Here is a 114,469-nt window from a genome sequence, read left to right as displayed (position 1 = left end):
TGAACACGCTCAGGTTCGTGATGTAGCCGTCGACCGGCGCGACGACGCGCGTGCGCTCGAGATTGAGCTTCGCGGCGTCGAGCGCGGCGATCGCCTGCTGATACTGCGCCTCGGCGCTCGACGCGGTTTGCACCGAGTTCTCGCGGTTTTCCTTCGACACGACGAGCGCGTCGAGGTCCGCGCGGCGCGCGGCGTCGGCGCGGCGCATCTGCAGCTCGGCGCGGCGGGCGGCGACGGCCGCCTGCGCCTGCTCGACCGCGATCTGGTAGTGCGACGGGTCGATCTGCATCACGAGGTCGCCTTTCTTCACGGGCTGGTTGTCGCGCACCGGCAGCTCGACGACCGCGCCCGACACGTCCGGCGCGACGTTGACGATCTCCGCGCGCACGCGGCCGTCGCGGGTCCAGGGCTCGTCCATGTAATGGATCCACAGCGTGCGCCCGATCAGGATCGCGACGATCAGGATGGCGGCTGTCGCGACGAAGCCGAAGAGTTTTCGCAAGAGCATGATTCGATTCATATCAACGGTAGACGGCGAGACTGAGTCCGCCGCAAATGCAGACGAGGAGACTCGCCCGGAACAGCGACGGGTGCCAGACGACGCGGTAGAGGCCCGTATAAGCGAGCAGGCGGTCGATCAGCCAGGTCGCGAACGCGCCGATGACGAACATCAGCACGACGGTCGGCACGTACGCGTCGAGGATGGCGAGGTCGCGCGGCATCATGATGGAGCTCCTTGTTGGGCGGGCGGCACACGCCCGCCGTTGAGCGCGGCGAACGGCGATTCGGGATCGAGCAGCGCGGTGCGCACGAAATGCAGTTGCGATAGGATCCGCTGCATCTGATGACGCTCTTCGCGCGGCGGCGCGAACGTGACGAGCGCCTGCTGGGTCGCGGCGATCGCTTCGACGGCGGCCGCGAGCGCCGCGTCGAAGCGCGCGGGCGTCGGCTTGCCGAACAGCGCGGCGAGCGCGTCGCGCGCCGACTCGATCGCGCGCCGCCACGGCATCGTCGCCGCGTAGCGCGGATCGCGCGGCAGCGTCGCGAGCTCGTGGCGCAAATCGATCACCGCGTTGCCGGTCTCGAGCACCGCGAACATCCAGCGCAACGCGTCGCGCTGCGCGTCGGGCTGGTCGGCCGACAGTCCGTGCGCCTGGAACATCAGATCGCGCGCGCCGCTCTCGAAGCGCGTGCGCAGCCCCGCGAGGCGAGCATGGCACGCAGCGATCGCCTGATGGCGCAGATCGGCGAACAGGCGCTTCTTGAGCCACGGCGCGCTCGGCGGGAACAGCACCGCGAACGCGATCGCCGCAACGATCATCGACAGCACGAGCGCGAGCGCGTCGTTCATGAAGCCGACCGGATCGTAATGCGTGACGTTCTCCGGGCCGGCGAGCGTGCAGAAGAAGATCAGGTAGCCCGCGCCGCAGCCCGCGTACTTCGGCTTGAGCGACAGAAACACGCCGGGCGCGAGGAACGGCGCGAGCGCCGCGCACAGCAGCACGAAGCCGTCGATGTGCGGATAGACGCCGAACATCAGCACGAAGCCCATGACGACCCCGAACGCGGTGCCGATCGCCATCTGCGCGGCCATCTTGGTCGGCTGCGGCGACGACGACGCGAGCGCGCACACGGCCGCCGCGTTCAGCACGAGCATCACGCCGCTCGGCCACGCGCTCTCGATCCAGAACACGCTCAGGAGCAGCATCACGCTCGCGGTGCGGATGCCCGCGATCAGCGCGGCCGTCGCGTTCGTGCGCGGCTCGTAGCGCTCGATCCAGCGCTCGCGCTCGTGCGTGCTCGCGGCGAGCGACGCATAGGTCGCCGCGTACGCGTGCAGATCGGTGATGAAGCGGTACAGCAGCTCGGACGCGGTGTCGAAGTCGAGGAGCGGAAAGCCGGGCTGCGTCTCGTGCTCGGCGCGCGTCGCGCGGACGCGGCGCGGCAGCGCGTCGCGATACGCGAGCAGTTGCTCGGCCGCGCCCGCGGCGTCGGCGGACGTGCGCACGTGCTCGCCGTCCTTCGACAGGAGCGGCGCGATCTCGCGGAAGTACGGCTCGAGCGCGTCGACCGCCTGCGCGCTCGTCGCGTGCAGCCGGTTCATCAGCTGATGCAGCGCGTGGAAGCGGCTCGACGCGGTCATGAACTCGCTGTTGAGGCGCGACAGCCGGCCGCTGCGCATCCGCGTGTCCGGGTTCTCGAACACGGCCATGCTGCGCGCGGACTCGAAGCCGACGACGTCCGCGACGAAGCGCGTATGGACGCTCTCGATCTTCGAACGGTCGAGCGCGCCCGCGAGCGCGGCCGCGACGTAATCGACGAACGCGCCGAAGCGCTGGCGCACCGTCGTGCGCATCTGTTCGCCCGTGTACTGCGGGAAGATCAGCGCGCTCACGATGCCCGCCGACAGGATGCCGACCGAGATCTCGGACACCCGCGTCATCGCGGTCATGAACGCGCCGTCGGGATGCTGCGACGCGGGCAGGCCGATCAGCGCGGCCGTGTAGCCGGCGAGCAGGAATCCGTAGCTGCGGAAGTTGCGATTGCGCGCGGCGCCCGCCGTGCACACGGCGACCCACAGCGCGACCGCGAGGAGGAACAGCACCGGCTGCTGCGGGAACAGGCCGATGAGCGTGAGCGTCGCGGTCAGGCCGACGAACGTGCCGATGAGCCGGTAGAAGCTCTTCGCGAACACCGCACCGCTTTGCGGCTGCATCACGATGAACACGGTCGTCATCGCGGTCTTCGGCGCGGGCAGGTCGAGGACCATCGACACGCCGAGCGCGAGGAACGCGGCGACGAGCGCCTTCGCGAGATAGAGCCATGCGGCGCCGTCGGTGTGCGCCCAGTCGCTCATCGACGCGACGAACGCGGCGCCGGCCGATTGCGGCGGCGGGGTGGAAGCGGGGGAGGCGGCTGGCATGATCGGCTCCTCGGTTAGCGGGCGGCGCGCGTGGCGGACGACGTTGCGGCGTTCGCCGCGGCGGACGTCGGCAAGGATGCGTCCGCGGCGGGCGCAACGATGTCGGTCGCGGTCGCGACGGGGGTCTTCGCCGACGCGCGCGCCGCGATGGCGGCGCGGTTGCCGGCGGACGCAGTCGATGCAGCCGCGCCCGCCGGAGCACGGGCGCCGGTCGAAGTACCCGAAGTACCCGAAGTACCAGAAGTACCCGAAGCAGCCGAAGCAGCCGAAGCAGCCGAAGCAGCCGCGCCCGCGCGCCGCGCGTTGCCTGCCGGCGCGTCATGCGGCGCGGCGCTCTCGGTTTCGAGCCCGCCGCCGAGCGCGACCATCAGCGATGCCTGCGCGGCGAGCCGAGCGGCTTCGATGCGCGTCTGGTTCTCCTGCGCAGTCAGCAACTGACTCTGCGCGAGCAGCACGTTCACGTAGTCGGTCAGCCCGCGGCTGAAGCCCGCATGCGACAGATCGTACGAGCGCTGCGTGAGCGCGACTGCGCGCGCGGCGTCCTTTTGCTGAGAGTCGAGCGAGTGCAGCCGCACGACGTTGTCGGCGATGTCCTTCAGCGCGCCGACGATCGTCTGGTTGTATTGCTCGACCGCCTCGTCGTAGCCGGCCGACGCGACGCCCAACTGCGCGCGCAGCCGGCCGCCTTCGAAGATCGGCAGCGTGAGCGCGGGGCCTGCGGACCAGCCGCCGTTCATCGCGCGCAGGAACGTCGCGAACGGGGCGCTGACCGCGAAACCGCCGAGCGACGCGATCAGGTCGACGTTCGGATAGAACGCGGCCTTCGCGACGTCGATCCCGCGCGCTTGCGCGCCGACCGTCCAGCGCGCGGCGACGACGTCCGGCCGGCGGCCGATCAGCTCGGCGGGCAGCGCGGACGGCAGGCCGGCGTTCGCGTCGAGCGCGAGCATGGGCCGCGCGAGCGACGCACCCGCGCCCGGTCCCTTGCCCGCGAGCGCGGCGAGCTGGTGGCGGCCGAGCTGAATGGCTTCTTCGTACGAATCGATCTGGCGCGAATAGTCGGGGAGCGGCGCCTCGGCCTGACTCACTTCGAGCTGCGTGCCGATGCCCGCGCGAAGGCGCTTGTGCGCGAGTCCGGCGAGCGCGCGCTGACGCTCGTAGGTCGTGTGCGCGATGTCGAGGAGCGCGTAGTTCTTCGCGAAGTCGATATACGCGCGCACGACGTTCGCTTCGAGCTCGAGCTGCGCGGCACGGGCGTCGGCCGCGCGGGCGCGCGCCGTGTCGAGCGCGCGCTCCGCGTTGTTCTTGTCCCTGCCCCACAGATCGAGGCGGTACGACAGGCTCAGCGTGCCCGTGTTGTTCCAGGTGTCGGCGTCGGCGAGCGGGCCGGGGCCGTAATAGACGTTGTCCGGCCAGTGCTGCCGCATCAGCGACAGGTTGCCGTTGATCTGCGGCAGTTCGTCGGCGTGCGCGATGCGCGCGAGCGACTGCGCCTCGCGCACGCGCGCCTGAGCGGCCGCGAGCGACGGATTGCCGGCAAGCGACGCGGCAATCCATGCGTCGAGTTGCGGATCGCGATATGCGCGCCACCAGTCGGACGCGGGCCAGCCCGCGTCGCGGTCGGCCGCCGCGATCGCTGCGCCCGCGTCGAGCGACGCCGGATCGATCTGCTTTGCTTGCGGCGCAACATCGCCCATGCTCGCGCATCCGGCCATTATTAATGAGATTGCAAGAACCGCGAGTGCAAACGTCCCTTTTGTTGCCGGAGATTGCACGATTTTCTCCCTTTCGGATAAAGATGAGTCGGATGCGATTATATTTTTTTGCGGATTGCCAAATAAACCGACAATGGTGCAACGCATTTTTACGGAAATTGAGACAATATTGTTGAATATTTATGCAACAATCCTTCCGGATTCAATAGGGAAATAGCATGGATACGCTCCAAAACATGCGTGTGTTCGTCCGCGTGGTCGATGCGGGCAGCTTCACGGCGGCGGCGCAGCAGCTCAATTCGACGACGGCATACGCTTCGAGAGCGGTTTCCGATCTCGAAGCGCACCTGCGCACGCGTCTCCTGAACCGGACGACGCGCCGCATCGCGCTCACCGAGGCGGGCGAGCGCTACCTGCAGCGCTGCGAGCAGATCCTCGCGTACGTCGAGCAGGCCGAGGCGGAGGCGAGCGATGCGCACGCGCGCCCGTCCGGCAAGCTGAAGGTGCACTGCATGACGAGCCTCGGCCAGCACTACACGGTGCCCGCGGTATCACGCTATCAGCAGCGCTATCCGGAGGTCCACATCGATCTGACGCTCGCGCAGCGGCTGCCGGACCTGCTCGACGAAGGATTCGACGTGTCGCTCGTCGTCGGGCGCGAGCTGCCCGATTCGGGGCTCGTGTCGCAGCGGCTCGGCGTAACGTTCAGCGTCGTCTGCGCGTCGCGCGGCTACATCGAGAGTCACGGCGCGCCGCAGCGGCCGCAGGATCTCGCGAGTCACGTGTGCCTCGGGATGGTCGCGCCGGGCCTCTACTGGGACGAATGGAAGCTGATGGGGCCGCACGGCGAAGAGAGCGTGACGCTCGCGCCGCCGCCGTTTCGCGTGAACGTCGCGGAGGCGCTCGCGGCCGGCATTCGCGAAGGGATGGGGATCGGCGTGCTGCCGCTCTATTCGGCGATCGCCGGGCTGCGCAACGGCGACTTCGTCCGCGTGATGCCCGAGTACCGGTCGCACGTGATGAACATCTATGCGCTTTACGCGTCGCGCCAATATCTCGACGCAAAGATCCGCACGTGGGTCGACTTCCTGCGCGACGAGCTGCCTTCGATTCTCGAGGCCGACGAAGCGGCGCTCGAGCGCTTCACCGTGCAGACCTGAGGCGGCGCTCTGCGGAATTGACGCATTTTGACGCTGTCGCAACATTTTTTTACGCTCCCGCCGCGTCGGGTTTGTTACTGTCGTTCCATGTATTCGTTTAACGCAATCGACGGATCGGGGAGAAATCGATGAATACGCCTTTGCTGCTGGGTTGCGGCGCGCTCGCGCTGTTCGGCGCAATCGGGATCGCGGCGTCGCGCGAGATGCTGCGCGCGCTCGAAGCGCAACAGCGCCGCGTGCCGGTGCCGGTGCGTGCGCGTACGCGCCGTCCGCATCGGGACGGCCGCCGCACCGTGCTCTGAACGCCTGCGCGGCGTGGCGTTCCGTTTCGCCGCGCGCTCGCGTCACGCGAGCGTGACGATCTTGCCCCATTCGAATGACGGATTTTCCCGCTCGCCGGTGCGCCGGCGGATGTAGCCGCGCGGATTGCAGACGACCCGCGTGCCTTCCGCGGTCGTGTAGTCGAACGACGTATGCGTGTGGCCGTGAATCCATAGCGCGACGGGCGGCCGCACGAGCGCGCTCAGATCGCTGATGAAGCCGGCCGACGCGAGATCGCCGGCGTAGCGCGCGGCGAGGCTCGCGCGGTGCGGCGCGTGATGCGTGACGACGATCGTCGCGCCCGCCCACGGCTTTGCGAGCTCGCGCTCGAGCCACGCGCGGGCGGTGCGATGCAACGCGAGCGCGTCGCGCGGCGCGAAGCTGCGCGGACCCGGCTCGGCCTCGATGGCTCGGGCCGGCGCCTTCCCTGCGGCGCCATGCGCGCGGGCCGTCTCCCCGTCGCCGGCTTCGCTCGGCCAATCCACCTGAATCAAGCCCTTGAAATCGAGCATCACGCGCTCGCACGCGGCGATCGACTGCGCGCGCGCTTCCGCGTCGCTGCCGAACAGCTCGAAATCGCTCCAGAGCGTCGTGCCGAGTACGCGAAAGCGTCCGGCCGGATCGACGTAAGCGGCGTTGTTCAGGTAGTGGACGTGGTCGAGCGTCGCGGCGGCATCGCGCATCGCCGCTTCGAGTGCGCCGAACTCGCCGTCGTAATACTCGTGGTTGCCGGGCACGTAGACGACGGGCACGTCCGGATCGAACGTCTCCGCCGCCCAGCGCAAGCCTTCCGCGTGATTGTGGATATCGCCCGCGAGCACGACGAGATCCGCGTGCGCGTATGGGATCGCGTCGGGCTCGTTGCATTCGAGATGCAGGTCGGACAGCACGCGGATCTTCACGGACGGCTCCTTCGTATCACGGCTGGCGGCGTCAGTGCAGCACTTTGCCGGGGTTCATCAGGTTGAGCGGATCGAGCGCCGTCTTCAGCGCGCGCATCAGCCCGATCTCGACGGCCGGCTTGTAGCGCTGCGCGTCGTCGATCTTCAGTTGGCCGATGCCGTGCTCGGCGCTGATCGTCCCGCGATGCTTGTGGACGTTGTCGTAGACGATCCGGTTGATGTGCGCCTGGTGCGCGGCGAGGAACGCCTTCGGATCGCCGCCCTCGGGCATCTGCACGTTGTAGTGCAGGTTGCCGTCGCCGAGGTGGCCGAACGTGACCATCCGCGCGCCGGGCGCGGCCGCCTGGATCGCCGCGTCGGTCTCGTCGATGAAACGCGCGATCGACGAGATCGGCACCGCGATGTCGTGCTTGATGTTGAGCCCTTCGTCCGCCTGCGCGAGCGGGATGTGCTCACGCAGATCCCAGAACGCGCGCGACTGCGCGAGGTTCTCGGCGACGACCGCGTCCACGACGAGCCCCGCCTCGAATGCTGCTTCCATCATCTTCTCGAAAAGCGCGCGCGCGTGCGTCTCGCTTTCGTTGTCGGACAATTCGAGCAGCACGGTCTGCGGATGCGTCGCGTCGAACGGGTAGCGCAACTGCGGATAGTACTTGCCGACGAGCTTCATGCAGAAGTCGGACATCAGCTCGAAGCCCGTCAGCAACGGGCCGGCGGCGCGTTGCGCGAGCGCGAGGAAATCGAGCGCCGCGCGCGGCGATTCGAGCGCGGCGAGCGCGGTGACCTTCGCGGCGGGGCGCGGATGCAGCTTCATCACCGCGGCCGTGATGATGCCGAGCGTGCCTTCGGCGCCAATGAAGAGATCGCGCAGATCGTAGCCGGTGTTGTCCTTGCGCAGCCCGCGCAGGCCGTCCCAGATCTCGCCTTGCGGTGTGACGACCTCGAGACCGAGGCACAGCTCGCGCGCGTTGCCGTAGCGCAGCACTGCGGTGCCGCCCGCGTTCGTCGCGAGATTGCCGCCGATCGTGCAACTGCCTTCGGCGGCGAGGCTCAGCGCAAAGAGCCGGTCCGCCTCCTGCGCGCGCGCCTGCACGTCGGCGAGGATCACGCCCGCCTCGACGGTGATCGTGTTGTTGTGCGGGTCGAGCGCGCGCACGCGGTTCAGGCGCGAGAGGCTCAGCACCGCCTGTGCGCCGCTCGCATCGGGCGTCGCGCCGCCCGCGAGGCCCGTGTTGCCGCCTTGCGGCACGAGCGCGACGCGGTGCTTGACCGCGAGCTTCACGAGCGCCGCGACCTCTTCGGTGTTCGCGGGCTTGAGCACCGCGCACGCGGCGCCCTGATAGCGGCGGCGCCAGTCGGTCAGGAACGAGGCGGTGTCGTGAGGATCGGTCAGCACGTAGTCGGCGCCGATCGCCTGGCGGCACGCGTCGACGAAAGCGGAAGAGGAAGTCATGGCGTTCGTTCGGAGGTCTGGCAATCGAAAAAATCAGGAACGGGGGCGGCCTGGCACGGACGGACGGTCTTGCGCGTGCTTCACCGCCCGCTTTGTGGCCCGCTGTGTGGCTTGTTTCGCGGCGCGTTTGTACGGCGCGACGTAGGCGAGCGCCGCGCCGAAGCAGCCGAGCGCGAGCGCGGCCTCGAGCCAGCCGAGCCGTGCGGACAGGCCGCCGTCCGTCATGCCGCGTACGATGCCTTCTGCAAGATAAATCAAAATCAGCATCGACGCCCACTGCAGCGTGTAGACGCTGCGCCGCCACACGCCGGGCAGCGCGAGCGCGAGCGGCACGGCCTTCAGGATCAGCGCGGAGCCGCCCGGCCGCAACGGCGCGAGCCAGGTTTCCCACGCGACGCAAAGCGCGATCAGCGCGACGAGGCAAAGCACGGCCGCGCGCGCGGCGAGCGGCTTCGCCGAGGCGGGCGCGTTCATGCGGACGCGGCGCCGAGCAGCGACGCGGTGCGTGCGAGCCGCGCGCCGAGCGCGTGCGCGAGCGCCTTTTCGTCGGCGGAAATGCGCTCGTGCGCGGCGTCGGCCGCGCGCGCGAAATGGGACGCGCCGTACGGCGTGCCGCCCGTCTGCGTGACGGACAGCGCGGATTCGGTGTAAGGAATTCCGACGATCATCATGCCGTGGTGCAGGAGCGGCAGCATCATCGACAGCAGCGTCGATTCCTGGCCGCCGTGCAGGCTGCCCGTCGACGTGAACACGCAGGCCGGCTTGCCCGCGAGCGCGCCCGACAGCCATTGCGGCGTCGTGCCGTCGAGGAAGTACTTGAGCGGCGCGGCCATGTTGCCGAAGCGAGTGGGCGAGCCGAGCGCGAGACCCGCGCATTCGTCGAGGTCGCGCGGCTCCGCGTACGGCGGGCCGTCGTCGGGGATGTCGGGCTGCGTCGCCTCGCAGACGGCCGACACGGGCGGCACGGTACGGATGCGCGCCTGCATGCCCGGAACGCTGTCGATGCCCGCCGCGATCGCGAGCGCGAGTTCGCGTGTCGCGCCGTGGCGGCTGTAATAGAGGACGAGGATGTCTTTCATAGGCCCCTTGAACGAGCGGCTATTATAGGGGCTGAAGCCGCTGCGAAGGGGCGCGGCTCGACCTCCGCGCAACGCGCGCGGCACGTGCAGCAAAAGGAGAAAGCCGTTGCCGAAGTTGAGCGTCGACCTCGACACCATCAAGCGTCTCGCGCGCTTCGCTGCGAAGCGCAGCGCGGAAGACCGCATCCCGCAGGTCGCGGGCAGTCTCACGTTCACGACGATGCTCGCGCTCGTGCCGCTCGTGACGGTCGCCTTCGCGCTCTTTACCGCGTTTCCGATGTTCGCGTCGTTCCAGAACTCGCTGCAGGGGTTCCTCGCCGATCACCTGATGCCCGCGCAGTTCAACAGCCAGATCTTCAAGTACCTGAACCAGTTCGCGTCGAAGGCGAAGGGGTTGACGACGGCGGGCCTCATCGTGCTCGTCGTCACGGCCGTGATGACGATGATGACGGTCGAATCCGCGTTCAACCTGATCTGGCGCGTGCGCAAGCCGCGGCCATTCGCGCAGCGCGTGCTCGCGTACTGGGCGCTCATCACGCTCGGGCCGCTCCTGTTCGGCGTGAGCCTGTCGATGTCGTCGTATCTGTTCACGAAATCGCTCGCGTTCGCCGGGTCGACGAGCACGCCGCCCATCTTCGAATGGCTGCTGACGGCCGCGTCGCTGCCGCTCACGGTGCTCGCGTTCACGCTGCTCTACGTGTATCTGCCGAACTGCACGGTCGCGTGGCGCGACGCGGCGGTGGGCGGCGTCTGCGCGGCGGTTGCGTTCGAGCTCGCGAAGCGCGGCTTCGGCTACTACGTGCGGCGCATCCCGACCTATACCGCGGTGTATGGCGCGTTCGCGACCGTGCCGATGTTCCTGTTGTGGATGTATCTGAGCTGGTTCGTTACGCTCGCGGGCGCGATGATCGCGTCGGCGCTGCCGGCGATCCGGGTCGGCCAGTTTCACAGAATCCACTATCCGGGCAGCGACCTGCTCGATTCGCTGGAATTACTCGCGCGGCTCGCCGAGGCGCAGGAGGCGGGCAGGCCAGGCTATACGGCCGTGCGGCTCGCGCTGATGGCGCGCTGCGACATGGAAACCGCGCAGCGGCTCCTGTCGACGCTCGAGGAGCGCGAGTGGGTCGCGCGGCTGCAAAGCGGCAGCGACGCCGCGCCGCACTACGTGATGCTCGCGAACCCGGAGCGCCTGACGGTCGCGAATCTGTTCGACGTGCTCGTGATCGACCGGTCGGAGCTCGTCTACCAGGCGCAGCGCGGCAAGACGGAGGTCGACTGCGCGGCGCTTCTCGATGCGTTCGCGAGCGAGAAGCTCGATCTGTCGCTCGCGGAGCTGATCGCGCGCCGCAAGGCGGGTGCGGCGCGGGGCGCGCAGGGGGCGGCGCGGCCGACGTCGCCGCGGCCGCCGCGCACCGCCTGACGCGCGGACGAAGCGGACGAAGCGGACGAAGCGGACGAAGCGGACGAAGCGGACGAAGCGGACGAAGCGGACGAAGCGGACGAAGCGGACGAAGCGGACGAAGCGGACGAAGCGGACGAAGCGGACGAAGCGGACGAAGCGGACGAAGCGGACGAAGCGGACGAAGCGGACGAAGCGGACGAAGCGGACGAAGCGGACGAAGCGGACGAAGCGGACGAAGCGGACGAAGCGGACGAAGCGGACGAAGCCATTGTCATCACGGCGTCACTTTTGGAAGGGGCGTCGACGAGACGCTCGTGCGACAGCGCACAGAGCGCGGGCCCGCTCGGACGGCGGCCGCGCGACGCCGGGGCGCCGCATCGGCGTGCGGCGCATCATTCGCCCGCCGCCCGCCCAAGCGGGTCAGATCGAAAGCTTGCCGGTGCAGATGTCCTTGAACATCACCCAGTCGCCCATCAGGCTGTAGATCGGGTGCCGGAACGTCGCGGGGCGGTTCTTCTCGAAGAAGAAGTGCCCGATCCACGCGAATCCGTAGCCGCAAACGACGGCGGCGGGCAGCCACCACCAGAGGCCCGTCGCGAGCGCCATCGCGACGCAGCCGATCACGCCGAGCGAGCCGATGAAGTGCAGCCGCCGCGAGACGATATTGCGGTGCTCGTCGAGATAGAACGGATAGAACTCGGCGAAACTCGAGAAATGCTCGGTATGCGCGGAATGTGCCATGACAGTCTCCTCGGGCGCCGGCGGCAGCCGCGCGGCGCGTCACGGGTTTCATTGTGCGGCGGGGCGTCGCCCGCCGCAACCGGTGCGCTGCCCACCGCCGCGCGCTTTCCTTTTGCGGGGCTTTCCGTTAGGATCGAAAGCCGATTATGCACAAGTTGCAATAGGGGACAACGATGCGCGTCAGCGATATTCTGAAAGTCAAGGGCAATACGCTGTTTACCGTGACGCCCGATATGCCGCTGCGCAATGCGGTCGACACGATGGCGGAACACGACATCGGCTCGCTCGTCGTGATGGAGTATGGCGATCTCGTCGGGATCCTGACGTTCCGCGAGATCATCCTGCGCCTGAAGGCGAACGGCGGCAGCATCGGCGAGGTGCTCGTGCGCACCGTGATGGACGAGCCGCTCACGTGCACGCCGGAGACCGACATCGACGAAGTGCGCCGAATGATGCTCGAGCGGCACGCCCGCTACATGCCGGTGCTCGACAAGCGTGTGCTGATGGGCGTGATCTCGTTCTACGACGTCGCGAAGACGGTCGTCGAGGCGCAGAGCTTCGAGAACCGCATGCTGAAGGCGTACATCCGCGACTGGCCGGAACCCGACAGCGAAGAGCGCAAGCCGCTTGCAAGCTGAGCCCGCGCGCGGCCGCGCGTGCAGGCCGCCGGGCGGCGCATCCGCCCCGGCGATCCCCCTCATTTCTTTGTCCGCCTGCGTGTGCGATCGTGCCGACGCGATGCGCGGGCGCACCCACGCATGAGTGATCCCTCCATTCTTTCGACCGCGCGGCGCGGGAAGCACCACGCCCACCCGTCGCAGTTCGATCTGCTGCGCGAGCGCCGCTTCGCGCCGTTTTTCGCGACGCAGTTCATGGGCGCGCTGAACGACAACGTCTTCAAGATCGGCTTCACGTCGCTCGTCACCTATCAAACGGCGAAATTCAGCGGCATCGATCCGAAAACGGCCGCATTCGTGATCTCGGCGATCTTCATTTTGCCGTTCGTGCTGTTTTCGGCGACGGCGGGGCAGATCGCCGACAAGTACGACAAGGCGCGTCTCACGCGCTTCGTGAAGACCTTCGAGATCGCGCTGATGGCGGTCGGCGCAGCCGGCTTCGTCACGCACAGCGCGCCGCTGCTCTATCTGTGCACGTTCATGATGGGCATGCACTCGACGCTGTTCGGGCCCGTCAAGTATTCGTACCTGCCGCAGCATTTGAACGATCACGAGCTCGTCGGCGGCAACGGACTCGTCGAGATGGGCACGTTCGTCGCGATCCTGATCGGCACAATCGCCGGCGGCGCAGCGGCGGGCATCTCGGGGCGCGGCGAGGTGCTGCTCGCCGTCTGCTGCGTCGGCGTCGCGCTCGTCGGGAGGCTCGCCGCGGCGGGCGTGCCGGTGACGCCCGCGCCGCAGCCGAACCTCTCGATCAACTGGAACCCTTTTTCGGAAACGTGGCGCAACCTGAAGCTCGCGCGCGAGAATCGCACGGTGTTCCTGAGCCTCCTCGGCATTTCGTGGCTGTGGTTCGTCGGCGCGACGTTCCTCACGTCGTTCTTCGGCTTCGCGAAGGACGTGCTGTCGGCGAACCCGGACGTCGTTACCGTGCTGCTCGCGACGTTCTCGTTCGGCATCGGCCTGGGCTCGCTGCTGTGCGAGCGGCTGTCGCGGCGGCGCGTCGAGATCGGGCTCGTGCCGCTCGGCTCGCTCGGCATCAGCGCGTTCGCGATCGAGCTTTATTTCGCGAGCCACGCGCTGCCCGCGCAGACGCATCTGCTGACGGTCGGCGAGTTCCTCGGCCATGCGGCGCACTGGCGGATTCTGGCGGACCTGTTCCTGCTCGCGATGTTCGGCGGCTTCTACAGCGTGCCGCTCTATGCGCTGATCCAGAGCCGCAGCGCGCCGACGCACCGCGCGCGGATCATCGCCGCGAACAACATCCTGAATGCGCTCTTCATGATCGTGTCGGCGCTGATGGCGATGCTGCTCACGAAGGCGGGCGTCAGCATTCCGGGGATCTTCCTCGTGACCGGGCTCCTGAACGTCGTCGTCGCGTCGTACATCTATTCGCTCGTGCCGGAGTTCCTGCTGCGCTTCATCGCGTGGGCGCTCGTGCACACGTTCTACCGGATCCGACTCGTGCACGCGGAGCGGATTCCGGACGACGGCGCCGCGCTCCTCGTCTGCAATCACGTGAGCTATGTCGATGCGCTCGTGCTCGCGGCGGCGAGCCCGCGACCGATCCGCTTCGTGATGGATCACCGGATCTTCAAGACGCGCTTCGCGAACTGGGCGTTCCGCCACGCGAAGGCAATCCCGATCGCGCCGCGCCACGAGGACCCCGCGATGCTCGCGCGCGCGTACGACGCATGCGAGGCCGCGCTGCGCGAAGGCGAGCTCGTCTGCATCTTTCCGGAAGGCAAGCTGACGAAGACGGGCGACATCAACGCGTTCCGCCACGGCGCCACAGAGATCCTGGCGCGTGTGAGCGTGCCTGTCGTGCCGGTGGCGTTGCGCGGGCTGTGGGGCAGCGTGTTCTCGAGGCACGAGGACGCGCGCTGGCCGCGTCCCGTGAAGCGCGGCGTGATGAGCCGTCTCACGCTCGCGGTCGGCGAGCCGATCCCGGCCGCAGCGGCGACGCCCGAGGCGCTGCAGTCCGCCGTGGCCGAGTTGCGCGGCGCGCGGAAGTAAGCGGCGCGCGCGGCGGGCGGCCTTGTCGTGGCGGCCGTCCGTGTTCGAACGCGGCTCGGGCCGGGCGGTGCGTTCCGGTGCTCGCGGTGCCCGCACGGTCGCCCCGCTGTCCGATCGAGAAAGCCCGTTGCATCGCGCGCCGGCCGCTTCCCCGTTTTGCTCCGAAGCGAACCGCTGCAATGGGCGCCATGGCCGATCGTGCGATGCGGCAAGGCGGCGCGCGACATCGGCCGGGCGCGCCATATCGCCGCATCGCCCGAAACGGGCTGGCATAATACCGGCTTCCCCGATTGACTCTTTTTGGACGGCCCTATGTCCGGCAACACCCTCGGCACGCTTTTCACTGTCACGACCTTCGGCGAGTCGCACGGCCCCGCGATCGGCTGCGTGATCGACGGTTGCCCGCCGGGCATGGCGCTCACGGAAGCCGACGTCCAGCTCGAGCTCGACCGCCGCAAGCCCGGCACGTCGCGCCACGTCACGCAGCGTCAGGAGCCCGATCAGGTCGAGATCCTGTCCGGCGTGTTCGAAGGCGTGACGACGGGCGCGCCGATCGCGCTCCTCATCCGCAACACCGACCAGCGCAGCAAGGACTACGGCAACATCGCCGACACGTTCCGCCCCGGCCACGCCGATTACACATACTGGCAGAAGTACGGCGTGCGCGACTATCGCGGCGGCGGCCGGTCGTCGGCGCGGCTGACGGCGCCCGTCGTCGGCGCGGGCGCGATCGCGAAGAAGTGGCTGCGCGAGCGTTTCGGCGTCGAGGTGCGCGGCTACATGAGCGCGCTGGGCGAGATCGAGATTCCGTTCGTCGACTGGTCGCACGTGCGCGAGAATCCGTTCTTCGCGCCGAACGCGGATGTCGTCCCGCAGCTTGAGGACTACATGGACGCGCTGCGCAAGGACGGCGATTCGATCGGCGCGCGGATCAGCGTCGTCGCGTCAGGCGTGCCGGCCGGCTGGGGCGAGCCGCTCTTCGACCGCCTCGATGCGGACATCGCTCACGCGATGATGGGGATCAACGCGGTGAAGGGCGTCGAGATCGGCGCGGGGTTCGCGAGCGTCGCGCAGCGCGGCTCGGTGCACGGCGACGAGCTGACGCCGGAGGGCTTCGTCGGCAATCACGCGGGCGGCGTGCTCGGCGGCATCTCGACGGGGCAGGACGTCACGGTGTCGATCGCGATCAAGCCGACGTCGAGCATCCGCACGCCGCGCCGCTCGATCACGAAAGCGGGCGAGCCGGCCGTCGTCGAGACGTTCGGCCGTCACGATCCGTGCGTCGGGATTCGCGCGACGCCGATCGCCGAATCGATGCTCGCGCTCGTCCTGATCGATCACGCGCTGCGGCATCGCGCACAGTGCGGCGACGTGTCGACCGCGACGCCGAAGATCGCGGCGCGCGCGCCGGGGGCGGAGTGAGCCCGATTTGAATGCGGGGCGTATCCCGCGCCGCTTGCGTGCGGCGCGTGGAAATCGCCGCGTATCGACGAAGTCGGCAAAAGACGAAGTCGAAAAAAACGGGCGCCTCGGCGCCCGTTTCGTTTTGTCGCATCCGAGACGATGCGGCCGCCATGCCCGCGCGTCGCGCGGGCGCACGGTCACATGTTCGGATAGTTCGGCCCGCCGCCGCCTTCCGGCGTGACCCACACGATGTTCTGCGTCGGGTCCTTGATGTCGCAGGTCTTGCAATGCACGCAGTTCTGCGCGTTGATCACGAGACGATCGGTGCCGTCGTCGCTCTTCACGAACTCGTAGACGGCGGCCGGGCAGAAGCGCGCTTCCGGCCCCGCGTACGTGCGCAGGTTCACGTTTACCGGCACCGTCGCGTCTTTCAGCGTCAGGTGCGCCGGCTGGTTCTCCTCGTGATTGGTGTTCGAGACGAATACCGAGGACAGCCGGTCGAACGTCAGCTTGCCGTCCGGCTTCGGATAATCGATCGGCTGGCACTGCGACGCGGGCTTCAGCATCTCGTGGTCCGCGTGCTGGTGATGCAGCGTCCACGGCACATTGCCGTTCATCAGCTTCTGCTCGATGCCGACCATCAGCGTGCCGAGGTACAGGCCCTTGCCCATCCATTGCTTGAAGTTGCGCGCGCGATAGAGCTCGGTGTAGAGCCACGATGTCTTGAACGCGTCCGGGTACGCGGTCAGCTCGTCGGCCTGGCGGCCTGCCTGCACCGCGTCGAACGCGGCTTCGGCGGCGAGCATGCCGGTCTTGATCGCCGCGTGGCTGCCCTTGATTCGCGACGCATTCAGGAAGCCCGCATCGTCGCCGACGAGCGCGCCGCCGGGGAACACGGTCTTCGGCAGCGAAAGCAGGCCACCGGCCGTGATCGCGCGCGCGCCGTACGACACGCGCTTGCCGCCTTCGAGGAACGGGCGGATCGCCGGGTGCGTCTTGTAGCGCTGGAACTCCTCGAACGGCGACAGGTACGGGTTCGTGTACGCGAGGCCGACGACGAAGCCGACGACGACCTGGTTGTTGTCCATGTGATACAGGAACGAGCCGCCGTACGTGTCGGACGACAGCGGCCAGCCGGCCGTGTGGATCACGAGGCCCGGCTTGTGCTTGACCGGATCGATCTCCCACAGCTCCTTGATGCCGATGCCGTACGCCTGCGGATCGCTGTTCGCGTTCAGCTTGAACTTGTCCATCAGCTGGCGGCCGAGGTGGCCGCGCGCGCCTTCGCAGAAGAGCGTGTACTTCGCGTGCAGTTCCATGCCGAGCTGGAAGTTCTCGGTCGGCTCGCCGTCCTTGCCGATCCCCATGTTGCCCGTCGCGACGCCCTTGACCGAGCCGTCGTCGTTGTAGAGGATCTCGGCCGCCGGAAAGCCCGGGAAGATCTCGACGCCGAGCGCCTCGGCCTGCTGGCCGAGCCAGCGCGTGACGTTGCCGAGGCTGATCACGTAGTTGCCGTGGTTCTTGAAGTTGTCCGGCAGCGCCCAGTTCGGCACTTGCATCGAACCTTTCTCGGTCAGGAACAGGAAGCGGTCTTCGGTGACTTCGACGGAAAGCGGCGCGCCTTGCGCCTTCCAGTCGGGGAACAGCTCGGTGATCGCGCGCGGGTCCATCACCGCGCCCGACAGGATGTGCGCACCGATCTCCGAGCCCTTTTCGAGCACGCAGACGCCGATTTCCATGCCTTTTCCGGCGGCGAGCTGCTTGAGCCGGATGGCCGCCGACAGGCCCGCAGGGCCGCCGCCGACGATCACGACGTCATATTCCATCGATTCGCGAGGGCCGTATTGCTCGATGAGGCTTGCGGGGGTCATGATCGCTCCTCTAACCATTAGAATGCTTTTATTCGGGACCGTATTGTCGGCGAAATAAAACGCTTGCCGCAACAGCGAGATCCTAGATTAGCACGATCGTTCTATTTTTGGGGTTGGGTCGCACGCGGGAACACTTCATACTGGTGCGGCATGATGTCATCGGGATAAAGAGGAGTCGGCATGGGCCGTTCGATCAATCTGGAAGGCAAGGTCGCGTTCATCACGGGCGCGTCGAGCGGTCTCGGGCAGCGCTTCGCGCAGGTGCTGTCGCAGGCGGGCGCGAAGGTCGTGCTCGCGAGCCGGCGCGTCGAGCGCCTGAAGGAGCTGCGCGCGGAAATCGAGGCGGCGGGCGGCGCCGCGCACGTCGTGTCGCTCGACGTCACCGATTACCAGAGCATCAAGGCGGCTGTCGCGCACGCGGAAACGGAGGCGGGCACGATCGACATCCTCGTCAACAATTCGGGCGTGTCGACGATGCAGAAACTCGTCGACGTGACGCCCGCCGATTTCGAGTACGTGTTCGATACGAACACGCGCGGCGCGTTCTTCGTCGCGCAGGAAGTCGCGAAGCGGATGATGATGCGCGCGGGCAATGGCAATGCAAAGCCGGCGTACCGGATCATCAACATCGCGTCGGTCGCGGGCCTGCGGCCGTTCTCGCAGATCGGCCTGTACGCGATGAGCAAGGCGGCCGTCGTCCATATGACGCGCGCGATGGCGCTCGAATGGGGCCGCCACGGAATCAACGTCAACGCGATCTGCCCCGGTTACATCGACACTGAGATCAATCACTATCTGTGGGATACCGAGCAGGGCCAGAAGCTGCAGTCGACGCTGCCGCGCCGGCGAGTCGGCAAGCCGCAGGATCTCGACGGACTGCTGCTCCTCCTCGCCGCCGACGAATCGCAGTTCATCAACGGCTCGATCGTATCGGCCGACGACGGTCTGGGCCTCGCGTGAGCGGCCGCGCCGATCGGTTTCACCTTGCAGAAAAGAAGAGTGCGATGAGCAATTACACCCCTGTTTTCGAAATCTCGATGCCGATCCGCTGGGGCGACATGGACGCGTTCGGTCACGTGAACAACACGGTCTACTTCCGCTACATGGAAGAGGCGCGCGTCACATGGTTCGGCAAGCTCGGCATCGCGGGCGGCAACGGCGAGGGGCAGGGACCCGTCGTCGTCAACGCGTCGATGGAGTTCCTGAGGCAGCTTCATTATCCGGGTGATGTGATCGCGCGGCTGTCGGCCGCGAAGCCAGGCCGCAGCAGCTTCGACACGGCGTTCGAGCTGACCCGCTCGGACGACCCCGAGCACGTGTACGCGCGCGGCGCCGCGCGCTGCGTGTGGGTCGACTACGCGCTCGGCAAGTCGGCGCCGCTGCCCGATCTGCTGCGCAACACGATCGAAAGCGCGCTGCAGGCGAAGGTTGCTTGAGCGCGGCGGCGCGCTGTCACTCGTTTTCCCGCTTGCTTTCTCGAGGCTTCACCAGCCGGGGCCGACCGGCGCGTAGCCCGGGGTTTGATTGGCTGCCGCCGTAGCGGCAGCGCCGAAATTGGGCCAGGCCGGATAGTACTGTCCTGACACGGCCTGGTAAGTCCCTGCGATCTTGGGTGCTCCTGCCGTTCCGGTCGATCCTGTCGAGGGGGTGATCGTCACCAGGCCGAAATACGGCTCGTAGATGTTTGCGCTGTATGCCGACGACAGCACCATGTCGGAGTAGCAATACGCGTAGACCGGTCCGTATTGGCCGTATGGCTGATTGGCTATCCACGCCATCAGCGCCTTGTACTCGCGGGCCTGATTCGCCTGCGTCAGGTAGGAAGGCGCCATCGTCTGAAAATCTGCGTTCGTGTATTGCTGTGAACTGCCGCCCAGTTGGCCGGTGAAATTGGTGGCGCCGTCCGATGCGGTTGTCGCAACGCCGAATTCCGTGATCACGATGGGTTTCCCTCCATCGCCGTTTGCGCTCATCAGGTCGCGCAGGCTCGTTCCCGTGTAACTGGCAAAGGTCTTGCCGGTGGGGGATGGCCAGCCGTAGGAAGGCGACGAGAAGGTATGCCACATGATGTTGAACGGATTTGAGTAATCTGGGTACACGGAGTTGAGGGTCGTGCTCGGGCACTGATCGCCCGGCGACTGCCAGTCGTCGCTATGACAATGAGGATGGTGAGCGAGCCCGTCGAAATACCCCTGTGCGCCGTTCGCGTACATCACGGCTAGCCAGTCGCGGGGCTCCCATTGCGACGGAACGGGGTATCGGGAATCCACCGAATTCGCGAGACCGGCTACGCCGGTCGACGGAAGCGCACCGGTTCCATTGTTCGGAGACGTGATGCATCCCGAACTGCCGCCCGCATAGACGTATGCTGATGGATTGCCCTGTTTGATCGCCGGATACGCGTTCTTCAGGATCCGGGTGTAGAGCACCGGATCATGAGGGATGAAATTGGGGCCGCAATTCGGTTCGTTCCAGATTTCCCACGCATCGATTTTTCCGCCATAACTATCGCTGCTGTAATGTTTGGCGGCTGCCCGGGCAAAGTTGGTGTACGACGTGAGGTTCGGCGCGCATAGCGCGTAGGCGCCGTTATTCGACTGCCGGTAGCTGCTCGGACATTGCGAACTGACTGCCCATCGCGGCGTCAATATGATCACGCCGAGAATTCGCATTCCATAATTTCTGGCTGCCCGAACGATGAGGTCCGTCGTGCCCCAGGTCAGGCCGCTGCTGATGCCGGGATTGGGATCGCTGGTGAAGATCCATGTCGACGCTGGCTGGATCTGCGACCAATCGAGATGAATGCGCACCCAGCGCACGTTCATTGCGGCAACACCCGCCATATAGTTATTGATCGCTTGCGCCGGATTTTTGGGATTCTGATTGATAATGTCGAGGATTTCGCCGCCCAGGTCGATGCCCGTTACCGGGGTATTGGTTTGAGAAAATGCGGAATGGCATCCGATCATATTCATCATAAAAATGACGAACAAATATCTTGCTCTCGCGATAATCATAAATTCACCTGGCCCTTTGGGTTGGCGTAGTTAATTTGAGATTTGGATGATCCGATCGATGCGAGAGTCCGTCGCGGCGTTTTGCTGAGGCAAGGCAGCCCCCTCGGGAGATCGCCCGGCCGCTCGATTATTCAGCTCCCTGCGGCATCCGTCGTAGTGCGCTGGCGACTCTGCAGTCGGCAGCATGAAATTGTCGCGTCCTGGTGTCGATCGAAGGTGCTGCGAAGCAGGATCGACCGAGGATCCAATTCGACCAAGACGATATGAAGCGTCCAGCCGAGAGGCCGACATTTTCGCTATCTATATAAGCTTTATTGAATTGGTAAATGCGAATACGTTGCTTCCCGTGTGATATTTCAGATTGCTTGATCTAATCCGGAATGTGTTTCACAAGGTTAAATAATTTTTTCGAAAAAGTGTAGAGTCGAAATTCGATCTAATCGGTATCGGGGAATGAAATTATTGAGTTTTGGGCGGCAATGGATCGGCTCAGGCCGCGGCAAGAACTCGGTTCCTCGACGTTCTTGATTCCCCGGCAGCCGGCATGGGCTGGACGCGGTCATTCGTGCGCGCTCGTCCGCCTGCCCGGGCGGGCGGCTTCCCGAGTCTTCACTGCCCGAGCCCCGAGTCTTCACTGCCCGAGCAGGCGTTGCACCAGCTCGGCCGTATTTCCCGTCCCGTATTTGCGCATCAGCCGCGCGCGGTAGATGTCGACCGTGCGCGAGCTGATGTCGAGCACGCGGCCGATCTGCTTGCTCGTCTTGCCGGTCGCGAGCTGCGCGGCGATCTCGCGCTCGCGCGGCGTCAATTCGACCGCGACGCGCCGCGTCGCGCTCAAGTCCTCGAACGTCCACACGCCCGCGGCGAGCGGCGCCGTGCGGTCGAGCGCGCGGCCCGTCACGTGGCACCAGAACAGCTCGCCGCTCGCGCGCTTCATGATGCGGTCGTCCGCGTAGCTGCCGTGCGCGATCATCACGGGCGAGATCCGCTCACCGATCCGCTCGAATTCGTCGGACGACGGGTAGAGCACCTCGAACGACCGGCCGATCAGGTCGGCGCGCGCGCAGCGGAAGATCGCGGCGAGCTCGTCGTTGCAATCCTCGATGACGCGGTCGCGCGACAGCACGAGGCCGATCGGCGCGAGATGGAAGGCGGTCTGGTAGTCGATGGCGGGCATGTACGCTGACGGACAGTGATCGGGCGCCGCGCGCGTGGCGGCGAATGCTTATGTAATTTTGCGTATTGTGCCGCATCCGGTGCGCATCGTACCCTTTCACACATGTCGCGGCCCATGCCGCGACCGGATAAAAGAAGAAAACGCATCGTCGCGGCAGCATTCGCCGCGCGTGCTTAGAATGGTGCGACGGGTCCGTCGCGCGCGCGAGCCGCGCGGACCGTCGAGCTGGTTTCCATAGAGGAAGGGACATACAGATGAACAAAGTCTACCCAAGCGCGGCTGCCGCGCTCGAGGGCGTCGTCCATGACGGACAGACCTTCGCGGTCGGCGGCTTCGGCCTGTGCGGCATCCCGGAAGCGCTCATCGCCGCGCTGCGCGACTCGGGCGTGAAAGGCATCACCTGCATCAGCAACAATGCGGGCGTCGACGGCTTCGGCCTCGGACTTCTGCTCGACACCCGGCAAATCAAGAAGATGATTTCGTCGTACGTCGGCGAGAACAAGGAATTCGAGCGCCAGTATCTGTCGGGCGAACTCGAACTCGAGTTCACGCCGCAAGGCACGCTCGCCGAGAAGCTGCGCGCGGGCGGCGCGGGCATCCCGGCGTTCTTCACGCAGACGGGCTACGGCACTGTGATCGCGCAAGGCAAGGAGACGCGCGAGTTCGACGGCAAGCGTTACGTGCTCGAGCCTTCGCTCACGGCCGACGTCGCGCTCGTGAAGGCGTGGAAGGCCGACAAGTCCGGTAATCTGATCTACCGCCGCACCGCGCGCAACTTCAATCCGATGTGTGCGATGGCGGGCCGGATCACGGTCGCCGAAGTCGAGGAGATCGTCGAGAACGGCGAGCTCGATCCGGATCAGGTCCACACGCCCGGCATTTTCGTGCAGCGGCTCGTGCTCAACGCGACGCCGGAAAAACGCATCGAACAACGCGTCGTGCGCGCGAAAGGAGACTGAGATGGCTTGGAATCGTGACCAGATGGCCGCGCGCGCGGCGAAGGAATTGCAGGACGGCTTCTACGTGAACCTCGGCATCGGGCTGCCGACGCTCGTCGCGAACCACGTGCCGGCGAGCGTCGAAGTGTGGCTGCAGTCGGAGAACGGCCTGCTCGGGATCGGCCCGTCGCCGACCGAGGACGAAGTCGATGCCGATCTCATCAACGCCGGCAAGCAGACCGTGACGACGCTGCCGGGCTCGTCGATCTTCTCGTCGGCCGATTCGTTCGCGATGATCCGGGGCGGCCACATCAACCTTGCGATCCTCGGCGCGATGCAGGTCAGCAAGAACGGCGACCTCGCGAACTGGATGATTCCCGGCAAGATGATCAAGGGGATGGGCGGCGCGATGGACCTCGTCGCTGGCGTGAAGCGCGTCGTCGTGCTAATGGAGCACGTCGCGAAGGGCGACCAGCACAAGATCCTCGAGGAATGCACGCTGCCGCTGACGGGCGTCGGGGTCGTCGACCTGATCATCACGGATCTCGGCGTGATCGAAGTGACGCCGGGCGGGCTCAAGGTGCTCGAGCTTGCCGACGGCGTGAGCGTCGACGAGATCATGGCGAAGACAGGCGCGCCGCTCGATGTGAGCGCGGTTGCGTGACGTTGCGGTTTCGGCGCGGCGCGGTGCTTGCGTGCGCCGCGCCGTCGCCCGGCGGTGCGGCTGCAACGGCGGGATGAAAGCGCCCCGTGTCGGGAAGACACGGGGCGCTTTTGTTTTCGCGTTTCGATTGGCGGCGGTGGGCGCTCGGCTGCGCATCGAGCGGTGCGTGTCGATGCGCGGTGCGGAGCGTCTCGGATCGGTCGCCCGCTTCGGCGTGCCTTCGATGCGCTCGGGAGACGGCACGCAGCCCGTCGCGATCACGAGATGGTCGTAGCCTTAGCGCTTGCCGCTCTTCGTGTGCACGTGCTGCGTCGCGAGTCGAAATGCGTCGCGCGATCGACGGCGAACGTGATCTCGGGACGCAGCAGCACGCGCTCGGCGCGCGTCGGCGTCAGCTCGTTGCGAAAGCATGCGCCCAACGCGACATACATGAACGCCGGCTTGTAGTCGTGGTCCGGCGAATCGGACAGCAGCGTGATCCGCACTTCGTTGCGGATGACTTCGTCGAACAGTATCGACGCGGGCTGATTGGCGAGCATCGTGCCGCCGAGCCCGCAACCGGCGATCAGAATCTGCGTGGACATCGTGCGCCTCCTTCTGTCGGACGGATGATGCGTCGCTGGACATCGGCGCGACAGCCGGCTGAAACGAATCGCGAGTGCGTGAATGGGCGATATTGTTTTTTTGGGGGCAGAGCGCATGAAATGAATCGGGCGAAGTCGATGACACGACGGCGTTTTCGCGCGTGAAGCGCGAGCGGGCGGCGATGGCCGGGCCTGCCGCGGGCCGCGCCGCAGCGGTTCGTGGGGGGCGTGCGACACGTTGCAGCAGTTGCCGGTTCCTCCATGCGAGGCATCGATTCGTCGATAAGGCGTCGGCGATCGATTTGATCAATTTGATCATTCAGTTCGACTTTCCTGAAATTCGATTCTTGGGACAGATTCTTGAAATGAAGCGACGGGATATTTCTTCTCGGGCATGCGGCGCGCGAGTCGCGGCGCGTCGCGTCACGAGCCGTTCGGCCGACCGGCCGCGCGCGGCGAAGCGGTTTACAATCGGCCCATGTGTTCGGCGGCCCGTCGCCATCAGGGCGCCGAGCGTTCGACCGTGCCGATCGTTCATCAGGATGCGCCGATGTCATCGAACCTTGTCACTTCCGTCTCACCGCGCGAGCGTCGCGTGCAATGCGCGCATCCCACGGGCCTGCACCACGTCGCGTACACCGAGTGGGGCGATCCCGCGAATCCGCGCGTGCTCGTCTGCGTGCACGGCCTCACGCGCTCGGGGCGCGATTTCGATCGCCTCGCGGCGGCGCTGTCCGATGTCTATCGCGTCGTCTGTCCCGACGTGGCCGGGCGCGGCCGGTCGGACTGGCTCGCGGATCCGAGGCTCTACGGCGTGCCGCAATACGTCGCCGACATCGTGACGCTGATCGCGCGTCTCGATGTCGAGCGCGTCGATTGGTTCGGCACGTCGATGGGCGGCCTGATCGGCCTTGCGCTCGGCGGATTGCCGGGTGCGCCGATCGGCAAGATGATCGTCAACGACATCGGTCCGCACATCGAGCCCGCCGCGCTCGAGCGCATCGGCGAATACACGGGGCTCGACAAGCGCTTCGCGACCGAGCAGGAGGGCGTCGATTACCTGGCGTCGCTGTCGCTGCCTTTCGGCCCGCTCACGCCCGACGAGTGGCGCGCGCTGAACCGGCCGCTTCTCGTGCAGGATCCGGACGGCTCATGGCGCGCGCGCTACGACCCGCGCATCGCGGTGCCGTTCAAGGCGGCGACGCCGGAAGCGAATGCGCAGGGCGAGGCATGGCTATGGCATTCGCTCGAGGCGTTCGCGGGGCCGCTTCTCGTCGTGCGCGGCGCGCAGTCGGATCTGCTGTCGCGCGACACGGTCGATGCGATGAAGGCGCGCGGCCGCGCGGTGTCGAGCGTCGAGATTGCGGAAGCCGGCCACGCGCCCGCGTTCGTGAGCGCCGATCAGATCACGATCGCTCGCCAATTTTTCGTCGGGGACACGCCGCACGCGTCATAATATGCGGTTCGGCGTTGCCCGCCCGCGGGTTTGCCGCGACGTCCACCGATCAACCATTCAACCGGGAATTCTCATGGCAGTTACTCGTCACCACGTCGGCCCCCGTCTTTCCGAAATCGCGATCCACAACGGCACCGTCTACCTCGCGGGCCAGATCGCCGAGGACACGGCGCAGGACATCAAGGGCCAGACGCGCGAAGTGCTCGGCCACATCGACCGCCTGCTCGGCGAGGCGAATAGCGACAAATCGAATCTGCTGTCGGTGCAGATCTTCATCTCCGACATGGCGAACTTCCCGGGCATGAACGAAGTGTGGGACGCATGGGTCGCACCGGGCGCGACGCCGCCGCGCGCGACCGTCGAGGCGAAGCTAGCAAACCCCGCTTGCCTCGTCGAAGTGGTGATCGTCGCCGCGCAGCGCAGCTGAGCCGGAGCGCGACACGTTTTTTCCAGCCACACGCAATACCCGACGATGACAGCTGATTCTGCTTCCACCGCCACCGCTGCGGCGCCGTCGATCGACGACGTGCTCGCGTTCGTGCGCGAGCATGCAGGCGACGCGCGCCTGTCGTCGGGCGAACTGCTCTCGGATCACGCAGCCGGCACGTCGACGATCATGCAGCGGCTGAACGTCGATCCGCCCGCAGTGCAGGCAGCCGCGCTCTTCGCGCTCGCGCCGTATCTGAGCGATCCCGAAAAGCAGATCGCCGAGCGCTTTGGCGACGAGGTTGCGCGTCTCGTCACCGACGTGCGCAAACTGCTGCGTCTCGGTACCATGAGCCTGCGCGCCGCTCAGAGCGCGCCCGTCGAAGCGGGCCGCGATGCGCAGGCCGAGCGGCGCGCGCAGATCGAGGCGCTGCGCAAGATGCTGCTCGCCTTCGCGCAGGACATCCGTGTCGTGCTGATCAGGCTCGCGTCGCGGCTGCAGTCGCTGCGCTACTACGCGGCCGCGAAAATCGAGCCGACGCCCGATGCCGCACGCGAGACGCTCGAGATCTACGCGCCGCTCGCGAACCGGCTCGGCATCTGGCAGCTGAAGTGGGAGCTCGAGGATCTCGCGTTCCGCTTCGAGGATCCCGTCACGTACAAGCGTATCGCGAAGCTGCTCGACGAGAAACGCGTCGAGCGCGAGGCGTACGTGGCGGAGGCGATCGAGCGGCTGCAGCACGAGCTCGCGGCCGCGCACATCCAGGCCGAGGTGAGCGGCCGTCCGAAGCACATATACAGCATCTGGCGCAAGATGCGCGGCAAGGAGCTCGACTTCTCCGAGCTCTACGACGTGCGCGCGTTTCGCGTGATCGTTCCGGACATCAAGGATTGCTACACGGTGCTCGGCATCGTTCACCACCTGTGGCAGCCGGTGCCGAAGGAATTCGACGACTACATCTCGCGGCCGAAGCCGAACGGCTACAAATCGCTGCACACGGTCGTGATCGGCGACGATGGCCGCGCGTTCGAAGTGCAGATCCGCACGCAGGAAATGCACCGCTTCGCCGAATACGGCGTCGCCGCGCACTGGCGCTACAAGGAAGCGGGCGCGCGCGGCTACGGCGGCCAGTTCTCGGCAAGCGAGAAGTACGACGAGAAGATCGCTTGGCTGCGCCAGCTCCTCGCGTGGAAGGACGAGGTCGCGGACAGCGGCGGCGGCGACGGCGCGAGCGGCCGCGAAGCATGGGCGCAGTTGCGCGAGACGACGCTCGACGACGACCACATCTACGTGCTGACGCCACAGGCGCGCGTGATTGCGTTGCCGCAGGGCGCGACGCCAGTCGATTTTGCGTACCACCTGCACAGCGAGCTCGGCCATCGGTGCCGCGGCGCGCGCGTCGACGGCGCGATGGTGCCGCTCAACACGCCGCTTGCGAACGGCCAGACGGTCGAGATCGTCGCGGTGAAGGAGGGCGGCCCGTCGCGCGACTGGCTCAATCCGCAGCTCGGCTATCTGCATAGTTCGCGTGCGCGCCAGAAGGTGCGCGCATGGTTCAACGTGGTCGATCAGCAGGAGACTGTCGCGCACGGCCGCGCGCTCGTCGAGAAGACGCTGCAGCGGGAAGGCAGGACGTCGGTCAATCTCGAGCACCTCGCGGCGAAGCTCGGCTTCAAGTCGCCCGACGAGCTGTTCGCGGCCGTCGGCAAGGAAGAATTCAGCCTGCGCAACGTCGAGCAGGCGCTTTCCGACGCGCCCGCGCCGGAACCCGAGCCGGAAGCGCCCGCGAACTTCGAGAAGCGCGCGAGCGGGGCGAACGTCGCGCACGGCGCGTCGACGGGCGTGCTCGTCGTCGGCGTCGACGCGCTTCTCACGCAGCTCGCGCGCTGCTGCCGCCCGGCGCCGCCCGATCCGATCAGCGGCTTCGTCACGCGTGGCAAGGGAATGTCGATCCACCGCAGCGATTGCCCGACGTTTCGCCGGATGGCCGAGCGCGCACCCGAGCGCGTGCTGCAGACGACCTGGTCCGCCGACGTGCTGGGTGGGCGCGGCGCGTCCGTCTATCCGGTCGACCTGTTGATCGAGGCGACCGACCGGCAGGGGTTGTTGCGCGACATCTCCGAAGTGTTCGCGCGCGAGAAGATGAACGTGATCGGCGTGAAGACACAGAGCCGCCGCGATGCGGCGTTCATGCAGTTCACGGTCGAGGTGTCGAGCGCGTCGCAGGTGCAGCGCGCGTGCACGCTGCTCGGTGAGGTCCACGGCGTCGTTCGGGCGGCCCGCAAGGCGTGAGCGCCGCCCGCCTCCTGAAGGCGACCTGTGCCGCTCGGCAACGGGTGCGAACTTTGTCGAACAAAATGCACGAAAACACTTGTCAAGACGAAAAGAGCTCCATATAATTTCAGCTTCTTCAGGCTCGTAGCTCAGTTGGTTAGAGCACCACCTTGACATGGTGGGGGTCGTTGGTTCGAATCCAATCGAGCCTACCAACGACATCGGCTGGAGCTCGGTTCGCCGGGCTTCGGCGGCAGTAGGAAATTCTACGCAAAAGGCGAATACGGTTATGACACCGCGAACGTTGACCGAAACCTATTCGGAGCGACGCTAGTCGAGGAACGTTTTCGCCTTGTGGTTTTGAAGCATCGGAATGCGGCCCCTCGAAAGCGGGGCCGCATTTTTTTTGTCGCGCGCTTTTGCTGCCGGTTCGCGCGCTGTTAGTCTGCCGCTCACTGACGGCATCACGGAGATTGCTATATGGTTTCGATACGCTTGCCCGACGGCTCGGTTCGCCAATACGAGCATCCGGTGACGGTCGCCGAAGTGGCGGCGTCGATCGGCCCTGGTCTTGCGAAGGCCGCGCTCGGCGGCAAGCTCGACGGCGAGCTCGTCGATACGTCCACGCTGATCGATCGCGACGTGTCGCTCGCGATCGTCACGGACAAGGATGCCGACGGCCTCGACATCATCCGTCACTCGACTGCCCATTTGCTCGCGTACGCTGTGAAGGAGCTGTATCCGGACGCGCAGGTGACGATCGGGCCCGTGATCGACAACGGCTTCTATTACGACTTTTCGTACCACCGTCCCTTCACGCCCGAAGATCTCGAGAAGATCGAAAAGCGCATGCAGGAGCTCGCGAAGAAAGACGAGCCCGTCACGCGCCGCGTCGTGTCGCGCGATGAGGCGGTTTCGTACTTCCGCAGCATCGGCGAGAAGTACAAGGCCGAGATCATCGAATCGATTCCCGCGAGCGACGAGATCAAGCTGTACGCGCACGGCGGCTTCACCGACCTGTGCCGCGGCCCGCACGTGCCGTCGACGGGCAAGCTGAAGGTCTTCAAGCTGATGAAGGTCGCGGGCGCGTACTGGCGCGGCGACTCGAAGAACGAGCAGCTTCAGCGCATCTACGGCACTGCCTGGACGAAGAAGGAAGACCAGGACGCGTACCTGCACATGCTCGAAGAAGCGGAAAAGCGCGACCACCGCAAGCTCGGCAAGCAGCTCGATCTGTTCCACATCCAGGAAGAGTCGCCCGGCATGGTGTTCTGGCACCCGAAGGGCTGGACGCTATGGCAGCAGGTCGAGCAGTACATGCGCCGCCGTCTCGACGCGGCCGGCTACCTCGAGATCAAGACGCCGATGATCATGGACCGCTCGTTGTGGGAGGCGTCCGGCCACTGGCAGAACTATCGCGAGAACATGTTCACGACCGAGTCGGAGAAGCGCGACTACGCGGTCAAGCCGATGAACTGCCCGGGCCACGTGCAGGTATTCAAGCACGGCTTGCGCTCGTATCGCGATCTGCCGCTGCGCTACGCGGAATTCGGCTCGTGCCACCGCAACGAGGCGTCGGGCGCGTTGCACGGCCTGATGCGTGTGCGCGGCTTCGTGCAAGACGACGCGCACATCTTCTGCACGGAAGAGCAGATCAACTCCGAGGCGATCGCGTTCAACAAGCTCGCGATGAGCGTCTACGAGGATTTCGGCTTCGACCGCATCGACATCAAGCTGTCGCTGCGCCCGGAGCAGCGGATGGGTTCGGATGAGACGTGGGATCACGCCGAGGATGGCCTGCGCAAGGCGCTGAAGGCGTGCGGCGTGGAGTGGGAGGAGTTGCCGGGCGAGGGCGCGTTCTACGGCCCGAAGATCGAGTACCACATCAAGGATGCGCTCGGCCGCTCGTGGCAGTGCGGCACGCTGCAGCTCGACATGATGCTGCCGGAGCGGCTCGGCGCCGAGTACGTCGCCGAGGACAATAGCCGCCGCCGGCCGGTAATGCTGCACAGGGCGATCGTCGGCTCGATGGAGCGCTTCCTCGGGATTCTGATCGAGCACCACGCCGGTGCGATGCCCGCCTGGCTCGCGCCCGTCCACGCAGTTGTGCTGAATATCGCCGAAAGTCAGGTGGAATATGCGCAGACTGTTGCTCAATCGTTGCAAAAACAAGGGCTTAGGGTGTCAGCCGATTTGCGCAACGAGAAAATTAGCTATAAAATACGCGAGCACACGCTCGAAAAAGTTCCCTACTTGCTCGTCGTGGGCGATAAAGAGCGTGAAGCACAAACGGTAGCCGTGCGTGCCCGTGGCGGCGTCGATCTGGGTGTCATGCCCGTCGAAGCCTTCGTTGAGCGTCTGCGTGAGGACATCCAGGCGTTCAAGTAACCGCCCTGGCAGCGCGGCTCGTTTTTTTAATTTTTAGAGGAAACGTAACATCGCTACTGATAAGTCGTCGCATCGCATCAACGGTGAAATTACTGCACCGGAAGTGCGTCTGGTCGGGGTCGATGGCGAGCCCATCGGCATCGTGAAACTCGTCGAGGCTTTCCGTAAATCGGAAGAACTGGATGTTGACCTGGTGGAGATCGCGCCGCAAGCGGCTCCGCCGGTTTGCCGTCTGATGGATTACGGCAAGTTCAAGTACCAGGAAGCCAAGAAGCAGCACGAGGCGAAGCTCAAGCAAAAGGTCATCCAGGTCAAGGAAGTGAAGTTCCGCCCGGGGACCGATGACGGCGATTACAACGTCAAGCTGCGCAACCTGGTGCGCTTCCTCGAGGAAGGCGACAAGACGAAGATCACGTTGCGTTTCCGCGGCCGGGAAATGGCTCACCAGGAAATCGGCATGCGAATGCTCGAGCGTTTGCGTACCGACCTCGACGAAGTCGGCCAGGTCGAGCAGATGCCGAAGATGGAAGGGCGCCAGATGATCATGGTGCTCTCGCCGAAAAAGAAGAAGTAACGAGCATGCCGCGCAGGCGCGCGGCGGTTCGGTGAAGTAGTTCGGCGCGTCGCCCGGTCAGGGCGGCGCGCCTGAAACAACGGTGGTCGCGCAAGCGTCGCGCCGTACACAAGTGGACTGGGTTCCGAAGGGCGGGTTGAGGGCGCGAGCCAACCGCACACCCACCTCCATCAAATAAACTGGAGTTGTTCGTCATGCCTAAGATGAAGACCAAGAAGAGCGCTGCAAAGCGCTTCGTGGTGCGTCCGGGCGGTACCGTCAAGCGCGGTCAAGCCTTCAAGCGCCACATCCTGACCAAGAAAACCACGAAGAACAAGCGTCACCTGCGCGGCGCCACGGCAGTTCACGATTCCGATCTGAACTCCGTCCGCGCGATGCTTCCGTTCGCGTAACCCCTCAACCGATACTCACAGGAGAGAATCATGCCTCGAGTCAAACGTGGGGTAACCGCACGGGCCCGTCACAAGAAGATCATCAACCTGGCCAAGGGTTATCGCGGCCGCCGCAACAACGTCTACCGCATCGCCAAGCAGGCGGTGATGCGCGCAGGCCAGTATGCGTACCGCGACCGCCGTAACAAGAAGCGTGTGTTCCGCGCACTGTGGATCACGCGTATCAACGCGGCAGTGCGTCAGCACGACATGACCTACAGCGTGTTCATCAACGGCCTGAAGAAGGCGTCGATCGAACTCGACCGCAAGGTGCTGGCCGACATGGCGGTGTTCGACAAGGCTGCTTTTGCCGCGATCGTGAAGCAGGTGAAGGCCGCCGTTGCAGCCTAATTGCGAAATTAGCACTGCGTGGTGAGTTGCAGCGATGTTCCGGTAGTCGCGGCCGCTGCAGCGAAAACGGGGCTCTTCCGAGCCCCTTTTTTGTTGGGTCGGGCGTTTCGCTCGACGAGCACAACTGACGTTGGAAGTGATGGGATCAATGGATCTGGACCAGATTGTCGCCGACGCGCAGCAGTCGTTCGAAGGGGCTGCGGATATCACCACGCTCGAGAACGAGAAGGCGCGGTTTCTCGGTAAGTCGGGCGCGCTGACCGAGCTGCTGAAGGGCCTCGGCAAGCTCGATCCCGAAACGCGCAAGACGGAAGGCGCGCGCATCAATGTCGCGAAGCAGCAGGTCGAAGCCGCGCTCAATGCGCGCCGCCAGGCGCTCGCCGACGCGCTCCTGAACCAGCGCCTCGCCGCCGAGGCGATCGACGTCACGCTGCCGGGCCGCGGCACGGGCACGGGCAGCCTGCATCCGGTGATGCGCACGTGGGAGCGCGTCGAACAGATTTTCCGGTCGATCGGTTTCGACGTGGCCGACGGCCCCGAGATCGAAACCGATTGGTACAACTTCACCGCATTGAACAGCCCGGAGAACCATCCGGCGCGCTCGATGCAGGACACGTTCTACGTCGACGGCAAGGATGCCGACGGTCGTCCGCTGCTGTTGCGCACGCACACGAGCCCGATGCAGGTCCGCTACGCGCGGATGAACCGGCCGCCCGTCAAGGTGATCGCCCCCGGCCGCACGTACCGCGTCGACAGCGACGCGACGCACTCGCCGATGTTCAACCAGGTCGAAGGCCTGTGGATCGACGAGAACGTCAGCTTTGCCGACCTGAAGGGCGTCTACACCGATTTCCTGAAGAAATTCTTCGAGCGCGACGACATCCTCGTGCGCTTCCGTCCGTCGTACTTCCCGTTTACCGAGCCGTCGGCCGAGATCGACATGATGTTCGAGCACGGCAAGAACGCGGGCAAATGGCTCGAGATCTCCGGCTCCGGCCAGGTGCATCCGACGGTGATCCGCAACATGGGCCTCGACCCCGAGCGCTATATCGGCTTCGCGTTTGGCAGCGGCCTCGAGCGGCTGACGATGCTGCGCTACGGCGTGCAGGATCTGCGTCTCTTCTTCGAGAACGACCTGCGCTTCCTGCGGCAGTTCGCGTAACGGCGCGACCGTCTCGCTCCGCGCCCGGCCGGCCTACCGAGGCGGCGCGCCGGGCCTCGATCTAACTGTTTCGAACGTGGATATCCATGCAATTCCCTGAATCCTGGTTGAGAACCTTTGTCGATCCGCAACTGACGACGGACGAGCTGTCGCATGCGCTGACGATGGCGGGGCTCGAGGTCGAGTCGCTGCGCCCGGCTGCGCCGCCGACCGAGAAGATCGTCGTGGGCCGCGTGCTCGATGTGGTCAAGCATCCGGATGCCGACAAGCTCAACGTCTGCCAGGTCGACGCCGGCACGGGCGCGACGCTCCAGATCGTCTGCGGCGCGCCGAACGTCGCGCCGGGCATCAAGGTGCCGGTCGCGCTCGTCGGCGCGAAGCTGCCGCCGGTCGAAGAAGGCGCCGCGCCGTTTGCGATCAAGCTGTCGAAGCTGCGCGGCGTCGAGAGTCAGGGGATGCTCTGCTCGGCGCGCGAGCTGAAGCTGTCCGACGACCACAGCGGCCTCATGATCCTGCCCGAGGACACGCTCGTCGGGCAGGACATCCGGGATACGCTGAGCCTCGACGACACGGTCTTCGAAATCAAGCTGACGCCGAACAAGGCGGACTGCCTGTCCGTGTTCGGCATCGCGCGCGAGACGGCCGCGATCACGGGGGCGCCGCTCACGGTGCCCGACATCCGCCCGGTCCTCACCGAACTGGCCGAGACGCTGCCCGTCAAGATCTCCGCGCCGGATCTGTGCGGCCGCTTCTCCGGCCGCGTGATTCGCGGGGTGAGCGCGCGCGCGAAGACGCCGCAATGGATGGTCGAGCGCCTCGAGCGCGCGGGCCAGCGCAGCGTGTCGGCGCTCGTCGACATCTCGAACTACGTGATGTTCGAACTGGGCCGTCCGTCGCACGTGTTCGATCTCGACAAGATCCACGGCGGCATCGACGTCCGCTGGGGCCGGCGCGGCGAATCGCTGAAGCTCCTGAACGGCGGCACGGTCGAGCTCGACGAGACGGTCGGCGTGATCGCCGACGACGCCCAAGTCGAGAGTCTCGCGGGCATCATGGGCGGCGACAGCACGGCCGTGACGCTCGACACGACGAACATCTACCTCGAAGCGGCGTTCTGGTGGCCGGACAGCATCCGCGGCCGCGCGCGCAAGTACAACTTCTCGACCGATGCGGCGCACCGCTTCGAGCGCGGCGTCGATTACTCGACGACCGTCGAGCACGTCGAGCGGATCACGCAACTGATCCTCGACATCTGCGGCGGCCAGGCGGGCCCCGTCGACGACCAGATCGCAAACCTGCCGCAGCGCGCGCCGGTGGCGATGCGCGCGTCGCGCGCAAACCGGATCATCGGCGTCGAGATCGGCGAGGACGAAGTCGCACGGATCTTCACGCGTCTCGGCCTCGCATTCGAGCGCGACGGCGACGTGTTCAGCGTGACGCCGCCGCCGCACCGATTCGACATCGAGATCGAAGAGGACCTGATCGAGGAAGTCGCCCGGATCTATGGCTTCGAGAAGATTCCCGCCCGTCCGCCCGTCGCGACGAGCGAGATGCGCGCGACCGACGAGACGCGCCGCTCGATCCACGCGATTCGTCACGCGCTCGCCGCGCGCGACTACGCGGAAACGGTCAACTTCAGCTTCGTCGATGCCGAGTGGGAGCGCGACTTCGCCGGCAACGACAATCCGGTGCGTCTGCTGAACCCGATCGCGAGCCAGTTGTCGGTGATGCGCACGACGCTGTTCGGCAGCCTCGCCGGCGTGCTGCGCCACAACCTGAACCGCCGCGCCGATCGCGTGCGCGTGTTCGAGACGGGCCGCGTGTTCATCGCCGATCCGTCGGTGAAGGCGGGCGAGCTCGCGGTCGAGGGCTATGCGCAGCCGAAGCGCGTCGGCGCGCTCGCGTACGGCCCGGTCGTCGAAGAGCAATGGGGCGCGGCGACGCGCCAGGTCGACTACTTCGACGTGAAGGGCGATCTCGAGGCGCTGCTCGCGCCCATCGTCGCGCGTTTCGTGAAGGCCGAGCATCCGGCGCTGCATCCGGGCCGCAGCGCGCAGATCGAAGTCGACGGCCGCGCGGTCGGCTGGATCGGTGAGTTGCATCCTCGCCTGATGCAGAAGTACGAACTGCCGCATGCGCCCGTGATGTTCGAGATCGACGCGGACGCGCTCGTCGCGCGAGCGCTGCCGACGCCGTCAGAGGTGTCGAAGTTCCCGCCGGTGCGTCGCGACATCGCGGTCGTCGTCGATCAGAAGGTCGAAGTGCAGGCGCTTTTCGACGAAATGAAGAAGGCGCTCGCGGAAGACGCATGCAAGTTCGTCCAGAAAGTTGCGCTCTTCGACGAATTTCGTGCAAAATCAAATACTTCCAGTGGGCTGTCAGCCTACGAGAAAAGCCTTGCGTTCCGCGTCACGCTGCAGGACCCGGCCGGAACCCTGCAGGATGAGATGGTCGAGCAAGCGATTCAGACCCTCGTGGACCGCATGGCTCGAGTCTATGGCGCGCGTTTGCGCGGATAGGGCGCGAAAGTGGCGGAAACCGCCGCTTTCGTCAGTGTTTTTGTCCAAGGTTGACGCGCTAGTTTTGCAGATATGAACGACATGAACTCGAGTGAATTTGAAGCCCTCCTGACGGCGCAACGCAGCGCCATGTCCCGCGACGTTCCGGCGTCGCCGTCCGTCGGCGATACGCCGACGCTGACGAAGGCCGAGTTGGCCGAGCTGCTGTTCGACAGCGTCGGCCTCAACAAGCGCGAGGCGAAGGACATGGTCGAGGCGTTTTTCGAGGTGATTCGCGATGCCCTCGAAAACGGCGAGAGCGTGAAGTTGTCGGGCTTCGGCAATTTCCAGCTGCGCGACAAGCCGCAGCGGCCGGGGCGCAATCCGAAGACGGGCGAGGCGATTCCGATCGCCGCGCGCCGTGTCGTGACATTCCACGCGAGCCAGAAGCTGAAGGCGCTCGTCGAAAACGGCGCCGAATCGGATCTCGTGCGTTAAACCGGCGCTTCGCCCCTGCGCGCGGCGCCCGCGCCCCTTACCGACGGTTAACTGACGATGACGTCGACGGTTGAGAAAGTCGTGTTGCCCCCGATCCCCGCGAAGCGCTACTTCACGATCGGGGAAGTGAGCGAATTGTGCGGTGTGAAGCCTCATGTGCTGCGGTATTGGGAACAGGAGTTCACGCAGCTGCGCCCGGTGAAACGGCGAGGGAACCGCCGTTACTACCAGCACCACGAGGTGCTGCTGATCCGGCGGATTCGCGAGCTGCTGTACGAGCAGGGGTTCACGATCAACGGCGCTCGCAACCGGCTCGACGCGGTCGGCAGCGAGCGGGGCGCGCCTCCGACGGCCGATGAGCTCGAACCGCGCGCAGAGGAGGCGGTGTCGAGCGAGACGGTGGATGTCGCGCAGTTGCGCGGGGCGCTTCTCGACGTGATCGACGGCCTCAAGCGTCGCTGAACGCAGAGCTCCGGGCCGCGCCGAGCCGCGCGCTTTCCGAGGGCACACGGTCGAAAAACGAAAAAAGCCCGTGCGAACGCTGGTTCGCACGGGTTTTTTTTCGGGTTGTGCCTTCCGCCGCGGCGGCCGTGCTGCGCGCACGGCGCGGATCACGGCGCGAGCGGGTCCTTCTTGCCGACGTCGACGTACAGCGTGCCGTCGTGCACCATCCGCACCGAGCCGCGCGCGACCACGTCGCGGTAGTCGTAGAGATCGAAACGCACCCGCTGCTTCGTCGTGTCTTGAACAAGAATGCGCATGTTCAGCACGAGCACGTTGAACATCTTCGTGTCGCCGCTTTCGAGCCACAGGTAGCTCTTCGGCACGTTTGCGGGCGGCCGCGACACGGGCGCGTTCGATGCCGAGCGGAACGTCAGGCGCAGACCGTCCGGCTCGACCGTCGCTTGCGACATGCGGCCGATCAGCATGGGCGGCGGGAACACCGTGTACTGGTCGAGCACGAGCGCATTGCCGCGCAGCTCGGCGCCGCGGCGCTTGAGCGGTGCGAGCGACGACAGCTCGATGCCGAGCGCGCGAAGCAGCTTTGCCTGCGGCACGCCGAGCACCGACACCTTCGTCGGCGTGAACGCGAGATGGCGTTCGTCGAGCAGCGTCAGTGTGCCTTTCATGTCGGCCGGCAGCCAGACGCCGGGCGGCACCTGGTTCCACAGTTTGAGGCCGCCCTGCACATGCAGCTGGTTGCCGTCGGCGCTCAGCTTCAGGTCGTTCAGCGAGCGCGGCGAATAGTCGAGCAGATGCCGGTTGAAGAGATCAGACATCGCGTCCCACGGCGCGAGCACCGAGCCGCTCAGGATGCGGATGTCGTACTGATTCGGATCGTCGAGGTCGATGGGCTCGCCCGCGTGCTTCGCGACGAGCTGAACGACGAGATCGTCGACGCGAAAGCCGATGTTGCCGGCGATGTAGAAGTCCGCGTTGTGCAGGTGGATCGTCGTCGTGCCGTTCGATATGTGGCGCGGGCCGAACGCCGTCACGTCGCCGCCGTGCTTCATGGCCACCTTGCGGAAGTCGGACTGCGGCGCGCCGTCGTTCGGCGCGATCGCAAACGCCTCCCACTCGCGGCGTGCTTCGTTCAGGCTCGACTGCTGCGCCGCAATCAGGCTGTTGTTCATTCGCGCGGACGCGCTGCCGACGCCCGGCGCGGCGGGGCGCGCGACCTGCGAATATGACGGCATCAGAATCGACAGCGCGCCGCTCGGCTCGAAGTTGAAATAGCCGGCGACGAGCTGGTCGCGATAGTGATACATGTCGAACACGAACGCGTCGTCCGGCGCGGACTCGCGCGGCGGATGGATCACGATGTCCGCGTTCATCGGCATCGTGCGCATGAACTTCACGTCGCCGCCGCGCAGATACATCGCGTGCTTCGGCGCGTTCTCGGGCATCGTGAAGCCCGCCTTCGTGCCGTCGTCGAGCACGAGGTCGAGACCGGCGGACGTCAACTTCAGTGCGACGATGTTGATCTTCAGATGAGGGGGCGGCAGCAGCTTGTCGACATTCAGCACGAGATCGTTGCCGTTCAGCCGCACGATCGGCGTGTCGATCTTCAGCAGATCCGACACCTGCACTTTCGCGGCCCGCATCACGGGGCCCGCATCGATGCCCGATACGTGCACGTCGACTGGACGGAAGACGAGCGTCGAGCCGTCGCGAACCTCCAGCTTGCCCTTCAGCGAGAAGGGCACCCAGCCGTCGCGCTGCATATCGCCGTGGATGTCGAGGACGCCGTCGCCCGCCGTCACGCGCACGTGCCGCAGCGGCGCGTTGTGGTAGCCGAAGATGTAGCCGCCGAAGAGCGCGTTGAGTTTCGTGTCGTCGAGCGTCACGGTGCCGTGGTGCACGGCGATGTCGAAGCTCGTCGGGTCGTCGAAGACGGCGGGCGCGCCGGGATGCGTCGGCACGAGCGTCGCTGATAGCTCATGAACGAGGAAGCCGAGGTCGCCGACGATACGGAAGTCGACTTCGCGCAGGAACGCGAGCGTGCCGTTCTGCCCCGAGTCGCGCAGCGTAAGCGGGCGCCGCTGCGTGAGCTTGATCGACGCGAGCGCCGGCACGGTCCGCGCAATCTGCTGCTCGCGCGCGAGGCGGTCGGCCTTCGTGCGTTCGATCGTCGTCGAGGCGGCGGCGTCGCTGCCGGTCTTCGGCGTCGATTCCGCGCATCCCGCACTCAGGATGGCGAGCGTGACCGCCGTTCCTGCACACGAGCGCAGGAACCAGCGCGAAGCCGAAACGGCGGTGCGTAGGGCGCGCCATGCGCCAGGCGCGCGGTGAAATGGCGTGCGATGGACGCGCTGGACCGGTGTCCGCATCGTTGATGTCTCCCTATCTTTGTCGTGACTGGCGCGCGAGCGTGCGCGTTGGCTGGCGCCGATGGTTTGGCGCAGTGTGGCATAGCCTCGCTAGAGGGGCCGCACCAAACATCGGCGCGTCGTGCTGCGCTGCAAGGAGGCGCGTTGCAGCGGGAAGGGCGCAATGACGATGATATGAATCAAACGCTCGTATGACGTTCGCATGATGCGCGCATGACGGTGCGGTTGGCGAGAAGCGACGCGCGAGTTCGCCGAGAAGCGGTCGTTTTAGGGGTACCCGGCTATCTGGCGGATCGTGTGCGCAGCGGCAAACGCTCGGCAGGCGCGGGATTGGGGCGGAACGGCGCCGCTGTCTGCGACGTCCGGATCGCGTGCCGTTCACTGGGCGGGCACGCGATGCGATCGACGTTCGAGCACTCGGATCGCGGCGGAAACGGGCGATGCGCACTCGGCGACCCGTCGCGGCGCGGGCCGGGCGAGACACCTGCCGGCTCCGTCGTCGGCAACTGCGTAGTCCGCGTGATCAGTTTCTACAATGGCGCACTTGACTTGCGCGGATCGATCGGCGAGGCGCTACGATCGTCCTGTTGCTCGTCTCGATCGGATCGGAGAGTTCGCATGACAACGCACGCATCTGGCAAAAGGGTCGCGCTCGTGACGGGCGCGTCGTCGGGGATGGGCAAGGCGTTCGCAAAGGCGTTGCTCGCCGAGGGGATGACTGTCTATGCGGCGGCTCGCCGGGTTGAGCAGATGGCCGATCTGGTCGCGCTCGGCGCAACCGTACTGAAGATGGACGTCACGCGCGAAGCGGACTTGCGGGCGGCCGTCGAGCGAATCGAGCGAGAGACGGACGGCGCCGACGTGTTGATCAACAACGCCGGATTCGGAATGTTCGGCGCGATGGAAGAGACGAGGATCGACGACGCGCGCTACCAGTTCGAAGTCAACCTGTTCGGCATGGCGCGGCTGACGCAGCTCGTGCTGCCGTCGATGCGTGCGAAGCGCGCGGGGCGCATCATCAATATCTCGTCGATGGGCGGCAAGATTTATTCGCCGCTCGGTAGCTGGTATCACGCGACGAAGCACGCGGTCGAGGGCTGGTCCGATTGTCTGCGGCTCGAACTGCAGCCGTTCGGCATCGACGTCGTGATCGTCGAGCCGGGCGCGATCGTCACCGAGTTCGGCGACGTGATGCTTGCGCCGATGCTCGAGCGTTCGGGCAATGGTCCGTACGCGAAGATGGCAGCAGCGGTTGCCGCTGCGACGAAGATGCTCTATCAGGACGGTCGCGGTTCCGATCCGCAAGTGATCGTCGATCTGATCGTTCGCGCGGTGCGCGCCCGTCGACCGAGGACGCGCTACGTCGCCGGCAGGTTCGCGAGGCCGACGATGTTTGCGCGCAAGTGGCTCGGCGATCGCATCTTCGACAAGCTGGTGATGCTGGCGATGAAGCAGGCGTGAGCAATGAGCGAATACGAATGCATCGGTGCATGATTCGTGGCGACATTGCATCGAATGGAATTTGCATCTCGACAGTTCTATTTGATCAAAGTGTCTGTTATACTTTCACGCTTTCGGGGCGTAGCGCAGCCTGGTAGCGTACCTGCATGGGGTGCAGGTGGTCGGAGGTTCAAATCCTCTCGCCCCGACCAGATCAAAACCCGCACAGCGTAAGGCTGTGCGGGTTTTTCTTTTGCACGTGAGTTTTAGAGCAAGCTGGGTGTCGTCGATGTCGCGATATCGCGTGACGACGTGATTCAAATGCAGCTCGTCGAATGCGGCGCAACGTGTCTTGTAAAAGCCGGGCGGAATGTCATGAATCGGAGGGGGCGCGTCGTTCCAATCGAGCGCCGTCGTTCAGAACTTTCATGCGATTTTTCAGTTTCCGGCCCTGCGCGATGTGAGCGCAAGCCCGGCGCGACGAGCAGCGTGACGGGAAATGCTCATGCGCGAGCGCCCGCGCTAGAACGCATAGTATGGCCCGGGCCCCGCAGGCGTCGGCCGTGTTTCGATCGCGGTATAGACGCTGCGTCCATAGAAGAACGGCAGTCCCAGGTCGACGACGTTGCCGATCGGACCGGCAAGATCGTCGAACGCTAAGTTGACCGTCGAGAATAGCACTTGCGAGCTGGCGACCTGGAATGTCGTCGCTTTCGCCGTCGTGCCGTTTCCGCTGCCGAGCGCGATGCCGAAAGTCTGCGTGCTGCCCGGACAAAACCACGATCCGCATTGCGGCAGCGACGCATCCGCGAAGAAGATTCCGTTCGAGCCGCTGTCGAAGAACGTGCGCATGTTGGTGTTGCCGTTCAGTACGCTCGTCACGTAGGCGCCCGACGAGGTCGTCGCGAGCGGCGTCGCCGAGCCGAGTCCGTTGTCCGCTTGCGTGCCGATGCCGAAGATCAGCGAGCCGTTGACCGTCGCTGAGCCCGTTGCCGGAATCGCCGGCAGCACGATCACCGAGCCGTTGTTGTCGCTTGCGAACGCGCCGACCGGATTCGCGATCTGCTGCGCAATCGGCTGCGCCGCGCTCGCGCATGCGCCGCTCGCCGTGCACGCGTAATACCAGCCGGACAACGCGGTACTCGCACACGCGGCGCCGCAGTCGGTGACGAAAAGGCCGATGCCGAGAATGCCGTTCGCGCGCAGCGTTCCTTGCGTTTGCATCGGCCCGGCGCTTTGCGTGCAGTCTGCAGGCGTGTTCGGCGTGCTTGGATCGGCGATCACCTGGATCGGAACGTTCGACGCGACTTCGCCTGCGATCTTCACGTCGGCGCGGCGCACGGCGCCCCACGTAAAGCCCGTGCCGAACACCGCGCATGCGCCCGTGATCGGCGTGCCAGCGGTCGGCATGATCGGCAGCGCGACGCTCGACGGCAGCGCAGACGCGAGGATGCGCAAGCCATCCGAACCGGTGTCGACCTGCACGTTGTCGATCGTTTGGCATTGGCTCGTGTTCGGCACGCAGATGGTGACGGTCGTCATCAGTATGTTCGCGGCGCCCGTGACGCCCGCCGACACGGTGACGGGCTGCACGTTCGCCGCGGTGGACGGCGCGACACTGGTTCCGTTCGTGTTCGACGCCGTCGAGCCGCCGCCACCGCATCCGGCGAGCATTGTCGCGAGTGCGGCGATGCACCACGCGATTTTGATGGTCATGGCCGCCTCCTTACTGCAGATCGTCGATCGATATGCCGGACGGCACCGCGCCGGGCAGCCACGCACGGCCGACGTACGCGCGCATGCGACCGCCGGCTTCGACGACGAAATCCGATTGCGCGATTCGCCCGGCATGGAGCCCCGTGCGGGCGCGCGCGTCCGTCGAGACAGCGTGGCTTTGGTAAGTCGCGAAGCGGTCGCCGAGAAGCTGCCGCAGGTTAGGCGACGTCGGGCCGTCCCACGTGTACGCGAAGACCAGTCCGGCGCGCGTCGCGTACTCGCGAATCGTCGTGCCACCTGTGTCGACGTAGCTGCGCATCGTGACGGCGCCGCCGAACAGCGGGGTCGAAGTTTGCGCGAACGTGCGGGCGGACGGGTTCGGGGCAGTGCTGCCGAGTTGCGATTGCGCTGCGGCGGGCGCGAGTGCTATGGCGGCGGCAACGAGAAGGACGCTCGCTGGGCGGCGGCGCGTTGGGGGCAACGACCTTTTGTTGTTCATGCGACTACCCTCCGCAAGTGGATACGGTTGGGGTCACTGTCCCATCAATGATAGTGAGTCCCGGCGCGCGCATCGGCTCGATTTTCGGAAATCGGATGCTCGTTATCCCTAGGCGGCAACGTGAATCGTTGCACATCGATTCGATGTCGGCATGCCCGCCAGGGCGCGCGCGAGCCAAGAAAGAACGCAGTCGTGTGAATAAGACTGTGTAAGATTGTGCGCTTTTTGCACGGTTCGCCGCCGGATCGGTAAAATAGAAAATTAACTCACGGAAAAGTCGCCGTGACCTAGTGGAAGGATTTCCTGAACATGACTGATCTTCGTCTTACCAAGCGGTTCGCAGCACTGCTTGCAACCGGCGTGCTCGTTGCCGGCTGCAGTTCGCCGTCGCCTACGAAAATCGACTACAAAAGCGATTCGAAATCGAAGGAGGTGTCGCTCGCGGTGCCGCCCAACATGCTCGACGAGACGCCGGATCAGCGTTCGCTGCCGCCGCAGGGCGGGGCGACCTCGCTTTCCAGCCTGCAGCAGGTCCAGCAGGCCGCGCCGCCCGCCGAGGCGGTCGCGCCCGCCGTGCCCGGCATGCGCATCCAGCGCGACGGCACCGAAAGCTGGCTCGTGATCGACGACAAGGTGCCTGCGCAAGTCTGGCCCCAGGTGCGTCGTTTCTGGCAGGAGCAGGGCTTTCTGCTCGTCGTCGAGCAGCGCGACAAGGGGGTGATGGAAACCGACTGGAACGAAACGCATCCGCAGATCAACGACGGCCTGATCCGCGACGTGATTTCGAAGGCGATGGGCAACTCGTACGTGACGGCAGAGCGCAACAAGTATCGCACGCGCCTCGACGCGGCGCCGAATGGCGGTACGTACATCTTCATCAGCCAGAAGGGAATGCGCGAGGCGCTGACGGGCTCGAACAACGATTCGAGCAAGTGGGAGCCGAAGCCGAACGATCCCGGTCTCGAAACCGAATACCTGAAGCGCCTGATGGCCGTGCTTGCGCAGAACGATGCGCGCGTGAAGGCGGGCGGCGTGCCGATCACGGACGATGCGGCGCCAGCAAGCGGCACGAAGACGTCGAGCAGCAAGAGCAAGGACGCTGCGGCGGCGATCGCCGCGCAGAACGTCGCGAGCGCGTCGACGTCGCGCGGTCTGAGCGAAGCGGCGGTGCCGGACGTGCCGCCCGAAGTGACGCTCGCCGAGCCGTACGACCGTTCGTGGCTGCACGTCGGCCTCGCGCTCGATCGCGCGAACTTCACGGTCGACGACCGCGATCGCACGAAAGGCCTGTACTACGTCCGCTACGTCGATCCGAAGGATCTGAGCGTTGAGGAGCAGGGTTTCTGGAGCCAGTTGTTCCACGGCAAGAAGGAAAAGAAGGCGAAGCAGTACCTCGTCAACGTAAAGGCGGTGACCGAGGATCAGACGCGCGTCGCGATCGTCGACGACAAGGGCGACGTCGACGCGTCAGCGCCCGCGCGGCAGATCATGTCGCTCCTCGTCAATCAGCTGCGCTGACGCTGCTGCCTGCGGCATTCGCCGCGAAGCCTGCGAAGCCCGCCTTTCGGCGGGCTTTTTTTGGTGCGCCCAGCATGGGCGCACTTATATGGACGCCTCCCGGTTTGCCAGGTGATATTCATGTTCGGCGGACAGGATCAGGCTGCAGACTTATATCCGGCCTACGGTGCGGATGTCGGTCCGCTGACCCTGATGGAATTTGCTGGGGAAGGCCTCAACTCCGGGAAGTCCTCGAAGGACCTACGCCCATTCAGGCTTGCTTCCCCACGGTCCGACCTGTTTTGCCATCACACGTACATCAACTTGCGCAACCTATTGGCGATCCACCTCGTTCAGCAGCACATTGGCCAGTAGCGGCGATAGCGGCCCGCCTTGCGGCGTACCTTCGTACCGCCCACTGACCACACCGCCATCCATGATGCCGACCACAAGGTAATGTCGGACCCGCCGCAACACGGCTTTGTCCGCGATCGGTCAGACCACCTGACCGCCCCTATCCCGATCGTCCGCGCTGGCAGTTGCTGCGGATTCGAGCATACGTGTGCGAACCTGCCGCACGCCCGGCGTGTTACGTAACGTCACCCCGTAACGAACAGAAGGAATGCGCATTTTCGCTGAACGTTTGAGAATTAATCGTTAAAAATCAAACGATTGCGAATTCGTTCTCGGTTGGCACGGAAGCTGCTCCTTCTATCGTCAACCAAGCAATCAGGGAGGACGCCAGAAAACGGCCCGGTTCGACTACGCGTGCCTCCCACCTAGTGCGGATGTCGACGTTTCGGGCAGTCGCCGTTACTGGTGAACTGCCGTATTGGACGATGACCCGCGTATTCGCGCGGGTCTCGGTGGCCCCGTCGCCTATCCTCGTAGGGCGACGGTTTTGCCCGCGCTTCTTGTGAAGCGCGGGCTATTTTTTTGGGGGAGCGGCCGAGCGTGGTTCCGCAGAAGTCCGCCTGCGCCGATTCGCGTATGCTGAGTCCTTTGTCACACAGCAAAGGAGATCTGCATGTCCGAAGTCGCCGTCGTCGCGCTCATCGTCGCAAAGCCGGGTGCGGAAGCGAAGCTGTTGGAACAACTCGAGGGAATCGTCGGGCCGACGCGCAAAGAAGAGGGCGCGTTGCAGTACGATCTGCACCGCGATCTTCAGGAGCCGCGCCGTTTCATCTTCATCGAGCGCTGGGCGAGCGAAGCTGCGCTCGCGGCCCATGCGCGATCCGCGCATATCGACGCGTACAAGCGTGCTGCGTCGGATTGGATCGAGAGTGCGGAGATCCGCGTCGCATCGAAGATCGCGTAGCGAAGAGAACGGGCCGCGCGGCGCGCGGCACAGTGACAAGCATCGGCGATCAGTGCGATGGGTTCGGGACGTCGAGGATCAGGACGATCGTCCAGTCGGCGTCGCCGTCGTGGTGGTACTGCCGCTCTGCGACGATGAACGGCTGCTGCTTGCCTTGCGGACCGAGGAAAAGCACGTCGCCCTCCATCGGCAGGCATTCGATCGGCGGCAGCGCGAGGAACGCATCATCGGAGCCGCGCGGCATCAATTGCTTGATCTTGCGGGTCGCGGCCTCAGTCCATTCGATGTCCAGTTGTATGTTGCTCATTCAGTCCTCCGCACCGGAGTGCGCACGGTTGGAAAAGTTCGGTGCGCGACTTTAGCATAATGCGCGGCGCGCTCATTCCGGCGCGCCAATGAAAAAGCCGAACCCGGCAGATCCGGATTCGGCTTTTGCGCAAAAGGGGCGTACTGTGCTTATTCGCTGGCAGCGCTTGCCGAAGCTGCCTTGGCCGCCTTCTTCGCGCCCTTGTGAGCGGCCTTCTTCGGGTGATGCTTGTGTTCGTGCATCGGCTTCGCTTCGGCGGCTGGCTCGGCAGCCTGTTGCTGCTGCAGCGCTTGTGCGCGTTGCTCGATTTCGGCGATCTTCGCCGGATCGGTGATCGTCTTGATTTCCGTGCTTTCTTGCGCATGGGCTGCGCCAGCCAGAGCCGACACCGAAACCAGGATAGCCATGGTCATCTTCTTCATTGCTTACCTCCGCTAAGTGGTGATAGACCCGAGTGTTGCCGATTTGTCTGGCGTCTGCAATCGAGTGAGCCGAGTTTATCAAAAGTGACGGATCAGTGCATTCGATTGCGTCATGGCGGTTGACTGCGTGGATCGAGCGCAACAGTGAGGCAATCCGTCATCCCTGCGCAATCCACTCACACGGAATCGGTATCGGCGGCGGAGAGGCCGCGACGATCGGGCGCGTGGAAACCTGCGTGCGCCGCTAGTACCAGCCGAGACGGCGATATACATGGAATTGCGCGATGCCGAGGATTTCGTGCAGCGCTCGCTCGGCGTTGACGAGGTTGCCGGTGCGCGGCAGCCAGCCGAGCTGCGCGTCCCGGTGGTTCGCGTAGACGGGCTGCGGTGCGATCCCGAACCGCTCGAAATCGAGGAGCGCGCGCCGCATCTGGTAAGACGAAGTGACGAGAATCAGATCATCGTAATGTTGGGCGCGTAATATGGCAGCCGTGAAGCGCGCGTTTTCGTAAGTCGTGTGGCTGCGCTGCTCGCGGATCAGGTCGCCGTTTGCGACGCCGCGCGCGAGCAGATAGGGCGCATACGTGTCTGCTTCGGTGATGCCACGGAACTGCGGATCGCCGCCCGACACGATGACCCTGCAGCGCGTCGCCGTTCGTTGGCATGCCGAATAGAGTTCGGCGGTCTTGTCGATGCGGGCGAGCGCGTCGCGTGGCGGCGCCGCGATGCCGTTGGGGCGCTTGATACCCGCGCCGAGCATCACGATCGCGGTGTCGCCCGTCATCGTCGGACGGGCGACCGGCTGTACGCCCGATTCCGCGAGCGCGATGAGCGGCGCGGCGAGCCAGCCGGACGCGAGCAGCCACAAGAGCGCGATGCCCGCGACGAGTATCGCGATCGCGCCGGGGTGTTTGCGGCAGAGCAGAAAAACGACGAAGAGAAGTCCAAATGTGGTAAACAGAATCAATTTGATTGGGGTAAGGTAGTTTTTTAGGCACGGTTGGTGATCTGTCCCCGCGTTGCGCGAACGAAGCGTCGGGGAGCGGGTCGGAAGAAGTGAGGGGATTATAAGGATCCCTCTTGAGCTGCGTGGCGGCGCCGGCGGGCGGAGACCCGGGCCGGCGGGGCCGCTTTGCAATGTCGCTGCACTTTAAGAAAGAATCGAGATGGCCACGTATTCCAACGAAGCAGTGCTCGACGCGCTGAGGCGTGTCCAGTACCGTCAGGTTCCTTGGGCGAGGCGTCCGGGTGTGTTCGAATACCTGCGTGCGCTCGGCTTGATGGATACGGTTCGGCAGAAGACTGTCGCGCCTGCGCCCGGTTTCCACGCGCCCGTCGATATCGCCGTTTTGACGGACAACGGCCGGGTTGAATTCGCACGGCTCGAGCGAGACGAAAGGCAGCCCGATTGGGATGCGCGCCGGACCGAAGATTACGCGCTCAGCGAAGCGAGCGCCGTGTCGATTCTCGAAAGTCGCTTGTAGCGCCGCGCACGGCGCCGCATCATCCGCACGAAAAAAAGCCCGTATCGCGAGGATACGGGCGGTACCGGGTACATAGCTGCTGCCACGCTGTGCTCATGGCAAGGTTGAGACTCGGCGAGTGCCGAGCAGTTCCCGAGCATGCGGTTTTTTCCCTTTGCTGCTTCAATGATGGTTCGAGGAGCTCGGCGGACGTTGCGCGTCATTGCGCGCGCGTGCATTGCTGGCGATGTCGCCGCGCAGATCGCCACGCGGCGCGTTCGGCCGTGCGCCGGGTGCGGCTGCATCCGCTTGCGAACGGGCGACTCGTTCCCGCTGTCCATGCTGCTTCGGAGGAAATTGGTCGGCGTGCGAAGGAGCAACGAGCGCCAGCGAAACGACAATGCCGCATGCCTTGAGAAGTGACATGGGTTTCATCGTTGGGAGCCCCCTTTTCAAGCCGTCGGACGGCTCATTGATATATACCGCTAAGGTAAGCGGGGGAGCGAAGGCGCGTTGTAAATATTAGTAAATAGATGTATCGCTTGATCGCATTGTCAGGAGTCCGTGCGAAAAGGCGGCAGCGCGCCGCAGCAGCGGGCGCCGAAAACGATTCTGGGCGGTCGGTGCCGCCCAGAAATTGAATTCATGCCATCTTGACGGGAGCGCGCCAGGATTCCGGATTGGTCCAGAACGCGCCGCGCAGACGATCGCGGCTCGGCGGCGCGGGCGGTTTCACCGCGCTCGCGCCGATGCGCCCGCGCAGCGAGATCTGGCGGCCGCTCGAACCGAGGCGTTTCACCACTTCGGCGAGCGTGCCGTCGGCCTGCCATTCGTCGAAGCGTCGACGGCAGGTCGGCGGCGACGGATAGCGGCCGGGCAGCTTCGACCAGCCTTCGCCCGTCGACAGCACCCAAAGAACGGCGTTCACCACCGAGCGCGCTTCCACGCGGGGACGACCGCGGCGCTCACTGCGTGCAGGCTCGGAGCAGAAGAGTCCCTCGAGCAGCGCCCATTCGTTGTCTCTCAAATCGTCGAACAGCATCATGTCCTCACCTCAGCGAAGCTAACTCCGGTGCGCCGCCCTGCGCGGCGCACTCGTCGGGCACTCGATGCAACGAGTGCCGGGGGAGGCATCGGCTCCATGCAGCAGCGGATGTTGCGCGATCCGCCGCGAGAAGCCCGAAAGCCCGCAGCCCTGTGCGCCTGCTAATGCACGAAGCGTGCCACGTTGGCGACGACCACCCCAAAGCCGCCTGGCAGCGAGCTGACAGCCGCGTCAGCTAGGGGCGTATAAGACGCCAAAAAGACCGTCGAGCAAATAAGGACAATCACCAATCTTGTGCAGTCTGGCCCGTGAGACGTGCGTTTCAACGCGTGCTGCACCGCACCGACACACGGCACGGCATCGCGAGGACGCAATACAATCGCGCATCGATGCGTCCGATTGATGAGGAAATCCCATGAATATCACGCTGAGGCAGTTGCGCGTGTTCATCGAGGTCGCGCGGCTCAAGAGCTTCAGCCGTGCTGGCGACGAGATCGGTCTCACGCAGTCGGCCGTGAGTCGGTCCGTGCGCGAGCTGGAGGGCGAGATCGGGCTCAAGCTGATCGACCGCACGACGCGCGACGTGCAGCTGACTGACGTCGGCACGAATTTGATCGCGAGCGTGTCGCGCCTGCTCGGCGACCTCGACGACACGCTACGCGAGATCCGCGAGATCGGCGAGCAGCGTCGCGGGCGTGTGGTCGTCGCGGCGAGCCCGACGATCGCGTGTCGGTTGATGCCGCGCGTCGTCGCCGCGTGCGAGCAGCGCTTTCCGTTCGTCACGCTCGGCCTGCGCGACGACGTGCAGAGCGACGTGCTGCGCAAGGTGAAGTCGGGTGAGGTCGATTTCGGCGTCGTGATCGGGCCGCTCGCGACGAACGATTTGATCAACGAACCGTTGATGACCGATTCGTTTTGTCTCGTCGCGCGCGCCGATCATCCGCTTGCCGCGCGCGATCGCGTGCCGTGGACGGCGCTCGCGGGCGAGCGGCTCGTGCTGCTCGACTACGCGTCGGGCAGCCGGCCGCTGATCGATGCGGCGCTCGCGACGCATCGGGTCGCGGCGAGCGTCGTGCAGGAGCTCGGCCATTCGGCGACGGTGTTCGGCCTTATCGAGGCGGGCGTCGGCGTGAGCGTGCTGCCGTGGCTGTCGTTGCCGTTGCCGGCCGGCTCGTCGCTTGTCGCGCGGCCGCTGGCGCCGCGCGCGGAGCGCACCGTCGAGCTCGTGCGGCGGCGCGACCGCTCGCTGTCGCCGGCGGCGGACGCGGTCTGGGGGCTCGTGAAGGAGATGCCGGCGCGCGTCGAGGATCTGAGCTGACAACGCGCCGCGCAGCCAACTCGGCATGTGACGCGGGGGCTGGTCGCCGCAACGTTCGCCGCTGAGTCTGGATTGGGGGCGGATCGCCGTTCGCATGAGCGGGCGCTCCATCGGCGACCATGGCGGAAGTGGCTTCGGTGACCGTTTTCGTCGCCGCCGACGCGCCGGAGATATGTCTTTTACCGTACGTTCTTTGTCTTTACGCACAGGGCAATTTTGCGTAAGATGGCGCTCAGTCACGCGGTTCCGACTTGGTTCCGCGCTGTTCCGTCCGGTTTGGGTTGGGCTTGAGAGTAGGTTCGCCGCCCCCGGTTCGTGCTCCCATCAATATGACCGATCAGAATCGGGCGAGCGCGTCTTCCGTTCCTTTCGTCTGTTCGATTGATCCGGTTCGCTTGACCACAGGGTCTGACCTAGCTGCATGAATACCCAAGAGGCGAAGATCGTCCTCGAGACTGCATTGATCTGCGCGCAGGAACCGCTGAAACTCGGCGATTTGCGCAAGCTCTTTGCCGACGGCATGTCGGCGGACACAGTCCGAACACTGCTCGAAGATCTGAAACAGGAATGGACCGGGCGCGGCGTCGAACTCGTCGCGCTCGCGTCGGGCTGGCGCTTCCAGAGCAAGCCGGCGATGCGCACGTACCTCGACCGGCTGCATCCGGAGAAGCCGCCGAAGTATTCGCGGGCCGTGCTGGAGACGCTCGCGATCATCGCGTACCGGCAGCCGGTGACGCGTGGCGACATCGAGGAAATCCGCGGCGTCACGGTGAACACGCAAGTCGTCAAGCAGCTCGAGGACCGCGGCTGGATCGAGGTGATCGGCCATCGCGACGTGCCGGGCCGTCCGGCGCTCTACGCAACGACGAAGCCGTTCCTCGACGATCTCGCCCTGAAGGCGCTCGACGATCTGCCGGCGCTCGAGGAGCCGGCCGCGCATCTGGAGGCAAGCCTTCTCGCGCAGCAGGCGATCGACTTCCCCGAAGATGCGCGGGGCGACGGCGGAGCGGCGGCGGATGCATCCGATGCGGATGCTGATGCGGCCGATGCGCCGTCCGAAGGCGCTGACGGCTCGACTGCACGGATTGCCGATCCGACTGATAATGGCGAACGAGTCGATGCCGATGCGAGCGTCGGTGCGGCGCAAGCTTCCGACGAAGTCGATGCGTCGCAGCGGGTCGGCGGCGGTTGCGACGCATCCGAGCATGCTGCCGGCCGAATCGAAGCCGACGAAGCCGTCGATTTGACATCGACCGCTGACAAAGGCGCACCTGCGGAAGACGCACCCGCGTCGCACGAGCATGCGGCGGCGCACGGCAATGTGCAGGATGCAGCGGACGCCGCCACGGCGCCGCATGCCGAGTCGGCCGGCCACGCCGCCGGCGAACGCGCCGAATCGCCCGTGCCGGCGAACGAATACGCACACCCTGTCGCGCGCACGGACGCAGCTCCGGCCGACGCGGCAAATGTAGCAAACCGCGAGGCGGCCGCCGATCCGGCGGCGGCCCGAGCGACGAAGGAAGACCAACGCGCGATCGGCGGCATCCCGCACGATGCCGAGCCGGTCCCAGCGCAGGCGGAGGAGACGTTGGACGACACGTGCGACAGTCTCGCCGACGCCGTGCGCAGTGCAAGCGAGGCGGTCCCCGAGCGCGAACTGCCGGACGACGAAGCGCCAGCGAAGCGTCGCGCCTGAGACGGGCGACCGAACCCTAGCCGTGCCCGCGACGGGCGCGAGACCTGACATTTTGAGGTTGTTTTGACTGATACCCACGACATCGATTCGTCCGAATCCGCGCATGCCGTTGCGACGGCGCGCGCCGACGGCGCACCCGAGCAGTCCGCTCAGGATGCGGGCGGCGAAGACCGCCCGCGCCGCGGCTTGCGACGCGGCCCGCGCAGCTTGATCGCACGCCGCCGCGCAGCGGCGAAGTCGAAGAACGCTGACAACGCCGACAACGCGGAGAGCGCCGAGGCGGTCGCGACCGGCGACGCCGATGCAGGCGCCGGTGCCGCGAAGGCGCCGACGCGCGCGCCGCGCGGCAAGGACGCCGCGGCGAAGACGCCGCGCAAGCCGGCGGCCGGCAAGCGCGAAGGCGCGGCGCGGCAAGGCCAGGCAAAGCGCGGCGCGGCAGCGCCGACGGCCGAAGCCGCTGCGCCCGCCGAGACCGGTCAGGACGATCTGTTCGCTTATGTGATTTCTCCGGCGTTCGATGCCGACAACAATGCGCCGGGCGGCGGCGTGCGCGCGCCGATGCTGCGCCGTGGCCGTCAGAGCCAGCCGAAGCGCGTGCTGTCGCCAGACGACGATGCGCCGAAGCTGCACAAGGTGCTCGCCGAAGCCGGGATGGGCTCGCGGCGCGAGATGGAGGAACTGATCATCGCCGGGCGTGTGTCGGTGAACGGCGAGCCGGCGCACATCGGCCAGCGGATCATGCCGACCGATCAGGTCCGGATCAACGGCAAGCCGGTCAAGCGCAAGCTGCCGAACAAGCCGCCGCGCGTGCTGCTGTATCACAAGCCGACGGGCGAGATCGTGAGCCACGCGGATCCGGAGGGCCGCCCGTCGGTGTTCGACCGGCTGCCGACGATGAAGACCGCGAAGTGGCTCGCGGTCGGCCGGCTCGACTTCAATACCGAGGGCCTGCTGATGCTGACGACGTCGGGCGACCTCGCGAACCGCTTCATGCATCCGCGCTATAGCGTCGAGCGCGAGTACGCAGTGCGCGTCGTCGGCGAGCTCCCCGAGGCGTCGCGTCAGAAGCTGCTGCACGGCGTCGAGCTCGACGACGGTCCGGCGAACTTCCTGCGCATCCGCGACGGCGGGGGCGAAGGCACGAATCACTGGTATCACGTTGCGCTCGCCGAAGGGCGCAACCGTGAAGTGCGGCGGATGTTCGAGGCGGTCGGCCTGATGGTGAGCCGCCTGATCCGCACGCGCCACGGTCCGATCCCACTGCCGCGCGGCCTGAAGCGCGGCCGCTGGGAGGAGCTCGACGAAGCGCAGGTGCGTCGCCTGATGGCGGCCGTCGGCCTGAAGGCGCCGACCGAGGAGAAAGGCAAGCGCGGCGGTGCGGCCGAGCGCCGCCAGCCTGATCCGATGCAGACGTCGATGGGCTTCATCAACCGCGAGCCGGTGCTGACGACCCACGGCCAGCTCGACCAGCCGCGACGCGGCCGTCGCGGTCCGGCGGGCGGTGGCTTTGGCGCCGGTGCGGGCGGCTACGCCGGTCTGCCGGGCTACGGTGGTGGCGGCGCGCGCCAGGGCGGCCGCGACGTCGACGGCAATCGCGCATCCTACGGCGCGGGCGGCAACAAGCGCGGCGCCGGCAAGGGCGGCCGCAGCGGCAATGGCAACGGCAATCGTGCCGAAGGCAACGCGGGCGGCGCACGCGGCGGCCAGCGCACGCCGCCGCAGCGCAATCGTTCGCGGGGCCGCTGAGCGACGCGAAACGGCATTCGCAACTGCGCTCGTATGTTGCGAATGCCTCGCGAAATTGCCGTTTCGGGCCGATTTCGCGGGGTGAAGCTTTGCGTTCGGGCCAAAAATCGCTATAATCGCGAAGTCGCTGGGCGTACGGATTCGATGTGTAGCTCAGGTGCGACCACCGGTAACAAGATGGGCGTTGCGCCCATTTTTTTTTGCCGAAACGGTTGGGCATCTCGGGTAGCGCTTCCTGCGCCGGCTAAGGCGCGCGTCTGCGGGTGAATCGCGAGGGGCGGGCGCGGACACCTGAGAGGACACTGTGCAACTGACGGAACTGATAGAAACTACGGTCACTGGGCTCGGATACGAGCTCGTCGATCTCGAGCGCACCGGGCGCGGCATGGTCTGCGTCTATATCGATCAGCCCGCCGGCATTACGATCGACGATTGCGAGAAGGTCACGCGTCAGCTCCAGCACGTATTGACGGTCGAAAACATCGATTACGAACGGCTCGAGGTTTCGTCACCGGGGCTCGACCGGCCGTTGAAGAAGCTGGCTGACTTCACGCGTTTCGCGGGCAGCGAGGCCGTCATCACCCTGAAAAAGCCGCTGGACGGGCGCAAGACGTACCGGGGCATTCTGCACGCGCCGAACGGCGAGACGATCGGTTTGGAATTTGAGAGGAAGAAGGGCGAGGCGGCCATGCTGGATTTCACGCTGGCTGACATCGACAAGGCCCGCCTGATTCCGCACGTTGACTTTAGGAGCCGCAAACAATGAGTCGCGAAGTGTTGATGTTGGTGGATGCGCTGGCGCGCGAGAAGAACGTCGACAAGGACGTCGTGCTGGGCGCGCTCGAAGCAGCCCTCGCGTCGGCATCCAAGAAGCTGTTCGACGAAGGCGCCGAGATCCGCGTACATATCGATCGCGAGAGCGGCGAACACGAGACGTTCCGTCGCTGGCTCGTCGTGCCCGACGAAGCCGGCCTGCAGGAGCCGGATCGCGAGATCCTGCTGTTCGAGGCGCGCGAGCAGAAGCCGGACGTCGAGGTCGGCGACTATATCGAGGAGCCGGTGCCGTCGATCGAGTTCGGCCGGATCGGCGCACAGGCGGCGAAGCAGGTGATCCTGCAGAAGGTTCGCGACGCGGAGCGCGAGCAGATCCTCAACGACTACCTCGAGCGCGGCGAGAAGATCATGACGGGCACGGTGAAGCGCCTCGACAAGGGCAACTTCATCGTCGAATCGGGTCGCGTCGAGGCGCTGCTGCGCCGCGACCAGCTGATTCCGAAAGAAAACCTGCGCGTCGGCGACCGTGTGCGCGCGTACATCGCGAAGGTCGACCGCACGGCGCGCGGCCCGCAGATCGAGCTGTCGCGCACCGCGCCCGAGTTCCTGATGAAGCTCTTCGAGATGGAAGTGCCGGAGATCGAGCAGGGCCTCCTCGAGATCAAGGCGGCGGCGCGCGATCCCGGCGTGCGCGCGAAGATCGGCGTCGTCGCTTACGACAAGCGGATCGATCCGATCGGCACCTGCGTCGGCATCCGCGGTTCGCGCGTGCAGGCCGTGCGCAACGAGCTCGGTGGCGAAAACATCGACATCGTGCTATGGTCGGAGGATCCCGCCCAGTTCGTGATCGGCGCGCTCGCGCCGGCGGCCGTTCAGTCGATCGTCGTCGATGAAGAAAAGCATTCAATGGACGTCGTCGTCGATGAGAACGAGCTGGCTGTCGCGATCGGCCGCAGTGGCCAGAACGTTCGTTTGGCCAGCGAACTGACCGGCTGGCAGATCAACATCATGACGCCGGACGAATCCGCCCTGAAGCAGAACGAAGAGCGCGATGCGCTGCGCGGTCTCTTCATTGCGCGCCTCGACGTCGACGAGGAAGTCGCGGACATCCTGATCGACGAGGGCTTCACGAGCCTCGAAGAGATTGCCTACGTGCCGCTGAACGAAATGCTCGAGATCGAGGCGTTCGACGAAGACACCGTCCATGAACTGCGCAACCGCTCGCGCGACGCGCTGCTCACGATGGCGATCGCGAACGAGGAGAAGGTCGAGACGGCCGCACTCGATCTGAAGAGCCTCGACGGCGTCACGTCCGAACTGCTCGCGAAGCTCGCGGAGCAGGGCGTGCAGACGCGCGACGATCTCGCGGAGCTTGCCGTGGACGAACTGGTCGACATGACCGGCATGGACGAGGAATCCGCGAAGGCGCTGATCATGAAGGCGCGCGAACACTGGTTCCAGTGAGAAATGACCATGGCGCAATGATTTGCTGGCGGCCGGAAGGCCTGACCCGATGCTAACCGCAAGGAATTGGTCCTTGCACTAAGAGGAATGAATGGCGAGTAACAACGTAGCCCAATTTGCCGCGGAACTGAAAATGCCTGCTGGTGTGCTGCTCGAACAGCTGCAGGCGGCGGGCGTCCAGAAAGCGAGCGAGGACGATGCGCTGTCGGAGACGGACAAGGCGCGTCTGCTCGATCATTTGCGCAAGTCGCACGGCGCGGCCGATGGCGACAAGCGCAAGATCACGCTGACTCGCCGGCACACGTCGGAGATCAAGCAGGCCGACGCGACGGGTAAGGCTCGCACCATTCAGGTCGAGGTGCGCAAGAAGCGCACGTTCGTCAAGCGTGACGACGTGAGCGAGACGGGCGCCGACCAAGCACAGGCGCAGGCCGACGAGCAAGCCGATGCGGAGCTGAAGCGACGCGAGGAAGAAGCGCGCCGCGAGGCTGAGCTGCTCGAGAAGCAGGCTCAGGAACTGCGCGAGCGTCAGGAGCGCCTCGAGCGCGAGGAAGCCGAGCGCCGTGCGCGCGAGGAGGCTGCCGAAGCCGAGCGTCGCCGCGCGGAAGAGGACGCCGCGGCGAAGCGCGCGACGGCTGCCGCACAGGCCGAGGCCGTGCAGCAGGCTGCGGCCGCCCGTGAGGAAGCGCAGCGTGCCCAGACCCAGACCGAGCAGTCGGCTCAGGAAGAAGCACGCGCGGCCGCCGAGCGTGCCGCGCAGCGCGAAGCGGCGAAGAAGGCCGAGGATGCCGCGCGCGAAGCCGCCGACAAGGCGCGCGCCGAGCAGGAAGAGATCCGCAAGCGCCGCGAAGCCGCCGAGGCGGAAGCGCGCGCGATTCGCGAAATGATGAACACGCCGCGCCGGGCGCAGGTGAAGGCGGTCGAGCCGCCGAAGCCCGCCGAGCAACCGGCTGCGAAGGCGGCCGAGGCGAAGGGCACGCTGCACAAGCCGGCGAAGCCCGCCGGCGAGGCGGCCGCGGCCCGTCCCGCGTCGAAGAAGCCGGCGGGCGCTGCACCGGCGCCCGCCGCTGCGCCCGCCGGCGATCGCGCCAAGAAGCCGGGCACCGGCAAGAGCGGCTGGCAGGACGACGCGGCGAAGCGCCGCGGGATCAAGACGCGCGGCGATTCGAGCGGCGGCGTCGATCGCGGCTGGCGCGGCGGCCCGAAGGGGCGCGGCAAGCATCAGGATAGTGCATCGTCGTTCCAGGCGCCGACCGAGCCGATCGTGCGTGAAGTGCACGTGCCGGAGACCATCTCCGTCGCGGATCTTGCGCACAAGATGGCGGTGAAGGCTTCGGAAGTCATCAAGGTGATGATGAAGCTCGGCCAGATGGTCACGATCAACCAGGTGCTCGACCAGGAAACCGCGATGATCGTCGTCGAGGAGCTCGGTCACCGTGCGGTCGCCGCGAAGCTCGACGATCCGGAAGCGCTGCTCGTCGAAGGCGAGACCGGCAGCGATGCGGAGCAACTGCCGCGTCCGCCCGTCGTCACCGTCATGGGGCACGTCGACCACGGCAAGACGTCGCTCCTCGACTATATCCGTCGTGCGAAGGTTGCAGCGGGCGAAGCGGGCGGCATTACGCAGCATATCGGCGCATACCACGTCGAAACGCCGCGCGGCGTCGTCACGTTCCTCGATACCCCGGGTCACGAGGCGTTCACGGCCATGCGTGCGCGCGGCGCGAAGGCGACCGACATCGTCATTCTGGTGGTGGCGGCCGACGACGGCGTAATGCCGCAGACGAAGGAAGCGATCTCGCACGCGAAGGCGGGCGGCGTGCCGATCGTCGTCGCGATCAACAAGATCGACAAGCCGGAAGCGAATCCGGATCGCGTCAAGCAGGAACTCGTCGCGGAAGGCGTCGTGCCGGAAGAGTACGGCGGTGATTCGCCGTTCGTGCCGGTGTCGGCGAAGACGGGCGTCGGCATCGACGACCTGCTCGAGAACGTGCTGCTGCAGGCGGAAGTGCTGGAGCTGAAGGCCCCCGTCGACGCGCCCGCGAAGGGCATCGTGATCGAAGCGAAGCTCGACAAGGGCAAGGGTCCGGTTGCGACGGTGCTCGTGCAGTCCGGTACGCTGAATCGCGGCGACGTGGTGCTCGCAGGCTCCGCCTACGGCCGCGTGCGCGCGATGCTCGACGAGAACGGGAAGCCGACGAAGGAAGCCGGCCCGTCGATCCCGGTCGAGATCCAGGGCCTGTCCGAAGTGCCGGGCGCGGGCGAGGAAGTCATCGTGCTGCCGGACGAGCGCAAGGCGCGCGAAATTGCGCTGTTCCGTCAAGGCAAGTTCCGCGATGTCAAGCTCGCGAAGCAGCAGGCAGCGAAGCTCGAAAGCATGCTCGAGCAGATGGGCGAGGGCGAAGTGCAGAACCTGCCGCTCATCATCAAGGCGGACGTGCAGGGTTCGCAGGAAGCGCTCGTGCAGTCGCTGCTCAAGCTGTCGACCGACGAAGTGCGCGTGCAGATCGTGCACAGCGCGGTGGGCGGCATCAGCGAAAGCGACGTCAACCTCGCAACCGCATCGAAGGCCGTCATCATCGGCTTCAACACGCGTGCGGATGCTCAGGCTCGCAAGCTCGCCGAATCGAACGGCATCGACATCCGCTACTACAACATCATCTACGACGCAGTGGATGAGGTGAAGGCGGCGATGTCGGGCATGCTCGCGCCGGAGAAGCGCGAAGTCGTGACGGGCATGGTCGAGGTGCGCCAGGTATTCAAGGTGCCGAAGGTCGGCGCGGTCGCGGGCTGTATGGTCACGGACGGCGTCGTCAAGCGCACGTCGTCGGTGCGCGTGCTGCGCAACAACGTCGTGATCTTCACGGGCGAGCTCGATTCGCTGAAGCGCTTCAAGGACGACGTGAAGGAAGTGAAGCAGGGCTTCGAATGCGGTATGTCGATCAAGAACTTCAACGATATCGTCGAAGGCGATCAGTTCGAAGTGTTCGAGGTCACGGAAGTCGCGCGTACGCTGTAACATCGGCGTGACGGCTTGAATGGGCGGGTCGGGCTTGGGCCCGTCCCGCCCATTTTCATGAATGGTGTCGCGCGCAGCGCCGATCAACCGGATGACGGATTTATCATGTCTAAAAAACGCAGTTCTCCCAATCGCAACGTGCAGATCGCCGATCAGATCCAGCGTGATCTGTCGGAGCTCATCATGCGCGAAGTCAAGGACCCGCGCATCGGGATCGTCACGATCCAGTCGGTCGAGCTCACGCCCGACTACGCGCACGCGAAGATCTATTTCACCGCGCTCACGGGCAATCCCGCGGACACGCAGGACGCGCTCAATCACGCGGCCGGCCATCTGCACAATCTGCTCTTCAAGCGCCTGCACATTCATACGGTGCCGACGCTCCATTTCCATTACGACCAGACGATCGAGAAGGCCGTCGCGATGTCGCGCCTCATCGAAGAGGCAAACGCGACGCGTGCGAAGGACGACTGAGCATCGCACGAGCCCTTGCGCGTAGACCACATGACGACTGTTTCGCCTCGCCCCCGGATTCCGCGCCGCGCGCTCGACGGCGTGCTGCTGCTCGACAAGCCGGTTGGGCTTTCGAGCAACGATGCGCTGATGCGCGCCAAGCGCCTGTATCTTGCGAAGAAAGCGGGCCACACGGGCACGCTCGATCCGCTGGCATCGGGACTGCTGCCGCTTTGCTTCGGCGAAGCGACGAAGTTCTCGCAGGATCTGCTCGACGCCGACAAGACCTATGAAGCGACGATGCGCCTCGGCGTCCGCACGACGACAGGCGACGCAGAAGGCGATGTGCTCGACACGCGCGACGTGGCGTGCGACGAGGCCGCGGTTGCTGCGACGCTCGCGCGTTTCATCGGCGATATCGTGCAAGTGCCGCCGATGTACTCGGCGTTGAAGCGCGATGGCAAGCCGCTATACGAATATGCGCGTGCCGGTCAGACGGTCGAGCGCGAAGGGCGCACGGTGACGATTCGCTCGCTCGAGCTCCTGTCGTGTGCGCTGCCCGACGTGACGTTTCGCGTCACGTGCAGCAAGGGCACCTATGTGCGCACGCTCGCCGAGGACATCGGCGAAGCACTCGGCTGCGGCGCGCATCTGACGATGCTGCGCCGTACCGGTGTCGGGTCGCTCTCGCTCGAGCATGCGGTGACGCTCGATGCGCTCGACGCCGCGACGCAAGACGAGCGCGACGCGCGGCTCGCGCCGGTCGACGCGCTGCTGTCGACCTTCCCGCTCGTGAAGCTCGACGCGGCGCTCACGAAGCGTTTCCTGCACGGCCAGCGCCTGAAGCTCGCCGAACTGGCCGCGCGGCCCGATACGGACGAAGGCGCGCGCGTGCGCGTTTACGACGGCGACGATCGGCTGCTTGGCGTCGCGCGTGCGGTAGAAGGGGTGCTCGCGCCGGAACGGCTCGTCGTAACGGGCGAGTAGTCGTTGAGGCGGGTAGTGGTTGGGGAGGCCAGCATCGCCCCGCACACATGCAAGTCGATGTGCGATGCCGTGGGCCGATGATGGATACGCCGTCGCGCCACGCGGCATGCAGGGACGCAGCGCGCGCGATGTCGGCGTGATCGATTCGTCATTGTCAGCTAAGCAAAACGCTCGGCTCGAAGGCCGGGCGTTTTGCTTGGTGCGGCGCAAGCGGTGCGAGGCGTCGCTCAGTGCGCGGCCGACGCCGCCGCGCCCGAATCGCCGCTTCCCGCACGCTCGGGCTTCGTGATCCAGATGAGCGCGATCAGCAGCACGAAGATCGCGGCCGAGATGTAAAACAGGTCGTTCACGCCCAACTGCGCGGCCTGCTGCGTCGCGAGGTTGTTGATGAGCCCGTGCGCCTGCTCCCGCGTGAGGCCGAGCTGGCCCATCTGCGTGACCGCTTGATTGAACGTCGGGTTGTACGGATTCGCTTGTTCGACGAGCTGCGCGTGGTGGAAGTTGTTCCGGTGGTCCCACGCGGTCTGGAAGATCGACGTCCCGATGCCGCCGCACATGATCCGCACGAAGTTGGACAGACCCGACGCCGCCGGAATCCGGTGGCCGGGCAGGCCGGACAGCGTAATCGATACGAGCGGAATGAAGAAGCCCGCCATCGCGATGCCTTGCACGAAGGTCGGCGCCATCAGCGACCATTCGTCGACGCCCGTCGTGTAGCGTGAGCGCATCCAGAAGCACAGTGCGAACGTCAGGAACGCGGCCGTCGCGATGTAGCGCGGATCGGTGCGCGACAGAAACTTGCCCGTGAGCGGCGACAGCAGGATCGCGAAAAAGCCGACGGGCGCCATCACGAGCCCCGCGTCGGTCGCCGTGTAGCCGATCTGCGTTTGCAGCCATAGTGGCAGCAGCACGAGATTGCCGAAGTAGAGCCCGTAGCCGACCGACAGCGCGATCGTGCCGCCCGTGAAGTTGCGCATCCGGAACAGCGACAGATCGACGACCGGATGCTCGGCCGTCAATTCCCAGACGACGAAGAACGCAAACGCGATCAGTGCGGTGAGCGCGAGCACGACGATCGTCGTCGACGAAAACCAGTCGAGATCCTTGCCCTTGTCGAGCATGATCTGCAGCGAGCCGACCCAGATCACGAGGAGCGCGAGCCCGACGCCATCGATCGGCGCGCGGCGGACGGCAGACTCGCGGCTGCGATAGATCATCCACGTGACGGCCGCGGCGGCGAAGCCGACCGGAATGTTCACGTAGAAGATCCATGGCCACGAGTAATTGTCCGAGATCCAGCCGCCGAGAATCGGGCCGGCCACGGGCGCAATCAGCGTCGTCATTGACCACAGCGCGAGCGCCATCGGCGCTTTCGCGCGCGGATAGCTCGACAGCAGCAGCGCTTGCGACAGCGGGATCATCGGCCCGGCGACCGCGCCTTGCAGCACGCGCGACGCAAGCAGGAACGGCAGCGTCGGCGCAAGGCCGCACATCCACGACGAGATCACGAACAGGATGATCGACGCGAGGAAGAGGCGCACCTGGCCGAAGCGCTCGGTGAGCCAGCCCGTGAGCGGCACCGAGATCGCGTTCGCGACCGCGAACGACGTGATGACCCAAGTGCCCTGGTCGGACGACACGCCGAGGTCGCCCGAGATCGTCGGGATCGCGACGTTGGCAATCGACGTGTCGAGCACGTTCATGAACACGGCGAGCGATACCGCGATCGTGCCGAGTATGAGCTGTCCGCCGGTGAGCGGAGGAAGGGGAGCTTGTGGCTGTGCCATGCTTCGTGGTCCGGCCGAAAGGCGCTTACATCAGGTTCGACGTGCGGCCGGCGACCTTCGAGGCCGGCGTCGGCCCGCCCGAGCCGCCCGAGTTCGCCGCGATGATGCGCGCGATCTCCGCATTCGCTTCGTCGCCGTACTTCGCGAACACGTCGGTCTCGTACACGGTGTTCTGCACGTTGCCGAGCTGGTTGCCGCTTTCGTCCTTGATGTCGACGTCGACTTGCATCGACAGGCCGATCCGCAGCGGATGATCCTTCAGATCCTTCGGATCGAGCTCGACGCGCACGGGCAGACGCTGGACGACCTTGATCCAGTTGCCCGTCGCGTTCTGCGCCGGCAGCAGCGAGAACGCGGCGCCCGTGCCGGCCGAGAAGCCGATCACCTTGCCGTGGTACTTGACCGACGAGCCGTAGATGTCGGCCGTCAGCTCGACGGGCTGGCCGATCCGCATGTGCTTCAACTGCACTTCCTTGAAGTTCGCGTCGACCCACACGGCGGAGAGCGGTACGACCGACATCAGCGGCGTGCCCGGCGACACGCGCTGTCCGACCTGCACCGAGCGCTTCGCGACATAGCCGGTGACGGGCGCGGGCAGCGTGTTGCGCGCGTTGCTCAGGTACGCGTCGCGGACCTTCGCGGCGGAGGCGAGCACGTTCGGATGATCGGCGATCGTCGTGTTCGCGGTGAGCGCGCGATTCGACGCGAGCTGCTGTTCGGCGGCGTCGAGCGATGCCTGTGCGGCCTTCACCGCATCGCGCGCGTGCGAGATTTCTTCCTGCGACACGGCGCCCGTCTGCGCGACGGCGAGCCGGCGGCGCAGGTCGTCCTGTGCCTTCGACAGGTCCGACTGGCGCAGTGCGACCTGCGCGCGGTACTGGTCGTCGTTGACATAGAGGCCGCGCACCTGGCGCACCGTCTGCGCGAGGTTTGCCTCGGCCTGTTGCAGCGCGACTTGCGAATCGGCCGGGTCGAGCACGACGAGCGGGTCGCCTGCCTTCACGGTCTGCGTGTCGTCCGCCTTCACCGCGATCACGGTGCCCGTCACCTGCGGCGTGATCTGCACGACATTGCCGTTCACATAGGCGTCGTCGGTGGATTCGTGGAAGCGCGCGACGAGCAGGTAATAGAGGCCGTAGGCGATCGCGGCGATCGCGATCACCGCGACGAGCAGCGTCATCATCCGCTTGCGCTTGCCGTTGCTCTGCGGCTGCGCGGTCGCTGCGTTTTGTTGAGGGTCGCTCATGGCGAGTTTCTCCGTCTTCTATCTAAGGCGATTAAAGCGAGGGTCCGGATGGGTCCGGGAATTCAGTTCGACGCGTGCTGCGCGGAGGCGTCCGGCGTCGACGCGGGGGCGGGCGCGGCGAGCCGCGTGCCGGTCGCGTCGAAGCCGCCGCCGAGCGCTTTCACGAGGCCGATCTGCAGGTCGCGGCGGCGCATCTTCAGGTTCGTCACCATCTGCTCGGCGGCGAGCCGGTTGCTGTCCGCATTCAATACCTGCAGTTGCGGCGACAGGCCCGCCTTGTAGCGGATCACCGCGAGCTCGTATGCACGCGTCGACGCGTCGAGCGCGCGCTGCGCGTCGCCCATCTGCGTGTCGATCGAGCGGATCGACGCGACTTGCGTCGCGACGTCGTTCAGTGCATTGATCAGCGCCTGGTTGTAGTTCGCGACGGACAGATCGAAGTCGGCGTAGCGGCCCTTCAGCTGCGCGCGCAACGCGCCGCCGTCGAAGATCGGCAGATGGATCGCCGGACCGAATTGCGCCTGGCGGCTCGCGAAGTTCAGGAATTTGCCCCAGCCGAACGCATCGAAGCCGAAGCCCGCCGCGAGGTTGATGTCCGGGAAGAACTCGGCTTTCGCTTCCTTCACGTCGTGCATTGCAGCCTCGACCTGCCAGCGCGCGGCGACGATGTCCGGGCGGCGCGACACGAGATCGGCGGGCAGGTTGTCCGGCAGCGCGACCACGCTGCCCGGGCTCAGCACGGGCGCCGCGATTTTCAGCCCGCGGTCGGGGCCCTTGCCGAGCAGCGCGGCGAGCTGATAGCGCACGTTCGTGATCTGGCCGTCGAGATCGGACAGCGTCGACTGGCTCGTCGCGATGTTGCCGCGCGCGGTCTGGCGCTCGACGTTGGTGTCGAGGCCCGCGCCGACGCGGCCGTCGGTGATCTTGCCGACTGTCTGCCGGTTCGAGATCTCGTGCTCGGCGATGTCGCGCAGCGCGTAGAGCTGCGCGAGCTGGTTGTAGGTGCGCGCGACCGACGTCGCGAGCGTCACGCGCGCCTGCTGCATGTCGGCTTCGGCGGCCTTTTCCTGCGACACGGCCGAATGCAGGCGCGCGCGGTTCTTGCCCCACAGGTCGAGCTCCCAGGACGCGCTCGCGAGCGCGTTGTTCTCGCTGTACCACTGGCCGCCGTACGGCGGCGGGAAGAGGGCGTTGCCCGAGTACAGCTCGCGAGTCCACGAATACTTCGCGTCCGCCTGCGGCAGGAGCGTCGAGCGCGACGTCTCGATGTACGACGACGCCTTCGCGATTCGCGCCTGCGCTTGCGCGATCGTCGGATTGCCTTCGAGCGCTTCGTCGATCAGCTTCGGCAACTGCGGGTCGTCGAACTGGTTCGCCCAGTCGAGCGACGGCCACCGGCCGCCTTGCGCCGGCAGGCTCTGCGCGCTTTCGAACTGCGTCGCGGGGGCCATTGCCTTGTCGCTCTTGATGCCGAAATAGTTCGCGCATCCCGCGAGCGCGAGCGCGGCGACCGCGACGGCCGTGGCGGTCCGGCAGGCGGACAACGGGAAGGTTTTCATCGCTGGGTATCCTGACTCGGAATCTGACTCGGAATGAATAGTGGACACTGCAAGGATTTCCTTACATTTATCTGTCTGAATTACTTGTTGTGGCAATATTTACGACGGGCTTCCGCCCGTACCCGGACATTCGCCCGAATTGACGAGAATGCGACGCAGCATGCTTTTGAGGAAGCCGACTTCCTCGGGCGTGAAGCCGTCGAGCACCTGATCGAGCACGCTGCGGAAGATTGCCGGCATGCGCCTCGTGAGTTCGCGTCCCTCGTCGGTCAGTTCGAGCCGCACGACGCGCCGGTCCTCGCTGCTGCGCACCCGTTGCAGCAGGCCGCGCTTCTCGACGCGGTCGAGCAGGCGCGTGATCGCGCTGGCGTCGATGCCGTACTCGCGCGCGAGCTCGGCCGCCGTCGAGCATTTGCCGACGGCGAGCATGAACAGCATGGTCGCCTGCGTGCCAGTGATGCCGAGCTCCGTCTGCGTGCGCTGCGTGACCATGTTCGTCATCAGCGATTTCACGCGCGACATCAGATAGCCGACGCTGTCGTTGATCTGGTACAGGGACAGATCCAGATCATGCTGTGAAGAAGAGGGATCCGACATAAATTCTCTGAGGCTGCAATAGTTGACTAGGCAGCAGTATAGGCGCGATTAGTTGCTGCGGCAAATGTTAATTGAAGCTCGATTTGGATGCAGAACTGCAAAAATGGCCCTGACGCGAGTGGGCCCTTCGGCGACCGGGCGCATGGTGGCGCCGATGCCTCATCGCAACGGGCGGCTCAGCTTGCGACATCTTGACGTGCTATAATTTCAGGCTTTCCAAGCTGCAAACCGCGCGCGCATCGGGCAACGGTGCGCGCGCATTTGCGCGTTCCATCCGTTTTCAGGTTTCTATGACCCGCGCCCTTCGCAACATCGCCATCATCGCCCACGTCGACCACGGCAAGACGACGCTCGTCGACCAACTGCTTCGCCAGTCCGGCACCTTTCGCGAGAACCAGCAGGTCGCCGAGCGGGTGATGGATTCGAACGACATCGAAAAGGAGCGCGGGATCACGATTCTCGCGAAGAACTGCGCGGTCGAGTACGACGGCACGCACATCAACATCGTCGACACGCCGGGACACGCGGACTTCGGCGGTGAAGTGGAGCGCGTGCTGTCGATGGTCGACTCGGTGCTCCTCCTCGTCGACGCGGTCGAAGGCCCGATGCCGCAGACCCGCTTCGTGACGAAGAAGGCGCTCGCGCTCGGTCTCAAGCCGATCGTCGTCGTCAACAAGATCGACCGTCCGGGCGCGCGGATCGACTGGGTGATCAACCAGACGTTCGACTTGTTCGACAAGCTCGGCGCGACCGAAGAGCAGCTCGATTTTCCGATCGTCTACGCGTCGGGCCTGAACGGCTACGCATCGCTCGATCCGGCCGCGCGCGACGGCGACATGCGTCCGCTGTTCGAGGCGATCCTCGAGCACGTGCCGGTGCGTCCGGCCGATCCGGACGCACCGCTGCAGTTGCAGATCACGTCGCTCGACTATTCGACGTACGTCGGCCGGATCGGCGTCGGCCGCATCACGCGCGGGCGCATCAAGCCCGGCATGCCGGTCGTGATGCGCTTCGGCCCGGAAGGCGACGTGCTGAGCCGCAAGATCAACCAGGTGCTGTCGTTCGAGGGGCTCGAGCGCGTGCAGGTCGAGTCGGCCGAGGCGGGCGACATCGTGCTCATCAACGGCATCGAGGACGTCGGCATCGGCGCGACGATCTGCGCGGTCGACACGCCTGAGGCGCTGCCGATGATCACCGTCGACGAGCCGACGCTGACGATGAACTTCCTCGTCAATTCGTCGCCGCTCGCGGGCCGCGAAGGCAAGTTCGTGACGAGCCGCCAGATCCGCGACCGCCTGATGAAGGAACTGAACCACAACGTCGCGCTGCGCGTGAAGGACACGGGCGACGAAACGGTGTTCGAAGTGTCGGGCCGCGGCGAGCTGCACCTGACGATCCTGGTCGAGAACATGCGCCGCGAAGGCTACGAGCTCGCGGTGTCGCGTCCGCGCGTCGTGATGCAGGAAGTCGACGGCGTCAAGCACGAACCGTACGAACTCCTGACGGTCGACCTCGAAGACGAGCATCAGGGCGGCGTGATGGAGGAACTCGGCCGCCGCAAGGGCGAGATGCTCGACATGGTGTCGGACGGGCGCGGCCGCACGCGTCTCGAATACCGGATTCCGGCGCGCGGCCTGATCGGCTTCCAGGGCGAATTCCTCACGCTCACGCGCGGCACGGGCCTGATGAGCCACATCTTCGATGCGTACGCGCCGGTCAGGGAAGGTTCGGTCGGCGAGCGCCGCAACGGCGTGCTGATCTCGCAGGACGACGGCGCGGCGGTTGCCTATGCGCTGTGGAAGCTGCAGGATCGCGGCCGCATGTTCGTGAAGCCGGGCGACGCGCTCTATGAGGGCATGATCATCGGCATCCACAGCCGCGACAACGACCTGGTCGTGAACCCGATCAAGGGCAAGCAGCTGACCAACGTGCGCGCGTCGGGCACCGACGAAGCGGTGCGCCTCGTGCCGCCGATCCAGATGTCGCTCGAATACGCGGTCGAGTTCATCGACGACGACGAGCTCGTCGAGGTGACGCCGCAATCGATCCGCCTGCGCAAGCGTCACCTGAAGGAGCACGAGCGTCGCCGCGCGAGCCGCGAGGCCGAAGCCGGCTGAACGTTCGCCGGGCGTTGTCCGCGCGTCGCACCGCCTCCTCCGCGACGCATCGAAAGAGCCGCCTTCGGGCGTAATGCCGTTCAGTTAAGATCAAAAAGGCTGCTCCGATTAATACCGGAGCGGCCTTTTTCCTTGGTTCTGCAAGGCTAGGCCGCTGCGAACCGCGCTTAACTGAACGGCATTACGCCTTCGGGCGGCTTTTTCGCATGCGCGGAAAGAGGGTGGGCGCGCCGTTTGAAAAACAGTGTTGCATGCCGTCGCCGGAATGATCGCGAACCGCGCGAAAGCCCGTCGGGACGGGCTTTCAGGGTGCTATCGCCGTGCTCGCCGCAGGGTTTTCTGTGATATGCTGCGCGCACGCAAGTTTTAGGTCCTTCCAAGCAAGACTTGATTCGCGCAATCCGCTAAACGGTCAGGCCGTGTCGCGGAAGGTTGAGTAACCCGCTATTTCTCGAGAAGCTCGAAGAAAGGTGAGCGTCAAATGTCAGATGTAATGAAGCAGTTCCAGCTGAACTCGTATTTGTTCGGCGGCAACGCTTCGTATGTTGAAGAACTGTACGAAGCCTATTTGGATAATCCGGCGTCGGTGCCGGAAAACTGGCGCGAATATTTCGACGCACTGCAAAATGTTCCCGCGACCGACGGTTCCAACGCGAGCGACGTGGCCCACAATCCGATCGTCGAATCGTTCGCGCAGCGCGCGAAGGCCAATGCTTTCATCCCGCGCGAAAGCGGCGGCAACCTCGCTACCGCTCGCAAGCAAGTTCACGTTCAGTCGCTCATCAGCGCTTATCGCTTCCTCGGCTCGCAATGGGCCAATCTCGATCCCCTGAAGCGCCGCGAGCGTCCCGCGATTCCCGAGCTGGAACCCGCGTTCTACGATTTCTCCGAAGCCGACCTCGACCAGACGTTCAGCGCGAGCAACCTGTATTTCGGTTTCGAGCAGGCATCGCTGCGCGACATCGTCAAGGGTCTGCGCGACACGTACTGCGGCACGATCGGCGCGGAGTTCATGTACATCGGCGACCCTGAGCAGAAGCGCTGGTGGCAGGATCGCCTCGAGACGATCCGCGCGACGCCGAACTTCTCGGCTGACAAGAAGAAGCACATCCTGAACCGCCTGACGGCCGCCGAAGGCCTCGAGCGCTACCTGCACACGAAGTACGTCGGCCAGAAGCGCTTCTCGCTCGAAGGCGGCGAGAGCTTCATCGCGTCGATGGACGAAGTCGTTCAGCACGCGGGCTCGAAGGGCGTACAGGAAATCGTCATCGGCATGGCGCACCGCGGCCGTCTGAACGTGCTCGTGAACACGCTCGGCAAGATGCCGGCCGATCTCTTCGCCGAATTCGAAGGCAAGCACGTCGACGATCTGCCTGCAGGCGACGTGAAGTATCACAAGGGCTTCTCGTCGGACGTCTCGACGGAAGGCGGCCCGGTTCACCTGTCGCTCGCGTTCAACCCGTCGCACCTCGAAATCGTCAACCCGGTGGTCGAAGGTTCCGCGAAGGCGCGGATGGACCGCCGCGGCGACGCCGACGGTCTGCAAGTGCTGCCCGTGCAGATCCACGGCGACGCGGCGTTCGCGGGCCAGGGCGTCGTGATGGAAACGCTGAACCTCGCGCAGACGCGCGGCTACGGCACGCACGGCACGCTGCACATCGTCATCAACAACCAGATCGGCTTCACGACGTCGGACCCGCGCGATTCGCGCTCGACGCTGTACTGTACCGACGTCGTCAAGATGATCGAGGCGCCGGTGCTGCACGTGAACGGCGACGATCCGGAAGCGGTCGTGCTCGCGACGCGGATCGCGATCGACTACCGGATGCAGTTCCACAAGGATGTCGTGATCGACATCGTCTGCTTCCGCAAGCTCGGCCACAACGAGCAGGACACGCCTGCCGTCACGCAGCCGCTGATGTACAAGAAGATCGCGCAGCACCCGGGCACCCGTGCGCTGTACGCAGAGAAGCTCGTCCAGCAGGGCGTGATCACGGCTGAAGAAGGCGACGGCTTCGTGAAGGCGTACCGCAAGGCGATGGACGACGGCCATCACACGGTCGATCCGGTGCTGTCGAACTACAAGAGCAAGTACGCGGTCGACTGGATGCCGTTCCTGAACCGCAAGTGGACTGACGCGGCCGACACCGCGGTGCCGCTCGCCGAGCTGAAGCGCCTCGGCGAACGCATCACGACGGTGCCCGAGAACTTCAAGGTCCACCCGCTCGTCGAGCGCGTGATCAACGACCGTCGCGCGATGGCGCGCGGCGAGCAGCCGCTCGACTGGGGCATGGGCGAGCACCTCGCGTTCGCATCGCTCGTCGCGTCGGGCTACGCCGTGCGACTGACCGGCCAGGACTCGGGCCGCGGCACGTTCACCCACCGTCACGCGGTGCTGCACGACCAGAACCGCGAGCGCTGGAACGACGGCACCTACGTGCCGCTGCAGAACATCGCCGAAGGCCAGGCGAAGTTCACGGTGATCGACTCGGTGCTGTCGGAAGAGGCGGTGCTGGGCTTCGAATACGGCTACTCGACCGCCGAGCCGAACACGCTCGTCGCGTGGGAAGCGCAGTTCGGCGACTTCGTCAACGGCGCGCAGGTCGTGATCGACCAGTTCATCTCGTCGGGCGAAGTGAAGTGGGGCCGCGTGTCGGGTCTGACGATGCTGCTGCCGCACGGCTACGAAGGCCAGGGTCCGGAGCACTCGTCGACTCGCATCGAGCGTTTCCTGCAGCTCTGCGCGGATCACAACATGCAAGTGGTGCAGCCGACGACGCCGGCGCAGATTTTCCATCTGCTGCGCCGTCAGATGATCCGCCTGTTCCGCAAGCCGCTCGTCGTGGCGACGCCGAAGTCGCTGCTGCGCCACAAGGAAGCGGTGTCGGACCTGTCGGAGCTGGCGAAGGGCTCGTTCCAGCCGGTGCTGGGCGAAATCGACGGCGGCATCGACGCGAAGAAGGTCAAGCGCGTGCTGATCTGTTCGGGCCGCGTGTACTACGACCTCGTCGCGCATCGCCGCGAAGCGAAGGCGAACGACGTCGCGATCGTCCGGATCGAGCAGCTCTATCCGTTCGCGCACAAGCAGTTTGAAGCGGAGATGAAGAAGTTCGAGAATGCGACGGAAGTGGTCTGGGTGCAGGACGAGCCGCAAAATCAGGGGCCGTGGTTCTACGTCGAACACCACCTGAAGGAAGGTATGAAGGAAGGGCAGAAGCTCGCGTACAGCGGCCGCCCGGCTTCCGCCTCGCCGGCCGTCGGCTATTACGCGAAGCACTACGAGCAGCAGAAGGCCCTCATCGAAGGCGCATTCGGCCGCTTGAAGAGCGCATCGATCGCGAAATAAAGAGACGTAGCGAAGCGGGAAGGCGCGGTGCGCTTTCCCGCACGCTTTCGATCGCAGGCGCCGTGCGCCGCGACTCCCGACAGCGCGCGCAGACGTCTCGTCATTACCCAGATTAAGCATCCAGGAAATTCAAATGGCTATCGTAGAAGTCAAAGTCCCCCAGCTCTCCGAATCGGTTTCGGAAGCGACCATGCTGCAGTGGAAGAAGAAGCCCGGCGAAGCCGTCGCGCAAGACGAAATCCTGATCGAGCTCGAGACCGACAAGGTCGTCCTCGAAGTGCCGGCGCCCGCCGCGGGCGTGCTCGCGCAAGTGCTGCAGAACGATGGTGACACGGTCGTCGCCGACCAGCTGATCGCGACGATCGACACCGAAGCGAAGGCGGGCGCCGCCGCGGCTGCGGCAGGCGCCGCCGAAGTCCAGCCGGCAGCCGCGCCCGCTGCCGCACCGGCCGCGCAACCGGCTGCCGCCGCTGCGTCGAGCACGGCTGCCGCAGCACCGTCCGCCGCGAAGCTGATGGCCGAGAAGGGTCTCGCCGCAGGCGACGTCGCCGGCTCGGGCCGCGACGGCCGCATCACGAAGGGCGACGTGCTGTCCGCGGGCAGCGCGCCGAAGGCCGCTCCGGCCGCCGCGCGGGCGTTGGCCGCCGCGAAGCCGGCGCTGCCGGAAGTGAAGGTGCCGGCGTCGGCGACGACGTGGCTCAACGACCGTCCGGAACAGCGCGTGCCGATGTCGCGTCTGCGCGCGCGCATCGCCGAGCGTCTGCTCGAGTCGCAGCAGACGAACGCGATCCTGACGACGTTCAACGAAGTGAACATGCAGCCTGTCATGGACCTGCGTGCGAAGTACAAGGACAAGTTCGAGAAGGAACACGGCGTGAAGCTCGGCTTCATGTCGTTCTTCGTGAAGGCCGCGGTCCACGCGCTGAAGAAGTTCCCGCTCGTGAATGCGTCGATCGACGGTAACGACATCGTCTACCACGGCTACTTCGACATCGGCATCGCGGTCGGTTCGCCGCGCGGCCTCGTCGTGCCGATCCTGCGCAACGCGGATCAGCTGAGCCTCGCCGAGATCGAGAAGAAGATCGCCGAATTCGGCCAGAAGGCGAAGGACGGCAAGCTGTCGATCGACGAAATGACGGGCGGTACGTTCTCGATCTCGAACGGCGGCGTGTTCGGCTCGATGCTGTCGACCCCGATCATCAACCCGCCGCAGTCGGCAATCCTCGGCGTGCATGCGACGAAGGAGCGCCCGGTCGTCGAGAACGGCCAGATCGTGATCCGTCCGATCAACTACCTCGCGCTGTCGTACGACCACCGGATCATCGACGGCCGCGAAGCGGTGCTGTCGCTCGTCGCGATGAAGGACGCGCTCGAAGATCCGGCGCGCCTGCTGCTCGACCTGTAAGCACGCTTTTACCGCATCGAACCGCTGCGGCGAGCCGCGCGGGCGCCCCTTCCCGGGCGCCCGTTCGGCGCGCCGCAGCCAAATCAAAGGATTGTCATGTCGAAGGAATTTGACGTCGTCGTGATCGGCGCCGGCCCTGGCGGCTACATCGCGGCGATCCGCGCCGCGCAGTTGGGCAAAACGGTTGCCTGCATCGAAAAATGGAAGAACCCGGCGGGCGCGCTGAAGTTGGGCGGCACGTGCCTGAACGTTGGCTGCATCCCGTCGAAGGCGCTCCTCGCCTCGTCGGAAGAGTTCGAGAAGGCGTCGCATCACCTCGCCGACCACGGCATCAGCGTCGGCGACGTGAAGATGGACGTCGCGAAGATGATCGGCCGCAAGGATGCGATCGTCGAGAAGATGACGGGCGGAATCGAGTTCCTGTTCAAGAAGAACAAGATCACGTGGCTGAAGGGCCACGGCAAGTTCACCGGCAAGACCGACGCCGGCGTGCAGATCGAAGTGAGCGGCGAAGGCGAAACCGAAATCGTCACCGCGAAGAACGTGATCATCGCGACGGGCTCGAAGGCACGCCATCTGCCGAACGTGCCGGTCGACAACAAGATCGTCGCGGACAACGAAGGCGCGCTGACGTTCGATGCGGTGCCGAAGAAGCTCGCCGTGATCGGCGCGGGCGTGATCGGCCTCGAGCTCGGCTCGGTGTGGCGTCGCCTCGGCGCCGAAGTGACGGTGCTCGAAGCGCTGCCGGCATTCCTCGGCGCGGCCGACGAAGCGCTCGCCAAGGAAGCGGCGAAGCTGTTCAAGAAGCAGGGCCTCGACATCAACCTCGGCGTGAAGATCGACGAAGTGAAGGCGGGCGCGAGCGGCGTGTCGATCGCGTACACGGACAAGGACGGCAGCGCGAAGACGCTCGAAGCGGATCGCCTGATCGTGTCGATCGGCCGCGTGCCGAACACCGACAACCTCGGCCTCGAAGCGATCGGCCTGAAGGCGAACGAGCGCGGCTTCATCGACGTCGACGACCACTGCCGCACCGCGGTGCCGAACGTCTACGCGATCGGCGACGTCGTGCGCGGCCCGATGCTCGCGCACAAGGCAGAAGACGAAGGCGTGCTCGTCGCGGAAGTGATCGACGGCCAAAAGCCGCACATCGACTACAACTGCATTCCGTGGGTGATCTACACCGAGCCGGAAATCGCGTGGGTCGGCAAGACCGAGCAGCAACTGAAGGCGGAAGGCCGCGAGATCAAGTCGGGCAAGTTCCCGTTCTCGATCAACGGCCGCGCGCTCGGCATGGGCCGTTCGGACGGTTTCGTGAAGATGATCGCCGACGCGAAGACGGACGAACTGCTCGGCGTGCACGTGATCTCGCCGAACGCGTCGGACTTGATCGCCGAAGCCGTGGTCGCGATGGAATTCAAGGCGGCGTCGGAAGACATCGCCCGGATCTGCCATCCGCACCCGTCGTTGTCCGAAGTGATGCGCGAAGCGGCGCTCGCCGTCGACAAGCGCTCGCTCAACAGCTAAGCGCGAAAACGCAGCACCGCGCGCCGGCCGTCGCGGCCGGCGTCGCAGTTTCTCGGCGAAGGCGGGCGGGGTTTCCCGCTCGCCTTCGTTTTTGCCGGTTTGCATGATGAACGTCACCGAATACTACGAGCACGAGCTGAAGACGCGCGGCTATCAGTCCGATGCCGCGCAGCGCGCCGCGGTCGAACGCCTGCAGCGCTGTTATGGCGAATGGGTCGCCTACAAGGCGCGTCGCTCGAATGCGTTCAAGAAACTCGTCATTCGCCCGGATCTGCCGCGCGGCGTCTACATGTGGGGCGGCGTCGGGCGCGGCAAGAGCTTCCTGATGGACAGCTTCTATGCGGTCGTGCCGGTGCAGCGCAAGACGCGGCTGCATTTCCACGAATTCATGCGCGAAGTGCATCGCGAGCTCGAGGAGCTCAAAGGGCAGGCCGATCCGCTCGACGAGCTCGCGCGCCGCATCGCGAAGCGCTATCGGCTCATCTGCTTCGACGAATTTCACGTGTCGGACATCGCCGATGCGATGATCCTGTACCGGCTGCTCGACCGGCTGTTTTTGAATGGCGTGCAGTTCGTGATGACGTCCAATTACGATCCGGACGATCTGTACCCCGACGGATTGCATCGCGACCGCATGCTGCCGGCGATCGCGCTCTTGAAGGACAAGCTCGACGTGCTGAACGTCGACGCAGGCATCGACTACCGGCAGCGCACGCTCACGCAGGTGCGGATGTATCACACGCCGCTCGGCGCGGAAGCCGATCGCGCGCTGCGCCATGCGTTCGCGCAGCTCGCCGCGGTGCCCGACGAGAGCCCGATCCTGCACATCGAAAAGCGCGAGATCAAGGCGCTGCGCCGCGCGGACGGCGTCGTCTGGTTCGATTTCGCGACGCTCTGCGGCGGCCCGCGCTCGCAGAACGACTATCTCGAGCTCGCGAGCCGCTTCCATGCGATCGTGCTGTCCGAGGTGCCGCAGATGTCGCCGCGGATGGCGTCCGAGGCGCGCCGCTTCACGTGGCTCATCGACGTGCTGTACGACCACAAGGTCAAGCTGCTGATGTCGGCCGCGGTGCCCGCAGAGGATCTGTACATCGAAGGACCGATGGCGAACGAATTCAGCCGGACGGTCTCGCGCATCGTCGAAATGCAGTCGAAGGAGTATCTCGAGACGCCGCGACGCCTGATCGATACGTCGCTGACCTGATCCGACCCGACTGGCCGACGGTTGCATATTGCACGGCGCGAACCCCGAACGACCCGACCCGAATTCGAAAAAGCACGCCAGACGGTTAACTTCGGTTAATTCGGTATTAACTATTCTTAAATCGGCATGCGCGTCGTATCCAATGCCGATTCGTCTCGATATCGTTGCGTCATGTTCTTCACGAACGGAGAGACACATGACGCCGTATCGCGATATCAATGATGAGGAGTGGCAGCGCGTCGCTCCGTTGCTGCCCGAGCTGCGTCCGCGCAAGGAGTTGCGCGGCAGGCCGCTCGCGGATACGCGCGCGGTGCTGAACGGCGTGCTGTGGGTGATTTACAGCGGCGCGAACTGGTCGGCGATGCCGCGCCGTTTTCCCGCGTATCAGACGTGTCATCGCCGCTTCAAGGCGTGGCACGACTCAGGCGCGTTGAAGCGCGTGCTGGTCGAGCTGTTCGGCGCAGAAAGCGACGATCTGAGCGAGCTGATGGCGATGCGCATGCGGACGCATACGCGCTCGAAAGCGGCGGAAGCGCGCAGCGGCGGAGCGTCGACGACATCGACCGCGCCTCGCCGCGATCGCGCGCTCGAGCACATGATCTGACGCGACGCGCGCATGAAAAAACCGGCCTGGCGGAAATGCACAGGCCGGTTTTGTTTTGCCGCCAGCGTTCGCGAAACGCAGAACGCGAGCGTCGACAAGCCGCGCTTGTCGACGTCAAACGGGCTTATTGCGCAGCGCGCATCCAGGTCTGCGAGCGACCGAGCAGCGACACGCCGATGTAGCCGCGCACGACGAGCTTCTGGCCGCCTTCTTCGAGCTTCATCTTGCATTTGTAGACCTTGCCGTTTTCCGGGTCGAGGATGTTGCCGCCGTCCCAGCCGTCGCCTTCCTTCTTCATCGCCTTGATGATCGTCATGCCCTTGATCAGCTGATCCTTGCGTTCGTCGGTGCACGCGGTGCAGCGGCGATCCGGCGTGTCGTTCTCGCCGAGGCCCTTGAGAACCTTGCCCGACAGCTCGCCGCTCGAGTCTTCGCTGATTTGCACGAGCGCCTTCGGCTTGCCCGTGTGGTCGTCGATCGTCTGCCACGTGCCGATCGGGCTGTCCGCTTGAGCGAATGCGCTCGCAGCGCATGCGAGGAGCGCGCCTGCAACGGTGATCGAGCGCAGTGAACGGGTCATTTGAAACATGTCTTCCTCCTTGGATCGCACAATGTCATTTTCATCGGGCTCGCGGGCCGTTTGCGTCGAACGGCGATGCGTGCGAGCTTCGCGCAGAATACGTGAATCCGCGCGCCGCGTTTGATACAAGTGCTTCTAATCGACGTGAAGATGTGAAGTGAAAACGGAAGCGGCCCGTCGCATGACGGGCCGCGTGCGCGAAGCGAAGCGGGAAGGGCGCGAGCGCGTCAGTAGAGCTGATAGGAGAACGACGCATTCACGCGCGGGCTGCGCGATGCGCTCTCGATCGGCGAGTCGCCGACGGGCTTCGCGATCGACACGTCGAGGTTGTAGAAGCGGCTGTCGGTCAAGCGCACGCCGAGCCCGACCGACGACAGCCTGCGCGGCACCGGCGTGCCCGAATGCAGATACACGCGCGCCATGTCGTATACGACGTATGGCGTGATGTTCTTCAGATACGTGAAGCCCGGCGCGAATGCGCGATTGAGCTCGAGCGACGCGCCCCAGCCGGAATCCCCAGACGTCTCGCCCGGCTGATAGCCGAGCGCGAAGCGCTGCGCGCCGAACGAGATCTGCTCGGTGGTCGGCAACGAATCGGGGCTGTACTGGCCGGTGAGCTGCACGGTCGAGCCGATCTTGAACGGCCACTCATTCGTCTGCACGAACGTCGCGCCCGTGCGCACGAACGTCGTCGATGCTGGATTCGTCGCGGTGACGCCGGGAATGTTCGTGATGCCCGATTTCGACGCGCCGAGAATGTCGAACGCCTTCGCGACGTTGAAGCTCAGCTTCTGGACCTGCTTCGGCTGCACGCTCGTGTAGTCGAGCTGCATCTGCAGCACGCGCACTTGCGAGCGCGTGCCGATCATCGCACCCGTGATCTGGTTCTGGTAGCGATCTTCGCTGTGCGACGCGTAGCCCGACACCGTGCCGAGCAGGCTGCGCTGGTTGCTCAGCATCAGCGGATAGGATGCGGACAGGCCGAGCTTGTCGTTGATGACGGTGCGCTGGACGTTCGGCAGCACCGTCTGGTCGACCGACGGATTGCCACGGTAGTGACTCGCGTCGAGACGTGTGACGAGGCCGTTGCTGCCGATCGGCACGGCGCCGTTGAACGACACGTACGTCTGGTTGTTCGGGCCTTTCGGGAAGAGGGCGGAGATGCTCATCTGCTCGCCGAGCGAGGTGAGGCCGTTCTCGGTCACCGTAAAGAGCCCCTGCAAGCCGGGGTTGTTCGTGTTGAGCCCCGCGCTTACGTTGAACGGCTTGCGATCGACGTTGAGCTCGAGCGTCGTCGCGCCGTCGGTGTTCTGCGGCGGCGGCACGTTCGCCTTCACCGTGACGCCGGGCAAGAGGCCGAACGTGTTCACATAGCGCTCGAACGTCGCGCGGCGCAGCGGCCGGTCGTCCATGATGTGCGCGGCGATCGCGCGGACCTTCGGCTCCATCGCGCCGGGCCGGCCGGTGATCTTCACGTTCGCGACGTAGCCTTCGACGACCGTCACGCGCACGACGCCGCCTTCGAACGTCTGCGCGGGGATGAACGCGAACGACAGTGCGTAGCCGCGCGCCTGATACAGCTTCGTCACGCCGTTCGCCATTTCGATCAACTGGCCGATCGTGATGTCCTTGCCGACGAGCGGTGTGAAGCGCTGCGAGATCTCTTCGAACGGAATCGACTTGACGCCTTCGACCTGGAACGAAGTCGGCGTCAGATGGCGGGCGAGCAGCGCCTGCACCTGGACTTCCTGCGGCGCGACCTGCACGGTCACGCTCGGCCGCTGCGGCGTGTTGATTTGCGGCAGCGATTCGAGCGGGTTGCCGCCCGACCGGCTTTGCGCGTGCGCGGCGCCGGCGGCCGCAACGAGCGCGAGCAACAGCATCCAAGATTCGTGTCTGGATTTCATTGTGATTCCTCGTGGGCCTCTTTGTGCTTGTGATCTTCTAATGCAGATGCGCGGCATATCGCGCGCCGCGCATCGTGGTCTTCCGTTGTTCCAATCCGATTGCGCGCTCCCCGCCGGAGGGGGCGCGCAGTGCTTCGTATCACTTACTAATGCTGCCCAGCGTCCCGAGGGTGTTCGTCACCGGTGCGAGGAGCCCGGTCGAGCTGCCCGTCGACGAGGTCGCGCTGCCCGTGAGCGACGTGATGGGGGCGAGCGGATTCGTGCCGCCGCTCGATCCCGTCGCGCCCGTGAGCGCGCCCGTGACAGTATTCAGCAAACCGGTAACGGGCGCGAGCGGGTTTGTACTACCACCCGTGCCGCCGCTCACGAGGCTCGTGACCGGTGCGAGCGGATTGCTCGCGCCGCCGGACGTGGCGCTCCCGCCGAGTGCGCCTCCGCCGAGGCTCGACAACACGCCGCTCAGCGGGTTGCTAAGCGTGGAGCCCGAGCCCGAACCGGTGGCGACCGTTGCCGTCGAGCCGCCGACGAGACTCGTGATGAGACCCGGGATCGGCGCCGCTCCGTTCGGTGCGGCGGGATTGACGAGGCCGCCCGTGTTCGTCACGGTGTTGCCGACCGACGACACGAGCTGGCCGACGTCGCCGACGAGCGGCTGCGACGACGTACCCGCGATCTGATGGCCGGCCGAGCTGATCGCGCCGCCGACTTGCTGCAGCAGGCCCGACACCGGCTGGCCGACGCCCGTCGTCGTGCCGACCGTCTGAGTGACCTGGCCCGCCGTGATGACGAGCGGCGTCACGGCCGAGCTGATCGGCTGCGTGATCTGCTGGACGGGACCTGTCGACAGCGCGTTGCCGAGCATCGTGCCGGCCGCGTTCACGCCGTTCGCCGCCGTCGCGAGCGCGCCTGCGACGGGCGTCGTGACGGGCGAAAGCGGTGCGAGCGGGCCCGTGCCGACAGCCTGCACGGTCTGGCTGAGACCTTGCACGGTGTTGCTCGCCGCGCTCACGACGTTGCCGAGGCCGGCGACCGTCGTGCCGACCGGATTCTGCGTCGAGCCTATCTGGCCGAGGCCGTTGCTCACCGCGTCCGCCGCGGCGTTGAGGATGCCGCCCGTGCTGCCGACCGTCGCGCCGACGCCTTGCGTGACGCCGCTGCCGAGGCCCGGCACGCTCGTCGAGCCGATCGTGTTGCCGAGATCGGTCGCGGTCTTGCCGAGCGTGTTGACGACGCCGGACGTGCCGGTCGCGGTCGGCGTCGGGTTATTCGGGTTGGTCGGCGTCGTCTTGCCGCCGCTGCCGCTGTCGCCCGCGGACGGTGGCGCGGCGATGTCGCTGCCGCCGCACGCGGCGAGTACGCACGCGGTCGCGAGCGCGGTGAGCGGAACGCGCCAGGCCGCAAGCGCGGACGACGGAACGAAACGTTGCTGATTCATGATGCTGCTCCTCGCTGTCTTTTTTGATGCTGGGTGGGCGCCGGCCCGGTTTACTTCTTGATGCCGCCGAGCAGGCCGCCGACGAGCGACGTGACGGGCGACAGCAGGTTGGTCGACCCGCTCGTGCCGCTGCTCGTGCCGGTCAGTGGCGCGGTGAGGCTCGCGACAGGGTTCGTCGCGGCGGTCGTCGAGCTCGTCGTCGGCGCGGTCGTCGCGCCGCCGAGTGCGCCCGTCGCGGTCGACACGAGGTTCGTGACCGGGGCGAGCGGGCTCGTCGACGTCGTGCCGCCGGTGGCGCCCGCGAGCGCGCCCGTGACGGTCGACACGAGGCCGGTGACGGGGGCGAGCGGGTTGCTCGACGTCGTGCCGCCGGTGGCACCCGTGAGCGCGCCCGTGACGGTCGACACGAGGCCGGTGACGGGGGCGAGCGGATTGCTCGTCGACGTGCCGCCTGCTGCGCCCGTGAGCGCGCCCGTCACCGTCGACACGACGTTCGTCAGCGGAGCGAGCGGAGTGCCCGAGGTCGCTCCGCCGACGCCGCTCAGCGTGCCCGTCAGGCTGCCGACCGCGGCTGTGATCGGCGCGAGCGGATTCGTCGAGCCGGTGCCGCCCGTCAGCAGGCCGCCGACCGACGTGATCGTGTTGCCGGTTGCCGACACCGTCTGGCCGAGGCTCGTCGTGACCGGATTGCTGCCCGTCTTCGTGATCAGCGCGCCGGCCTGGTTCAGGCCGCCGCCGATCGTGCCGAGCAGCGTGTTGACGGGCGCGCCGAGGCCCGTCACGTTGCCGACCGTTTGCGTCGTGCCCGTGACCATCGACGTGATCGGCGTGATCGCCGAGCTGACCGTTTGCGTCAGTTGCTGGACGGGGCCCGTCGACAGTGCGGTGGTGAGCGTCGTGCCGCCTGCGGTGATTGCGTTGCCGAGCGTGCTGACCGCACCGCCGAGCGGCGACGTGAGGGGCGACAGCGGCGCGAGCGGGCCCGTGCCGAGGCTCGTGACGAGGTTGCCCGTTTGCGTGACGGCGCCGCCCAGCTGGCTGACCACGCCGCCCGTGCTTGCGACGGTCGTGCCGATCGGGTTCGTCGACGAGCCGAGCTGGCCGATGCCGCTCGTCACGCCCGTGCCAAGCGCGCTGACGGCGCCGCCGAGGTTCTGGACGATGCCGCCGAGCGCTTGCGTCGTCTGCGGGTTCGCGCCGGGCAGCGTCTGGCTGCCGACGACGGTACCGACACCCGACACGGTCGAGCCGACGCCGCCGATGATGCCGCCCGTGTTGCCGGCGATCGTACCGAGCGCATTGACGCTCGACGAGGTCGACGTGCCGCCGCCGGAAGTCGAGCCGCCGCCGGAAGTCGAGCCGCCGCCGGAAGTCGAGCCGCCGCCGGAAGTCGAGCCGCCGCCGGAAGTCGAGCCGCCGCTCGAACCCGAGCCGCTCGTGCCGCCCGAACCCGAACCGTCGCCCGTCGTGGAAATTGCGTTGCCGCTACTGGAGCCCGAGCCGTCGAGCCCCTTGCTGATCGAGCCGGAGCCGCCGCAAGCGGAGAGGGAGAGCATGGCTGCCACGGTGGCCGCGATCAAAGTCGTCCGGAGCGTGCCATGGGAAATCGTCTGGGTGTTCATATCGTCCTCGCATTGGTGTGTTGTCTGATCATTGGTGTGCTGCACTTGCGAGTGATTGCTCTGCAACTGGCGTGCCATTTCGCTGGACGAACTTTTCGGTGCGTGCAATGACTTCCCGCAAACCCTTGTCGGTAAAGGATTTGAGCGAGGCGGGACGTTGCTTGAAAAGGAGCGGGAGGTGCGCGCGGCGGCCGAGTTTTTATGCGTTCGTAACGTAACGCCACGCGCTTTGCGTTACGCGTGCGGCGTAACGTGCGCCCCATGCACGGGATGGGTCATCGATATTTGAATCGATCTTTTTGCCAATGAATTAGGTATATAGATCTAACCTATCGTAAGTCCTTATGTGTAAGGAGTACCGACAAGTCATAAAAATAAGCGTGCGCGCAGTCATGTTGTCTGATCAAAATTGACAAAAATGTGGAACAAAAAAAGGTTCAGATATAAGATTCGCTCGTGCACTAATTGTACGGCCTGGTACATCAGGGAATACGAGGAGGACGCCGCCGACATGAATGTTAACTTGTATCAAATTGTTAGAAACTCTTGAAAAAGGAGTTATAACGAAACCGCCCGATCCGACATTAAAGTCGAATGGCGGGGCAAGGTCGGCCGATAGCGAAAAGCAAGGCCAATGAGGACTCAAGGCACGAGGATCAACATGAAACAACTGATGAATCGCTTCCTCACGGAGGAGGCAGGGGTAACCGCGATCGAATACGGATTGATCGCGGGTCTCATCGCGGTGGCCATCGCGACGACGGTCGGCACGCTCGGTACCGACCTGAGCAACCTGTTCAGCACGATCGCCAGCAAATTGCCGGCGGCTTAACGTTTACTTCCAATTGCGCGTTACCACGAATTGCGGATTGCTTCGGCAATCCGCAACACGTCGCTGGGCGGCTGGGGCTGAAATGGTTCATTTATTCAGTATTGGGTTCTTTTTCGCCTGGACTGCGGCTGTTGCAATTGCTGATTGTCGCGATCGCCGTATTCCCAACGAATTGGTGTTCGTTGGTCTTGCTGCCGTTATCATTTTTACAGTCTGCCGACAAAATCCGTTCGAGACGACATTGGCCGGCGCATTGATCGGCGGGGTGGTCGGTCTCGTTTCCCTTTTTCCGTTTTTCGCACTGCGCGTGATGGGTGCTGCCGACGTCAAAGTATTCGCGGTGCTCGGCGCTTGGTGCGGCCTGTCGGTGCTGCCGTGGCTGTGGATCGTCGCGAGCATCGCAGCGGGCATTCACTCGCTCGGCCTCATGCTGCTGAGCCGCACGTCGTTCGGCACGCTCGGGCGTCACGGCGCGCCTGTGTTCGCGCTCGGCGCGCGCCGCTCCGCGCCTTATGCGGCGTTTCTCGCCGCGCCCGCCGCGGCATGGCTCGCCTATCTGGTTCATACCGGAGGCACGCGATGAAGCACGCGCTCGGACAGTTCCGGCCGCGGCGCTTCCAGCGCGGCGCGACCGCGATCGAATTCGCGATCCTGTTCCCCGTCTTCTTCATGGTCCTCTACGGGATCGTCACGTACGGCATGATCTTCGCCGCGCAGCAGAGCCTGACGCTCGCCGCGACGGAGGGCGCGCGCGCGGCGCTCAACTACCAGGTCGCGCAAACGCAGTCGGCGGCGCTCGGCCTGCGTGCAGCGGCCGCGTGCACGGCCGCGAGCAATCTGACGGGCTGGCTGACGGGCGCGACGTGCTCGACCTCGCAGAATTTCACCTGCTCGTACGACGCGACGATGTACTGCATCCAGGTGACGGTTACGTATCCGTATGCGGCCAATCCGCTCGTGCCGACAGTCGCGCTCTTCGACGCGGTGCTGCCGACGACGCTGACGAGCCAGGCGACGGTGCAGATCAACCCGACGAACATCATATGAACGTGATCGACTAGGCCGGGCCGCCGCGCCGCCAGCCGGTGCGGTTTTCTCCAACGACTTCTTTCGCCGCTGCACTGATAACAACCATGGCCAATCATCTGACCAAGATCATCGCGGGGTTGCTGATCGGGATCGCGATCCTGCTCGGCATTTACGCGTGGCTGCTCGGGCGCAAGCCGGCGCCCGCCGCGCCGAGCGCCGCGACCGCCGTCGCGACGGCGGTGGTGCCCGTCGTCGTCGCGACGCGTGCGCTGCCGGCGGGGCAGCCGATTCCCGCCGACGCGCTCAAGGTGCAGCAGATGCCTGCGCCGATCGCCGGCGCGTTTCCGAATCCGACGCTCGTCACGGGCCGCATCCCGGCGAGCGACATTGTCGCGCAGGCGCCCGTGCTCGAAAGCGAGCTGATGTCGGGGCTCGCCGACCAGATCGCGCCGGGCGAGCGCGCGGTCGCGGTCAAGGTCGACGACACGAACGCGGTCGGCAACCGGCTGCGTCCCGGCAACTTCGTCGACGTGTTCGTGAATATGAAGCGCGAAGGCAGCTTCGGTACGACTGGCTCGGAAATCTCGCAATCGCAGGCGCGGCTGCTGTTGTCGCGGGTGCGTGTGCTGTCGTTCGGCGACGCGACGGCCGATCGTGACGGCACGCCGGGCCCGACGGGCGCGGGCGCGCGCACCGCGGTGCTCGCGGTGCCGACCGCGCAGGTCGACGCGCTGACGCTCGCCGAAGCGAGCGGACGGCTCGTGCTCGCGCTGCGCAGCCCACGCGACGAAGACGTCGCTGCGCAGACGGTCGCCGTGCGCGCGTTAGGCGGCGCGGGGCCGTCGAACCAGGCGGCGGCGGGGCTCGTGTTGAGCGAGCTGTCGGGCAGCGGCGGCGCGCATGCGCCGGCGCCGCGTGCGGCCGCACCGCGGGGCGCGCAGGTGGCGGCCGCGCCGCGCGCAGGAGGCAGCATCGAAGTGATCCGGGGCGGGCGAGCCGAAACGGTCGCCTATTGATCGACAAATTGATTCGAACAGTGACGGCAGGGAGAGAGCCGGCTCGCGCCGGTTTCCGACACGATGAAAAATAGACTGATTGCATTGGCGATGGCGTTCGGCGTGTTGCTGTCGTTCGCCGCGCGGGCGGCGGAGATGGGGGCGATCGAGCTCGCGACGGGCGCGCAGCGGCAGATTTCCGTCGGCCGCAACGTGCAGCGGGTCGCGGTCGGCGATCCGAGCGTCGCCGACGTGCTCGTCGCGAAGGGCGGGCGAGGAAGCGTGCTGCTCGTCGCGAAGGCGGCCGGCTCGACGAGCCTGATGGTGTGGGAGCGAGGCCGCGACGAGCCGGCCGTCTACACGGTCAACGTCGTGAGCGGCGCCGCGCGTGCGCTGCTCGACGGCGGCTCGCCGAGCGTGAAGGCGTACGGCGGCACGGCGGTCATGTCCGGCTCGGCCGCGACGCTCGACGCGCATGCGCGCGCGCTCGCGCTCGGCAAGGGGATGGCGGGCAAGGACGGCGGCGTCGTCGACGCGTCGACGGTCGGCGGCAAGAACGTCGTGCAGGTCGACGTGCGCGTCGTCGAATTCAGCCGCTCGGTGCTCAAGCAGGCGGGCCTCAACTTCTTCAAGCAGAACAACGGCTTCACGTTCGGCTCGTTCGCGCCGAGCGGCCTTGCGTCGGTGACGGGCGGCGGGACGCCGTCGATGTCGGTGTCCGCGAACATTCCGATCGCGTCCGCGTTCAATCTCGTCGTCGGCTCGGCGACGCGCGGCCTTTTCGCCGACCTGTCGATCCTCGAGGCGAACAACCTCGCGCGCGTGCTCGCGCAGCCGACGCTCGTCGCGCTGTCCGGGCAAAGCGCGAGCTTTCTCGCGGGCGGCGAGATTCCGGTGCCGGTGCCGCAGTCGCTCGGCACGATCTCGATCGATTGGAAGCCGTACGGCGTCGGCCTCACGCTGACGCCGACCGTGCTGAGCCCGCGCCGGATCGCGCTCAAGGTCGCGCCGGAATCGAGTCAGCTCGACTTCGTCCATTCGATCACGATCAACGGCGTGACGGTGCCCGCGCTCACGACGCGCCGCGCGGACACGACGGTCGAGCTCGGCGACGGCGAGAGCTTCGTGATCGGCGGCCTGATCGATCGCGAGACGACGTCGAACGTCGACAAGGTGCCGTTCCTCGGCGATCTGCCGGTCATCGGCACGTTCTTCAAGCACCTCAGTTATCAGCAGAACGACAAGGAACTCGTGATCATCGCGACGCCGCATCTCGTCGCGCCGATCGCGAAGAACGCGTCGCTGCCCGCGACGCCCGGCGAGCTGTCCGAGCAGCGCGACGGGCCCGTATGGCGGTCGTATCTCGGCGGCGCGCTGTCGCCGGACGCAGGACCGGGGTTCTCGAAATGAGCGCGTGCCGCATCGACAGCGCGAGCGCCGCGACACGGCGCGCAACCGGAACGCTTCAACATGAACGCGAGAGCACAATCTTTGGCTGAGCCTGCCGTCACCGACTACTTCGTCTGCGCGTCGCCGCTTGGCGAACACGTGGACTGGCTCGCGCAGACGCTCGTCTCGGCGGGCGCCGTCGAGGCTGCGCCGCTCGAACCGACGGCGCTCGCGCAGCGGATCGCCGGGCTCAATCCGGTGCTCGTCTTCGTCGACTTCTCGGGCGGCCATGCGCAGGCGGCGAGCGCCGCCGCGGCCGCGGTGCGCCTGTCGCATCCTGGACTGCCGATCGTCGCGCTCGGGTCGATCGCGGAGCCGGAGAGCGCGCTCGCTGCGCTGCGCGCGGGCGTGCACGACTTCGTCGACTTCTCCGCACCCGCCGAGGACGCGCTGCGGATCACGCGCGGGCTCCTCGATCACGTCGGCGAACAGCCGAGCCGCCACGGCAAGCTGATCGCGCTTCTCGGCGCGCGCGCCGGGATGGGGGCAAGCACGCTCGCCGCGAACCTGTCGGTGCTGCTGCAGAAGCGCTCGGCCGCGCAGGGACGGCAGACGGCGCTCGTCGATCTCGGGCTGCCGGCAGGCGACGGCGCGCTGTACCTGAACACGCGCTGTGAATTCGACTTCGTCGAGGCGGTGCGCAACCTGCGCCGCTTCGACCGGACCTTCGTCAACACTGCGCTCGCGCGCCATTCGAGCGGCGTCGCGCTGACGTCGCTGCCGCCGAATCTCGCCGGGCTGCGCGACGTGTCGTACGCGTCTTGCGTCGGACTGCTGAACCGTCTGCGCGCGTTCTTCGACTATCAGATCATCGACCTGGGCGGCTTCTCGAACCGCGACTTCGTCGCGCAGACCGCGTGCGCGGTCGACGAATCGTGGCTCCTGTGCGACCAGGGCGTCGCATCCGTCGTGTCGGCGGTCGAGCTGCTCGATTCGCTGCGCGACGCGGGCGTCGACACGGGCAACGTGCGTCTCGTCGTCAACCAGTACGATCCGGCGCTCGGCCTGTCGCCCGCGCAGATCGCCGAGCGCCTCGGCCTCTCGCTCGCCGTGACCTTGCCGTCGCGGCGCGTGCCGATCGGGCATGCGGCCAATCAGGGCAAGCTGATCGTCGACGTTGCCGAGCGCGACCCGTACGTGCGCGCGCTCGAGCCGCTCGTCGAACGCGTGACGGGTGGCACGGGGGCCGCCGCGTCGCGCACGGCGAGCGGTCTTTCCGCGCTCAAGCGCTTCATTCAACCCACCTCCAAGCGGTCGTAAGAGATGGCACACGACATTCAATTTGCCGACGGGGCGACGCCGTTCTCGCAAACGCAGCAGTTTCACGACATCAAGAACGCTGCGCACGAGCATCTGCTGACGCGCATCGAGGAGCTGGGCGCGGAGTTCGGACGCTGGTCGCGGCAGGCGATCAACCAGTTCGTCGATCTCGAGATCGACAGCTTCGTGCGGCTGCGCCGCATTCCGCTCAACGAAAACGAAGTGCGGGCGATCGCGGAGGCGCTGACGAAGGAGCTCGCGGGCTTCGGGCCGATCGAGGACCTGCTTGCCGATCCGCACGTCGAAGACATCCTGATCAACGGCTACAGCGACGTGTACGTGTCGAAGCACGGGATCCTGACGAAGCTGCCGGTGCGCTTCACCGACAACGCACATCTGCTGCGGATCGTGCGGCGCATCCTCGCGCCGATCGGCCGCCGTCTCGATGAATCGAACCCGATGGTCGACGCGCGGCTGCCGGACGGCGGGCGCGTGAACGTCGTGATCGAGCCGCTGTCGATCGACGGCCCGGTCGTGTCGATCCGCAAGTTCCGCAAGGATCCGCTCAAGCCCGCCGATCTGCTCGCGAACGGCACGTTCGACGACGAGATCGCCACGCTGCTCGAGGCCGCGGTCGCCGCGCGCTGCAACATCCTCGTGTCGGGCGGCACGAGCTCCGGCAAGACGTCGCTTCTGAACGCGCTCGCGTTCCACATTCCCGAAGCCGAGCGCGTCGTCACGATCGAGGATACGGCCGAGCTGTCGCTCAACCATCCGCACGTCGTGCGGCTCGAGAGCCGGCCGGGCGGCTTCGACGGCACGGGCGTCGTGTCGATCCGCGACCTTCTGCGCAACACGCTGCGGATGCGGCCGGACCGGATCATCGTCGGCGAAGTGCGCGGCGGCGAAGTGCTCGAGATGATGCAGGCGATGAATACCGGCCACGACGGCTCGATGGGCACGATCCATGCGAGCTCGCCGCGCGAATGCCTGTACCGCCTCGAAATGCTCGCCGGCTTCGCAGGCTTCCAGGGCACCGAATCGAGCCTGCGCCGGCAGATCTCCAACGCAGTCGACTTCATCGTGCAGATCGGGCGGCTGTCGAACGGGCGGCGGCGGATCCTGTCGGTCACCGAAGTGACGGGACTGTCGGACAACATCATCGCGACGCAGGAGCTCTATCGCTACGAGCCGCGCGTGAACGCGGACGGCGACGAGATCGACGCGTGGGAATCGCTCGGCATCCATCCGCATTCGCCGAAGCTCGCGCGCTTCAGGCAGATGCTCGCGGGCGGCGGCCGCGGCGGCGAGCCGTTCGGCCGCGGCGGGGGCTTCAATGTCTAGCGCGGCGCTCTTCGCGCTCGCCCTCGCGCTCTTGTGCGCGGCGGCGGCGCTCGCGCTGTGGCGGCGCGGCGAGGCGACCAAGGAGCGCGCGCATGCGGCGCGCTACATCGACAGCCGGCTCGAGCCCGGCGCGCGCCCGGGCGCGCAGCCGAAGGCGCCGCTCGCGGGCGAGTCGACGCGTGCGGCCGCGTCTGCGTCCGCCGCGGGCGCGGCGGGCGGCGCGCCGGGCGCGAAGCCTGCCGACGGTTTCGGTTTCGCGCGATGGCGCGAGCGCGCGGCCGACGCGTGGCTCAACGTATCGAACCGCGCGGGCGTGCCCGAGATTCGCACGCCGCTGATCCTGCTCGTCGCGGCGACGCTCGTCGCGACGCTGTGGACGGGGCTGCGCGGCGGCTTGCTCGCCGCCGTCGCGACGCTCGTCGCGGGGGCGACGCTCGTCCTGTTCTGGCTCGTGTCGCGGATGCAGAAGCGGCGCCTGCAGATCGTCCGGCAACTGCCGTCGTTCCTCGACGGCATCGTGCGGCTCGTCACGCTCGGCAACAGCGTGCCCGCCGCGTTCCAGGCGACGCTGCAGACGACCGAGGCGCCGCTGCGAGGCTGCCTCGATCACGTGTCGCGGATGCTGCGATCGGGCGTCGAGATCGATCGCGCGATGGTCTATATCGCGGCGCTCTATCGGATCAAGGAATTCGAGCTCGTCGGCTCGGTGCTGCGGCTGTCGGTCAAGTACGGCGGCCGTGCGGACGTGATGCTCGACCGGATGGCCGTCTTCATGCGCGACCTCGAGCAGGCGGAGCGCGAGCTCGTCGCGATGTCGGCGGAGACGCGGCTGTCAGCTTGGGTGCTCGGCGCGCTGCCCGTCGGAATCGGCAGCTTCGTGATCGCGACGAATCCGAAGTACTTCAGCGCGATGTGGCTCGACCCGACGGGGCGCCAGCTCGTGTATCTCGCGTTCATCCTGCAAGTCGGCGGCGGCTACTGGCTGTACCGGCTCGCCAGATTGAGGTGACGACGATGGATTCCAGCCGTCTCGGCGCGATTGCGCTCGCACTCGGTGCACTCGGCGTGCTGATGCTCGCCGTGCTCGCGATCATGCGGATCGTGCTCACGCAGCGCACCGGCCGCGCGCTCGCCGACGCGCTCGACCAGCGCGCGGCCGCGCTGGAAGCGGCCGCCGCGCGGACGACGGCAGGCGCCGCGGCCGCGACCGGCGTGCCGCGTCCGCCCGCCGCGGATGCGGCGCCCGCCGAGCGCCAGCCGCGTTTCGCGACGCTGCTCGACCGCGCGGGCAAGTTCGGGATGCGATTGCTCGACACGCGGCTCGGCAAGCAGATCGTCGCCGACGAGGACCGGATGCTGCTCGAGCAGTGCGGGTACGTCGACGCGCACACGCGCGGCATTTTCCTGAGCGCGCGGATCGCGAGCGGGATCGCGCTGCCGGCCGCCGTCGCGATCGTCGGCGGCGAGACGGCCGGCACGCATCTGAGCGCGTGGGTCGCGCTGTCCGTCATCATCGGCTTCATGCTGCCGAAGATCTACGTGCGTCGCCGCGCGGCGGCGCGCCGCCAGTCCGTCGTCGACGAGATGCCGCTCCTCGTCGACATGCTGCGGCTCTTGCAGGGCGTCGGGCTGTCGCTCGACCAGAGCATCCAGGTCGTCACGAACGACTTCAAGGGGATGCTGCCCGTGCTGTCGTCGGAACTCGGGATCGCGCAGCGGCAGTTCGTCGCGGGCCGCACCCGCGAGCAGTCGCTGCAGCGCCTCGCGACGAGCTTCGACAACGAGGATCTGCGCGCGATCGTGCGCTTGCTGATCCAGGTCGACAAGCACGGCGGCGCGGTGCAGGAGCCGCTCAAGCAGTTCGGCGACCGGCTGCGCGAAGTGCGCCGCGCGATGCTGCGCGAGCGGATCGGCCGCCTCACTGTGAAGATGACGGGCGTGATGATCGTCACGCTGCTGCCCGCGCTCTTCATCGTGACGGCGGGACCGGGGATGCTCGCTGTCACGCATGCGCTCACAGCCGCGCGTCGTTAGCCGGCGCGCAACGAAGGAAGGAACGACATGAGACGAAGCAGCTTTTCTCCGATGACGACGACGACGGCGGCGCTCGCGATGCTTGCGCTGTCGCTTGCCGCGTGCGGGTCGTTCAAGGAGTCGGGATACGGGATCGGCGCGCAGGCCGAGCGCGCGGCGCTGATGCAGGCCGCGGCCGACAAGAACGCGCCGCCCGACACGCCCGGCATGTATCTCGGGCTGATCGGCCGGATGCAGTCGCAAGGGCTCTATTACGCGTCGCTCGCGCACATCGACGCGTACGAGAAGCAGTACGGCGCGTCGCCGGATACGGTCCTGCTGCGTGCGGATGCGCTGCGCGCGACCGATCAGCCGGCTGCGAGCACGGTCGCGTACAGGCAGTTGCTGAACACGCCGCTTGCCGCGCGCGGCTATCGCGGGCTCGGCCTCTTGGCCGGCGCGTCGGGCGATTTCGACGCCGCGTCGCAGGCGCTCGCGCAGGCGGCGACGCTCGCGCCGACCGATTCGCTGACGCTGTCCGATCTCGCCTATGCGCGGATGCGCGGCGGCGACGTCACGGGCGCGCGCGTGCCGCTGATGAAGGCGGCCGAGCTCGACCAGAACAATCCGAAGATCCTGAGCAACGTCGCGCTCTTCCTGCTAGCGACGGGGCAGACGCGCGACGCGCTCGGCTTGATGAATCAGCTGAAGCTCGCGCCCGCGGTGCGCACGGAAATCCGCAACGACGCGACGAAGATCGCGGCCGCGTCGCGCGCGCGGCAGCGGGCGCTCGCGCGTCCGGGCGCGCCGAACGCGACCGGCTCGGCGAGCACGACGGGCGGCGCCAATATGGCGGGCATCGGCGCCGGGGCGTTGGGCGTGATAGGCGCCACAGGCGCCACAGGCGCGATGGGCGCGATGGGCGCGATGGGCGCGGCCGGCGCCAAGGGCGCAACGGCCGTCGCGGGGGCGCCCGCGCCCGTGGCGTCGGCATCCTCGTCGGGCTTCGAGCCGACGGTGCCGCTCTTGCAGCGATTCTCGCAATGACAGACGTGACACGGAGCCGACATGACGACGCATGACCACATCAAGACCGCCGCGGCCCGCCCCGGACGCAGCCGCGCGCTTTGCGCGACGCTCGCGCTGGCGGGTGCGCTCGCGGGCGCGGCGGGCGCCGCCCGCGCGCAATCGCCGCAAGGCGCGACGCCTGCCGCATCGGAAATCGGCCACGTGACGCACACGTGGCTCGAATGGCAGGCGAGCAACCGCGACGCGGGGCCGTCGCAGCCGATGATCGGGGAGGCGGCGTCGATCGCGTACGAGCGCTATCTCGATTCGTTCAAGACCAAGATTCCGGCGTTTTACGGATCGGCGGCGAGCATGAGCGGCGGTGGCGGCGGGACGGGCTCCCCTCTCACGCCGGCGTCGCCTTCTCAGTGAGGTTCGCATGCCGTTAGCTCGCCGTTGCGTCGATGGCCGGCCGTCCGCTCGCGGACGCCGGACGATCGCGCGCGAACGCGGCTCGTTTGCCGTCGTCGCGGCGGTCTGGATGCTCGCCGCGATCGCGGCGCTCGGCGCGGTCGACATCGGCAGCGTGTTCTTCGCGCGCCGCGACTTGCAGCGGGTCGCCGACATGGCAGCGCTCGCCGCCGCGCAGAAGATGGACGACCAGTGCACTCAGCCTGCCGCCGCCGCGAACGCGAACGCGCGCTCGAACGGCTTCGACCCGACGAAGAGCGGCAACACGCTCGCGCTTTCGTGCGGGCGCTGGGACACGCAGAGCAACGCGGGGCCGAGCTATTTCAATACGACGTCGACGCCGCTGAACGCGGTGCAGGTGACGGCGACGCAGAGCGTGCCGTACTTCTTCCTCGGCTCGTCGCGCACGGTCAGCGCGACGTCGACCGCGAAGGCGACCAACATCGATCAGTTCACGGTCGGCACGACGCTCGCGAGCCTGCAGGGCGGCCTCGTGAACAACGTGCTGAACGCGCTGCTCGGCGCGAATCTGAGCTTGAACGTGCTGTCGTATCAGGCGCTCGCGTCGACGCAGATCAAGCTCGGCGACCTGATGGCGGCCGCGAACGTGCTGACGGTCAATGAACTGCTGTCGACACAGGTGACGGCGGGGCAGTTCGCGCAGCTGACGCTGACCGCGCTGTCGCGCACCCGGGTCGTGAACGCGAACCTGCAGGCGAGCGTCGCCGCGCTGCAGGCGATCGTCGGCGCGAATCTGGGCGGCGGGAAGTTCAGCATCGGCAGCCGGTCGGGCGGGCCCGGAGTGTTCGCGCTCGGCTTGTCCGACACGCAGGCGGCCGCCGACGCGAAGATCAACGTGTTCGACGCACTGATGGTCGCGGCCGAGGTGGCGGCGGCGGGTAAGCCGGCCGTCGACGTCGCGACGGGGTTGCAGCTCGCGGGCCAGGGCGCGACGCTGAAGCTGCAGATCATCGAGCCGCCGTCGATCGCGATCGGCGAGGCGGGAACGGACCCGAAGGCGGGGGCGTGGCGCACGCAGGCGAACAATGCGCAGATCCGGTTGTATGTGAAAGTGAGTCTCGGCACCACGGGGCTGTCGCCCACCGGCGTGCTGTTGCCGCTCGCGCTGCTCGTGAGCCTCGTGCAGAACCTGATACAGGTCGATCTGAGCCTGCCGATCGCGCTGCAGGTCGCGACAGGCTCCGCGTGGCTGCAATCGACGAGTTGCGCTGCAACCGCCGCAGCGAGCCGCGCGACGATCGTCGTGCAGCCGGGCCTCGCGAACCTGTGCGTGGGCGACCCGCCGACGGATCTTTCCGCGCAGCAGACGTTCGCCTGCGACGCGCCTGCGACGATTGCATCGATCGGCCTGGTGAACGCACCGCTCCTGCAGGTCAAGTCGGCCGTCGCGCTGCCGGCGGTCGTGCCGAAGGCCAGCGCCGCGACGCTGACGTTCAACGGCGTGACGGGTGACGCCGACGACTACCAGACGGCGAATTCGAACGCGGTGGGCTCGGTGCTCGCGAACGCGCTGTCGGGCGCCGCGCAATCGCTGACGGGGCAGAATGGCCTGACGCTCTATGTGCTCGGTGTGCCGGTGCCGGTCGGCAGCACGCTCAATCCGGTGGTGACGGTTCTCCTGAACCAGCTCGGCCCCGTGCTGAGCTCGCTCGATCAGGTCGTCGTGCCGCTCCTGAACCTGCTCGGCGTGCAAGTTGGCGCGGCGACAGTCCACAACGAGGCGCTGACCTGCGGCACCGCGCAAACGGTTTATTGAAGAAGTCACGATAACGATGAGAAACACGAACGCAATCGAGGGACTCGACCTGTACGTCTGGGAGGGCAAGGCCGACATCGTCGACCGGGTCGCACGCTGCATGTCGAGCTTCGAAGTCGAGGTGATCCGCGCCGACAACGAGGTGCTGTCGCCGGAGCGGACCGCGATGCGGCCGTCGCTCGCGATCATCAGCGTCACGATGATCGAAAGCGGGGCGGCGTTCCTTCGTAGCTGGCAGTCGGACATCGGCATGCCGGTCGTCTGGGTCGGCGCCGCGCGCGATCACGATCCGTCGCTGTACCCGCCCGAGTATTCGCATGTCCTGCCGCTCGACTTCACGTGCGCGGAACTGCGCGGGATGATCTCGAAGCTCGCGGTGCAACTGCGCGCGCACGCGGCAAAAACGCTCGAGCCGAGCGCGCTCGTCGCGCATTCCGAGTGCATGCAGGCGCTTTTGCAGGAAGTCGACACGTTCGCCGACTGCGACACGAACGTGCTGCTGCACGGCGAGACGGGCGTCGGCAAGGAGCGGATCGCGCAGCTGCTGCACGAGAAACACTCGCGCTACTGCATGGGCGAGTTCGTGCCCGTCAACTGCGGCGCGATTCCGGACGGCCTGTTCGAATCGCTGTTCTTCGGGCACGCGAAGGGCTCGTTTACGGGCGCGGTCGGCACGCACAAGGGGTATTTCGAGCAGGCCGCGGGCGGCACGCTCTTTCTCGACGAAGTTGGCGACCTGCCGCTCTATCAGCAGGTCAAGCTGCTGCGCGTGCTCGAGGACGGCGCGGTGCTGCGTGTCGGCGCGACGGCGTCCGTCAAGGTCGATTTCCGGCTCGTCGCGGCGAGCAACAAGAAACTGCCGCAGCTCGTGAAGGACGGCCTCTTCCGCGCGGACCTGTACTACCGGCTCGCAGTGATCGAGCTCAGCATCCCGTCGCTCGAGGAGCGCGGTCCCATCGACAAGATCGCGCTCTTCAAGTCGTTCGTCGCATCGGTCGTCGGCGACGATCGCCTCGCGGCGCTGCCGGAGCTGCCTTACTGGCTCGCCGAAGCGGTCGCCGATTCGTACTTCCCCGGCAACGTGCGCGAGCTGCGCAATCTGGCCGAACGGGTCGGCGTGACGGTCAGGCAGACGGGCGGCTGGGACGCGGCGCGGCTGCAGCGGCTCGTCGCGCATGCGCGCAGCGCCGCGCAGCCGGTGCCGGCCGAGAGCGCGCCCGACGTGTTCGTCGATCGCAGCAAGTGGGACATGACCGAGCGCAGCCGCGTGATTTCCGCGCTTGACGCAAACGGTTGGCGTCGGCAGGATACCGCACAGCATCTCGGGATCAGCCGCAAGGTGCTGTGGGAAAAGATGCGCAAATACCAGATTTTCGACGAGGAGCCTGAAGCACGGGAAAGCGAGTGAAGCGCGGCTGCGAGGCAGCCGGCAGACATGCATTCGAAAAACTACAACATCGAAGCAGGAAAAACACAATGAGCCACATACGGGGAATGGGGCGCGTCTTCGTCGCGATCGCGGCGGCGGGCGGCCTCTGCGGCGCGCATGCGCAGGCATTGGATGGCGACGGCGGCGCGTCGCCGGTGTTGACGGCGTCCGCCGTGCCGGCGGCATCGGCCGTTTCGGCGCCGGCCGTCGTCAACCTGTCGGCGCCGAGCGCGCCGACGGCCGCGAGCGTCGACGCGAACGGGCAGAGCACGATCGACGAGTTGCAACGGCAGATCCAGGCGCGCGAGCTGACCGAAATGCGCACGACGTACAACGGCAGCTACGGCGCGAGCCTGCTGTTCAACGTCGAGGAAGGTACATACTTCATCGCGCTGTTCCAGCAGAAGGCGTTCTGGCGCGTGATCAAGACGGCGAACGATGCGCGTGCGGAAGCGGTCTACCGCGATTTCGCGAAACAGTCCGAGAATCTCGCGGTGAGCGAGCTCCAGGCCGCGAAGCTCGAGTCGCAGAAGGCGCAGACGGACCGGCAGATCGCCGCCGCGCAGGAGCGGGCGAACCGGCTGCAGGCGGATCTGAACATTGCACGCGAGCAACGGGTGGCCGTCGCGAGCCGGCAGAAGGACAAGCTCGACGAGGCGGTCGCGCTGCAGGCGCAGAAGAACGAGCTGCAGGATCAGCTGCGCAAGCTGCAGAAGCAGGTGCGCTCGCTACAGAGGCAGGCTGACGCTGGATTGCCGAGAGTACGGTAATCACAAATGGGGCGGGGCGGAACCGGACGGCCCGGCTTCGGGCGAGCGCCGGCTTTCGCCGCGATGTGCGCTCCCGACGCTCAATGAGAAAAAGGGCAAGCCGTTCACCGGCTTGCCCTTTTTCGTATGGACGGAGGCGCTTATTGGCCGTCAGTCGGGCCGAGCGAGCGGCGGCGGCGCGTGACGATCACGGGGCCGTTGCGCTCTTGCGCGCCGGACGGCGTCGACACGCCGTCTTGCGGCTCGCGCGGCGCGCCGTATGATTCACGGGGCTCGCGCGGTTCACGCGGCTCGCGCGCGCCGTAGCCGTCGCCGCGGGATTCGCGGGAACCATAGCCGCCGCCGTCGCGGGATTCGCGAGCACCATAGCCGCCGTCGCCGCGGGATTCGCGGGAACCATAGCCGCCGCCGTCGCCGCGCGGCTCGCGGGAGCCGCCGCCGTGCGAACCATACGGACCGTGGCCGCCGCCTTCGCGCCCGCCGGAGCGGCCGCCGCCGCCGTGCGGCCCGCCCGGACGCGGCCCGCGCGGGCCGCCCGGACGGGAGCCGCCCGTGTCGAGCTGGATCGTCGAGATGGCGCGTTTATAGATGCCTTGCAGGCCGACGGGCGTGCGCAGCATCACCAGGTACTGGTCGAACGACTCAATGCACCCCGTCAGGCGAATACCGTTGACGAGATAGATTTCGACGCGCTTGCGTTCCTTGCGCGCGGCATTGATGAAGTCGTTTTGCGGATGGGATTCTGCAGGATTGGCCATTAAAAAGCGGCAGATGCCGGCGTCAATTAAGAGTTATGCGTTTCGCCGCATGCGAACTTACACAGCGTTGGGCGGGATTTTACCCTGTTCGAACCCGATGCGCGCGCGAGCGTTTGTGTCCAACCGTTACCCACTATAGACGGTCCCGTGCATTTGCGCGATCCGTCCAATCGGATAAAGCGCGTTTGGCCGCACTTTCGTTACGTCGGGTTACAGCTCTCGCATGGCCGTTGCACCTGGCGCCGTGCAGGTCCGCTAGAGTGCGTTCACGAAGTCGGCCAGGCCGGCGAAACGAGGTGACGAACATGAAAAAGATTCTGACGATCACGATGCTGGGCATCGCGGCGCTCGCCGCATCGGGCGCCGCGACGGCGGGCGGCGTCGATCTGTCGATCGGGCTCGGCGTGCCGGTCGCGCCCGTCTATGTGGCGCCGCAGCCCGTCTACGTCGCGCCCCAACCAGCGGTCGTCGGGTATCCCGCGTACGGCGGATACGAATGGCGCGGCGACGACGATGAAGACCGCTGGGAGCGTCAGCGGCACGAGCGCCGGTGGCGCCGCCATCACGACGACGACTGATCGCGTCGATCGCGTGACGGTTGGCCGCCTCGGCTAGCCGAGGCGCCGCCGCAACAAAACGCCGTGCGAGCCGGAGAGCCGCGCGGCGTTTCGTTGCGGCGAATGCTCGCCGCCGTTCGTGACGAAACGATGACGGGTCAGAACTTGTAATCGGGATTCTTCGGATCGAACGCCGTTTCGTCGAACGACTTCGGCGCGACCTTCTCGAACACGATCCGCTCGAACACGCGGCCGTCGTTGTCGAACGATTCGACGGTGCGGAAGTACGGCTGCCGCAGATCGAGCCCGAGCGTCTCCTTCTTCGCATAGAACTGCGGCCGGCCGCCGGGCGTCTCGTAGGTGAACGCGACGACGCGCACGCCCTTGATCGTCTTCGCCTCGACGCGCGTCGGCTTCAGCGTGCCGGCTTCACGGTATTTCTTCGCTTCGCTCAGATAGAGGTTCGCGACGAACTCGGTGCCGAGATCGCGTACCTGATGGTTCGACTGTGCGCGGGCGAGCGCGCCGTCGAGCGACGTCCACATCGGCACCTTGCCGAGCAGGCCGCCCAGGTGGCCGTACATCTCGTCGGTGCGCTTCGTCGAGTCGTAGATCACTTCCTGGCCCGAATGCGCGCCGTCCGGCAGCCACTTCGCGTAGACGCGCAGCGGCCCGTGCGTCACCTTGACGAACATGTGGTCGGGCGTATCCGACCATTTGCCGCTGATGCGCTCCTGGCGCAGCATCGTGAATTCATACGACGGATAGCCGATCGGCCCCGCCGCGACGTAATCGGGCACCGTCTGCGGATCGAGCGACTTGAAGAGCGCGGCGAGCGTCGCATCGTCGAGCTTCTCGAGCGCGCCCTGGCGAGCGGCCGTGCGCAGCCAGCGAACCTGCTGGTCGACGGACAGCTTCGAGACCTTCGCGAGCTCGGGCGGAAGCGCCGCATCCGCCGCGCCGGATTCGACGGCGGCGGGCGTTTCGGCGTTGGCCTGCGCCTGCGCGTTTGCGGCGCTGTTGGCGAGCCCGAGCGCGAGCGCCCCCACGGCCGAGACGATGGCGAGACAGCGCCGCGCGAACCGTGTTCGCGAAGACGAAGACCGGTATCGATATTGCTGTGATGCGTATGTCATGCATTCCTCCCAGGAAGCGGTCCAGAAATCTTGTAGTGGTGTTTTCGTTTTTCGTCAGTGCCTTGCCGACGGACTCGCCGGCGCGTTCGCGAGCTTCGCGAGTTCCTCGTCGCGCAGCGCGCGGCGCAGGATCTTGCCGACGTTGGTCTGGGGCAGCGCGTCGCGGAACTCGACCGCCTTCGGCATCTTGTAGCCCGTCAGGTTCTTGCGGCAGTGCGCGAGCACCGCTTCGACCGTCAGCGACGGATCGCGCGGCACGACGAACACCTTGATGCGCTCACCGTGAACGGGATCGGGAATGCCGATCGCCGCCGCCTCGCGGATGCCCGGATGCGACACGAGCACGTCTTCGATCTCGTTCGGATACACGTTGAAGCCCGACACGAGAATCATGTCCTTCTTGCGGTCGATCAGGCGGATGAAACCTTTTTCGTCCATGACGCCGATGTCGCCCGTCGCGAGCCAGCCGTCGGCGTCGATCACCTTCGCGGTCTCGTCCGCGCGCTGCCAGTAGCCGCGCATCACCTGCGGGCCGTGCACGCACAGCTCGCCCGGCTCGCCGACGTTCGCCCACTCGCCGTCCTCCTTGCGAAACCGCACGAGCGTCGACGGCGCGGGCAGCCCGATCGAGCCGCTGAACGATCGCTTCTCGTTCGCGTCGTACGGATTCATCGTGACGATCGGCGAGCACTCGGTGAGCCCGTAGCCTTCGACGATCGGGCAGCCGGTCACCTGCTCGAAGCGCTCGGCGACCGCGCGCTGCATCGCCATGCCGCCCGCCATCGCGAGCTTGAGCTTGGAGAAGTCGCGCTTGCGGAATTCCTCGTTGTCGAGGAACGCGTTGTAGAGCGTGTTGATGCCGGTGATGCCCGTGAAGGTCTCGCGGCGCAGGATCTTCATCATCATCTTCGTGTCGCGCGGGTTCGCGATCAGGATGTTGCGTCCGCCGAGGCCGAGGAAGATGAACGCGTTCACCGTCAGCGAATAGATGTGATAGAGCGGCAGCGGCGTGAGCACCGTCTCGACGTCGCCCGTCAGCTGATCCTCGATCCACGCCTTCGCCTGCAGCAGGTTCGCGATCAGATTGCCATGCGTGAGCATCGCGCCTTTGGCGACGCCCGTCGTGCCGCCCGTGTACTGCAGGAACGCGAGGTCGTCGTGCTCGAGCGCGACGGGTGTCGGCGCGCGGCGCGCGCCCGCCGCGAGCGCCGCGCGCAGGCGCACGGCCTGCGGCAGCCGGTACGGAGGCACGAGCTTCTTCACGTGCTTGAGCACGAAGTTGATCAGATGGCCTTTCGGATTGAGGCCGTCGGCGAGCAGATCGCCGAGCGCGGTCACGACGACGTGCTTGATCTGCGTTTCGGGCAGTGCTTCCTGCAGCGTCTTCGCGAAGTTCTCGAACACGACGATCGTCTGCGCGCTGCTGTCCTTCAACTGATGCGCGAGCTCGCGCACCGTGTAGAGCGGATTCACGTTGACGACGATCGCGCCCGCCTTCAGCGCGCCGAACAGCGTGACCGGATACTGGAACGTGTTCGGCAGCATGATCGCGACGCGGTCGCCGGGCTTCACGCCAAGGCTCTGCAGATACGATGCGAACGCGGCCGCCTTGCGCGCGAGCGTCGCGTAGGTCATGCGCGCGCCCGCGCTGATGAATGCGACGCGGTCCGCGTAGCGCGTCGTGCAATCATCGAAGTACTGGGCAAGCGATCGGTATTGCGTGACGTCGATGTCGTGCGGCACGCCGGCGGGATATGACGCGTACCAGATGCCATCGGTGTTCGGCGCTTGGGTGTGGGCGTGGGCGGGCGCAACGGGGGCGGTCATCGCTTGTCTCCTGATTCGTTGTGATGGGTCGGCGCGCGGGCGTCTGCGGCGCGGCGCGTGGCTGGGGGGGCGGCGGAAGCGGCGCATCGGATTGCGACGGGCCTGGCGCCGCCGCGATCGGCCGCGCGCCGCGCGGCCGTGACTCGCTGCGCGCGACCTCAGGTTGCGTGGGTTTCGTGCGCGGCCGCGACGACCGGCTCGGCCGCGACCGCTTCGGTGCGCGGTGTCGTCGGCATCGGCGCAACGGACGCCGGGGCGACGGACGTCGGCGGCGCGATGTCCGCCGCGGGCGCCGAAACGGAGACCGGTGCGATCGCGGGCGCGACAGCGGGCGCCGACGGCGCGGAAACGACAGGCGCGGAAACGACAGGCGGCGCGATTGCCGCGAGCGGCCCGGCCGGCTGCGTCGCGTCGGCTGCGGCCGCTGCGCCGTCGAGCACCGACGCGAAGATCGTGAGCTGCGTCGCGTCGGGCATCGGCGCCCTCAGTGCGGCGACGATCAGCGACGACAGCCGCGCGATCATCTGAACGTCGTTCATCGTGCGGCCTTGCGTGAATTCGTCGATGAGGCTTTCGGTTTCCGCGCCCGCGAGCGCGCCCGACAGTGCGCCGATCGCGTAGTGCAGCCGCCAGCCGAGTTCCGCGCGCGGCAGGTTCGGCAGCGCGCGCTGGAACGCGTCGAAGAAGCGGCCGGCGACGGTCGCATAGTGCGCGGTCAGGAAATTGCGCACGAACGCCGACGGATCGGTGTACGCGCGGCCGATGAGTCTGAGGAATGCGCGGCCGCCGCGTTGCGGATCGCGCGACGCCTGCAGCGCCGGAATGAACATCGCGCCCAGCACGTGCTCGCACGTGACGTGCGCGCCGAGTTGCGCATCAAACCGATCGAGGATGCGCAGGCGCTCCTCGTTCAGTTGATCGAGGCGCCGCGACAACATCGCGTGGATGAGCGCTTCCTTGCTGCCGAAGTGATAGTTGACGGCGGCAAGATTCACCGCTGCGCGCGATGTGATTTGCCGCATCGACATCGCTTCGAAGCCATGCTCGATGAAAAGATCTTCGGCCGCATCTAGGATGCGCGCCTTCGTCCCGCCGGATTGCCGGCTGGCCTGTCGAACTGCCATGTTCCGCCTCCCTTGCCGGTTTCCCGGTACGCGAACAAGCGATTCAAATGTGTAATTGAAACAGCCGTTTTCATTAAGATAAAAAGCGGCACGGGGCGGCGGCAAGCGTTCTTTGTGGACAAACTCCTCTAGAGCGTGTGGTGCGATGCAGCATGAGCGACGTGCTGCGCACTGTACGACGCGTGCTTGTGCGATGGTGCGCCGCCGCGTGCATGGTTATCCCGTCGTCGGGCTCATCGCGGCCGCCTGCGTCATGTCGATCCCGCGTCGCTCGCGGCTGAACACAATTAAAACGCAGATGACAACGGCGACGATGCCCGCGACTGTCGCGAGCGCCATGCTGTAATCGTTGCCGTGATTGACCGCGAGCTGCGCCTGCATCGTCGCGTTGCCCGATGCGAGCAGATTGCCGAGCTGGTAGACGAAGCCCGGGAACGTCGCGCGAATCTCGTCCGGCGAGATCTCGTTCAGATGCACGGGGATCACGCCCCATGCGCCTTGCACCGAGATCTGCATCAGGAACGCGCCCGCGGCGAGCGCGAGCGCGCCGGTCGAGAACGCCCACAGCGGCAGCACGGGCAGCGCGATGATCGCGGCGATGAAGATCGCGCGGCGGCGACCGATCCGCTCGGACAGCCAGCCGAACGTGAGGCCGCCGACGATCGCGCCGATGTTCAGCACGATCGCGATCCACGACACCGTGTGCGGATCGAAATGATGCTGTTCGCGCAGGAAGGTCGGATAGAGATCCTGCGTGCCGTGCGAGAAGAAGTTGAACGCGGTCATCAGGATGACGGCGTAGATCGACAGCTTCCAGTTCTGCTTGAGCGTTGCGACGAGGCTCGGGCGTGCGCGCTTTTCCATCTGCTTCCATGCGGGCGACTCGGGCACTTTCGCGCGCACGTACAGCACGAGAAGCGCAGGCAGCACGCCGATCATGAACATCCCGCGCCAGCCGATGTACTGGTAGAAGAGGCCGAAGACGACCGATGCGAGCAGATAGCCGCTCGGGTAGCCCGCCTGAAGCAGGCCCGACACGGCGCCGCGCGCGCGCGTCGGAATCGTCTCCATCGTCAGTGCGGAACCGACGCCCCATTCGCCGCCCATCGCGATGCCGAACAGCGTGCGCAGCACGAGGAGCGCGGCCAGGCTCGGCGCGAAGCCGGACGCGAGCTCGAGCAGCGAGTAGCACGCGATGTTGATCATCAGCGTCGGCCGGCGGCCGAAGTGGTCGGCGAGGCGGCCGAAGATCAGCGCGCCGATCGGGCGCGCGGCAAGCGTCAGCGTGATGGCGAACGCGACAGCGGGAATTTTCGTGTTGAACTCAGCGGCGATGTCCTTCAGCACGAAAACCATCAGGAAGAAATCGAATGCGTCGAGCGTCCAGCCGAGATAGGCGGCGATCGTGACGTTGCGTTGTTCCCGCGTCCAGCTTATGGTCATGGCGGCGGTCTCCTCGAGAGGGAAGCGCCTTGGTCGCTTGCGCCGTCCGGGCTGGCGCTGTGCGCAGACGGTAACGCGAGTGTACGCCGCTCATTGCGCGCGTGAAGGCTCCGAGCGATCCGATCCGGATTTATCCCTATGAAATACATTGTTGCGCGGCGAGCAATCGATACGTTTGCCTCGACGCATCGCATCGCATTGCGTTGCGTTGCGCGATGTCGCGCGAGGTTGCGTTGCGTCGTGCGAGTCGCTGGGATTCGCACCGGTTTTCGCGATGCGGCGAGCGATGCTAATGTGGCGCCGTCTTCTTTTTTTCACGTGCTTACAGATGGATTCGGATTCGCAAGCTCGTCCGGCGCTGCCGATTCTCGAGACCGACCGCTTGTGGCTGCGCCCGCGAGCGCTCGCCGATCTCGACGCATGCATCGCGATGGATCGCGATCCGGACGTGACGCGTCACATCGACGGTCCGTGGGACGATCCCGTCGAGCACCGTCGTTTCGTCGAGCACCGGATCACGCGCGGGTATCCGCCCGGGCTCGGCTACTGGTCGATTTTCGAGAAGGTGCGCCCGAACCGGTTCGTCGGGTGGACGCTGCTGATTCCCGATTACGTCGACGGCGGCCGTGACGTCGAAATCGGCTGGCGCCTCGTGCGCACCGCGTGGGGGCGCGGGATCGCGAGCGAAGCCGCGCAGTGCGTCGTCCGGCACGCGTTCGAGACGGTCAGGCTGCCGCGCATCGTCGCCGACATCGCCGCGGCGAACGACGCGTCGCTGAACGTCGCGCGCAAGCTCGGGATGCGGCGCGTCGGCGTCGTGCAAGACGGCATCCCGTACATTCGCCACCGGATCGAGCGCGCGGATCTGACGGCTCGCCGCTGATGCGCCGGCGCGTGTGCGCCGCGCATCGTGCGGCGGTGCGGCAGCGCGCTTTGCGCAAGTTTCGGGGACAATGCGCTATTAACGCGGACGCCGATCCCATGTATCGTTGCCGAAATCGATTTCGGGAGCCCCATCATGACGATCGGCCAGGACGTGCATCTCATTCCCGCCAGGCTCGACGCGCTGCGGCCGACGCAGATCACGGTCGGCTATCGCGAAGTGAAGGCGAAGCGCAAGCATTGGAAGTCGCTCGGCAAGAAGGCGCGCAAGGCGGCGATCGAATCGCACTGGTTTCCGGCCGTGCTCGGGCCGGGCGGCGAATACTACATCACCGATCATCATCATCTCGGGCTCGCGCTCATCGAAGAGGGCGTGAGCGAAGTGAAGGCGATGCTGTTGAAGGACTTGTCGTGGCTCGACGAGACGATTTTCTGGCGGATGATGGAGCACAACCAGTGGGTGCATCCGTTCGGCGCGAACGGCGCGCGCCACGACTACGCCCGCCTGCCGAAAACGCTCGTCGGCCTGAAAGACGATCCTTACCGCAGCCTGGCGGGCGAGCTGCGCACGGCGGGCGGCTACGCGAAGGACGCGACGCCGTTCAGCGAATTCCTGTGGGCCGATTTCCTGCGCCCGAAAATCGCGCTGACGGACATCCGCAGGGATTTCGCGAAGGCGCTCGAGGCGGCGCTCGCTCATGCGCATGCGCAGGAGGCGCGCTATCTGCCGGGCTGGTCCGGCGTGATCGCGACGCCGCGCTGAGCGCCGCGTTTTCGGCCGAACCACGGGTCACGAACACGGAACGCGCATGGACCTTCATTCGAACCGTCTCGACGCGCCGCCGCAGCACGCCGCGCATTTCGCCGCGCTCGACGAGCCGCCCACGCCGCGCGGGCGGCGCACGGCGCTCGATGCGCTCGCCGGGCTGGCGATCGCGGGCCTGCTGATTCCCGAGGCGGTTGCGTACGCGGGGCTCGCGAACCTGCCGCCGCAGGCGGGGCTCATCGCGCTCCTGGCCGGGCTCGTCGTCTATGCGATCGCGGGCAGCAGCCGTTTCGCGATCGTGTCGGCGACGTCGTCGTCGGCCGTCGTGCTCGCGGCGACCGTGATCTCCGAAGCGGGGCCGAACGTCGCCGCGCAGCTCCTGCTCGCGGCCGCACTCGTCGCGACGACGGGCATCCTGTTCATCCTCGCGGGTGCCGCGCGCCTCGGCGGCATGTCGGACTTCATCGCGCGCCCGGTGCTGCGCGGCTTCACGTTCGGCCTCGCACTCACGATCGTCATCAAGCAGTTGCCGAAGATTCTCGGCGTGTCGATCCATCACAGCGATACGCTGCGCGTCGCGCTCGACCTGCTGCTTGGGATTCCGCATTGCAATGTCCACAGCGCGGCGCTCGGCGCGACGGCGCTCGCGATCCTGTTTGCGCTCGGACGGCGCTCGCGCGTGCCGGCGACGTTCGTCGTCATCGTGCTCGGCATCGCGGCCGGCTATTGGATCGATTGGCATCGCTTCGGGATCGCGGTCGTCGGCACGATCGACCTGCAGAACCTCGCGGTCGGGATGCCGACGCTCGGCCGCTCCGAATGGATGCAGGCGGCCGAGTTCGGCTTCGCGCTGATGTTGATTCTGTATGCGGAGTCGTACGGGTCGATTCGCAACTTCGCGCTGAAGCACGGCGACACGATATCGCCGAACCGCGATCTCGTCGCGCTCGGCTGCGCGAATCTCGTGTCGGGGCTGCTGCACGGGATGCCCGTCGGCGCCGGCTATTCGGCGACGTCGGCAAACGAGGCCGCGGGCGCGCAGTCGCGCATGGCGGGCCTCTTCGCGGCAGCCGTGATCGCAATGATCGTCTGGCTGCTGCTGCCGCAGCTCGCGCGCATCCCGGAGCCCGTGCTCGCCGCGATCGTGATCTTCGCGGTCAGCCATTCGCTGCATCCCGAGGTGTTCCGGCCATACTGGGCGTGGCATCGAGACCGGATCGTCGTGATCGCCGCGCTGACGGCCGTGATCGTGCTCGGCGTGCTGCACGGCCTGCTCGTCGCGATCGGCGTGAGTCTGCTGCTGACGCTGCGGCAACTGTCCGAGCCGAACGTGAGCGTGCTCGGGCGGCTGCGCGAGAGCCACGATTTCGTCGACGTGTCGATGCACGAGGACGCAAAGCCGATTCCGGGCGTGCTGATCGTGCGGCCGGAGGCGCAACTGTTCTTCGCGAACGCGGAGCGCGTGCTGAACATGGTGCGGCATCTCGCGCGCGACGCGCAGCCGTCCGTGCACACGGTCATGCTGAGTCTCGAAGAGTCGCCCGACATCGACGGCACGACGATCGAAGCGCTGAAGACGTTCGCCGCCGAATGCGACGCACGCGGCTGGCGTCTCGTGTTCGTGCGCCTGAAGCCGAACGTGCTGCGCGTGCTGCAGCGCGCGGCCGACGGGGCGCTGCGGGCGGGCGCGCTGTCAGAGCTGAGTGTCGACGAGAGTCTGCAATTGCTGGCGGCGGGCGAGTCGGCGGGCGCGTGACGCGCCGGCATCGGTCGCCGCTGCGCGCTCGTGCCTGGACGCGCGCGGCGGGTGCCCATCGCGACGACGGCTGCTCCGGTTCGTTCCGCTTGCGCGTCCCCCGTGCCCGACCGGTCCGCATGGTCTGCTCGATCCGCTTGGTCCGTTCGCTCGCACGCCGTTACGCAACGCGTGTCGGTCCGCGCGCGTCACGGCGTCACGGCGCGCATCCCCGGCTGCACCGCACGCAACTCGGAGAAGGGCACGCGCGACAGATCGAGCAGCGTCTGCGTCGTCGCTGCGATTTCGCGACGCAGACGCGCGTAGTCGATCTTGTTCGCGGTCGTCACGCCGTAGTTGAGGAGATACGTCGGGCTCGTGATGAAGTTGATCGTCGGCACGCGCCCGCGCCCCCAGAAATACTGCCCTTCGCCCGGCCAGACCGCATCGTCGGCGCTACCGTCGCCGTTCGGGTTTAGCGGCGGCATCACGAACGCGGGCGCCGCGTTCGCGCGGTGCACCAGTGCGTCGGCCGCGTCGACGAGCGCCGGGACGGGCGGCATGAACAGCGCCGTCGGCTCCGCCTTGCCGGTCGGCACGAGCACGCCGCGCGCGTTCGGCAGCCATTCCTGCGCGCCCAGATGCTCGATCGTGACGACGCATGCGATCCGCGCGACGAGGCCGTCGTGCGCATGGCGCGCGAGAAAATCCTCGACGCCGACGCCGCCCGCGAAATGCCCGCTCGACAACATGATCATGATCGTGCGCGGCAGCGCGGCGCGCGGCACGCGGCTCAGGTACTGCGCGATCGCGACGATCGCGTTCGGGCCGTTGTCTTCGATGCCGTTCGTGCCGTCCGTATGGCTGTTGACGACGGTCAGCTCGTCGGTCGCGCCGGGGATGATGCCGATCAGGTTGCGGGTCCGCACGCGATCGATGCCCGCGTCGAGCGATAGCCTGAGCGTCGCGCCGCGGTTCGCGAGCGCCGCGAGCGTCGCGCCCGTCGCGCGATCGACGAAGAGGCCGGGTACGCGACGCAACTGGCCGTCGTACGGCGCGTAGAGATCGGTCGCTTCGGCGACGGACGTGTCGGCGATCATTACGACGCCGGCCGCGCCCGCGGCCTGCAGCTTGTCGAGCATCGCGGTGAGCGGGCCGAGCATGAAGCTTGTGCGGACGTAGGGCGCCGACGGCGGAAACGCATTGTCCGGATCGAAGACGCGCAGCGCGCGCTCGTGGAAGAACGCACCCGACAGCGGCGCGTCGGGCAATTCGACGACGGCGATCTTGCCTGCGATGTCCGCTTCGGGCGCCTGTCCCGGCGCGAGATACCGGATCGGCGCGACGACGCCTTCGCGGCCGGCATCGCCGGAATACGGAATGTAGCCGGCGACGTCGATGCGGTCGGGCGGCGCGCCGTCGACGACGTCGAGCCGCCAATGGCGGGCGGTCCAACGTGTCATCGTCACCGATTCGGTATAGAGCTGCGGCACGCCGGCGCGCGCGAGACGGCCGCGCAGCGCGTCGATATAGCGTTCGTGCGCGGGCGAGCCGGTCGACCGAAGTCCGCGGCGGTCGAGATCGATCTGCCAGCGCACGAGCTGTGCCGGCGGCAGGAACTGCGACGCGTCCACTTCGACGGCCGCTCGATCCGGCAACGCGGCTGTCGGCCAGATGTCTGGCTTAGGATCGGCGTGCGCCGCTTCGGCCATCGACAGCGCGAGCAACAGTGCGCATCCCGAAACGCCGAGCAGGCAGCGCGTCCGTGATATGGGCTGAGTCATTCGAATCTCCTCGAGAGGCAGATCGCAGGGCGGCCGATCTGCGATGCGACGCGGGCCTCGTTGGCGCCCTCGCCAGATGATCCGAAACGAATGGAACGAACCGAAATGCGATCGCGTGGGGCGATGCGTCGACAGCGATGCGCGTCGTGACGTCGAGGCTCGCGTTCTCGGCCTTCGCGCGTCGGCCGGCGTTTCGACGCACGTCCGGCGCGCGAGACGTCACGCTTGCCGCCTCGTGCTATGTTCGACGCCCCGACGGTTGCGGCGGATGCATGTCGGCTTCGACGATGTGGCTCGTGGCGGGCAGTGCGTTGTATGCGACGTGCGACGTGCGACGTGCTGCGTGCTGCGTGCTGCGGGCGATGCGACGAGTCCGTCTGGCGATGCTGTTCGGCGCGGCTAAAGAAGGCGAACGTACGGCGGCCGCATGGCATACGCATCGTCGCGGACACACCGAACACCAAGGCGCGCCGCTTCGCACCCACGCGAGGCACTCGGCGACGCGCGCCGCTCAGCCTCGCACGCCGCCGCGCAAGACAGAGCAAGACCGCGCGTGACGCGACGGCACCGCCGCGCCCCCGCACTCAGCGTCGTCGCTTGCGCTGCGGCGGTTGCCGTTGCTGCAGTCGCTGCTGCTGCCGCTGACGGTGCTGGCTCCATGCGGCGCCGCGATCGCGAATGAAGTTCGACAGCTCGGCAGTCGATTCAAGCGGCGCCTCCGCCTCCTCGTAATGGCCTTTCTCGTTGCGCAACGGCAGCGCGGCGATGCGGGCCGCATGGAGCTTGTCGAGCCTCGAAGGCTTCGCTGCATTCGGATGGGGCAGCGTCGACACGGGCGCCGTCACGCCGCTCAGCGGATCGTCGGCGGCGGCGCGCGGGGTCGCGAGCGTGAGCACGTCGCCAAGCGACGGAGCGGCCTGGTCGCGCGCCGTCAGCGGCGCTGTGCCGAAGCGCTCGCTGATCGTCTTCAGCACCGACGCATGATCGATCGTGCCCGCCGCACTCCTGAACACGGTGCCCGCAGCGATAAGGGGCGAGACGAGCACGGCGGGCACGCGCACGCCGAAGCGCGTGAAGTCGAAGCCGAATTCGCCGACGGTGCCGTCGCCGGGCGGCGTCGCGCCCGACGGCGGCGGGACGTGATCGTAGTTGCCGCCGTGCTCGTCGTACGTGACGATGAGGAGCGTGCTGTTCCAGGCCGGACCGTTGCGCAGCGTGTAGTAGACGTCATGAATCAGCTGCTCTCCCGCGGAGACGTCGTAGTTCGGATGCTGGCTGTTGCCGTTCGCATCCCAGCTCGGCTCGAGGAACGTGAACGCGGGCAGCGTGCCGTTCGCCGCGCGCGTCTGGAAGTCGCGGAAGTGGCCGAAGTGGCTGTCGTCGGCGTTCTGCGTGTCGGGGAAGTCGTGGCGCGTGAGCGGATCGCGGTTGTAGCCGAAGATCGCCCAATCGACGCGTTGATCCGACAGCCGCCCGAAGATGCTCGGACACGTGAAGATCTTCACGTGATCGTCGAGATGGCCTTGCGACGTGCCGGCAAGCGCGAACGCGCGGTTCGGCATCGTCATCGTCGGCGCCGACGCGAACCAGCGGTCGCACACCGCGTAGCCTTTCGCGAGTCCCGACAGCACGGGTAGCAGCTCGGGCGTGTACATGCCCATGATCTGCGCGGCCGTCGTGCCGGGCAGCGCGTCTTTCTCATGTCGCGATTGATCGGTTGCGATCGCCGACTTGAAGTTGACGACGAAGCCTTGATTGGTCGGCACGGCGCCCGGGGCGGGATTGTCGTCGGAGAACAACTGATAGTTGGTGTTCTGAAAGCCTTCGCCGGGATCGGCGCCCGGCATTAGATACGGATGCGGATCGGTCGCCCGGATCCGGTAGACGCCGACGGGGCGACCGAGATCGTCGGGATTCGATTCGTTGCCAGTCAGTCCGTCGAACGGCTGGCCGGCGGGCGACCGGTTGCCGTTGTCGGAATAGAGAAAGCCGAGCATCTGATCGAACGAGCGGTTTTCAAGCATCAGATGGACGACGTGTTCGATTCTTTTGAGTTGATTCGCCAAGAGTCGACTCCGGTCGGGATGCATCCGTCTAGCGCTCGGGCGGCCGCGCGTGGCGGAGGCGAAGGGCTTCCCGGCTTGCGCCGGGCCTTGGATTCGTGCGCGAAAAGTGCGTCGGGCACGTGATCGTTATACGAATGCCGGCGTCGGAGTTCAAATGCAATGCACCGGAACGGCGGCGTGGCGCGCTTTCGACGGCGGGGTGGCGGCGCGGCGCGAACGTGCGATTCAGTGCGCGTGCGAGCGAGGCGGATGGACGATTCGAACGCGCAACATTGGGGCGCTCGCGCTGGACGCTTCGCAAGTGCGGCATGCGTTTGACAGGAGGGCGTTTTGTCGGTTGTCCCGAGCGGGGCTGCGTGAGGGCGGGCTCGGGCCGGTTCCCGGATCGCGCGACGAGCGCACGACCGGGTGATGGATCGAAGGTTGCGAAGGCCGTCGCAATGACCGCATATGCGCGGGGTGTGCCGTGCTTCGCGGCGGGCGTCACGCGTGACGCGAACGAGCGGCCCCGCTCGCATAGAAAACAAAAAAACCGTACGCAATGCGTTACGGGGTTCGTTGTGTTGCTCGAAAAATGATGGTCCAGGAGAGGACTCGTGTTTGAATTCTAGTTGATTGATTTGTAACGATATTTTTCTTTGATTGTCATCATCATGTACTCGTCGATGTGTTCATTTACCATTGGCGCGAAAACGTGCCATTTTTTTGCGTAAACGCAGGTCGACGTTACGTGTTGGTCGTTCCAGGCTGCGGTTTGCCAGTGCCCGAACGTGGGGCGGGAAGGTTGGGTTCGTTCAGATCAGGCTCAAGTTCATGAAGTATGAACAAGAAAAATAATTAAACGTCTGGTGTCTGTTGTTCATAATGCCCGCGTGTTCACGTTTTTTGAACAAGCGGAATCTATGAACGACGACGGTCGCCTTCCGGACTTTGATCGCCCGACCGAAGCGCTACTCGGTCAGCTCACTCGCGCGGCAACCCGACACGGACGTGTTCCGCTCAGTGTTATCGATTTTCGTCCGGCTGGGCGAAGCAGCGATGGTTTGGTCGAGGAGGGGACGCTGACGCTCGATGTGAACGGCGCGGTCCAGCAACACATGCTCGCGGCCCGAGGCCGGATAAGATCGCGGGCGGAAGTCGGAGCCCTCGTGGCGAAGAACCGCGCCGCGGCTTTTCCCGTCCTGCTGGCCACTGCCTATTTGACACCCGCGTTAGCGGACGAGTGCGTCGAACGCGACCTGCAGTTCATCGACTTGGCCGGCAATCTGTACGTGCATCCGCCTGGCCAATACATGCTTGTCACCGGCAGGCCGGCGAATCCCGAGATCAGGCGTCTGGCATCGAGATCGGGGAAGCCGGCCAGTTCCGCGAGCGCCTCTGCGCTCAGAATGACTTTTGTGTTGTTATCTGCTCCAGAGTTGCTTAACCGTCCATACCGGGAAATTGCGGCAGCGGCGGGCGTGGCGCTTGGCACCGTTGGCAGCGTACTGGACGACCTGCGTGAACGCGGCTTGCTGGCGGGCACAGCCGACCGGCGCTTGGTCGATCCAGCAGCGCTCATGGATGAGTGGGTGATCAACTATCCGCTTCGCCTGCTGCCGAAGCTCAATGTGCAACGGTTCGCAGTAGGCGATCCATCCTGGTGGCAGCATGCCGAGCTTCCCACAGGGCAGATGTGGTGGGGCGGGGAGGTTGCTGCTGCAAAGCTGACCGGGCAGCTTCGGCCGGCCGCGCAAACGCTCTATGTCGAACCGACGGCAAGACCGGCTGCGACGATGGCACTCGCCAAGCGTCATCGCTTGCGTGCCGATCCCGCCGGCACGCTGGAAATCATCGATGCCTTCTGGCATCTCGACGAGGCACGGATGGAAAAAGTTGTGGCACCACCTTTGCTCGTGTACGCAGATTTGCGGCGTACGAGGGAACCCCGCAATGCGGAGGCTGCGGTGTTGATTCTCAACCAGATGGAGCGGGCGGATGACTCCAGTTCATCTTAAGACGCCGCTGCCGGAAGGAAAGCAGGTTCTGCTGACGGTCATGGATCGCGTGGCCCGGCTGACGAACCTGCGGTACTTCGTCGTCGGTGCGACAGCGCGCGACATCCTGATGTATCACCTCCACGGATTCCCTCGTGCCCGAGGGAGAACCGTTGCATCCATCGGGAGTGTTGGTTACGCCGCCGGCGATCGCTTTCGGCGGACGTCGAGCGACCGTTTTTGGGGCGACTCCGGCGAGTAGATCGCGTTCCGAAGCGGACGTTCGCTGCACGCAGCGATTAACACATTGTGACTGACCGCTTCGGTCGAGTTCAGGCCATCTGTCTATGTTCCTCGAGCGGACGCAGCGGGAGGAGAGTGTCTATTTTCTTGCCGGCCTACAGCATTTCGCAAAGAACACTTCGCAATACCATACGATGAAGTGCGTGGGTCGAATTGTAAAGTATTCGCCGGCCTTAATTGGAGGGGCACTAATGGTCGGAGGCTGCGGTTGCGGCCACATAATGGCGCGTATCGCCGAGATCGCCAGACCACCACGGCAGTTCGTCAGCGATCTCTCGCGAAGCGAGGCGTGTGGGGTGGCATAGTGGCGGAGGTTAGACTTGGCTCCGCACGTGGCGCGCACCTATCGGAAGAGACGCTGGGCGTGCGGTGAGTGCGTTTCGAGGAACTCGAACTTTCATGTACTCAAAAACGTACTCATTCGTTGTCGGCTTATCGTGGGACCGGATCATCCTCCAGGCGTCCCAAAAACATAAAGCCCGCTTTTGCGGGCTTTATGATGAACATCAAATCCAGCAACTGATCTGAACCTATTTTTCTGGTGCCCAGGAGAGGACTCGAACCTCCACGATGTTGCCACCGCTAGGACCTGAACCTAGTGCGTCTACCAATTCCGCCACCTGGGCACTGCTGCATCGAGCAAGACCGCCATTTTAGACATCTTATGAATTCTGTCAACAGAAATTTGGGGTGAGACCAAAAAATTTATGAAGACAGTGTTCGCGAGACGCACGTAGCCTCACACAAAATCGGGATAGGGGCGGCCAGTGGCCTAGCCGATCCCCTCCCACACCACCCGGCATGCGGGTCCGCACCGGGCGGTTCGAGTAGTTGAGGTCAGGTGAGGCGAGGCCTGCCCAGGCGATCAAAGTAGGCAATCGTCAGGACGTGATGCAGCCCGGTCATGCTGTTGTGCCACGAGCGACGGCTGAGGGCCGCCACCGATTGGGCCACGCTTGGCTTGGCCCCAAGCTTGAGCAGCTCCCGGTATATCGTCTTGCCGCGCCGCCAATGCTTCAGATGGAGCGCGCGCATTCGCCGGCGCATCCACTCGTCCAGCTGTTGCCAGCGGCGATAGGTCTGCGCCAATTGGAAGTACGCTTTCCAGCCCAGCATGTAGCTGCGCAGCCGCTCGATCACTTCGCTTATGCTGCGCCCGCCGGATCGGCCGGTGAGCTGCCTGATCCTTTGCTTGAACGTCTCCAACGCCTTGTCTGACACGATGCGTTTGATCTCGCCTTTCCGAGTTTCCCATGGTGTGAACGCCGGTCCAAATCCGACACTAAACGACGGCGTTCTGGAATTGAGCGTTTGAAGTGGCCGTGCTTGGAAGATGATGTTTGCGGGGTAGCGACGCTGCGGATGCCTGACGCTTTGCGCGTCGGAGGGAGCCCGTAGGGCGAGTGCAGACGCGCAAAGCGCGTTGAGGGATGACGGCGCGGATCGGTTGCGGTAGAAAGGCACACCGCCGAAGAAACAACCGGCGCGACACCGGTCAAACCGCCAAGTTCACCCCGGGGTCGCGCCACACTGGACACAGGTGCGGGGCCACGGGGCCAAGCACAGGGACACGTGCAGCCGCAGTATTCCACGGCTGGGCGGACCCTGTCGATATCGACCTGCCATCGGCGTTCCACGGGGACCGCCGATGCTGCCCACGGGCCGCTTCTTCCTGTGCGCCCGCTGCCGGGCGCAGGTGTTCATTTGCCGCCGCTGCGATCGAGGCCAGATCTATTGCGCCGGCGGCTGTGCGCAAGCGGCCCGGCGCGCGAGCTTGCGCGAAGCGGCTCAGCGTTACCAGAGTTCTCGCCGCGGGCGTCTTGCCCATGCGCAGCGCGCCCGTCGTTATCGAGCGCGACACAATAAAGTGACGCATCACGGTTCACCTGCGACGGGGCCCAGTGCTCTACTGCCAGCGGACTCGATGCGCGCCGCTGTCACTCACAGTCGTGTCGCGGCATCGGCGCCGGCGACAACGCATTGCCATCGATGCGGCTGCGCCTGTTCGCCATTCGTGCGCCTTGGCCCGTTGCGCCGTCGAGTTCCTCACTGCATCTACCGATTCCGAGGAGGCTCTAAAGGTGACGATTGACGCTGAACTCGAAGCCCATATCCTGCGGCTCTACCACGTCGAGAAGTGGCGCTGCGGCACGATCGCGCAGCAATTGCACGTGCATCGCGGCACCGTCAAACGGGTGCTCGCACAAGCTGGTCTGCCGCGTCATGGACCGGCGCCGCGGCCTTCGATGATCGAGCCATACCTGCCATTCATTCGCCAAACGCTGGAGAAGTATCCCACGCTCACCGCCAGCCGCCTTTACGGCATGGTGCGCGAGCGCGGCTATCAGGGCCGGCCCACGCACTTCCGACATCTGATCTCTCTGCACCGGCCACGCCCGCCTGCCGAAGCGTACCTGCGGCTGCGCACGTTGCCCGGCGAACAGATGCAATGCGACTGGGGGCACTTCGGTCACTTGCATATCGGCCGTGCGCGCCGGCCCTTGATGGCCTTCGTGATGGTGCTCTCGTACTCGCGCGAGCTGTATCTGCGCTTTTTCCTCGATGCGCGTATGGAGAACTTCCTGCGCGGCCATATCGGCGCCTTCACGCGCTGGGGCGGCCTCGGTAGGGTCGTCCTCTACGATAACCTGAAGAGCGCCGTCCTTGAACGCCAGGGCGACGCCATTCGTTTCCACCCGAC

Annotated in this window: 97 protein-coding genes, 3 tRNA genes and 2 pseudogenes (2 of these 102 running past the window's edge); 62 read left to right on the top strand and 40 right to left on the bottom strand. The window is 66.0% G+C overall.

The genetic code is table 11. The features are described from left to right. The 4 genes in view from WS70_RS11000 to WS70_RS10985 are tightly spaced (at most 14 nt apart) and all read right to left on the bottom strand, a layout consistent with a single transcriptional unit that may run on beyond the window. On the bottom strand, positions 1 to 508 hold the 5' portion of the coding sequence (locus WS70_RS11000) for an efflux RND transporter periplasmic adaptor subunit (RefSeq protein WP_059597849.1). 374 nt of this gene lie to the left of the window's left edge; the window shows 508 of its 882 coding nt (coding positions 1–508); its start codon is at positions 506 to 508; its stop codon lies beyond the left edge, outside the window. 13 nt (positions 509 to 521) lie between these two features. After that, on the bottom strand, positions 522 to 725 hold the full coding sequence (locus WS70_RS10995) for a DUF1656 domain-containing protein (protein ID WP_004191885.1): 204 nt from the start codon (positions 723 to 725) through the stop codon (positions 522 to 524). Next, the gene (locus tag WS70_RS10990; RefSeq protein WP_059474180.1) at positions 722 to 2,923 is read right to left on the bottom strand and encodes an FUSC family protein; all 2,202 of its coding nucleotides are present in this window, start codon (positions 2,921 to 2,923) and stop codon (positions 722 to 724) included. Before WS70_RS10990 ends, WS70_RS10995 begins: the two co-directional genes overlap by 4 nt. A 14-nt stretch (positions 2,924 to 2,937) precedes the next feature. Continuing rightward, entirely contained in the window at positions 2,938 to 4,638 is a 1,701-nt protein-coding gene (locus tag WS70_RS10985; protein ID WP_059597799.1) for an efflux transporter outer membrane subunit, read from the bottom strand. A gap of 218 nt (positions 4,639 to 4,856) precedes the next feature. Between WS70_RS10985 and WS70_RS10975 the strand changes: the two genes are divergently transcribed. Both WS70_RS10975 and WS70_RS32340 read left to right on the top strand, forming a co-directional pair. Then, positions 4,857 to 5,798 (top strand): LysR family transcriptional regulator, encoded by a 942-nt coding sequence (locus WS70_RS10975; RefSeq protein ID WP_059474182.1) that lies wholly within the window; start codon positions 4,857 to 4,859, stop codon positions 5,796 to 5,798. 128 nt (positions 5,799 to 5,926) lie between these two features. Then, on the top strand, positions 5,927 to 6,100 hold the full coding sequence (locus WS70_RS32340) for a hypothetical protein (RefSeq protein WP_197419332.1): 174 nt from the start codon (positions 5,927 to 5,929) through the stop codon (positions 6,098 to 6,100). 42 nt (positions 6,101 to 6,142) lie between these two features. Here the strand turns inward: WS70_RS32340 and WS70_RS10965 are convergent, their stop codons facing one another. The 4 genes from WS70_RS10965 to wrbA are packed head-to-tail and all read right to left on the bottom strand — an operon-like array spanning position 6,143 to position 9,553. Beyond that, on the bottom strand, positions 6,143 to 7,021 hold the full coding sequence (locus tag WS70_RS10965) for a metallophosphoesterase (protein ID WP_059597798.1): 879 nt from the start codon (positions 7,019 to 7,021) through the stop codon (positions 6,143 to 6,145). 31 nt (positions 7,022 to 7,052) lie between these two features. Then, positions 7,053 to 8,474 carry an FAD-binding oxidoreductase gene (locus WS70_RS10960; protein WP_059597797.1) on the bottom strand — a complete coding sequence of 474 codons (1,422 nt, stop codon included), beginning with the start codon at positions 8,472 to 8,474 and terminating at the stop codon, positions 7,053 to 7,055. 33 nt (positions 8,475 to 8,507) lie between these two features. Continuing rightward, positions 8,508 to 8,948 carry a DUF2069 domain-containing protein gene (locus WS70_RS10955; protein ID WP_059597796.1) on the bottom strand — a complete coding sequence of 147 codons (441 nt, stop codon included), beginning with the start codon at positions 8,946 to 8,948 and terminating at the stop codon, positions 8,508 to 8,510. Next, complete coding sequence (wrbA, locus tag WS70_RS10950) at positions 8,945 to 9,553, bottom strand: NAD(P)H:quinone oxidoreductase (RefSeq protein ID WP_059597795.1); 609 nt, start codon at positions 9,551 to 9,553, stop codon at positions 8,945 to 8,947. The genes WS70_RS10955 and wrbA overlap by 4 nt, the downstream gene beginning before the upstream one ends. Before the next feature lie 106 nt (positions 9,554 to 9,659). Here wrbA and WS70_RS10945 point away from each other — a divergent pair, with 106 nt between their 5' ends. Beyond that, positions 9,660 to 10,973, top strand: a complete 1,314-nt coding sequence (locus tag WS70_RS10945) for a YihY family inner membrane protein (RefSeq protein WP_059597794.1) — start codon at positions 9,660 to 9,662, stop codon at positions 10,971 to 10,973. 402 nt (positions 10,974 to 11,375) lie between these two features. Here the strand turns inward: WS70_RS10945 and WS70_RS10935 are convergent, their stop codons facing one another. Then, positions 11,376 to 11,696 carry an Mpo1-like protein gene (locus WS70_RS10935; RefSeq protein WP_010104217.1) on the bottom strand — a complete coding sequence of 107 codons (321 nt, stop codon included), beginning with the start codon at positions 11,694 to 11,696 and terminating at the stop codon, positions 11,376 to 11,378. 173 nt (positions 11,697 to 11,869) lie between these two features. On the opposite strand from WS70_RS10935, the gene WS70_RS10930 reads away from it, so the two are divergent. The 3 genes from WS70_RS10930 to aroC all read left to right on the top strand — a co-directional run bounded on the left by WS70_RS10930 (position 11,870) and on the right by aroC (position 15,811). Beyond that, positions 11,870 to 12,334: a CBS domain-containing protein gene (locus tag WS70_RS10930; RefSeq protein WP_059474189.1), complete on the top strand. Its 465-nt coding sequence runs from the start codon at positions 11,870 to 11,872 to the stop codon at positions 12,332 to 12,334. Positions 12,335 to 12,454: 120 nt separating this feature from the next. Further along, on the top strand, positions 12,455 to 14,389 hold the full coding sequence (locus tag WS70_RS10925; RefSeq protein WP_059474190.1) for an MFS transporter: 1,935 nt from the start codon (positions 12,455 to 12,457) through the stop codon (positions 14,387 to 14,389). A gap of 312 nt (positions 14,390 to 14,701) precedes the next feature. Further along, the gene (gene aroC, locus WS70_RS10920) at positions 14,702 to 15,811 is read left to right on the top strand and encodes a chorismate synthase (RefSeq protein ID WP_059474191.1); all 1,110 of its coding nucleotides are present in this window, start codon (positions 14,702 to 14,704) and stop codon (positions 15,809 to 15,811) included. Positions 15,812 to 15,990: 179 nt separating this feature from the next. Here aroC and WS70_RS10915 read toward each other — a convergent pair whose 3' ends face one another. After that, positions 15,991 to 17,664, bottom strand: coding sequence for an electron transfer flavoprotein-ubiquinone oxidoreductase (locus tag WS70_RS10915; RefSeq protein ID WP_059474192.1), 1,674 nt, complete (start codon positions 17,662 to 17,664; stop codon positions 15,991 to 15,993). A 180-nt stretch (positions 17,665 to 17,844) separates the two neighbouring features. Here WS70_RS10915 and WS70_RS10910 point away from each other — a divergent pair, with 180 nt between their 5' ends. Together WS70_RS10910 and WS70_RS10905 are read left to right on the top strand one after the other, a co-directional pair. Continuing rightward, positions 17,845 to 18,624, top strand: a complete 780-nt coding sequence (locus tag WS70_RS10910) for an SDR family oxidoreductase (RefSeq protein ID WP_059474193.1) — start codon at positions 17,845 to 17,847, stop codon at positions 18,622 to 18,624. A 44-nt stretch (positions 18,625 to 18,668) separates the two neighbouring features. Further along, entirely contained in the window at positions 18,669 to 19,100 is a 432-nt protein-coding gene (locus WS70_RS10905; RefSeq protein WP_059474194.1) for an acyl-CoA thioesterase, read from the top strand. Positions 19,101 to 19,148: 48 nt separating this feature from the next. Here WS70_RS10905 and WS70_RS10900 read toward each other — a convergent pair whose 3' ends face one another. Continuing rightward, a complete protein-coding gene (locus tag WS70_RS10900; protein ID WP_059597793.1) occupies positions 19,149 to 20,681 on the bottom strand; it encodes a cellulase family glycosylhydrolase in 1,533 nt (510 codons plus the stop codon). Between the two features lie 631 nt (positions 20,682 to 21,312). Next, a complete protein-coding gene (locus WS70_RS10895) occupies positions 21,313 to 21,858 on the bottom strand; it encodes a PAS and helix-turn-helix domain-containing protein (RefSeq protein ID WP_010104198.1) in 546 nt (181 codons plus the stop codon). 254 nt (positions 21,859 to 22,112) lie between these two features. Between WS70_RS10895 and WS70_RS10890 the strand changes: the two genes are divergently transcribed. Then, a complete protein-coding gene (locus tag WS70_RS10890) occupies positions 22,113 to 22,817 on the top strand; it encodes a CoA transferase subunit A (RefSeq protein ID WP_059474196.1) in 705 nt (234 codons plus the stop codon). Between the two features lies 1 nt (position 22,818). Further along, the gene (locus WS70_RS10885; RefSeq protein ID WP_059597792.1) at positions 22,819 to 23,460 is read left to right on the top strand and encodes a CoA transferase subunit B; all 642 of its coding nucleotides are present in this window, start codon (positions 22,819 to 22,821) and stop codon (positions 23,458 to 23,460) included. 257 nt (positions 23,461 to 23,717) lie between these two features. Here the strand turns inward: WS70_RS10885 and WS70_RS10880 are convergent, their stop codons facing one another. Next, positions 23,718 to 24,044, bottom strand: a complete 327-nt coding sequence (locus WS70_RS10880; RefSeq protein WP_059597791.1) for an NAD(P)/FAD-dependent oxidoreductase — start codon at positions 24,042 to 24,044, stop codon at positions 23,718 to 23,720. 394 nt (positions 24,045 to 24,438) lie between these two features. Here WS70_RS10880 and WS70_RS10875 point away from each other — a divergent pair, with 394 nt between their 5' ends. From WS70_RS10875 to WS70_RS10820, 12 genes are all read left to right on the top strand, one after another. After that, entirely contained in the window at positions 24,439 to 25,500 is a 1,062-nt protein-coding gene (locus WS70_RS10875) for an alpha/beta fold hydrolase (protein ID WP_059474198.1), read from the top strand. A gap of 73 nt (positions 25,501 to 25,573) precedes the next feature. Continuing rightward, complete coding sequence (locus WS70_RS10870; protein ID WP_059474199.1) at positions 25,574 to 25,927, top strand: RidA family protein; 354 nt, start codon at positions 25,574 to 25,576, stop codon at positions 25,925 to 25,927. A 45-nt stretch (positions 25,928 to 25,972) separates the two neighbouring features. After that, entirely contained in the window at positions 25,973 to 28,219 is a 2,247-nt protein-coding gene (locus WS70_RS10865) for a RelA/SpoT family protein (RefSeq protein ID WP_059597790.1), read from the top strand. 120 nt (positions 28,220 to 28,339) lie between these two features. Beyond that, a tRNA-Val gene (locus WS70_RS10860) sits at positions 28,340 to 28,416 on the top strand. 265 nt (positions 28,417 to 28,681) lie between these two features. Continuing rightward, positions 28,682 to 30,589 carry a threonine--tRNA ligase gene (thrS, locus tag WS70_RS10855; protein WP_059469578.1) on the top strand — a complete coding sequence of 636 codons (1,908 nt, stop codon included), beginning with the start codon at positions 28,682 to 28,684 and terminating at the stop codon, positions 30,587 to 30,589. Positions 30,590 to 30,638: 49 nt separating this feature from the next. Beyond that, the gene (gene infC / locus WS70_RS10850) at positions 30,639 to 31,163 is read left to right on the top strand and encodes a translation initiation factor IF-3 (protein WP_082715934.1); all 525 of its coding nucleotides are present in this window, start codon (positions 30,639 to 30,641) and stop codon (positions 31,161 to 31,163) included. 194 nt (positions 31,164 to 31,357) lie between these two features. After that, positions 31,358 to 31,555 carry a 50S ribosomal protein L35 gene (gene rpmI / locus WS70_RS10845; RefSeq protein ID WP_004191477.1) on the top strand — a complete coding sequence of 66 codons (198 nt, stop codon included), beginning with the start codon at positions 31,358 to 31,360 and terminating at the stop codon, positions 31,553 to 31,555. Positions 31,556 to 31,585: 30 nt separating this feature from the next. Further along, on the top strand, positions 31,586 to 31,945 hold the full coding sequence (rplT, locus tag WS70_RS10840) for a 50S ribosomal protein L20 (RefSeq protein ID WP_004192938.1): 360 nt from the start codon (positions 31,586 to 31,588) through the stop codon (positions 31,943 to 31,945). 148 nt (positions 31,946 to 32,093) lie between these two features. Continuing rightward, positions 32,094 to 33,107: a phenylalanine--tRNA ligase subunit alpha gene (gene pheS / locus WS70_RS10835; RefSeq protein ID WP_059469576.1), complete on the top strand. Its 1,014-nt coding sequence runs from the start codon at positions 32,094 to 32,096 to the stop codon at positions 33,105 to 33,107. A gap of 86 nt (positions 33,108 to 33,193) precedes the next feature. Continuing rightward, entirely contained in the window at positions 33,194 to 35,626 is a 2,433-nt protein-coding gene (gene pheT / locus WS70_RS10830; RefSeq protein ID WP_059597789.1) for a phenylalanine--tRNA ligase subunit beta, read from the top strand. A gap of 72 nt (positions 35,627 to 35,698) precedes the next feature. Beyond that, a complete protein-coding gene (locus WS70_RS10825; protein WP_059469574.1) occupies positions 35,699 to 36,103 on the top strand; it encodes an integration host factor subunit alpha in 405 nt (134 codons plus the stop codon). Positions 36,104 to 36,160: 57 nt separating this feature from the next. After that, complete coding sequence (locus WS70_RS10820; protein ID WP_059469573.1) at positions 36,161 to 36,565, top strand: MerR family transcriptional regulator; 405 nt, start codon at positions 36,161 to 36,163, stop codon at positions 36,563 to 36,565. A gap of 149 nt (positions 36,566 to 36,714) precedes the next feature. Here the strand turns inward: WS70_RS10820 and WS70_RS10815 are convergent, their stop codons facing one another. Continuing rightward, positions 36,715 to 38,835 carry a hypothetical protein gene (locus WS70_RS10815; RefSeq protein ID WP_059597848.1) on the bottom strand — a complete coding sequence of 707 codons (2,121 nt, stop codon included), beginning with the start codon at positions 38,833 to 38,835 and terminating at the stop codon, positions 36,715 to 36,717. 717 nt (positions 38,836 to 39,552) lie between these two features. On the opposite strand from WS70_RS10815, the gene WS70_RS10810 reads away from it, so the two are divergent. Continuing rightward, on the top strand, positions 39,553 to 40,395 hold the full coding sequence (locus WS70_RS10810) for an oxidoreductase (RefSeq protein ID WP_059597788.1): 843 nt from the start codon (positions 39,553 to 39,555) through the stop codon (positions 40,393 to 40,395). 114 nt (positions 40,396 to 40,509) lie between these two features. Further along, positions 40,510 to 40,586 (top strand) — tRNA-Pro (locus tag WS70_RS10805). Positions 40,587 to 40,896: 310 nt separating this feature from the next. Here WS70_RS10805 and WS70_RS10800 read toward each other — a convergent pair. Beyond that, complete coding sequence (locus WS70_RS10800; protein ID WP_059469571.1) at positions 40,897 to 42,090, bottom strand: DUF3443 domain-containing protein; 1,194 nt, start codon at positions 42,088 to 42,090, stop codon at positions 40,897 to 40,899. Between the two features lie 10 nt (positions 42,091 to 42,100). Beyond that, entirely contained in the window at positions 42,101 to 42,589 is a 489-nt protein-coding gene (locus tag WS70_RS10795; RefSeq protein ID WP_059597787.1) for a DUF2844 domain-containing protein, read from the bottom strand. Between the two features lie 309 nt (positions 42,590 to 42,898). Here WS70_RS10795 and bamC point away from each other — a divergent pair, with 309 nt between their 5' ends. Beyond that, entirely contained in the window at positions 42,899 to 44,107 is a 1,209-nt protein-coding gene (gene bamC, locus WS70_RS10790; protein ID WP_059597786.1) for an outer membrane protein assembly factor BamC, read from the top strand. 315 nt (positions 44,108 to 44,422) lie between these two features. Here bamC and WS70_RS32840 read toward each other — a convergent pair. Continuing rightward, positions 44,423 to 44,578 (bottom strand): annotated as a pseudogene (locus WS70_RS32840) (group II intron reverse transcriptase/maturase); the annotation flags it as partial. Between the two features lie 535 nt (positions 44,579 to 45,113). Between WS70_RS32840 and WS70_RS10780 the strand changes: the two are divergent. Next, the gene (locus WS70_RS10780) at positions 45,114 to 45,404 is read left to right on the top strand and encodes a putative quinol monooxygenase (RefSeq protein WP_059469567.1); all 291 of its coding nucleotides are present in this window, start codon (positions 45,114 to 45,116) and stop codon (positions 45,402 to 45,404) included. A gap of 49 nt (positions 45,405 to 45,453) precedes the next feature. Here WS70_RS10780 and WS70_RS10775 read toward each other — a convergent pair whose 3' ends face one another. The 3 genes from WS70_RS10775 to WS70_RS10765 form a co-directional block, all read right to left on the bottom strand. Next, the gene (locus tag WS70_RS10775; protein WP_059469566.1) at positions 45,454 to 45,711 is read right to left on the bottom strand and encodes a hypothetical protein; all 258 of its coding nucleotides are present in this window, start codon (positions 45,709 to 45,711) and stop codon (positions 45,454 to 45,456) included. A gap of 149 nt (positions 45,712 to 45,860) precedes the next feature. Further along, positions 45,861 to 46,133, bottom strand: a complete 273-nt coding sequence (locus tag WS70_RS10770) for a hypothetical protein (RefSeq protein ID WP_059469565.1) — start codon at positions 46,131 to 46,133, stop codon at positions 45,861 to 45,863. Positions 46,134 to 46,377: 244 nt separating this feature from the next. Continuing rightward, on the bottom strand, positions 46,378 to 47,100 hold the full coding sequence (locus tag WS70_RS10765) for a YdcF family protein (protein ID WP_059597785.1): 723 nt from the start codon (positions 47,098 to 47,100) through the stop codon (positions 46,378 to 46,380). A 199-nt stretch (positions 47,101 to 47,299) separates the two neighbouring features. Here WS70_RS10765 and WS70_RS10760 point away from each other — a divergent pair, with 199 nt between their 5' ends. Further along, positions 47,300 to 47,617, top strand: coding sequence for a hypothetical protein (locus WS70_RS10760; protein ID WP_010104120.1), 318 nt, complete (start codon positions 47,300 to 47,302; stop codon positions 47,615 to 47,617). Positions 47,618 to 47,779: 162 nt separating this feature from the next. Here WS70_RS10760 and WS70_RS10755 read toward each other — a convergent pair whose 3' ends face one another. Together WS70_RS10755 and WS70_RS10750 are read right to left on the bottom strand one after the other, a co-directional pair. Continuing rightward, on the bottom strand, positions 47,780 to 48,031 hold the full coding sequence (locus WS70_RS10755; protein ID WP_108033935.1) for a hypothetical protein: 252 nt from the start codon (positions 48,029 to 48,031) through the stop codon (positions 47,780 to 47,782). A 208-nt stretch (positions 48,032 to 48,239) separates the two neighbouring features. Beyond that, complete coding sequence (locus WS70_RS10750) at positions 48,240 to 48,641, bottom strand: transposase (RefSeq protein WP_010104117.1); 402 nt, start codon at positions 48,639 to 48,641, stop codon at positions 48,240 to 48,242. Between the two features lie 415 nt (positions 48,642 to 49,056). On the opposite strand from WS70_RS10750, the gene WS70_RS10740 reads away from it, so the two are divergent. From WS70_RS10740 to truB, 8 genes are all read left to right on the top strand, one after another. Continuing rightward, positions 49,057 to 49,959 carry a LysR family transcriptional regulator gene (locus WS70_RS10740; RefSeq protein ID WP_059469563.1) on the top strand — a complete coding sequence of 301 codons (903 nt, stop codon included), beginning with the start codon at positions 49,057 to 49,059 and terminating at the stop codon, positions 49,957 to 49,959. Between the two features lie 421 nt (positions 49,960 to 50,380). Further along, the gene (gene scpB, locus WS70_RS10735) at positions 50,381 to 51,655 is read left to right on the top strand and encodes an SMC-Scp complex subunit ScpB (protein WP_059469562.1); all 1,275 of its coding nucleotides are present in this window, start codon (positions 50,381 to 50,383) and stop codon (positions 51,653 to 51,655) included. A 63-nt stretch (positions 51,656 to 51,718) separates the two neighbouring features. Further along, positions 51,719 to 53,401, top strand: a complete 1,683-nt coding sequence (gene rluB / locus WS70_RS10730; protein WP_059597784.1) for a 23S rRNA pseudouridine(2605) synthase RluB — start codon at positions 51,719 to 51,721, stop codon at positions 53,399 to 53,401. A 304-nt stretch (positions 53,402 to 53,705) separates the two neighbouring features. Continuing rightward, positions 53,706 to 54,167 carry a ribosome maturation factor RimP gene (gene rimP, locus WS70_RS10725; protein WP_004193908.1) on the top strand — a complete coding sequence of 154 codons (462 nt, stop codon included), beginning with the start codon at positions 53,706 to 53,708 and terminating at the stop codon, positions 54,165 to 54,167. Beyond that, the gene (gene nusA, locus WS70_RS10720; protein ID WP_010104097.1) at positions 54,164 to 55,639 is read left to right on the top strand and encodes a transcription termination factor NusA; all 1,476 of its coding nucleotides are present in this window, start codon (positions 54,164 to 54,166) and stop codon (positions 55,637 to 55,639) included. Before rimP ends, nusA begins: the two co-directional genes overlap by 4 nt. A gap of 91 nt (positions 55,640 to 55,730) precedes the next feature. Continuing rightward, positions 55,731 to 58,658, top strand: a complete 2,928-nt coding sequence (infB, locus tag WS70_RS10715) for a translation initiation factor IF-2 (protein ID WP_059597783.1) — start codon at positions 55,731 to 55,733, stop codon at positions 58,656 to 58,658. Positions 58,659 to 58,763: 105 nt separating this feature from the next. Continuing rightward, positions 58,764 to 59,132 carry a 30S ribosome-binding factor RbfA gene (gene rbfA / locus WS70_RS10710; RefSeq protein WP_059469559.1) on the top strand — a complete coding sequence of 123 codons (369 nt, stop codon included), beginning with the start codon at positions 58,764 to 58,766 and terminating at the stop codon, positions 59,130 to 59,132. Between the two features lie 57 nt (positions 59,133 to 59,189). After that, entirely contained in the window at positions 59,190 to 60,098 is a 909-nt protein-coding gene (truB, locus tag WS70_RS10705) for a tRNA pseudouridine(55) synthase TruB (RefSeq protein ID WP_418230153.1), read from the top strand. Positions 60,099 to 60,325: 227 nt separating this feature from the next. Here the strand turns inward: truB and WS70_RS10700 are convergent, their stop codons facing one another. The 5 genes and pseudogenes from WS70_RS10700 to WS70_RS32835 all read right to left on the bottom strand — a co-directional run bounded on the left by WS70_RS10700 (position 60,326) and on the right by WS70_RS32835 (position 65,625). Continuing rightward, the gene (locus WS70_RS10700; RefSeq protein WP_059469557.1) at positions 60,326 to 61,885 is read right to left on the bottom strand and encodes a DHA2 family efflux MFS transporter permease subunit; all 1,560 of its coding nucleotides are present in this window, start codon (positions 61,883 to 61,885) and stop codon (positions 60,326 to 60,328) included. Positions 61,886 to 61,910: 25 nt separating this feature from the next. Beyond that, positions 61,911 to 63,131, bottom strand: a complete 1,221-nt coding sequence (locus WS70_RS10695; RefSeq protein ID WP_059469556.1) for an HlyD/EmrA/EmrK family protein — start codon at positions 63,129 to 63,131, stop codon at positions 61,911 to 61,913. 62 nt (positions 63,132 to 63,193) lie between these two features. After that, positions 63,194 to 64,690 carry an efflux transporter outer membrane subunit gene (locus tag WS70_RS10690; RefSeq protein ID WP_059469555.1) on the bottom strand — a complete coding sequence of 499 codons (1,497 nt, stop codon included), beginning with the start codon at positions 64,688 to 64,690 and terminating at the stop codon, positions 63,194 to 63,196. Positions 64,691 to 64,789: 99 nt separating this feature from the next. After that, complete coding sequence (locus WS70_RS10685) at positions 64,790 to 65,287, bottom strand: MarR family winged helix-turn-helix transcriptional regulator (protein ID WP_059469554.1); 498 nt, start codon at positions 65,285 to 65,287, stop codon at positions 64,790 to 64,792. Between the two features lie 199 nt (positions 65,288 to 65,486). Then, positions 65,487 to 65,625 (bottom strand): annotated as a pseudogene (locus WS70_RS32835) (pyridoxal-dependent decarboxylase). Between WS70_RS32835 and typA the strand changes: the two are divergent. From typA to WS70_RS10650, 6 genes are all read left to right on the top strand, one after another. Beyond that, on the top strand, positions 65,578 to 67,404 hold the full coding sequence (gene typA, locus WS70_RS10675) for a translational GTPase TypA (protein ID WP_059469553.1): 1,827 nt from the start codon (positions 65,578 to 65,580) through the stop codon (positions 67,402 to 67,404). The pseudogene WS70_RS32835 and the gene typA sit on opposite strands and share 48 nt — an antisense overlap. A 481-nt stretch (positions 67,405 to 67,885) precedes the next feature. After that, on the top strand, positions 67,886 to 70,750 hold the full coding sequence (locus tag WS70_RS10670; protein ID WP_059597781.1) for a 2-oxoglutarate dehydrogenase E1 component: 2,865 nt from the start codon (positions 67,886 to 67,888) through the stop codon (positions 70,748 to 70,750). Between the two features lie 133 nt (positions 70,751 to 70,883). Beyond that, a complete protein-coding gene (gene odhB / locus WS70_RS10665) occupies positions 70,884 to 72,155 on the top strand; it encodes a 2-oxoglutarate dehydrogenase complex dihydrolipoyllysine-residue succinyltransferase (RefSeq protein WP_059469551.1) in 1,272 nt (423 codons plus the stop codon). A gap of 96 nt (positions 72,156 to 72,251) precedes the next feature. Continuing rightward, positions 72,252 to 73,682, top strand: a complete 1,431-nt coding sequence (lpdA, locus tag WS70_RS10660) for a dihydrolipoyl dehydrogenase (protein ID WP_059597780.1) — start codon at positions 72,252 to 72,254, stop codon at positions 73,680 to 73,682. 106 nt (positions 73,683 to 73,788) lie between these two features. Further along, entirely contained in the window at positions 73,789 to 74,886 is a 1,098-nt protein-coding gene (gene zapE / locus WS70_RS10655; RefSeq protein ID WP_059469582.1) for a cell division protein ZapE, read from the top strand. Positions 74,887 to 75,082: 196 nt separating this feature from the next. Continuing rightward, entirely contained in the window at positions 75,083 to 75,490 is a 408-nt protein-coding gene (locus tag WS70_RS10650; RefSeq protein WP_059469549.1) for a transposase, read from the top strand. 124 nt (positions 75,491 to 75,614) lie between these two features. On the opposite strand, the gene WS70_RS10645 is transcribed toward WS70_RS10650, so the two are convergent. The 4 genes from WS70_RS10645 to WS70_RS10625 form a co-directional block, all read right to left on the bottom strand. Beyond that, complete coding sequence (locus WS70_RS10645; protein ID WP_010104067.1) at positions 75,615 to 76,079, bottom strand: DUF2147 domain-containing protein; 465 nt, start codon at positions 76,077 to 76,079, stop codon at positions 75,615 to 75,617. A gap of 218 nt (positions 76,080 to 76,297) precedes the next feature. Then, positions 76,298 to 77,953 (bottom strand): ShlB/FhaC/HecB family hemolysin secretion/activation protein, encoded by a 1,656-nt coding sequence (locus WS70_RS10635; protein ID WP_197419202.1) that lies wholly within the window; start codon positions 77,951 to 77,953, stop codon positions 76,298 to 76,300. Positions 77,954 to 78,116: 163 nt separating this feature from the next. Beyond that, a complete protein-coding gene (locus WS70_RS10630) occupies positions 78,117 to 79,412 on the bottom strand; it encodes a collagen-like triple helix repeat-containing protein (protein WP_059597779.1) in 1,296 nt (431 codons plus the stop codon). Between the two features lie 50 nt (positions 79,413 to 79,462). Further along, positions 79,463 to 81,034 (bottom strand): collagen-like triple helix repeat-containing protein, encoded by a 1,572-nt coding sequence (locus tag WS70_RS10625; protein WP_059469546.1) that lies wholly within the window; start codon positions 81,032 to 81,034, stop codon positions 79,463 to 79,465. A 634-nt stretch (positions 81,035 to 81,668) separates the two neighbouring features. On the opposite strand from WS70_RS10625, the gene WS70_RS10620 reads away from it, so the two are divergent. The 14 genes from WS70_RS10620 to WS70_RS10555 all read left to right on the top strand — a co-directional run bounded on the left by WS70_RS10620 (position 81,669) and on the right by WS70_RS10555 (position 95,411). After that, a complete protein-coding gene (locus tag WS70_RS10620) occupies positions 81,669 to 81,866 on the top strand; it encodes a Flp family type IVb pilin (protein WP_162498962.1) in 198 nt (65 codons plus the stop codon). Between the two features lie 82 nt (positions 81,867 to 81,948). Continuing rightward, positions 81,949 to 82,449 (top strand): A24 family peptidase, encoded by a 501-nt coding sequence (locus tag WS70_RS10615; protein ID WP_059469544.1) that lies wholly within the window; start codon positions 81,949 to 81,951, stop codon positions 82,447 to 82,449. After that, a complete protein-coding gene (locus WS70_RS10610) occupies positions 82,446 to 82,913 on the top strand; it encodes a TadE/TadG family type IV pilus assembly protein (RefSeq protein ID WP_059469543.1) in 468 nt (155 codons plus the stop codon). Before WS70_RS10615 ends, WS70_RS10610 begins: the two co-directional genes overlap by 4 nt. Positions 82,914 to 82,999: 86 nt before the next feature. Next, positions 83,000 to 83,911, top strand: coding sequence for a Flp pilus assembly protein CpaB (cpaB, locus tag WS70_RS10605; RefSeq protein ID WP_059469542.1), 912 nt, complete (start codon positions 83,000 to 83,002; stop codon positions 83,909 to 83,911). A 63-nt stretch (positions 83,912 to 83,974) separates the two neighbouring features. Next, a complete protein-coding gene (locus WS70_RS10600; RefSeq protein ID WP_059469541.1) occupies positions 83,975 to 85,300 on the top strand; it encodes a type II and III secretion system protein family protein in 1,326 nt (441 codons plus the stop codon). Positions 85,301 to 85,360: 60 nt separating this feature from the next. Then, entirely contained in the window at positions 85,361 to 86,599 is a 1,239-nt protein-coding gene (locus WS70_RS10595) for a fimbrial protein (protein ID WP_059597777.1), read from the top strand. 3 nt (positions 86,600 to 86,602) lie between these two features. After that, on the top strand, positions 86,603 to 87,943 hold the full coding sequence (locus WS70_RS10590) for a CpaF family protein (RefSeq protein ID WP_059469539.1): 1,341 nt from the start codon (positions 86,603 to 86,605) through the stop codon (positions 87,941 to 87,943). Beyond that, positions 87,936 to 88,952, top strand: a complete 1,017-nt coding sequence (locus WS70_RS10585) for a type II secretion system F family protein (protein ID WP_059597776.1) — start codon at positions 87,936 to 87,938, stop codon at positions 88,950 to 88,952. Before WS70_RS10590 ends, WS70_RS10585 begins: the two co-directional genes overlap by 8 nt. A 5-nt stretch (positions 88,953 to 88,957) precedes the next feature. Beyond that, entirely contained in the window at positions 88,958 to 89,977 is a 1,020-nt protein-coding gene (locus tag WS70_RS10580; protein WP_059597847.1) for a type II secretion system F family protein, read from the top strand. Between the two features lie 27 nt (positions 89,978 to 90,004). After that, on the top strand, positions 90,005 to 91,003 hold the full coding sequence (locus WS70_RS10575) for a tetratricopeptide repeat protein (protein ID WP_059597775.1): 999 nt from the start codon (positions 90,005 to 90,007) through the stop codon (positions 91,001 to 91,003). 21 nt (positions 91,004 to 91,024) lie between these two features. Continuing rightward, a complete protein-coding gene (locus WS70_RS10570; RefSeq protein WP_059597774.1) occupies positions 91,025 to 91,396 on the top strand; it encodes a DUF3613 domain-containing protein in 372 nt (123 codons plus the stop codon). Positions 91,397 to 91,403: 7 nt separating this feature from the next. Further along, positions 91,404 to 93,212: a TadG family pilus assembly protein gene (locus WS70_RS10565; protein WP_059597773.1), complete on the top strand. Its 1,809-nt coding sequence runs from the start codon at positions 91,404 to 91,406 to the stop codon at positions 93,210 to 93,212. Between the two features lie 16 nt (positions 93,213 to 93,228). Continuing rightward, on the top strand, positions 93,229 to 94,620 hold the full coding sequence (locus WS70_RS10560) for a sigma 54-interacting transcriptional regulator (protein WP_059469534.1): 1,392 nt from the start codon (positions 93,229 to 93,231) through the stop codon (positions 94,618 to 94,620). Between the two features lie 86 nt (positions 94,621 to 94,706). Further along, positions 94,707 to 95,411, top strand: coding sequence for a DUF2968 domain-containing protein (locus WS70_RS10555; RefSeq protein ID WP_059597772.1), 705 nt, complete (start codon positions 94,707 to 94,709; stop codon positions 95,409 to 95,411). Between the two features lie 140 nt (positions 95,412 to 95,551). Here WS70_RS10555 and hfq read toward each other — a convergent pair whose 3' ends face one another. Then, the gene (hfq, locus tag WS70_RS10550; RefSeq protein WP_059469532.1) at positions 95,552 to 96,169 is read right to left on the bottom strand and encodes an RNA chaperone Hfq; all 618 of its coding nucleotides are present in this window, start codon (positions 96,167 to 96,169) and stop codon (positions 95,552 to 95,554) included. Positions 96,170 to 96,474: 305 nt separating this feature from the next. Here hfq and WS70_RS10545 point away from each other — a divergent pair, with 305 nt between their 5' ends. Continuing rightward, complete coding sequence (locus WS70_RS10545) at positions 96,475 to 96,747, top strand: hypothetical protein (protein WP_059469580.1); 273 nt, start codon at positions 96,475 to 96,477, stop codon at positions 96,745 to 96,747. 137 nt (positions 96,748 to 96,884) lie between these two features. Here WS70_RS10545 and WS70_RS10540 read toward each other — a convergent pair whose 3' ends face one another. The 4 genes from WS70_RS10540 to WS70_RS10525 form a co-directional block, all read right to left on the bottom strand. Further along, positions 96,885 to 97,862, bottom strand: coding sequence for a DUF1571 domain-containing protein (locus WS70_RS10540; RefSeq protein WP_059597771.1), 978 nt, complete (start codon positions 97,860 to 97,862; stop codon positions 96,885 to 96,887). A gap of 54 nt (positions 97,863 to 97,916) precedes the next feature. Further along, the gene (locus tag WS70_RS10535; RefSeq protein ID WP_059597770.1) at positions 97,917 to 99,689 is read right to left on the bottom strand and encodes an AMP-binding protein; all 1,773 of its coding nucleotides are present in this window, start codon (positions 99,687 to 99,689) and stop codon (positions 97,917 to 97,919) included. Positions 99,690 to 99,847: 158 nt separating this feature from the next. Next, positions 99,848 to 100,813 (bottom strand): TetR/AcrR family transcriptional regulator, encoded by a 966-nt coding sequence (locus tag WS70_RS10530; protein WP_059597769.1) that lies wholly within the window; start codon positions 100,811 to 100,813, stop codon positions 99,848 to 99,850. A 216-nt stretch (positions 100,814 to 101,029) separates the two neighbouring features. Next, positions 101,030 to 102,256, bottom strand: coding sequence for an MFS transporter (locus WS70_RS10525; RefSeq protein WP_059597768.1), 1,227 nt, complete (start codon positions 102,254 to 102,256; stop codon positions 101,030 to 101,032). Positions 102,257 to 102,584: 328 nt separating this feature from the next. Between WS70_RS10525 and WS70_RS10520 the strand changes: the two genes are divergently transcribed. The 3 genes from WS70_RS10520 (at position 102,585) to WS70_RS10510 (ending at position 105,660) form a co-directional block, all read left to right on the top strand. Further along, positions 102,585 to 103,139 (top strand): GNAT family N-acetyltransferase, encoded by a 555-nt coding sequence (locus WS70_RS10520; protein WP_059597767.1) that lies wholly within the window; start codon positions 102,585 to 102,587, stop codon positions 103,137 to 103,139. A 135-nt stretch (positions 103,140 to 103,274) separates the two neighbouring features. Beyond that, positions 103,275 to 103,901: a ParB-like protein gene (locus tag WS70_RS10515; protein WP_059469526.1), complete on the top strand. Its 627-nt coding sequence runs from the start codon at positions 103,275 to 103,277 to the stop codon at positions 103,899 to 103,901. A 46-nt stretch (positions 103,902 to 103,947) separates the two neighbouring features. Next, positions 103,948 to 105,660 (top strand): SulP family inorganic anion transporter, encoded by a 1,713-nt coding sequence (locus WS70_RS10510; protein WP_059469525.1) that lies wholly within the window; start codon positions 103,948 to 103,950, stop codon positions 105,658 to 105,660. 188 nt (positions 105,661 to 105,848) lie between these two features. On the opposite strand, the gene WS70_RS10505 is transcribed toward WS70_RS10510, so the two are convergent. Continuing rightward, on the bottom strand, positions 105,849 to 107,423 hold the full coding sequence (locus tag WS70_RS10505) for a zinc-binding metallopeptidase family protein (protein ID WP_059597766.1): 1,575 nt from the start codon (positions 107,421 to 107,423) through the stop codon (positions 105,849 to 105,851). Between the two features lie 584 nt (positions 107,424 to 108,007). Further along, a complete protein-coding gene (locus tag WS70_RS10495; protein WP_059469523.1) occupies positions 108,008 to 109,489 on the bottom strand; it encodes an alkaline phosphatase family protein in 1,482 nt (493 codons plus the stop codon). Between the two features lie 902 nt (positions 109,490 to 110,391). Here WS70_RS10495 and WS70_RS10490 point away from each other — a divergent pair. Both WS70_RS10490 and WS70_RS10485 read left to right on the top strand, forming a co-directional pair. Further along, entirely contained in the window at positions 110,392 to 111,486 is a 1,095-nt protein-coding gene (locus WS70_RS10490) for a type IV toxin-antitoxin system AbiEi family antitoxin (protein ID WP_059597765.1), read from the top strand. Further along, complete coding sequence (locus WS70_RS10485; RefSeq protein ID WP_082722345.1) at positions 111,467 to 111,727, top strand: hypothetical protein; 261 nt, start codon at positions 111,467 to 111,469, stop codon at positions 111,725 to 111,727. Before WS70_RS10490 ends, WS70_RS10485 begins: the two co-directional genes overlap by 20 nt. A gap of 580 nt (positions 111,728 to 112,307) precedes the next feature. Here WS70_RS10485 and WS70_RS10480 read toward each other — a convergent pair. Together WS70_RS10480 and WS70_RS32830 are read right to left on the bottom strand one after the other, a co-directional pair. Then, a tRNA-Leu gene (locus WS70_RS10480) sits at positions 112,308 to 112,394 on the bottom strand. 211 nt (positions 112,395 to 112,605) lie between these two features. Then, a complete protein-coding gene (locus WS70_RS32830) occupies positions 112,606 to 112,989 on the bottom strand; it encodes a group II intron maturase-specific domain-containing protein (RefSeq protein WP_418230136.1) in 384 nt (127 codons plus the stop codon). An 860-nt stretch (positions 112,990 to 113,849) separates the two neighbouring features. Here WS70_RS32830 and istA point away from each other — a divergent pair. Continuing rightward, a protein-coding gene (gene istA, locus WS70_RS10470; protein WP_108033957.1) for an IS21 family transposase crosses the window boundary here: on the top strand, positions 113,850 to 114,469 show its 5' portion. 880 nt of this gene lie beyond the right edge of the window; 620 of the gene's 1,500 nt are visible here — the first part of the coding sequence; the start codon lies at positions 113,850 to 113,852; the stop codon falls past the right edge of the window.

Origin of the sequence: Burkholderia mayonis (assembly GCF_001523745.2) — a bacterium.
In the GTDB taxonomy this organism is placed as follows: Bacteria; Pseudomonadota; Gammaproteobacteria; order Burkholderiales; family Burkholderiaceae; genus Burkholderia; species Burkholderia mayonis.
This window is presented reverse-complemented; position numbering and strand designations above follow the sequence as displayed.

What these genes read in the sequence shown, in the direction of transcription:
- infB (WP_059597783.1), top strand. Translation starts at nt 55,731, where the DNA reads ATGGCGAGTAACAACGTAGCCCAATTTGCCGCGGAACTGAAAATGCCT.
- WS70_RS10995 (WP_004191885.1), bottom strand. Translation starts at nt 725, where the DNA reads ATGATGCCGCGCGACCTCGCCATCCTCGACGCGTACGTGCCGACCGTC.
- WS70_RS10985 (WP_059597799.1), bottom strand. Translation starts at nt 4,638, where the DNA reads ATGGCCGGATGCGCGAGCATGGGCGATGTTGCGCCGCAAGCAAAGCAG.
- WS70_RS10760 (WP_010104120.1), top strand. Translation starts at nt 47,300, where the DNA reads ATGGCCACGTATTCCAACGAAGCAGTGCTCGACGCGCTGAGGCGTGTC.
- WS70_RS10570 (WP_059597774.1), top strand. Translation starts at nt 91,025, where the DNA reads ATGACGACGCATGACCACATCAAGACCGCCGCGGCCCGCCCCGGACGC.
- WS70_RS10895 (WP_010104198.1), bottom strand. Translation starts at nt 21,858, where the DNA reads ATGCCCGCCATCGACTACCAGACCGCCTTCCATCTCGCGCCGATCGGC.
- WS70_RS10800 (WP_059469571.1), bottom strand. Translation starts at nt 42,090, where the DNA reads ATGACCATCAAAATCGCGTGGTGCATCGCCGCACTCGCGACAATGCTC.
- WS70_RS10690 (WP_059469555.1), bottom strand. Translation starts at nt 64,690, where the DNA reads ATGAAAACCTTCCCGTTGTCCGCCTGCCGGACCGCCACGGCCGTCGCG.
- WS70_RS10610 (WP_059469543.1), top strand. Translation starts at nt 82,446, where the DNA reads ATGAAGCACGCGCTCGGACAGTTCCGGCCGCGGCGCTTCCAGCGCGGC.
- WS70_RS10700 (WP_059469557.1), bottom strand. Translation starts at nt 61,885, where the DNA reads ATGGCACAGCCACAAGCTCCCCTTCCTCCGCTCACCGGCGGACAGCTC.
- aroC (WP_059474191.1), top strand. Translation starts at nt 14,702, where the DNA reads ATGTCCGGCAACACCCTCGGCACGCTTTTCACTGTCACGACCTTCGGC.
- WS70_RS10770 (WP_059469565.1), bottom strand. Translation starts at nt 46,133, where the DNA reads ATGAAGAAGATGACCATGGCTATCCTGGTTTCGGTGTCGGCTCTGGCT.
- WS70_RS10780 (WP_059469567.1), top strand. Translation starts at nt 45,114, where the DNA reads ATGTCCGAAGTCGCCGTCGTCGCGCTCATCGTCGCAAAGCCGGGTGCG.
- WS70_RS10775 (WP_059469566.1), bottom strand. Translation starts at nt 45,711, where the DNA reads ATGAGCAACATACAACTGGACATCGAATGGACTGAGGCCGCGACCCGC.
- WS70_RS10935 (WP_010104217.1), bottom strand. Translation starts at nt 11,696, where the DNA reads ATGGCACATTCCGCGCATACCGAGCATTTCTCGAGTTTCGCCGAGTTC.
- WS70_RS10585 (WP_059597776.1), top strand. Translation starts at nt 87,936, where the DNA reads ATGTCTAGCGCGGCGCTCTTCGCGCTCGCCCTCGCGCTCTTGTGCGCG.
- WS70_RS10540 (WP_059597771.1), bottom strand. Translation starts at nt 97,862, where the DNA reads ATGACATACGCATCACAGCAATATCGATACCGGTCTTCGTCTTCGCGA.
- WS70_RS10975 (WP_059474182.1), top strand. Translation starts at nt 4,857, where the DNA reads ATGGATACGCTCCAAAACATGCGTGTGTTCGTCCGCGTGGTCGATGCG.
- WS70_RS10865 (WP_059597790.1), top strand. Translation starts at nt 25,973, where the DNA reads ATGACAGCTGATTCTGCTTCCACCGCCACCGCTGCGGCGCCGTCGATC.
- WS70_RS10635 (WP_197419202.1), bottom strand. Translation starts at nt 77,953, where the DNA reads ATGCTGTTGCTCGCGCTCGTTGCGGCCGCCGGCGCCGCGCACGCGCAA.
- WS70_RS10695 (WP_059469556.1), bottom strand. Translation starts at nt 63,131, where the DNA reads ATGAGCGACCCTCAACAAAACGCAGCGACCGCGCAGCCGCAGAGCAAC.
- WS70_RS10750 (WP_010104117.1), bottom strand. Translation starts at nt 48,641, where the DNA reads ATGATGCTGTTCGACGATTTGAGAGACAACGAATGGGCGCTGCTCGAG.
- WS70_RS10545 (WP_059469580.1), top strand. Translation starts at nt 96,475, where the DNA reads ATGAAAAAGATTCTGACGATCACGATGCTGGGCATCGCGGCGCTCGCC.
- WS70_RS10645 (WP_010104067.1), bottom strand. Translation starts at nt 76,079, where the DNA reads ATGTTTCAAATGACCCGTTCACTGCGCTCGATCACCGTTGCAGGCGCG.
- typA (WP_059469553.1), top strand. Translation starts at nt 65,578, where the DNA reads ATGACCCGCGCCCTTCGCAACATCGCCATCATCGCCCACGTCGACCAC.
- wrbA (WP_059597795.1), bottom strand. Translation starts at nt 9,553, where the DNA reads ATGAAAGACATCCTCGTCCTCTATTACAGCCGCCACGGCGCGACACGC.
- WS70_RS10590 (WP_059469539.1), top strand. Translation starts at nt 86,603, where the DNA reads ATGGCACACGACATTCAATTTGCCGACGGGGCGACGCCGTTCTCGCAA.
- zapE (WP_059469582.1), top strand. Translation starts at nt 73,789, where the DNA reads ATGAACGTCACCGAATACTACGAGCACGAGCTGAAGACGCGCGGCTAT.
- scpB (WP_059469562.1), top strand. Translation starts at nt 50,381, where the DNA reads ATGAATACCCAAGAGGCGAAGATCGTCCTCGAGACTGCATTGATCTGC.
- WS70_RS32340 (WP_197419332.1), top strand. Translation starts at nt 5,927, where the DNA reads ATGAATACGCCTTTGCTGCTGGGTTGCGGCGCGCTCGCGCTGTTCGGC.
- WS70_RS10595 (WP_059597777.1), top strand. Translation starts at nt 85,361, where the DNA reads ATGAACGCGAGAGCACAATCTTTGGCTGAGCCTGCCGTCACCGACTAC.
- WS70_RS10520 (WP_059597767.1), top strand. Translation starts at nt 102,585, where the DNA reads ATGGATTCGGATTCGCAAGCTCGTCCGGCGCTGCCGATTCTCGAGACC.
- WS70_RS10670 (WP_059597781.1), top strand. Translation starts at nt 67,886, where the DNA reads ATGTCAGATGTAATGAAGCAGTTCCAGCTGAACTCGTATTTGTTCGGC.
- WS70_RS10910 (WP_059474193.1), top strand. Translation starts at nt 17,845, where the DNA reads ATGGGCCGTTCGATCAATCTGGAAGGCAAGGTCGCGTTCATCACGGGC.
- WS70_RS10505 (WP_059597766.1), bottom strand. Translation starts at nt 107,423, where the DNA reads ATGACTCAGCCCATATCACGGACGCGCTGCCTGCTCGGCGTTTCGGGA.
- WS70_RS10510 (WP_059469525.1), top strand. Translation starts at nt 103,948, where the DNA reads ATGGACCTTCATTCGAACCGTCTCGACGCGCCGCCGCAGCACGCCGCG.
- WS70_RS10535 (WP_059597770.1), bottom strand. Translation starts at nt 99,689, where the DNA reads ATGACCGCCCCCGTTGCGCCCGCCCACGCCCACACCCAAGCGCCGAAC.
- WS70_RS10990 (WP_059474180.1), bottom strand. Translation starts at nt 2,923, where the DNA reads ATGCCAGCCGCCTCCCCCGCTTCCACCCCGCCGCCGCAATCGGCCGGC.
- WS70_RS10580 (WP_059597847.1), top strand. Translation starts at nt 88,958, where the DNA reads ATGGATTCCAGCCGTCTCGGCGCGATTGCGCTCGCACTCGGTGCACTC.
- thrS (WP_059469578.1), top strand. Translation starts at nt 28,682, where the DNA reads ATGGTTTCGATACGCTTGCCCGACGGCTCGGTTCGCCAATACGAGCAT.
- rplT (WP_004192938.1), top strand. Translation starts at nt 31,586, where the DNA reads ATGCCTCGAGTCAAACGTGGGGTAACCGCACGGGCCCGTCACAAGAAG.
- WS70_RS10890 (WP_059474196.1), top strand. Translation starts at nt 22,113, where the DNA reads ATGAACAAAGTCTACCCAAGCGCGGCTGCCGCGCTCGAGGGCGTCGTC.
- WS70_RS10650 (WP_059469549.1), top strand. Translation starts at nt 75,083, where the DNA reads ATGACGCCGTATCGCGATATCAATGATGAGGAGTGGCAGCGCGTCGCT.
- WS70_RS10515 (WP_059469526.1), top strand. Translation starts at nt 103,275, where the DNA reads ATGACGATCGGCCAGGACGTGCATCTCATTCCCGCCAGGCTCGACGCG.
- WS70_RS10905 (WP_059474194.1), top strand. Translation starts at nt 18,669, where the DNA reads ATGAGCAATTACACCCCTGTTTTCGAAATCTCGATGCCGATCCGCTGG.
- lpdA (WP_059597780.1), top strand. Translation starts at nt 72,252, where the DNA reads ATGTCGAAGGAATTTGACGTCGTCGTGATCGGCGCCGGCCCTGGCGGC.
- WS70_RS10820 (WP_059469573.1), top strand. Translation starts at nt 36,161, where the DNA reads ATGACGTCGACGGTTGAGAAAGTCGTGTTGCCCCCGATCCCCGCGAAG.
- pheT (WP_059597789.1), top strand. Translation starts at nt 33,194, where the DNA reads ATGCAATTCCCTGAATCCTGGTTGAGAACCTTTGTCGATCCGCAACTG.
- WS70_RS10925 (WP_059474190.1), top strand. Translation starts at nt 12,455, where the DNA reads ATGAGTGATCCCTCCATTCTTTCGACCGCGCGGCGCGGGAAGCACCAC.
- WS70_RS10900 (WP_059597793.1), bottom strand. Translation starts at nt 20,681, where the DNA reads ATGATTATCGCGAGAGCAAGATATTTGTTCGTCATTTTTATGATGAAT.
- WS70_RS10955 (WP_059597796.1), bottom strand. Translation starts at nt 8,948, where the DNA reads ATGAACGCGCCCGCCTCGGCGAAGCCGCTCGCCGCGCGCGCGGCCGTG.
- odhB (WP_059469551.1), top strand. Translation starts at nt 70,884, where the DNA reads ATGGCTATCGTAGAAGTCAAAGTCCCCCAGCTCTCCGAATCGGTTTCG.
- WS70_RS10620 (WP_162498962.1), top strand. Translation starts at nt 81,669, where the DNA reads ATGAGGACTCAAGGCACGAGGATCAACATGAAACAACTGATGAATCGC.
- WS70_RS10885 (WP_059597792.1), top strand. Translation starts at nt 22,819, where the DNA reads ATGGCTTGGAATCGTGACCAGATGGCCGCGCGCGCGGCGAAGGAATTG.
- WS70_RS10795 (WP_059597787.1), bottom strand. Translation starts at nt 42,589, where the DNA reads ATGAACAACAAAAGGTCGTTGCCCCCAACGCGCCGCCGCCCAGCGAGC.
- WS70_RS10630 (WP_059597779.1), bottom strand. Translation starts at nt 79,412, where the DNA reads ATGAATCAGCAACGTTTCGTTCCGTCGTCCGCGCTTGCGGCCTGGCGC.
- pheS (WP_059469576.1), top strand. Translation starts at nt 32,094, where the DNA reads ATGGATCTGGACCAGATTGTCGCCGACGCGCAGCAGTCGTTCGAAGGG.
- rbfA (WP_059469559.1), top strand. Translation starts at nt 58,764, where the DNA reads ATGTCTAAAAAACGCAGTTCTCCCAATCGCAACGTGCAGATCGCCGAT.
- WS70_RS10565 (WP_059597773.1), top strand. Translation starts at nt 91,404, where the DNA reads ATGCCGTTAGCTCGCCGTTGCGTCGATGGCCGGCCGTCCGCTCGCGGA.
- WS70_RS10755 (WP_108033935.1), bottom strand. Translation starts at nt 48,031, where the DNA reads ATGAAACCCATGTCACTTCTCAAGGCATGCGGCATTGTCGTTTCGCTG.
- WS70_RS10615 (WP_059469544.1), top strand. Translation starts at nt 81,949, where the DNA reads ATGGTTCATTTATTCAGTATTGGGTTCTTTTTCGCCTGGACTGCGGCT.
- WS70_RS10685 (WP_059469554.1), bottom strand. Translation starts at nt 65,287, where the DNA reads ATGTCGGATCCCTCTTCTTCACAGCATGATCTGGATCTGTCCCTGTAC.
- WS70_RS10960 (WP_059597797.1), bottom strand. Translation starts at nt 8,474, where the DNA reads ATGACTTCCTCTTCCGCTTTCGTCGACGCGTGCCGCCAGGCGATCGGC.
- WS70_RS10825 (WP_059469574.1), top strand. Translation starts at nt 35,699, where the DNA reads ATGAACGACATGAACTCGAGTGAATTTGAAGCCCTCCTGACGGCGCAA.
- WS70_RS10740 (WP_059469563.1), top strand. Translation starts at nt 49,057, where the DNA reads ATGAATATCACGCTGAGGCAGTTGCGCGTGTTCATCGAGGTCGCGCGG.
- WS70_RS10915 (WP_059474192.1), bottom strand. Translation starts at nt 17,664, where the DNA reads ATGACCCCCGCAAGCCTCATCGAGCAATACGGCCCTCGCGAATCGATG.
- WS70_RS10880 (WP_059597791.1), bottom strand. Translation starts at nt 24,044, where the DNA reads ATGTCCACGCAGATTCTGATCGCCGGTTGCGGGCTCGGCGGCACGATG.
- cpaB (WP_059469542.1), top strand. Translation starts at nt 83,000, where the DNA reads ATGGCCAATCATCTGACCAAGATCATCGCGGGGTTGCTGATCGGGATC.
- WS70_RS10600 (WP_059469541.1), top strand. Translation starts at nt 83,975, where the DNA reads ATGAAAAATAGACTGATTGCATTGGCGATGGCGTTCGGCGTGTTGCTG.
- WS70_RS10530 (WP_059597769.1), bottom strand. Translation starts at nt 100,813, where the DNA reads ATGGCAGTTCGACAGGCCAGCCGGCAATCCGGCGGGACGAAGGCGCGC.
- WS70_RS10490 (WP_059597765.1), top strand. Translation starts at nt 110,392, where the DNA reads ATGAACGACGACGGTCGCCTTCCGGACTTTGATCGCCCGACCGAAGCG.
- WS70_RS10870 (WP_059474199.1), top strand. Translation starts at nt 25,574, where the DNA reads ATGGCAGTTACTCGTCACCACGTCGGCCCCCGTCTTTCCGAAATCGCG.
- WS70_RS10525 (WP_059597768.1), bottom strand. Translation starts at nt 102,256, where the DNA reads ATGACCATAAGCTGGACGCGGGAACAACGCAACGTCACGATCGCCGCC.
- WS70_RS10810 (WP_059597788.1), top strand. Translation starts at nt 39,553, where the DNA reads ATGACAACGCACGCATCTGGCAAAAGGGTCGCGCTCGTGACGGGCGCG.
- WS70_RS10930 (WP_059474189.1), top strand. Translation starts at nt 11,870, where the DNA reads ATGCGCGTCAGCGATATTCTGAAAGTCAAGGGCAATACGCTGTTTACC.
- WS70_RS10560 (WP_059469534.1), top strand. Translation starts at nt 93,229, where the DNA reads ATGAGAAACACGAACGCAATCGAGGGACTCGACCTGTACGTCTGGGAG.
- hfq (WP_059469532.1), bottom strand. Translation starts at nt 96,169, where the DNA reads ATGGCCAATCCTGCAGAATCCCATCCGCAAAACGACTTCATCAATGCC.
- WS70_RS10875 (WP_059474198.1), top strand. Translation starts at nt 24,439, where the DNA reads ATGCGGCGCGCGAGTCGCGGCGCGTCGCGTCACGAGCCGTTCGGCCGA.
- WS70_RS10555 (WP_059597772.1), top strand. Translation starts at nt 94,707, where the DNA reads ATGGGGCGCGTCTTCGTCGCGATCGCGGCGGCGGGCGGCCTCTGCGGC.
- WS70_RS10485 (WP_082722345.1), top strand. Translation starts at nt 111,467, where the DNA reads ATGACTCCAGTTCATCTTAAGACGCCGCTGCCGGAAGGAAAGCAGGTT.
- bamC (WP_059597786.1), top strand. Translation starts at nt 42,899, where the DNA reads ATGACTGATCTTCGTCTTACCAAGCGGTTCGCAGCACTGCTTGCAACC.
- nusA (WP_010104097.1), top strand. Translation starts at nt 54,164, where the DNA reads ATGAGTCGCGAAGTGTTGATGTTGGTGGATGCGCTGGCGCGCGAGAAG.
- WS70_RS10575 (WP_059597775.1), top strand. Translation starts at nt 90,005, where the DNA reads ATGAGACGAAGCAGCTTTTCTCCGATGACGACGACGACGGCGGCGCTC.
- rpmI (WP_004191477.1), top strand. Translation starts at nt 31,358, where the DNA reads ATGCCTAAGATGAAGACCAAGAAGAGCGCTGCAAAGCGCTTCGTGGTG.
- WS70_RS10625 (WP_059469546.1), bottom strand. Translation starts at nt 81,034, where the DNA reads ATGAACACCCAGACGATTTCCCATGGCACGCTCCGGACGACTTTGATC.